The sequence below is a fragment of the Enterobacter cloacae complex sp. IR5403 genome, assembly GCF_049238705.1.
Lineage (GTDB): Bacteria > Pseudomonadota > Gammaproteobacteria > Enterobacterales > Enterobacteriaceae > Enterobacter > Enterobacter hormaechei_C.
Map to the genome: position 1 here is coordinate 56,666 of NZ_JBMKHP010000004.1, position 112,575 is coordinate 169,240.

General features: G+C 57.0%; 106 protein-coding genes, 1 tRNA gene, 1 pseudogene and 1 riboswitch (2 of these 109 only partly in view). Of the genes and pseudogenes, 44 read left to right on the forward strand and 64 right to left on the reverse strand.

Annotated elements, in window-relative coordinates; genetic code table 11:
- From tdcB to ACOTW6_RS07450, 6 genes are all read left to right on the forward strand, one after another.
- Positions 1-462 carry the end of a bifunctional threonine ammonia-lyase/L-serine ammonia-lyase TdcB gene (gene tdcB / locus ACOTW6_RS07425; RefSeq protein WP_062933444.1) on the forward strand. Its footprint begins 528 nt before the window's first position, so the window shows 462 of its 990 coding nt (coding positions 529-990); its start codon lies beyond the left edge, outside the window; the stop codon is at positions 460-462.
- 10 nt (positions 463-472) lie between these two features.
- On the forward strand, positions 473-1,804 hold the full coding sequence (tdcC, locus tag ACOTW6_RS07430; protein ID WP_006812083.1) for a threonine/serine transporter TdcC: 1,332 nt from the start codon (positions 473-475) through the stop codon (positions 1,802-1,804).
- A gap of 30 nt (positions 1,805-1,834) precedes the next feature.
- On the forward strand, positions 1,835-3,043 hold the full coding sequence (tdcD, locus tag ACOTW6_RS07435) for a propionate kinase (protein ID WP_062933401.1): 1,209 nt from the start codon (positions 1,835-1,837) through the stop codon (positions 3,041-3,043).
- A gap of 15 nt (positions 3,044-3,058) precedes the next feature.
- The gene (gene pflB / locus ACOTW6_RS07440; RefSeq protein ID WP_017693941.1) at positions 3,059-5,353 is read left to right on the forward strand and encodes a formate C-acetyltransferase; all 2,295 of its coding nucleotides are present in this window, start codon (positions 3,059-3,061) and stop codon (positions 5,351-5,353) included.
- A gap of 274 nt (positions 5,354-5,627) precedes the next feature.
- Positions 5,628-6,959, forward strand: a complete 1,332-nt coding sequence (locus tag ACOTW6_RS07445; protein WP_062933400.1) for an amino acid permease — start codon at positions 5,628-5,630, stop codon at positions 6,957-6,959.
- A 20-nt stretch (positions 6,960-6,979) separates the two neighbouring features.
- Positions 6,980-8,284, forward strand: coding sequence for a serine dehydratase subunit alpha family protein (locus tag ACOTW6_RS07450; protein WP_062933399.1), 1,305 nt, complete (start codon positions 6,980-6,982; stop codon positions 8,282-8,284).
- A gap of 80 nt (positions 8,285-8,364) precedes the next feature.
- Here ACOTW6_RS07450 and ACOTW6_RS07455 read toward each other — a convergent pair whose 3' ends face one another.
- Entirely contained in the window at positions 8,365-9,066 is a 702-nt protein-coding gene (locus tag ACOTW6_RS07455) for a pirin family protein (protein WP_062933398.1), read from the reverse strand.
- 104 nt (positions 9,067-9,170) lie between these two features.
- Here ACOTW6_RS07455 and yhaJ point away from each other — a divergent pair, with 104 nt between their 5' ends.
- Positions 9,171-10,073, forward strand: coding sequence for a DNA-binding transcriptional regulator YhaJ (yhaJ, locus tag ACOTW6_RS07460; RefSeq protein ID WP_003862655.1), 903 nt, complete (start codon positions 9,171-9,173; stop codon positions 10,071-10,073).
- Positions 10,074-10,111: 38 nt separating this feature from the next.
- Here the strand turns inward: yhaJ and ACOTW6_RS07465 are convergent, their stop codons facing one another.
- The 11 genes from ACOTW6_RS07465 to ACOTW6_RS07515 all read right to left on the reverse strand — a co-directional run bounded on the left by ACOTW6_RS07465 (position 10,112) and on the right by ACOTW6_RS07515 (position 17,493).
- Entirely contained in the window at positions 10,112-10,477 is a 366-nt protein-coding gene (locus tag ACOTW6_RS07465; protein WP_000384149.1) for a DUF805 domain-containing protein, read from the reverse strand.
- A 106-nt stretch (positions 10,478-10,583) separates the two neighbouring features.
- A complete protein-coding gene (locus ACOTW6_RS07470) occupies positions 10,584-11,570 on the reverse strand; it encodes a glutathione S-transferase family protein (RefSeq protein WP_003862653.1) in 987 nt (328 codons plus the stop codon).
- Positions 11,571-11,642: 72 nt separating this feature from the next.
- A complete protein-coding gene (locus ACOTW6_RS07475; protein WP_045141796.1) occupies positions 11,643-12,035 on the reverse strand; it encodes a DoxX family protein in 393 nt (130 codons plus the stop codon).
- A gap of 253 nt (positions 12,036-12,288) precedes the next feature.
- Complete coding sequence (locus tag ACOTW6_RS07480; RefSeq protein ID WP_003862649.1) at positions 12,289-12,585, reverse strand: YqjK-like family protein; 297 nt, start codon at positions 12,583-12,585, stop codon at positions 12,289-12,291.
- Positions 12,582-12,980 (reverse strand): phage holin family protein, encoded by a 399-nt coding sequence (locus ACOTW6_RS07485; protein ID WP_003862647.1) that lies wholly within the window; start codon positions 12,978-12,980, stop codon positions 12,582-12,584. The genes ACOTW6_RS07480 and ACOTW6_RS07485 overlap by 4 nt, the downstream gene beginning before the upstream one ends.
- A gap of 2 nt (positions 12,981-12,982) precedes the next feature.
- Entirely contained in the window at positions 12,983-13,288 is a 306-nt protein-coding gene (locus ACOTW6_RS07490) for a DUF883 family protein (protein ID WP_003862645.1), read from the reverse strand.
- A 29-nt stretch (positions 13,289-13,317) separates the two neighbouring features.
- Entirely contained in the window at positions 13,318-13,686 is a 369-nt protein-coding gene (locus ACOTW6_RS07495; RefSeq protein WP_047051210.1) for a DUF1090 domain-containing protein, read from the reverse strand.
- A gap of 143 nt (positions 13,687-13,829) precedes the next feature.
- Positions 13,830-14,213: an EnvZ/OmpR regulon moderator MzrA gene (gene mzrA / locus ACOTW6_RS07500; RefSeq protein WP_003862640.1), complete on the reverse strand. Its 384-nt coding sequence runs from the start codon at positions 14,211-14,213 to the stop codon at positions 13,830-13,832.
- 2 nt (positions 14,214-14,215) lie between these two features.
- The gene (gene yqjA / locus ACOTW6_RS07505) at positions 14,216-14,878 is read right to left on the reverse strand and encodes a DedA family general envelope maintenance protein YqjA (protein ID WP_003862638.1); all 663 of its coding nucleotides are present in this window, start codon (positions 14,876-14,878) and stop codon (positions 14,216-14,218) included.
- A 342-nt stretch (positions 14,879-15,220) separates the two neighbouring features.
- Entirely contained in the window at positions 15,221-15,997 is a 777-nt protein-coding gene (exuR, locus tag ACOTW6_RS07510) for a transcriptional regulator ExuR (protein WP_003862635.1), read from the reverse strand.
- Between the two features lie 197 nt (positions 15,998-16,194).
- A complete protein-coding gene (locus ACOTW6_RS07515; RefSeq protein WP_003862634.1) occupies positions 16,195-17,493 on the reverse strand; it encodes an MFS transporter in 1,299 nt (432 codons plus the stop codon).
- Positions 17,494-17,968: 475 nt separating this feature from the next.
- Here ACOTW6_RS07515 and uxaC point away from each other — a divergent pair, with 475 nt between their 5' ends.
- Both uxaC and ACOTW6_RS07525 read left to right on the forward strand, forming a co-directional pair.
- Entirely contained in the window at positions 17,969-19,381 is a 1,413-nt protein-coding gene (uxaC, locus tag ACOTW6_RS07520; protein WP_047051208.1) for a glucuronate isomerase, read from the forward strand.
- A gap of 17 nt (positions 19,382-19,398) precedes the next feature.
- Positions 19,399-20,886, forward strand: coding sequence for a UxaA family hydrolase (locus ACOTW6_RS07525; protein WP_047051207.1), 1,488 nt, complete (start codon positions 19,399-19,401; stop codon positions 20,884-20,886).
- Between the two features lie 92 nt (positions 20,887-20,978).
- On the opposite strand, the gene sstT is transcribed toward ACOTW6_RS07525, so the two are convergent.
- From sstT to ACOTW6_RS07545, 4 genes are all read right to left on the reverse strand, one after another.
- Positions 20,979-22,220 (reverse strand): serine/threonine transporter SstT, encoded by a 1,242-nt coding sequence (gene sstT / locus ACOTW6_RS07530; protein ID WP_062933395.1) that lies wholly within the window; start codon positions 22,218-22,220, stop codon positions 20,979-20,981.
- A 274-nt stretch (positions 22,221-22,494) separates the two neighbouring features.
- Entirely contained in the window at positions 22,495-23,460 is a 966-nt protein-coding gene (locus ACOTW6_RS07535) for a TerC family protein (RefSeq protein ID WP_421766239.1), read from the reverse strand.
- Between the two features lie 251 nt (positions 23,461-23,711).
- The gene (locus tag ACOTW6_RS07540; protein ID WP_003862623.1) at positions 23,712-24,710 is read right to left on the reverse strand and encodes a Gfo/Idh/MocA family protein; all 999 of its coding nucleotides are present in this window, start codon (positions 24,708-24,710) and stop codon (positions 23,712-23,714) included.
- Between the two features lie 70 nt (positions 24,711-24,780).
- Positions 24,781-25,284: a YgjP-like metallopeptidase domain-containing protein gene (locus ACOTW6_RS07545; RefSeq protein ID WP_003862622.1), complete on the reverse strand. Its 504-nt coding sequence runs from the start codon at positions 25,282-25,284 to the stop codon at positions 24,781-24,783.
- 83 nt (positions 25,285-25,367) lie between these two features.
- Here ACOTW6_RS07545 and rlmG point away from each other — a divergent pair, with 83 nt between their 5' ends.
- Positions 25,368-26,504: a 23S rRNA (guanine(1835)-N(2))-methyltransferase RlmG gene (rlmG, locus tag ACOTW6_RS07550; protein ID WP_121478553.1), complete on the forward strand. Its 1,137-nt coding sequence runs from the start codon at positions 25,368-25,370 to the stop codon at positions 26,502-26,504.
- An 82-nt stretch (positions 26,505-26,586) separates the two neighbouring features.
- Here the strand turns inward: rlmG and ACOTW6_RS07555 are convergent, their stop codons facing one another.
- The 3 genes from ACOTW6_RS07555 to lsrR form a co-directional block, all read right to left on the reverse strand.
- The gene (locus tag ACOTW6_RS07555) at positions 26,587-28,608 is read right to left on the reverse strand and encodes an NADPH-dependent 2,4-dienoyl-CoA reductase (RefSeq protein ID WP_213788946.1); all 2,022 of its coding nucleotides are present in this window, start codon (positions 28,606-28,608) and stop codon (positions 26,587-26,589) included.
- 178 nt (positions 28,609-28,786) lie between these two features.
- Complete coding sequence (lsrK, locus tag ACOTW6_RS07560; protein WP_213788947.1) at positions 28,787-30,382, reverse strand: autoinducer-2 kinase; 1,596 nt, start codon at positions 30,380-30,382, stop codon at positions 28,787-28,789.
- 32 nt (positions 30,383-30,414) lie between these two features.
- Positions 30,415-31,386, reverse strand: coding sequence for a transcriptional regulator LsrR (gene lsrR, locus ACOTW6_RS07565; RefSeq protein ID WP_015571933.1), 972 nt, complete (start codon positions 31,384-31,386; stop codon positions 30,415-30,417).
- A 215-nt stretch (positions 31,387-31,601) separates the two neighbouring features.
- On the opposite strand from lsrR, the gene lsrA reads away from it, so the two are divergent.
- From lsrA to lsrG, 6 genes are read left to right on the forward strand one after another with little or no spacing between them, the layout of a single operon-like run.
- A complete protein-coding gene (lsrA, locus tag ACOTW6_RS07570; RefSeq protein WP_062933390.1) occupies positions 31,602-33,089 on the forward strand; it encodes an autoinducer 2 ABC transporter ATP-binding protein LsrA in 1,488 nt (495 codons plus the stop codon).
- The gene (gene lsrC / locus ACOTW6_RS07575) at positions 33,086-34,117 is read left to right on the forward strand and encodes an autoinducer 2 ABC transporter permease LsrC (protein WP_062933389.1); all 1,032 of its coding nucleotides are present in this window, start codon (positions 33,086-33,088) and stop codon (positions 34,115-34,117) included. Before lsrA ends, lsrC begins: the two co-directional genes overlap by 4 nt.
- The gene (gene lsrD / locus ACOTW6_RS07580) at positions 34,118-35,095 is read left to right on the forward strand and encodes an autoinducer 2 ABC transporter permease LsrD (protein ID WP_062933388.1); all 978 of its coding nucleotides are present in this window, start codon (positions 34,118-34,120) and stop codon (positions 35,093-35,095) included. It begins immediately after the preceding gene.
- Position 35,096: 1 nt separating this feature from the next.
- Complete coding sequence (lsrB, locus tag ACOTW6_RS07585) at positions 35,097-36,098, forward strand: autoinducer 2 ABC transporter substrate-binding protein LsrB (protein WP_213788948.1); 1,002 nt, start codon at positions 35,097-35,099, stop codon at positions 36,096-36,098.
- An 11-nt stretch (positions 36,099-36,109) separates the two neighbouring features.
- Complete coding sequence (lsrF, locus tag ACOTW6_RS07590) at positions 36,110-36,997, forward strand: 3-hydroxy-5-phosphonooxypentane-2,4-dione thiolase (RefSeq protein ID WP_213788949.1); 888 nt, start codon at positions 36,110-36,112, stop codon at positions 36,995-36,997.
- A complete protein-coding gene (lsrG, locus tag ACOTW6_RS07595) occupies positions 36,994-37,287 on the forward strand; it encodes a (4S)-4-hydroxy-5-phosphonooxypentane-2,3-dione isomerase (protein ID WP_047734751.1) in 294 nt (97 codons plus the stop codon). The genes lsrF and lsrG overlap by 4 nt, the downstream gene beginning before the upstream one ends.
- An 86-nt stretch (positions 37,288-37,373) precedes the next feature.
- Here the strand turns inward: lsrG and ACOTW6_RS07600 are convergent, their stop codons facing one another.
- Positions 37,374-38,063 carry a B3/4 domain-containing protein gene (locus tag ACOTW6_RS07600; protein ID WP_213788950.1) on the reverse strand — a complete coding sequence of 230 codons (690 nt, stop codon included), beginning with the start codon at positions 38,061-38,063 and terminating at the stop codon, positions 37,374-37,376.
- A 42-nt stretch (positions 38,064-38,105) separates the two neighbouring features.
- On the opposite strand from ACOTW6_RS07600, the gene ACOTW6_RS07605 reads away from it, so the two are divergent.
- Positions 38,106-38,708: a helix-turn-helix domain-containing protein gene (locus ACOTW6_RS07605; RefSeq protein ID WP_017382413.1), complete on the forward strand. Its 603-nt coding sequence runs from the start codon at positions 38,106-38,108 to the stop codon at positions 38,706-38,708.
- 34 nt (positions 38,709-38,742) lie between these two features.
- Here the strand turns inward: ACOTW6_RS07605 and ACOTW6_RS07610 are convergent, their stop codons facing one another.
- The 9 genes from ACOTW6_RS07610 to ygjG form a co-directional block, all read right to left on the reverse strand.
- Positions 38,743-39,462: a fimbria/pilus periplasmic chaperone gene (locus tag ACOTW6_RS07610; RefSeq protein WP_213788951.1), complete on the reverse strand. Its 720-nt coding sequence runs from the start codon at positions 39,460-39,462 to the stop codon at positions 38,743-38,745.
- Complete coding sequence (locus ACOTW6_RS07615; protein WP_213788952.1) at positions 39,455-39,976, reverse strand: fimbrial protein; 522 nt, start codon at positions 39,974-39,976, stop codon at positions 39,455-39,457. The genes ACOTW6_RS07610 and ACOTW6_RS07615 overlap by 8 nt, the downstream gene beginning before the upstream one ends.
- Positions 39,977-39,985: 9 nt before the next feature.
- On the reverse strand, positions 39,986-40,531 hold the full coding sequence (locus tag ACOTW6_RS07620) for a fimbrial protein (RefSeq protein WP_062933686.1): 546 nt from the start codon (positions 40,529-40,531) through the stop codon (positions 39,986-39,988).
- Positions 40,532-40,540: 9 nt separating this feature from the next.
- The gene (locus ACOTW6_RS07625) at positions 40,541-41,548 is read right to left on the reverse strand and encodes a fimbrial protein (RefSeq protein WP_062933685.1); all 1,008 of its coding nucleotides are present in this window, start codon (positions 41,546-41,548) and stop codon (positions 40,541-40,543) included.
- A complete protein-coding gene (locus ACOTW6_RS07630; protein ID WP_213788953.1) occupies positions 41,549-44,173 on the reverse strand; it encodes a fimbrial biogenesis usher protein in 2,625 nt (874 codons plus the stop codon).
- A gap of 60 nt (positions 44,174-44,233) precedes the next feature.
- Positions 44,234-44,944, reverse strand: a complete 711-nt coding sequence (locus tag ACOTW6_RS07635; protein WP_213788954.1) for a fimbria/pilus periplasmic chaperone — start codon at positions 44,942-44,944, stop codon at positions 44,234-44,236.
- A gap of 46 nt (positions 44,945-44,990) precedes the next feature.
- Entirely contained in the window at positions 44,991-45,524 is a 534-nt protein-coding gene (locus ACOTW6_RS07640) for a fimbrial protein (protein ID WP_017382406.1), read from the reverse strand.
- 71 nt (positions 45,525-45,595) lie between these two features.
- On the reverse strand, positions 45,596-46,138 hold the full coding sequence (locus ACOTW6_RS07645; RefSeq protein WP_213788955.1) for a fimbrial protein BcfA: 543 nt from the start codon (positions 46,136-46,138) through the stop codon (positions 45,596-45,598).
- Positions 46,139-46,749: 611 nt separating this feature from the next.
- On the reverse strand, positions 46,750-48,129 hold the full coding sequence (gene ygjG, locus ACOTW6_RS07650) for a putrescine aminotransferase (RefSeq protein ID WP_213788956.1): 1,380 nt from the start codon (positions 48,127-48,129) through the stop codon (positions 46,750-46,752).
- Positions 48,130-48,551: 422 nt separating this feature from the next.
- On the opposite strand from ygjG, the gene ACOTW6_RS07655 reads away from it, so the two are divergent.
- A complete protein-coding gene (locus tag ACOTW6_RS07655) occupies positions 48,552-50,072 on the forward strand; it encodes a methyl-accepting chemotaxis protein (protein ID WP_213788957.1) in 1,521 nt (506 codons plus the stop codon).
- Between the two features lie 239 nt (positions 50,073-50,311).
- Positions 50,312-51,871 carry a methyl-accepting chemotaxis protein gene (locus ACOTW6_RS07660; protein WP_033487686.1) on the forward strand — a complete coding sequence of 520 codons (1,560 nt, stop codon included), beginning with the start codon at positions 50,312-50,314 and terminating at the stop codon, positions 51,869-51,871.
- Here the strand turns inward: ACOTW6_RS07660 and ACOTW6_RS07665 are convergent.
- Positions 51,868-52,362, reverse strand: coding sequence for a PadR family transcriptional regulator (locus ACOTW6_RS07665; RefSeq protein WP_213788958.1), 495 nt, complete (start codon positions 52,360-52,362; stop codon positions 51,868-51,870). The two genes, ACOTW6_RS07660 and ACOTW6_RS07665, sit on opposite strands and share 4 nt — an antisense overlap.
- Positions 52,363-52,507: 145 nt before the next feature.
- Between ACOTW6_RS07665 and ACOTW6_RS07670 the strand changes: the two genes are divergently transcribed.
- Positions 52,508-53,272, forward strand: a complete 765-nt coding sequence (locus ACOTW6_RS07670; RefSeq protein ID WP_213788959.1) for a siderophore-interacting protein — start codon at positions 52,508-52,510, stop codon at positions 53,270-53,272.
- Here the strand turns inward: ACOTW6_RS07670 and ACOTW6_RS07675 are convergent, their stop codons facing one another.
- Positions 53,273-54,442 (reverse strand): DNA repair protein, encoded by a 1,170-nt coding sequence (locus ACOTW6_RS07675; protein WP_213788960.1) that lies wholly within the window; start codon positions 54,440-54,442, stop codon positions 53,273-53,275.
- A 321-nt stretch (positions 54,443-54,763) separates the two neighbouring features.
- A pseudogene (locus tag ACOTW6_RS07680) lies at positions 54,764-54,943 on the reverse strand (type VI secretion system tube protein Hcp); the annotation flags it as partial.
- A gap of 295 nt (positions 54,944-55,238) precedes the next feature.
- Here ACOTW6_RS07680 and ACOTW6_RS07685 point away from each other — a divergent pair.
- Together ACOTW6_RS07685 and ACOTW6_RS07690 are read left to right on the forward strand one after the other, a co-directional pair.
- Positions 55,239-55,541: a polymorphic toxin type 44 domain-containing protein gene (locus ACOTW6_RS07685; RefSeq protein ID WP_246616023.1), complete on the forward strand. Its 303-nt coding sequence runs from the start codon at positions 55,239-55,241 to the stop codon at positions 55,539-55,541.
- A complete protein-coding gene (locus tag ACOTW6_RS07690) occupies positions 55,519-55,983 on the forward strand; it encodes a hypothetical protein (RefSeq protein ID WP_017692646.1) in 465 nt (154 codons plus the stop codon). Before ACOTW6_RS07685 ends, ACOTW6_RS07690 begins: the two co-directional genes overlap by 23 nt.
- Positions 55,984-56,596: 613 nt before the next feature.
- Here ACOTW6_RS07690 and ACOTW6_RS07695 read toward each other — a convergent pair.
- Together ACOTW6_RS07695 and ACOTW6_RS07700 are read right to left on the reverse strand one after the other, a co-directional pair.
- Positions 56,597-57,169, reverse strand: a complete 573-nt coding sequence (locus ACOTW6_RS07695) for a serine acetyltransferase (RefSeq protein WP_032649592.1) — start codon at positions 57,167-57,169, stop codon at positions 56,597-56,599.
- 208 nt (positions 57,170-57,377) lie between these two features.
- Positions 57,378-57,453, reverse strand: a tRNA-Ile gene (locus tag ACOTW6_RS07700).
- Between the two features lie 124 nt (positions 57,454-57,577).
- On the opposite strand from ACOTW6_RS07700, the gene mug reads away from it, so the two are divergent.
- A complete protein-coding gene (gene mug, locus ACOTW6_RS07705) occupies positions 57,578-58,084 on the forward strand; it encodes a G/U mismatch-specific DNA glycosylase (RefSeq protein WP_032649590.1) in 507 nt (168 codons plus the stop codon).
- A 90-nt stretch (positions 58,085-58,174) separates the two neighbouring features.
- On the opposite strand, the gene rpoD is transcribed toward mug, so the two are convergent.
- The 3 genes from rpoD to rpsU form a co-directional block, all read right to left on the reverse strand.
- A complete protein-coding gene (gene rpoD / locus ACOTW6_RS07710) occupies positions 58,175-60,019 on the reverse strand; it encodes an RNA polymerase sigma factor RpoD (RefSeq protein ID WP_006812010.1) in 1,845 nt (614 codons plus the stop codon).
- Positions 60,020-60,171: 152 nt separating this feature from the next.
- Positions 60,172-61,917, reverse strand: coding sequence for a DNA primase (gene dnaG, locus ACOTW6_RS07715; protein WP_003862574.1), 1,746 nt, complete (start codon positions 61,915-61,917; stop codon positions 60,172-60,174).
- Positions 61,918-62,032: 115 nt separating this feature from the next.
- Positions 62,033-62,248, reverse strand: coding sequence for a 30S ribosomal protein S21 (rpsU, locus tag ACOTW6_RS07720; protein ID WP_001144069.1), 216 nt, complete (start codon positions 62,246-62,248; stop codon positions 62,033-62,035).
- A gap of 236 nt (positions 62,249-62,484) precedes the next feature.
- Here rpsU and tsaD point away from each other — a divergent pair, with 236 nt between their 5' ends.
- Complete coding sequence (gene tsaD / locus ACOTW6_RS07725; protein ID WP_015571911.1) at positions 62,485-63,498, forward strand: tRNA (adenosine(37)-N6)-threonylcarbamoyltransferase complex transferase subunit TsaD; 1,014 nt, start codon at positions 62,485-62,487, stop codon at positions 63,496-63,498.
- A gap of 72 nt (positions 63,499-63,570) precedes the next feature.
- Here the strand turns inward: tsaD and ureG are convergent, their stop codons facing one another.
- From ureG to plsY, 10 genes are all read right to left on the reverse strand, one after another.
- Positions 63,571-64,188: an urease accessory protein UreG gene (gene ureG / locus ACOTW6_RS07730; RefSeq protein WP_213788962.1), complete on the reverse strand. Its 618-nt coding sequence runs from the start codon at positions 64,186-64,188 to the stop codon at positions 63,571-63,573.
- Positions 64,189-64,197: 9 nt separating this feature from the next.
- Positions 64,198-64,872 carry an urease accessory protein UreF gene (locus ACOTW6_RS07735; protein ID WP_213788963.1) on the reverse strand — a complete coding sequence of 225 codons (675 nt, stop codon included), beginning with the start codon at positions 64,870-64,872 and terminating at the stop codon, positions 64,198-64,200.
- On the reverse strand, positions 64,872-65,411 hold the full coding sequence (locus ACOTW6_RS07740) for a HupE/UreJ family protein (RefSeq protein ID WP_062933649.1): 540 nt from the start codon (positions 65,409-65,411) through the stop codon (positions 64,872-64,874). The genes ACOTW6_RS07735 and ACOTW6_RS07740 overlap by 1 nt, the downstream gene beginning before the upstream one ends.
- 9 nt (positions 65,412-65,420) lie before the next feature.
- Positions 65,421-65,885, reverse strand: coding sequence for an urease accessory protein UreE (gene ureE, locus ACOTW6_RS07745; RefSeq protein WP_213789027.1), 465 nt, complete (start codon positions 65,883-65,885; stop codon positions 65,421-65,423).
- 9 nt (positions 65,886-65,894) lie between these two features.
- Complete coding sequence (gene ureC / locus ACOTW6_RS07750; RefSeq protein ID WP_213788964.1) at positions 65,895-67,598, reverse strand: urease subunit alpha; 1,704 nt, start codon at positions 67,596-67,598, stop codon at positions 65,895-65,897.
- A complete protein-coding gene (locus ACOTW6_RS07755) occupies positions 67,591-67,905 on the reverse strand; it encodes an urease subunit beta (protein WP_213788965.1) in 315 nt (104 codons plus the stop codon). Before ACOTW6_RS07755 ends, ureC begins: the two co-directional genes overlap by 8 nt.
- Before the next feature lie 10 nt (positions 67,906-67,915).
- Positions 67,916-68,218, reverse strand: coding sequence for an urease subunit gamma (locus ACOTW6_RS07760; protein WP_003862556.1), 303 nt, complete (start codon positions 68,216-68,218; stop codon positions 67,916-67,918).
- A gap of 10 nt (positions 68,219-68,228) precedes the next feature.
- Positions 68,229-69,056 (reverse strand): urease accessory protein UreD, encoded by an 828-nt coding sequence (locus tag ACOTW6_RS07765; RefSeq protein WP_213788966.1) that lies wholly within the window; start codon positions 69,054-69,056, stop codon positions 68,229-68,231.
- 155 nt (positions 69,057-69,211) lie between these two features.
- Positions 69,212-70,678, reverse strand: a complete 1,467-nt coding sequence (locus ACOTW6_RS07770) for an MFS transporter (protein WP_213788967.1) — start codon at positions 70,676-70,678, stop codon at positions 69,212-69,214.
- Positions 70,679-70,770: 92 nt separating this feature from the next.
- On the reverse strand, positions 70,771-71,385 hold the full coding sequence (gene plsY, locus ACOTW6_RS07775; RefSeq protein WP_003862548.1) for a glycerol-3-phosphate 1-O-acyltransferase PlsY: 615 nt from the start codon (positions 71,383-71,385) through the stop codon (positions 70,771-70,773).
- 107 nt (positions 71,386-71,492) lie between these two features.
- Between plsY and folB the strand changes: the two genes are divergently transcribed.
- Together folB and bacA are read left to right on the forward strand one after the other, a co-directional pair.
- Entirely contained in the window at positions 71,493-71,861 is a 369-nt protein-coding gene (gene folB, locus ACOTW6_RS07780) for a bifunctional dihydroneopterin aldolase/7,8-dihydroneopterin epimerase (RefSeq protein WP_015571902.1), read from the forward strand.
- Positions 71,862-71,967: 106 nt separating this feature from the next.
- On the forward strand, positions 71,968-72,789 hold the full coding sequence (gene bacA, locus ACOTW6_RS07785; protein WP_003862545.1) for an undecaprenyl-diphosphate phosphatase: 822 nt from the start codon (positions 71,968-71,970) through the stop codon (positions 72,787-72,789).
- A gap of 13 nt (positions 72,790-72,802) precedes the next feature.
- Here the strand turns inward: bacA and ACOTW6_RS07790 are convergent, their stop codons facing one another.
- Entirely contained in the window at positions 72,803-74,044 is a 1,242-nt protein-coding gene (locus ACOTW6_RS07790; RefSeq protein ID WP_045141807.1) for a multifunctional CCA addition/repair protein, read from the reverse strand.
- Between the two features lie 60 nt (positions 74,045-74,104).
- Complete coding sequence (locus ACOTW6_RS07795) at positions 74,105-74,725, reverse strand: TIGR04211 family SH3 domain-containing protein (protein ID WP_001303390.1); 621 nt, start codon at positions 74,723-74,725, stop codon at positions 74,105-74,107.
- Between the two features lie 237 nt (positions 74,726-74,962).
- Between ACOTW6_RS07795 and ACOTW6_RS07800 the strand changes: the two genes are divergently transcribed.
- Genes ACOTW6_RS07800 through hldE form a run of 3 tightly spaced genes read left to right on the forward strand, consistent with a single transcriptional unit; the run spans position 74,963 to position 80,613 of the window.
- Complete coding sequence (locus ACOTW6_RS07800; RefSeq protein ID WP_090280414.1) at positions 74,963-76,264, forward strand: inorganic triphosphatase; 1,302 nt, start codon at positions 74,963-74,965, stop codon at positions 76,262-76,264.
- Between the two features lie 22 nt (positions 76,265-76,286).
- Positions 76,287-79,142 carry a bifunctional [glutamate--ammonia ligase]-adenylyl-L-tyrosine phosphorylase/[glutamate--ammonia-ligase] adenylyltransferase gene (glnE, locus tag ACOTW6_RS07805; protein ID WP_213788968.1) on the forward strand — a complete coding sequence of 952 codons (2,856 nt, stop codon included), beginning with the start codon at positions 76,287-76,289 and terminating at the stop codon, positions 79,140-79,142.
- A 40-nt stretch (positions 79,143-79,182) separates the two neighbouring features.
- A complete protein-coding gene (hldE, locus tag ACOTW6_RS07810) occupies positions 79,183-80,613 on the forward strand; it encodes a bifunctional D-glycero-beta-D-manno-heptose-7-phosphate kinase/D-glycero-beta-D-manno-heptose 1-phosphate adenylyltransferase HldE (protein ID WP_032672014.1) in 1,431 nt (476 codons plus the stop codon).
- A gap of 77 nt (positions 80,614-80,690) precedes the next feature.
- On the opposite strand, the gene ubiK is transcribed toward hldE, so the two are convergent.
- On the reverse strand, positions 80,691-80,987 hold the full coding sequence (ubiK, locus tag ACOTW6_RS07815) for a ubiquinone biosynthesis accessory factor UbiK (protein ID WP_003862539.1): 297 nt from the start codon (positions 80,985-80,987) through the stop codon (positions 80,691-80,693).
- Between the two features lie 120 nt (positions 80,988-81,107).
- Positions 81,108-81,258, forward strand: a riboswitch (FMN riboswitch).
- Positions 81,259-81,363: 105 nt separating this feature from the next.
- On the opposite strand from ubiK, the gene ribB reads away from it, so the two are divergent.
- Complete coding sequence (gene ribB, locus ACOTW6_RS07820) at positions 81,364-82,017, forward strand: 3,4-dihydroxy-2-butanone-4-phosphate synthase (protein ID WP_015571897.1); 654 nt, start codon at positions 81,364-81,366, stop codon at positions 82,015-82,017.
- Positions 82,018-82,061: 44 nt separating this feature from the next.
- Here ribB and ACOTW6_RS07825 read toward each other — a convergent pair whose 3' ends face one another.
- The 5 genes from ACOTW6_RS07825 to zupT all read right to left on the reverse strand — a co-directional run bounded on the left by ACOTW6_RS07825 (position 82,062) and on the right by zupT (position 87,999).
- On the reverse strand, positions 82,062-83,123 hold the full coding sequence (locus tag ACOTW6_RS07825; protein ID WP_062933642.1) for a fimbrial protein: 1,062 nt from the start codon (positions 83,121-83,123) through the stop codon (positions 82,062-82,064).
- Positions 83,107-83,868 (reverse strand): fimbrial biogenesis chaperone, encoded by a 762-nt coding sequence (locus tag ACOTW6_RS07830; protein ID WP_062933641.1) that lies wholly within the window; start codon positions 83,866-83,868, stop codon positions 83,107-83,109. Before ACOTW6_RS07830 ends, ACOTW6_RS07825 begins: the two co-directional genes overlap by 17 nt.
- Before the next feature lie 9 nt (positions 83,869-83,877).
- Positions 83,878-86,325, reverse strand: a complete 2,448-nt coding sequence (locus ACOTW6_RS07835; RefSeq protein WP_213788969.1) for a fimbria/pilus outer membrane usher protein — start codon at positions 86,323-86,325, stop codon at positions 83,878-83,880.
- A gap of 73 nt (positions 86,326-86,398) precedes the next feature.
- Positions 86,399-86,959, reverse strand: a complete 561-nt coding sequence (locus ACOTW6_RS07840; protein WP_062933639.1) for a fimbrial protein — start codon at positions 86,957-86,959, stop codon at positions 86,399-86,401.
- Between the two features lie 266 nt (positions 86,960-87,225).
- Positions 87,226-87,999: a zinc transporter ZupT gene (zupT, locus tag ACOTW6_RS07845; protein ID WP_015571892.1), complete on the reverse strand. Its 774-nt coding sequence runs from the start codon at positions 87,997-87,999 to the stop codon at positions 87,226-87,228.
- Between the two features lie 130 nt (positions 88,000-88,129).
- Between zupT and ygiD the strand changes: the two genes are divergently transcribed.
- Positions 88,130-88,918 carry a 4,5-DOPA dioxygenase extradiol gene (ygiD, locus tag ACOTW6_RS07850; protein ID WP_062933638.1) on the forward strand — a complete coding sequence of 263 codons (789 nt, stop codon included), beginning with the start codon at positions 88,130-88,132 and terminating at the stop codon, positions 88,916-88,918.
- An 82-nt stretch (positions 88,919-89,000) separates the two neighbouring features.
- Here the strand turns inward: ygiD and ACOTW6_RS07855 are convergent, their stop codons facing one another.
- From ACOTW6_RS07855 to tolC, 3 genes are all read right to left on the reverse strand, one after another.
- Complete coding sequence (locus ACOTW6_RS07855) at positions 89,001-90,161, reverse strand: glutathionylspermidine synthase family protein (protein ID WP_045911492.1); 1,161 nt, start codon at positions 90,159-90,161, stop codon at positions 89,001-89,003.
- 2 nt (positions 90,162-90,163) lie between these two features.
- Positions 90,164-90,829 (reverse strand): DUF1190 family protein, encoded by a 666-nt coding sequence (locus ACOTW6_RS07860; protein WP_047051997.1) that lies wholly within the window; start codon positions 90,827-90,829, stop codon positions 90,164-90,166.
- A gap of 194 nt (positions 90,830-91,023) precedes the next feature.
- Positions 91,024-92,502, reverse strand: a complete 1,479-nt coding sequence (tolC, locus tag ACOTW6_RS07865; protein ID WP_047051998.1) for an outer membrane channel protein TolC — start codon at positions 92,500-92,502, stop codon at positions 91,024-91,026.
- Between the two features lie 203 nt (positions 92,503-92,705).
- Here tolC and nudF point away from each other — a divergent pair, with 203 nt between their 5' ends.
- The 5 genes from nudF to parE are packed head-to-tail and all read left to right on the forward strand — an operon-like array spanning position 92,706 to position 97,114.
- Positions 92,706-93,338 carry an ADP-ribose diphosphatase gene (nudF, locus tag ACOTW6_RS07870; RefSeq protein WP_015571889.1) on the forward strand — a complete coding sequence of 211 codons (633 nt, stop codon included), beginning with the start codon at positions 92,706-92,708 and terminating at the stop codon, positions 93,336-93,338.
- Positions 93,335-93,757, forward strand: coding sequence for a DUF1249 family protein (locus ACOTW6_RS07875; RefSeq protein WP_003862516.1), 423 nt, complete (start codon positions 93,335-93,337; stop codon positions 93,755-93,757). The genes nudF and ACOTW6_RS07875 overlap by 4 nt, the downstream gene beginning before the upstream one ends.
- Positions 93,758-93,784: 27 nt before the next feature.
- On the forward strand, positions 93,785-94,612 hold the full coding sequence (cpdA, locus tag ACOTW6_RS07880; protein WP_047052002.1) for a 3',5'-cyclic-AMP phosphodiesterase: 828 nt from the start codon (positions 93,785-93,787) through the stop codon (positions 94,610-94,612).
- Positions 94,612-95,193 carry an esterase YqiA gene (gene yqiA / locus ACOTW6_RS07885; RefSeq protein ID WP_003862514.1) on the forward strand — a complete coding sequence of 194 codons (582 nt, stop codon included), beginning with the start codon at positions 94,612-94,614 and terminating at the stop codon, positions 95,191-95,193. The genes cpdA and yqiA overlap by 1 nt, the downstream gene beginning before the upstream one ends.
- 28 nt (positions 95,194-95,221) lie before the next feature.
- Positions 95,222-97,114: a DNA topoisomerase IV subunit B gene (gene parE / locus ACOTW6_RS07890; protein WP_047052004.1), complete on the forward strand. Its 1,893-nt coding sequence runs from the start codon at positions 95,222-95,224 to the stop codon at positions 97,112-97,114.
- A 119-nt stretch (positions 97,115-97,233) separates the two neighbouring features.
- Here parE and ACOTW6_RS07895 read toward each other — a convergent pair whose 3' ends face one another.
- Positions 97,234-98,070: an AraC family transcriptional regulator gene (locus tag ACOTW6_RS07895; protein ID WP_048982795.1), complete on the reverse strand. Its 837-nt coding sequence runs from the start codon at positions 98,068-98,070 to the stop codon at positions 97,234-97,236.
- Positions 98,071-98,236: 166 nt separating this feature from the next.
- Between ACOTW6_RS07895 and ACOTW6_RS07900 the strand changes: the two genes are divergently transcribed.
- Genes ACOTW6_RS07900 through ACOTW6_RS07910 form a run of 3 tightly spaced genes read left to right on the forward strand, consistent with a single transcriptional unit; the run spans position 98,237 to position 102,564 of the window.
- Positions 98,237-100,051: a DUF2264 domain-containing protein gene (locus tag ACOTW6_RS07900; RefSeq protein WP_213788970.1), complete on the forward strand. Its 1,815-nt coding sequence runs from the start codon at positions 98,237-98,239 to the stop codon at positions 100,049-100,051.
- A 31-nt stretch (positions 100,052-100,082) separates the two neighbouring features.
- Positions 100,083-101,348 (forward strand): oligosaccharide MFS transporter, encoded by a 1,266-nt coding sequence (locus ACOTW6_RS07905; protein ID WP_086626187.1) that lies wholly within the window; start codon positions 100,083-100,085, stop codon positions 101,346-101,348.
- Positions 101,349-101,376: 28 nt separating this feature from the next.
- Positions 101,377-102,564: a glycoside hydrolase family 88 protein gene (locus ACOTW6_RS07910; protein ID WP_032103344.1), complete on the forward strand. Its 1,188-nt coding sequence runs from the start codon at positions 101,377-101,379 to the stop codon at positions 102,562-102,564.
- Positions 102,565-102,596: 32 nt separating this feature from the next.
- Here ACOTW6_RS07910 and lysM read toward each other — a convergent pair whose 3' ends face one another.
- The 5 genes from lysM to qseB form a co-directional block, all read right to left on the reverse strand.
- The gene (lysM, locus tag ACOTW6_RS07915; RefSeq protein WP_062933784.1) at positions 102,597-103,037 is read right to left on the reverse strand and encodes a peptidoglycan-binding protein LysM; all 441 of its coding nucleotides are present in this window, start codon (positions 103,035-103,037) and stop codon (positions 102,597-102,599) included.
- A 151-nt stretch (positions 103,038-103,188) separates the two neighbouring features.
- Positions 103,189-103,503, reverse strand: coding sequence for a putative quinol monooxygenase (locus tag ACOTW6_RS07920; protein WP_003862506.1), 315 nt, complete (start codon positions 103,501-103,503; stop codon positions 103,189-103,191).
- Between the two features lie 30 nt (positions 103,504-103,533).
- The gene (locus tag ACOTW6_RS07925; protein WP_015571876.1) at positions 103,534-104,115 is read right to left on the reverse strand and encodes an NAD(P)H-dependent oxidoreductase; all 582 of its coding nucleotides are present in this window, start codon (positions 104,113-104,115) and stop codon (positions 103,534-103,536) included.
- Between the two features lie 104 nt (positions 104,116-104,219).
- Complete coding sequence (gene qseC, locus ACOTW6_RS07930) at positions 104,220-105,569, reverse strand: quorum sensing histidine kinase QseC (protein WP_213788971.1); 1,350 nt, start codon at positions 105,567-105,569, stop codon at positions 104,220-104,222.
- Positions 105,566-106,225, reverse strand: coding sequence for a quorum sensing response regulator transcription factor QseB (gene qseB / locus ACOTW6_RS07935; RefSeq protein ID WP_047052020.1), 660 nt, complete (start codon positions 106,223-106,225; stop codon positions 105,566-105,568). The genes qseC and qseB overlap by 4 nt, the downstream gene beginning before the upstream one ends.
- Before the next feature lie 139 nt (positions 106,226-106,364).
- Here qseB and ACOTW6_RS07940 point away from each other — a divergent pair, with 139 nt between their 5' ends.
- The 5 genes from ACOTW6_RS07940 to ACOTW6_RS07960 all read left to right on the forward strand — a co-directional run.
- Entirely contained in the window at positions 106,365-106,766 is a 402-nt protein-coding gene (locus ACOTW6_RS07940) for a YgiW/YdeI family stress tolerance OB fold protein (protein ID WP_023295444.1), read from the forward strand.
- Positions 106,767-106,884: 118 nt separating this feature from the next.
- Positions 106,885-109,143, forward strand: a complete 2,259-nt coding sequence (gene parC / locus ACOTW6_RS07945) for a DNA topoisomerase IV subunit A (RefSeq protein ID WP_049134872.1) — start codon at positions 106,885-106,887, stop codon at positions 109,141-109,143.
- A 163-nt stretch (positions 109,144-109,306) separates the two neighbouring features.
- On the forward strand, positions 109,307-110,044 hold the full coding sequence (plsC, locus tag ACOTW6_RS07950) for a 1-acylglycerol-3-phosphate O-acyltransferase (RefSeq protein ID WP_003862497.1): 738 nt from the start codon (positions 109,307-109,309) through the stop codon (positions 110,042-110,044).
- A 61-nt stretch (positions 110,045-110,105) separates the two neighbouring features.
- Complete coding sequence (ftsP, locus tag ACOTW6_RS07955; protein WP_017384056.1) at positions 110,106-111,518, forward strand: cell division protein FtsP; 1,413 nt, start codon at positions 110,106-110,108, stop codon at positions 111,516-111,518.
- Positions 111,519-111,669: 151 nt separating this feature from the next.
- A protein-coding gene (locus ACOTW6_RS07960) for a YgiQ family radical SAM protein (protein WP_090280448.1) crosses the window boundary here: on the forward strand, positions 111,670-112,575 show its 5' portion. 1,269 nt of this gene lie beyond the right edge of the window; the window shows 906 of its 2,175 coding nt (coding positions 1-906); it begins with the start codon at positions 111,670-111,672; the stop codon falls past the right edge of the window.

Consider the following 112,575-nt stretch of genomic DNA (forward strand, 5'->3'; position numbering starts at 1 on the left):
GATAACGTGATTGTCCCCATCGGCGGCGGCGGTTTAATTGCCGGTATTGCGACAGCAATTAAATCCATCAACCCGACCATTAATATTATCGGCGTGCAGTCTGAAAACGTGCACGGAATGGCGGCATCGTATCAGGCGGGAGAAATAACCAACCATCGCGTCACCGGCACATTAGCCGACGGCTGCGACGTGTCTCGCCCGGGTAAATTAACCTTCGAAATTGTTCGTGAATTAGTCGATGACATTGTGCTGGTCAGTGAAGACGAGATTCGCAACAGCATGATCGCGCTTATTCAGCGAAATAAAGTGGTCACGGAAGGTGCCGGTGCGCTGGCGTGCGCGGCGTTATTAAGCGGCAAGCTGGACCACTATATTCAGGGCCGAAAAACCGTCTGCATTATTTCCGGTGGCAATATTGATCTCTCCCGTGTTTCCCAAATTACCGGCTTCGTTGACGCATAAAGGATGACTTATGAGCAACACAGAAAGCATTATCGTTGGCCAGACAAAAACGTCCACCTGGCGTAAATCGGATACCACCTGGACGCTCGGCCTGTTTGGTACCGCCATTGGCGCAGGCGTGCTGTTCTTCCCTATCCGTGCAGGCTTTGGCGGCTTGATCCCCATCCTGCTGATGCTGGTACTCGCGTTCCCGATTGCCTTTTACTGCCACCGCGCGCTGGCGCGTCTGTGTTTGTCCGGCAGTAACGTCTCCGGCAACATCACCGAAACGGTGGAAGAGCATTTTGGTAAGACCGGCGGGGTGGTGATCACCTTCCTCTACTTCTTTGCCATTTGCCCGCTGCTGTGGATTTACGGCGTCACCATTACCAACACCTTTATGACCTTCTGGGAAAACCAACTCCAGATGCCCGCCCTGAATCGCGGCGTGGTGGCGCTGTTCCTGCTGCTGCTGATGGCCTTTGTTATCTGGTTCGGTAAAGACTTGATGGTGAAGGTGATGAGCTACCTGGTGTTCCCGTTCATCGCCAGCCTGGTGCTGATTTCGCTCTCGCTGATCCCGTACTGGAACTCGGCGGTGATCGACCAGGTTAACCTGAGCGATATCGCCTTCACCGGTCATGACGGCATTCTGGTCACGGTGTGGCTGGGCATCTCCATCATGGTCTTCTCCTTCAACTTCTCGCCTATCGTCTCCTCGTTTGTGGTCTCCAAGCGCGAAGAGTACGAGCCGGAGTTCGGAAAAGAGTTTACCGAGCAGAAATGTTCCAAAATCATCGGTCGCGCCAGCCTGCTGATGGTGGCGGTGGTGATGTTCTTCGCCTTTAGCTGCCTGTTTACGCTCTCTCCGCAGAACATGGCGGACGCCAAAGCGCAGAACATTCCGGTGCTCTCTTACCTGGCGAACCACTTCGCGTCGATGTCAGGCAGTAAATCCACGTTCGCCACGGTGCTGGAATACGGCGCCTCCATCATCGCGCTGGTCGCTATCTTTAAATCCTTCTTCGGCCACTATCTGGGCACGCTGGAGGGGCTGAACGGTCTGATCCTCAAGTTCGGTTACAAGGGCGACAAGAAGAAAGTCTCCGTGGGCAAGCTGAACACCATCAGCATGGTCTTCATCATGGGCTCCACCTGGATTGTGGCCTACGCCAACCCGAACATCCTGGACCTTATTGAAGCCATGGGTGCGCCAATTATCGCCTCTCTGCTGTGCCTGCTGCCGATGTACGCCATCCGCAAGGCGCCTGCGCTGGCGAAATACAAAGGCCGGACCGAGAACATCTTCGTAACCGTGGTCGGCCTGCTGACCATTCTGAACATCGTATACAAACTGTTTTAAACCAAAGCTCAGGAAGAGCGGAGCCATACCATGATTGAGTTTCCGGTAGTACTGGTCATTAACTGCGGATCGTCCTCTGTTAAGTTCTCGGTGCTGGACGCCGCAGGCTGCGATGCCCTGATGACGGGCATTGCGGACGGCATCAACACAGAAAAAGCCTTTATTTCCGTCAATGGGGGTGAGCCGGTCAGACTGGCTCACCAGGACTACGAAGGGGCGCTGGCCGCCATCGCCCTGGAGCTGGAGAAACGCAACCTGATGGGCAGCGTGGCCTTGATTGGCCATCGCATTGCCCACGGCGGCGACCTCTTCAGCGAGTCGACCCTGATCACGGAAGAGGTGATGGCGCAGATCCGCGAGGTCTCCCCGCTGGCGCCGCTGCATAACTACGCCAACCTGAGCGGCGTGGAAGCCGCCGGGCGCCTGTTCCCCGGCGTGCAGCAGGTGGCGGTATTTGATACCAGCTTCCACCAGACCATGGCGCCGCAGGCGTATCTGTACGGCTTGCCGTACCGCTATTTTGATGAGCTGGGCGTGCGCCGCTACGGTTTCCACGGCACCTCTCACCGCTACGTGTCGGCGCAGGCGCACGCGCTTCTTGGGCTCTCTCCCGATGACAGCGGCCTGGTGATTGCCCATCTCGGCAACGGGGCATCCATCTGCGCGGTGCGTAACGGCGTAAGCGTGGACACGTCCATGGGGATGACGCCGCTTGAAGGACTGGTGATGGGCACGCGCTGCGGCGACGTAGATTTTGGCGCGATGGCGTGGATTGCCCGGCAGACCGGTCAGTCATTCGAGGATCTGGAGCGTGTGGTAAACAAAGAGTCGGGGCTGCTGGGGATCTCCGGCATCTCCTCCGATTTGCGCGCGCTCGAGAAAGCCTGGCATGACGGCAACGAGCGGGCGCGGCTGGCAATAAAGACCTTTGTCCACCGGATTGCACGACATATCGCCGGTCATGCCGCGTCCCTGCACCGTCTGGATGGCGTGGTGTTTACCGGGGGGATCGGTGAGAACTCCGTGCTTATCCGCGCGCTGGTGGTGGAGCATCTTAAGGTGTTTGGCATCATCCTCGACGAGTCCAAAAATGCCCTGCCGGGCAGCGCGGGCGAGCGCGTGATCTCCACCGAGTCGTCCCGCGCGGCCTGCGCGGTGATCCCTACCAATGAAGAAAAAATGATCGCGCTGGATGCCCTCCGTCTTGGGAAGGTTACTCCGGCTGCGGCTTACGCCTGATAAAGCGAGAATCTGATGAAAGTAACAATCGATACGGGCGTCGCGCCTTACAGCGATGCATGGGCCGGGTTTCGCGGTGAAGAATGGAAAAACGCCATTAACGTGCGCGATTTTATTCAGCATAACTACACCCCTTATGAAGGCGATGAAGCTTTCCTCGCGCAGGCGACGCCAGCAACGACGGCGCTGTGGCAGAAGGTGATGGTCGGCATTCGTCAGGAGAATGCCACTCACGCTCCGGTGGATTTTGACACCAACATCGCCACCACCATTACCGCGCACGGGCCGGGCTATATTGATCAGGAGCTGGAGACGATCGTCGGTCTGCAAACCGACAAGCCGCTCAAGCGCGCCCTGCATCCGTACGGCGGGATCAATATGATCCGCAGTTCGTTCGAAGCCTACGGTCGCGAGATGGATCCGCAGTTTGAATATCTCTTTACCGACCTGCGCAAAACCCACAACCAGGGCGTGTTTGACGTTTACTCCCCGGAGATGATGCGCTGCCGCAAATCGGGGGTGCTGACCGGTCTGCCGGACGGCTACGGGCGCGGACGCATCATCGGCGACTACCGTCGCGTGGCGCTGTACGGCATCAGCTATCTGGTGCGCGAGCGTGAACTTCAGTTCGCCGATCTCCAGGGGAAACTGGAGCGCGGAGAAGATCTGGAGGCCACGATCCGCCTGCGCGAGGAGCTGGCGGAGCATAAACGGGCGTTGCTCCAGATCCAGCAGATGGCGGCGAACTATGGCTTTGATATTTCACGTCCGGCGATGAATGCGCAGGAAGCGGTGCAGTGGGTCTACTTTGCCTACCTTGCCGCAGTGAAATCCCAGAACGGCGGGGCGATGTCGCTGGGGCGCACGGCTTCGTTCCTTGATATCTACATTGAACGCGACATGCAGGCAGGAAGGCTGAATGAGGTGCAGGCCCAGGAGCTGATCGACCACTTCATCATGAAGATCCGCATGGTACGCTTCCTGCGCACGCCGGAGTTCGATACGCTCTTCTCCGGCGATCCGATCTGGGCCACGGAAGTGATTGGCGGCATGGGGCTGGATGGCCGTACGCTGGTGACCAAAAACAGCTTCCGCTACCTGCATACCCTGCACACCATGGGGCCTGCGCCGGAGCCAAACCTGACGATCCTCTGGTCCGAACAACTGCCGATCGCGTTCAAGAAATACGCCGCGCAGGTGTCGATCGTCACCTCCTCGCTGCAATACGAGAACGACGATCTGATGCGCGCCGACTTCAACAGCGACGACTACGCCATTGCCTGCTGCGTCAGCCCGATGGTGATCGGCAAGCAGATGCAGTTCTTCGGCGCACGCGCCAACCTGGCGAAAACGCTGCTGTACGCAATCAACGGCGGGGTGGATGAGAAGCTGAAGATCCAGGTGGGGCCGAAAACCGAGCCGCTGCTGGATGAGGTACTGGATTACGACACCGTAATGGCGAGCCTCGATCACTTCATGGACTGGCTGGCGGTGCAGTACATCAGCGCGCTGAATCTCATTCACTATATGCATGATAAATACAGCTACGAAGCCTCGCTGATGGCGCTGCACGACCGGGACGTCTACCGCACCATGGCCTGCGGCATTGCCGGGCTGTCGGTGGCGGCGGATTCCCTGTCGGCCATCAAGTACGCCACGGTAAAACCGGTGCGCGACCACACTGGCCTGGCGGTCGATTTCGTCATCGAAGGCGACTATCCGCAGTACGGCAACAACGACGATCGCGTGGACAGTATCGCCTGCGATCTGGTTGAGCGCTTTATGAAAAAAATCCAGGCGCTGCCGACGTACCGCAACGCGGTACCGACCCAGTCGATCCTGACCATCACCTCAAACGTGGTTTACGGCCAGAAGACCGGCAACACGCCGGACGGACGTCGCGGCGGCACGCCGTTTGCGCCTGGCGCCAACCCGATGCACGGGCGCGACAGAAAAGGGGCAGTGGCGTCGTTAACCTCGGTCGCCAAGCTGCCGTTCACCTATGCCAAAGACGGGATCTCCTACACCTTCTCCATCGTGCCGCAGGCACTGGGCAAGGACGAGCCGGTGCGCAAAACCAACCTTGTCGGGCTGCTGGACGGATACTTCCACCACGAAGCGACCATTGAGGGCGGGCAACACCTGAACGTCAACGTGATGAACCGGGAGATGCTGCTGGATGCCGTCGCCCATCCGGAGAATTATCCGAACCTGACGATCCGCGTTTCAGGCTATGCGGTGCGGTTTAACGCTCTGACGCGCGAGCAGCAGCAGGACGTGATTTCGAGGACGTTTACGCAGGCGATGTAATACAGGCTTCATCTTCAGCCTCCTCAAGTGGGGAGGCTTTTAATTTTGTGAACGCCATCAATTTTAGAAAACTTATTCTCCTTTCTGCTATCCCGAAGTGATATTTTTCTCTCGCTTTAGAAAATCCCTATAAAACTTGTGACTTTTTTCTCCCGCGCTCCGGATATGATCTTCCCATATCAATAACTCACACCTGTACCTTCTGACTCGCAATCGCTGGCGATCGGAACCTTATAAAAACAACCAGTTACCCTACAAAATAAGCGAGTGCCCAATGAATATGGCAACAAACAGCAGTGTGATTGTGAGTGATTCCCCTGCGGCAAGGCGGGCGGGAATGAGCGAAAGCGAATGGCGAGAGGCGATCAAATTCGACAGCACCGATACGGGCTGGGTCATCATGAGTATCGGGATGGCTATCGGCGCGGGTATTGTTTTTCTTCCGGTGCAGGTTGGGTTAATGGGGCTGTGGGTATTTTTACTCTCGTCGATAATTGGTTATCCGGCTATGTACCTGTTCCAGCGCCTGTTTATTAATACGCTGGCGGAATCACCGGAATGCAAAGATTACCCGAGCGTCATTAGCGGTTATTTAGGTAAAAACTGGGGCATCTTATTGGGTGCGCTTTATTTCGTGATGCTGGTGATCTGGATGTTTGTCTATTCCACGGCTATCACCAACGACAGCGCCTCCTATTTGCACACCTTCGGCGTAACCCACGGTTTGCTGTCGGAAAATCCGTTCTACGGCTTATTCCTGATCTGCATTCTGGTCGCCATATCGTCGCGCGGTGAAAAACTGCTGTTTAAAGTCTCCAGCCTGATGGTGCTGACCAAATTATTTGTGGTGGCGGCGCTGGGGCTTTCGATGATTGGCCTCTGGCATTTAGCCAACGTCGGTATGCTGCCGCCGATGGGCCTGCTGATTAAAAACGCCATTATTACGCTGCCTTTCACCTTAACCTCCATTCTGTTTATTCAGACATTAAGCCCGATGGTGATTTCCTATCGTTCACGGGAAAAATCCGTAGAGGTGGCGCGTCATAAAGCGCTGCGGGCAATGAATATCGCCTTTGGCGTGCTGTTTGTGACGGTCTTTTTCTACGCGGTCTCCTTCACGCTGGCGATGGGGCACGACGAGGCGGTAAAAGCCTACGAGCAGAATATTTCCGCCCTGGCTATCGCAGCACAGTTCATCAGCGGTGACGGTGCGGGCTGGGTCAAAATCGTCAGCGTGATCCTCAATATTTTTGCCGTGATGACCGCGTTCTTTGGCGTCTATCTCGGCTTTCGTGAGGCGACGCAGGGCATCGTGATGAACATCCTGCGCCGCAAAATGCCGGCGGAGAAAATCAATGAAAATGCCGTCCAGCTCGGGATTATGCTGTTCGCTATCCTGCTGGCCTGGAGCGCGATTGTGTTAAACGCGCCGGTGCTGAGCTTCACCTCCATCTGTAGCCCTATTTTCGGGATGGTGGGTTGCTTAATTCCGGCGTGGCTGGTCTACAAAGTGCCCGCACTTCATAAATATAAAGGCGTATCGCTGGTGATTATTGTGATTACCGGGCTGCTGCTTTGTGTTTCTCCTTTCCTCGCCTTCTCATGAGGTTAAATAAGGTCGTAACGATGTCTGAGCAAATTAATCCTTTATGGAACCATTTTATTCGCGCCGTGCAGGAAGAGGTAAAGCCTGCGCTGGGCTGTACCGAACCCGTCTCGCTGGCGCTGGCGTGCGCGATGGCTGCCGGACAGCTTTCCGGTGAGGTGACGCGTATCGAGGCGTGGGTATCGCCGAACCTGATGAAAAACGGGCTTGGCGTAACGGTGCCCGGCACCGGTATGGTCGGTTTACCCATCGCGGCCGCGCTGGGGGCGACAGGCGGTAATGCCCACGCCGGGCTGGAGGTGTTGAAAGACGCGTCGGCCGAGGCGCTAACGCGCGCCAAAGCACTGCTGAACGCGGGTCTGGTGCAGGTGAAATTGCAGGAGCCGTGCGAGGAGATCCTCTATTCACGCGCCTGCGTTTACGTCGGTGAATCCTCGGCGATGGTGACCATCGCTGGCGGACACACTCGCGTGGTGGAGGTAGTTTGTCAGGGCGAAACGCGCTTCAGGCTTGACGATCGTCAGAGCCAGAACAACGACGATCCGCTGGCGGTACTCTCGACCACCACGCTGTCGCAGATCCTTGAGTTTGTAGAGCAGGTGCCGTTCGACGCGATCCGCTTTATTCTTGATGCGGGGCGGCTGAATGATGCGCTTTCCCGAGAAGGTTTGCGTGGCAACTGGGGGCTGCACATTGGTGCGACGCTCAATAAACAGCGTGCACGCGGCTGGATGGCGCAGGATCTGGGGTCAGACATTGTGATCCGCACCAGCGCAGCCTCGGATGCCCGCATGGGAGGCGCGACGCTGCCGGCGATGAGCAACTCGGGTTCCGGGAATCAGGGCATCACCGCCACCATGCCGGTGGTGGTGGTGGCTGAGCACGTTCAGGCCGATGACGAACGGCTGGCGCGGGCGCTGATGCTCTCGCATCTGTCGGCGATCTATATCCATTACCAGCTTCCGCGGTTGTCCGCGTTGTGCGCGGCGACAACCGCCGGAATGGGGGCTGCGGCGGGGATGGCGTGGCTGATGGGCGGTTCTTACCAGACTATTGCCATGGCGATCGGCAGTATGATCGGCGACGTGAGCGGGATGATCTGCGATGGGGCTTCTAACAGCTGCGCAATGAAGGTCTCGACCAGCGTCACCAGCGCCTGGAAAGCCGTGATGATGGCGCTGGATGATACTGCGGTGACGGGTAACGAGGGGATTGTGGCGCACGACGTGGAACAGTCTATCTCTAACCTGTGCGCCCTGGCGTGCCGCTCAATGCAGGCGACGGACCGACAGATCATTGAGATTATGGCGAGTAAGGTGTTGTGATTTAATCCAACCCGTTACCCCTCACCCTAACCCTCTCCCACAGGGAGAGGGAACCGATCGAGCGAGGGGGCGTGTTGATCTTAAACCGGCAAATCAATCAGCAGCGCGCGCAGCGGCGTATCGGCCACCAGGGTGATATTCGCTTCATCACGAATAAACGCCCCGTCACCGCAGGTGAGCGCTTCTTTCTCTTCCGTATGCGTGACCGCATGCACCGTTCCGTGAATCGACTGCAAATAGGCTCGCGGGCCATGAAGCTGGAAGCTCGCCTGTTCACCTTTTTTCAGTTCGATATGGTGCAGCCACACCTGCTGGCGTAACTGCAAGCTGCCTTTGCTGCCGTCTGGCGAGGCAATCAGCTGCTGTTGATCGCCCTTCAGATCGATCTTTTGCACCAGCGGATTTTCCCGCTCCGGACAGGCATCCAGCCACAGCTGCATGCGGGTCAGCGTTTTTTCTTTGCTGAGGTTATGCTCGCTGTAGCTAATACCTGGCTGCGTGGAAATTAACAGCGCCTCGCCAGCCTTCGCCTGGACATGATTGCCCTCGCTATCGCGGTATTCTGCCTCGCCTTCCAGGATCAGGTTCAGGATATCGACTTTAGGGTACGTGCGCGGCTGGAAGGACGCGCCCGGGGCGAGCACTTCCTGATTCAATACGCGCAGTGAAGCGTAACCGAGGAGTTTAGGGTCAAAGTAGTGTCCAAAGGAAAAGGTGTAGCGGGCCTGCAACCAACCGAAATCGGCTTGTCCGCACTGTTTCGCTGTTCTTGTCGTAATCATAAACTTGACCTCTCTTTACACTAAATCAATGGTAAAGGTATGGACGCTGCATTGTTAGCCAGATATTCTGCCTGGTATGTTCAAATTTCCTGAATGAGAACGAGATGGCTAAAGAGAGAGCATTGACGCTTGAGGCGCTTCGCGTCATGGACGCGATTGACAGGCGCGGCAGTTTTGCCGCGGCGGCAGATGAACTGGGGCGCGTTCCGTCTGCCCTGAGCTATACCATGCAAAAACTGGAAGAGGAGCTGGATGTTGTGCTCTTCGATCGTTCCGGTCATCGAACAAAATTCACTAACGTTGGGCGGATGCTGCTGGAGCGCGGTCGTGTGCTGCTGGAAGCGGCGGATAAGCTGACGACCGATGCCGAAGCGCTGGCCCGCGGCTGGGAAACCCATCTGACGTTAGTGACCGAAGCGCTGGTGCCCACCGAGGCGCTGTTCCCGCTGGTGGACAGACTGGCCGCGAAAGCCAATACCCAGCTGTCGATCATCACCGAGGTGCTGGCCGGGGCGTGGGAGCGTCTTGAGACGGGCAGGGCGGATATCGTCATTGCGCCGGACATGCATTTCCGCTCATCGTCAGAAATCAATTCGCGCAAACTGTACAGCGTGATGAACGTCTACGTCGCCGCCCCGGATCACCCGATCCATCAGGAGCCGGAGCCGCTCTCTGAGGTCACGCGCGTGAAATACCGCGGCGTGGCGGTCGCGGATACCGCCCGAGAGCGCCCGGTGTTAACGGTACAGTTGCTGGATAAACAGCCGCGACTGACGGTAACGTCGCTGGAAGACAAACGGCAGGCGCTCCTGGCGGGGCTGGGCGTGGCGACGATGCCGTACCCGTTTGTCGAAAAGGACATTGCAGAAGGGCGGCTGCGCGTCGTCAGCCCGGAATACACCAGCGAAGTGGATATCATTATGGCGTGGCGTCGTGACAGCATGGGCGAAGCCAAATCATGGTGTTTGCGTGAAATTCCCAAGCTCTTTGCCCACCACAACAAATAAGCGTAGGCCCGGTAAGCGTAAGCGCCACCGGGCAGAATTTACGCGCTTGCTTTAGGATCCGGACCAAAGCGGTTTTCGCCCGGCGTTCCGCTCTGACAGTTGAAAATCAAAATCACGATCCAGCCGATAAGCGGGATCAACAGCAACAGCAGCCACCACGCCGAACGATCGGTGTCGTGGAGACGACGAAACAGTACGGCCCATGAAGGCAGCAGAACTAACACACCATAAATGGTGGTGAGAATGCCTTCACCCCCCTCGCGTTCCCAGCCGAGGATCTTGTCCACAATGCCCAGCACCATAATCAGGACGAAGTTCACCAGAACGAACATCCAGTACTCTTTGCGGCGGGCGCGGCCACCAAAACCAAAATAGTTGCGCAGTACCTTTAAATACCAGTCCATTTTTCCTTGCCTCTTAATCAGTCAATCACTTGTTTTCTAAGCGATCGAGGTAAGGATAGATGTATGCCGTGAATTAAAAAAGGGAATCAATTGATTCCCTAAATAATTATCCGAAACGCACGTCGCGCCCGTGCGGTTCATCCAGGTCCTGCCACGGGCCAATGGAGATAATGCCCGTTGGGTTGATGGTCTTATGACTGCGGAAATAGTGGGTGCGAATATGGTCAAAATTGACCGTCTCCGCAATCCCTGGCATCTGATAGATGTCGCGCAGGAAACCGTGCAGGTTCAGGTAATCACTGATGCGGTGCTTGTCGCACTTGAAGTGGGTGACATATACCGGATCAAAGCGGATCAGCGTCGTCCACAGGCGGATGTCTGCTTCGGTGAGGCGATCGCCCGTTAAATAACGATGCTGGCCGAGGATCTGCTCCAGGCGCTCCAGGGATCCAAACACGTTGCCGACCGCTTCGTCGTACGCTTCCTGACTGGTGGCAAAGCCTGCTTTATAGACGCCGTTGTTGACGTTGTCGTAGATCCAGCCGTTCAGCTCGTCAATTTTCTCGCGCAGCTCAACCGGGTAATAATCCCCGGCGCGGGCACCGTGCGCGTCAAACGCGGTATTGAACATGCGAATGATTTCAGCGGATTCATTGCTGACGATCGTCTGGTTTTTCTTGTCCCACAGCACAGGCACCGTTACGCGCCCGGTGTAGTGCGGATCGGCGCGCAGATAGAGCTGATACAGGAAATCGTGATGATAAAGCTCATCCCCCGTCGCGGCCGGGAAGTCACTGTCGAACGTCCAGCCGTTTTCCAGCATCAGCGGGTTAACCACCGAAACCGGAATTAACGATTCGAGACCTTTAAGTTTGCGCACAATCAGCGTGCGGTGCGCCCACGGACAGGCGAGAGAAACATACAGATGATAACGATCTTTTTCCGCCGCAAAGCCCCCTTCGCCACTCGGGCCGGGTGCGCCGTCGGCGGTCAGCCAGTTACGGAAGGCCGAAACAGAGCGCTTAAAGCGTCCACCGGTGGATTTGGTGTCATACCAGACATCCTGCCAGACGCCGTCTACGAGTTGTCCCATTTTTTACTCCTCCGTCAGATAGCAAAAGCGAGGAGATGTCTCCTCGCTTTGAATGTAATCAGTATAGCCTGCTTACCACTTCTTATTCAGAAGACGGTCGATGCTGTAGGCGCCCGGACCCATGATAGCCAGCAGCAGGAAGCCACCCGCGATGGTCAGGTTTTTCATGAACATCAGGGAGTTCACGCCTTCCGCAAAGTTGCTGTGGAAGATGAACGCAGTCAGCAGGGTAAAGCCTGCGGTGAACAGCGCCGTGGTGCGGGTCAGGAAGCCGAACAGGACTGCCAGGCCGCCGCCGAACTCAAGCAGAATGGTCAGTGGCAGCAGAAACCCCGGCACGCCCATCGCTTCCATATACTGCTGAGTGCCCGCATAGCCGGTAATTTTGCCCCAGCCTGCGGTGATGAACAGAACAGGCATCAGAATACGCGCTACCAGTACACCAACATCTTCTAATTTTTTCATTTTACTCTCCAGGAAACCACATCAGCGGCTAAACGTTATTTGTGTGCAAATTCGGGTAGATACCGCGTCTTTGCTGTCGATGGAGAGGAGTGTAAACGGGGCGGGTGGTAATTGTTAGCAAGGAAAACTGTCAATCTTCTTCAAAGATATTGAGTAAGGGAGCGTGCGGGCTGGTGCCCTCACCCCATCCCTCTCCCACAGGGAGAGGGGGCAAAAACAAAAAACGGTAACCAGGGTTACCGTTTTACTTTTATCACCGCAACTGCTGCTGTCGCAGCGTGGTTTTCACCAGACGCCATGCGCTCCAGGCGCCAAAGCCGCGGCGTGCCCAGCGGATCAGCATGTTAGGATGCCGAACCGACCAGATCGCCATCACGCTGCTGCCGACCAGCGCCCATGAGCGCAGGCTCAGGACCGTGTTCCAGCCGCGGTCAAACCGATGCGTGGCTTCAACCCAGTCTCGACGGCTGGCAGACAGATCCAGCCGCTGCTGCTGGATTTGGCTCAACAGATACGCTTTCCGCTTTTGACGTTCGGCTTTGTCGCTCACGACTTATCATCCTCCAGCAGGGCGCGGTCGTTGGCCAGCTCCTGGCGCGTATGGCGCAGGAAGGTCGACGTGCGCGCTTTATGCAGGGTCCAGATACCGCCTATCAGCGCTGCCACCAGCAGAACCACGGTAGTCGCAATCATCGCGTTCAGACGATATTGGGGATCGATAGCCCAGATGATTAACACCATCAGGCTCATCAGACCAAACGCGGCAAAGAGCATCGTAAGCCCTAGCATGAGCAGCATCTGGAAGAGGTTGGCTTTCTCCTCTTCCAGCTCCACTACCGCAAGCCGGACGCGCGTTTCGGCAATCCCGACCAGCGTTGTCAGAATACGCTGGCCGATGCCGAGGACGTTTTTAGCAGGCCCTTGTGCGTGACGTGGATCTTCCATAATCAACGACGCGTCAGCAGGACACCCAGCACCACACCCACTGCGGCGCCAATACCCACACCCGTCCATGGATTATCACGTACATATTCGTCTGCGCGCGCTGCCGCTTCGCGGGTCTGTTTCGCCAGCGCATCACCGGTTTCACCCAGACGGTAACGGCTCTCTTTCAGTGCCTGCTCCGCTTTGCTGCGCAGTTTGCTTACTTCTTCTTTCGATTTATCGGCAGAAGAATTCAGCACCTCTTCCAGGGTGTCCGCCAGGGATTTCAGTTCAGCGCGCAGATTTTCTGAAGTTGTATCTTTTGACATGATTCTCTCCTGTTGAGATTTCCGTTAACTCAATAATCGCGAGCTTCCAGCGCTTTCAGTTCGTCCTGCGCCTCTTGCAACTTCCTCTCGCGCTTGGCAATTTTTTCCGCATCACCTTTAGCTTTCGCTTCCTGAAGGTCTTGACGGCGCTCGGCTATCTCGTCCTTCTGTTCAGCGATTTTTTTCTGATGATCGGCACGCAGCTTGCTGTCCGTACAGTTGTCTTTCACTTCGCTCAACGCTTTTTTCAGCCCGTCGATCCGGTGCTGGTTGTTATGCTTTTCGGCATAACTGATTTCGCGTTGGATATCCTGTTCTTTCTCCTGACAAAGAGACATCGCGAAGGAAGCTGTGCTTAAAGAAAAAAGGGCCAGAGCCAGAGTGATGCGGTATTTCATTATAGAAACCTTCCATTGTGTTACGGCGTAAGCCGTGTTCCAGAACTAAGCGGAGAACATCTGAGGGGTGCTCCGCGTACTTAAGCATAGTAAGTAAACGGGAGTTTCACCAAAGTAGGTGAAAATATTCGGAATATTAGTCGTTAACCAAATCGATGCGACGTGTCGCGTAACCGTGACATCCAGGAGGCAACGTGGCTGTCATCATCCTGTTGCGCGATGATGTAACCCTGCGGCAGCGTGCGGTCCAGCACGGCTTTCGCCGCGGCGCTTTGCGCACTGGAGTCAAATTTTATCAGCAGCACATCGTCTTGCGGCGTGATGCTCTTAAAGCGGATCCCGTTCGCGTCCAGATGATGCCAGATGGAAAAACCATCCGGCACGCTGGTTCCCTGGCTCACAGGACGGATAGCCAGCGTCGACTCCTGATGCTGTAGCGCAGACCACAGCAGGATAAGAGCGCTGAACATCATCAGCGCGACGATGGCGTAAGAGAAGCGGCGCAGCGCGAGCGGGGAGATAACCATCGTTAACCCCTGGCTCCGTATTTCTTCTTCCACAGTACGACCAGGGACCCGACCAGGCCAAACACCAGCAGAACGACGGGCAGCAGCATCAGGCAAGACATCAGCTGGTCTTCGTATTTCATAAAGACCGGCGTTTTACCCAGCGCGTAGCCGAGCGTGGTCAGGATCAGTACCCACAGCAAGCCGCTCATCCAGTTAAAGAACTGGAAGCGCGTGCTGCTCAGGCCGGACAAGCCCGCAATGGTGGGCAGCAGGGTGCGTACGAATGCGATAAAGCGGCCGATCAGCAAGGCGGAAAGCCCATGCTTATGGAAAAGGTGGTGCGCCCGCTGGTGGTAATGTGCCGGAAGGTGCGAAAGCCAGTTCTGAACGATTCGCGTATTGCCCAGCCATCGTCCCTGAATGTAACTCACCCAGCAGCCCAGGCTGGCGGCAATGGTCAAAAGCAGGACCGTTTGCGGGAAAGCCATCGCCCCTTTTGCACAGAGCACTCCGACCAGCACCAGCAGGCTGTCGCCGGGTAAAAAGGCAGCAGGCAGCAGACCGTTCTCAAGGAACAGGATCATAAATAATACAAAGTAGAGCATGCCAATCATGGACGGGTTGGCCAGCGTTTCGAAATCCTGAGCCCAGAGGGCGTTCAGTAGTTGGGTCAAAAGTTCCATTCAGTGTTCCTGGAAATCGGTTAACGTCACGCCTGTAATTCGGGAAATACAGCACGGCGACATTGTTATGATTTCATTATGGTCGCTCGCGGACACATTGATGTGTGGCCAACACTGTTCCCTGTTAATTGGCTGGTTAGCAAGCACTAACTTACAAAATAACGAAGTGAATCCAATTGTAACAAAGCCCGACGTTCTGCGTCACAGAATTTGAGGGGAAACACGATTTTGGCGTAAGCCACGGAGGGGAGCGAGAAATTTTACAAAGGCTGACACTATAGAGGTTTTCTTACCCTGTCTGGCCGGAAGGCGCGGCGGTGCGCCTGCCAGCAGTTCGGGGCGTTATTTTGCGAGATTGGTCGCGGTATCGAGGTGAACGACCGGATTATCGGCAAAAAGATAGCGGTCAGCGTTAAATTCAAAGTCATCACTTGTTTCATTAAACAGCATCTGTTTAGTGTTCTCCAGGTGCTGCCACATTGCCAGTTTCGCCGCATGCGGATCTTTACGAATCAGGGCTTTAAGAATTTGGTCGTGATCGTCACACCAGTTATCCACCGTGCGGGAATCAATGTGATCGTGCAATTTCTTCCAGTACGGGTTGTGAACGCGCTGAGTCCACATTTTTTCAACGATTGCCGCCAGCGCCGTGTTCTGAGTCGCAAGGGCGACCTGGACGTGGAATTGCAGGTCCCATTCGGAATCGCGGAAACATTTTTCTTTACGCGCATGATCCTGGATTTCCATCAGCTTCATGATGTCCTGCTTGGTCACCTGCGTCGCAGCAAATTCCGCAATGTTGCTTTCAATCAGCTGGCGAGCCTGGAGAAGCTCAAACGGACCGTAGCTGGCAAACTCCAGACTTTCGTCCGGGGTGGGGGAGTGTTTCGCCTGGCTGGAAATCACATGAATGCCAGAACCTTTGCGTACCTCAACATACCCTTCCACTTCCAGCATGATGATGGCTTCGCGGACCACCGTGCGGCTGACGCTTTTTTCATCCGCAATGAAACGCTCAGCGGGAAGTTTATCACCGACAAGATAGACCCCTTGCTCGATGCGATCTTTCAGCTCGGCGGCAAGTTGTTGATATAAACGACGTGATTCGGTGATTTCCATATGCGCTCCAGACAGGGTACGGCGAATGATTTGTTATACCACTTTTGCGTGCCACTCTCCAGATTTCGCCATGAAAAAAGCCGCCCGGAGGCGGCTTTTGAGAAGATTTTGCCGGGTGGCGCTGCGCTTACCCGGCCTACGATTTTATTGGGTTTTGTAGGCCGGGTAAGGCGGAGCCGCCACCCGGCACAACAACGCTAACTCTGCGTCGCCGGTCCCCCGAGGGACTCTTTCGCCAGTTCATCGGCGGATTTGCTTTTCAGCACCGTCCAGATAACCACCGCACCCAACAGGTCGAAGACAGCCAGTACCGCGAACAGCGGGCTGAAACCAATCGTATCCGCCAGCGCGCCGACCACCAGCGCAAACAGGGTACTTGCGGTCCAGGCGGCCATCCCGGTCAGGCCGTTGGCGGTAGCGACTTCGTTACGACCAAACACGTCGGAAGAGAGCGTAATCAGCGCACCGGACAGAGACTGGTGAGCAAAGCCCCCGATACACAGCAGGGCGATAGCCACGTAAGGGCTGGTGAACAGGCCGATCATGCCCGGGCCGATCATCAGCAGGGCGCCCATGGTGACCACCATCTTACGGGACACAATCAGGTTCACGCCAAACCAGCGCTGGAACAGCGGTGGCAGGTAGCCGCCGACGATACAGCCGAGGTCTGCAAACAGCATTGGCATCCAGGCGAACATCGCGATCTCTTTCAGGTTAAAGCCGTAAACTTTAAACATGAACAGTGGGATCCAGGCGTTAAACGTACCCCAGGCCGGTTCTGCCAGGAAGCGTGGCAGGGCGATACCCCAGAACTGACGGGTGCCCAGGATCTGCCAGACGGACATCTTTTTGCCGTTGTCAGTCTGATGCTGAGATTCCTGACCATTAATAATGTAGTCACGTTCTTCGTCAGACAGCTTTTTCTGATCGCGCGGGTGTTTATAGAAGATCAGCCACGCCATGGCCCAGGCAAAGCTCAGCACACCGGAGATGATGAACGCCATCTGCCAGCTGTGCATCACAATCGCCCACACCACCAGTGGCGGAGCAATCATCGCCCCGATGGAGGAGCCCACGTTGAAGTAACCGACAGCGATTGAACGTTCTTTTGCCGGGAACCATTCAGAGCTGGCTTTCAGACCCGCGGGGATCATCGCCGCTTCGGCAGCACCTACCGCACCACGCGCCAGCGCCAGTCCGCCCCAGCTGCCGGCCAGCGCGGTCGCCCCGCAGAAGACGGCCCAGGCTACAGCGAAGAAGGCATAACCAATTTTTGTACCCAGAATATCAAGAACATAACCTGCAACAGGCTGCATTACGGTGTAAGCGGCAGAGTAAGCCGCAATGATGTAAGAGTATTGCTGCGTGGAGATATGTAACTCTTCCATCAACGTTGGCGCCGCTGCTGCCACGGTGTTACGTGTCAGGTAGCCCAGCACGGTGCCGAGCGTCACCAGTGCGATCATGTACCAACGTAACCCTTTAATTTTACGCATGTAAAACCTCATCGTTATGTTATTTCCGTGTCGGGACACGGCAACAACTCAACCGTTGCCGGGAGCTGTTCTGTAACGGGAGGGGCGTAACCGGGAACCTGTCCCGGAACGGCCCGAACCTTGCCATAAGTAATCGTGCTAAGTCGGCTTCCGTACCGTTAAATCCGATGTATCAAACACCGGTAATGCATTCCGTCGGCTTATAGTTTGCGACGGCGAAAAGATAACTTGTCATACAACTTTAAAAGGTGAGTGACATCACAAAAGTGTGAATCTTTGTAGGGACATTATGCGGCGCGCGCAAAGCCAGAACTGGCGCGGCCTGCGCGAGGGTTTACCCCTTTGAGGGTAATTTATTTGTCGACGTTTATTGATCTAACTCACGAAAAAAACGTCGGACTCTGGAAATTGGTGTGATAACTTTGCAGCATCTGAACATAAGCTTTCTGACGCTCCCGTAATGAGGAAGACGATAATGACACCGTTTATGACCGACGATTTTCTGTTAGATACCGAATTTGCTCGCCGCCTGTACCACGACTACGCAAAAGACCAGCCGATTTTCGACTACCACTGCCATTTACCGCCGCAGCAGGTTGCCGAAAATTACCGTTTCAAAAACCTGTATGATATCTGGCTGAAGGGTGACCACTATAAGTGGCGCGCAATGCGCACCAACGGCGTGGCCGAGCGCCTGTGTACCGGCGACGCGACCGATCGCGAGAAGTTTGACGCCTGGGCCGCTACCGTTCCCCACACCATTGGTAACCCGTTATACCACTGGACGCACCTCGAACTGCGTCGTCCGTTTGGTATCACCGGCAAGCTGCTCTCTCCCGCCACGGCGGATGAAATCTGGGATCAGTGCAACGAACTGCTGGCGCAGGATAGCTTCTCGGCGCGCGGCATCATGAAGCAGATGAACGTGAAGATGGTGGGCACCACCGACGATCCTGTCGACTCTCTGGAGCACCACGCGGTTGTCGCGAAGGACAGCACGTTTGACATCAAAGTGCTGCCAAGCTGGCGGCCGGATAAAGCCTTCAACATCGAACTGCCGACCTTTAACGACTATATGGCGAAGCTGGCGGAAGTGTCTGACACCGATATCCGTCGCTTTGGCGATCTGCAAACCGCGCTGACCAAACGTCTGGATCACTTTGCCGCACACGGCTGTAAAGTGTCTGACCACGCGCTGGACGTAGTGCTGTTCGCGGAATCCAGCGAAGCTGAGCTGGACAGCATTCTGGCGCGTCGTCTCTCCGGCGAAGCCCTGAGCGAGCACGAAGTGGCGCAGTTTAAAACCGCGGTGCTGGTGTTCCTCGGTGCGGAATATGCCCGTCGCGGCTGGGTTCAGCAGTATCACATCGGCGCGCTGCGTAATAACAACCAGCGTCAGTTCAAACTGCTGGGCGCGGACGTGGGCTTTGACTCCATCAACGACCGTCCGATGGCGGAAGAGCTGTCAAAACTGCTGAGCAAACAGAACGAGCAAAACCTGCTGCCAAAAACCATTCTGTACTGCCTGAACCCGCGCGATAACGAAGTGCTGGGCACCATGATCGGCAACTTCCAGGGCGAAGGGATGCCGGGCAAGATGCAGTTCGGTTCCGGCTGGTGGTTTAACGATCAGAAAGACGGCATGGAGCGTCAGATGACGCAGCTGGCGCAGCTCGGCCTGCTGAGCCGCTTCGTTGGCATGCTGACCGACAGCCGCAGTTTCCTCTCCTATACCCGCCATGAATATTTCCGCCGCATTCTGTGCCAGATGATTGGCCGCTGGGTGCACGCGGGCGAAGCGCCAGCGGATATCCAGCTGTTGGGCGAAATGGTGAGAAACATCTGCTTTAACAATGCGCGTGACTACTTCGCCATTGAACTGAACTAAGGCCGTTTGAGGTTGATATGCAATACATCAAAATCCATTCGCTGGATAACGTTGCCGTCGCGCTGGCCGATTTAGCCGAAGGGACGGAAGTGACCTTCGACAACCAGTCGGTGACGTTACGCCAGGCCATTGGACGTGGACATAAGTTTGCCCTGATCCCCATCGCGAAAGGGGAGAACGTGGTGAAGTACGGTTTGCCCATCGGTCATGCGCTGGCGGATATTGCGCCGGGTGAATACATTCATTCCCACAATACCCGCACCAATCTCAGCGATCTGGACGAGTACAGCTATCAACCTGACTTCCAGCCGGAAGAAGGACAGGCGGCCGATCGTGAGGTGCAGATCTACCGCCGCGCCAGCGGGGAGGTGGGGATCCGCAATGAACTGTGGATCCTCCCGACCGTCGGCTGCGTGAACGGGATCGCGCGTCAAATTCAGACGCGTTTCCTGAAAGAGACCAACAATGCTGAAGGCACCGACGGCGTGCATCTGTTCAGCCACACCTACGGTTGTTCCCAGCTGGGCGACGACCACATCAATACCCGCACCATGCTGCAAAATATGGTGCGCCACCCGAACGCGGGGGCGGTGCTGGTGATTGGCCTCGGCTGTGAAAACAATCAGGTCGACGCCTTCCGCGACACGCTGGGCGAGTTCGATCCTGAGCGCGTGCACTTTATGGTGTGTCAGCACCAGGACGACGAAGTGGAAGCGGGCGTTGAACAGCTACACCAGCTGTATGAGGTGATGCGTCACGACAAGCGCGAGCCGGGCAAGTTGAGCGAACTGAAGTTTGGTCTGGAGTGCGGCGGATCTGACGGGCTTTCCGGCATTACCGCTAACCCGATGCTGGGCCGCTTCTCAGATTACGTGATTGCCAACGGCGGCACGACGGTGCTGACCGAAGTGCCGGAGATGTTCGGCGCAGAGCGCATTCTGATGAGCCACTGCCGCGACGAAGAGACGTTTGAGAAGACCGTCACCATGGTCAACGACTTCAAACAGTACTTTATCGCCCATAACCAGCCGATTTACGAGAACCCGTCGCCGGGCAACAAGGCGGGCGGGATCACCACGCTGGAAGAGAAATCCCTGGGCTGCACCCAGAAAGCGGGCGCCAGCCAGGTGGTGGACGTGCTGCGCTACGGTGAACGGCTGAAAACGCACGGTCTGAACCTGCTGAGCGCACCGGGCAATGATGCGGTCGCCACCAGCGCGCTGGCGGGCGCGGGCTGTCACATGGTGCTGTTCAGTACCGGGCGCGGCACGCCGTACGGCGGATTTGTGCCAACGGTGAAAATCGCCACTAACAGCGAGCTGGCGGCGAAGAAAAAACACTGGATCGACTTTGATGCCGGCCAGCTGATCCACGGCAAAGCGATGCCGCAGCTGCTGAGCGAATTCGTGGACACGATTGTGGAATTTGCCAGCGGCAGGCAGACCTGCAACGAGAAGAACGACTTCCGCGAGCTGGCGATCTTTAAGAGTGGGGTGACGCTGTAATCGGTGCGGTCTGGTGCCCTCACCCCGGCCCTCTCCCACAGGGAGAGGGTGCAAACACTAAAAACGGCAACCTCAGGGTTGCCGTTTTGCTGTTAACCTCGCAGGGCGTTCTTTGCTAAACGTGCGTCTTCCGCCTGACAGGCCGCTGCGGTAAACAGCACGTCGGTAGAGGAGTTCAGCGCGGTTTCGCAGGAATCCTGCAATACGCCGATAATGAAGCCGACCGCGACAACCTGCATGGCAATCTCGTTCGGGATACCGAACATGTTACAGGCCAGCGGGATCAGCAGCAGCGAGCCGCCCGCCACGCCGGATGCGCCACAGGCACACAGTGATGCAACGACGCTCAGCAGCAGCGCGGTTGGCAGATCCACCGGAATACCCAGCGTATGCACCGCCGCCAGCGTCAGCACGGTGATGGTGATCGCCGCACCTGCCATGTTCACGGTTGCACCCAGAGGAATCGACACCGAATAGGTATCGCGATCCAGATTCAGCTTCTCCGCCAGCGCCATGTTGACCGGAATGTTTGCCGCCGAGCTGCGGGTGAAGAAGGCATACACGCCGCTTTCACGCAGGCAGGTCAGCACCAGCGGATACGGGTTGCGGCGGATCTGCCAGAACACCAGCAGCGGGTTGATCACCAGCGCCACCAGCAGCATACAGCCGACCAGCACGACCAGCAGCTGCGCGTAGCCCCACAGTGCGTCGAAACCGGTGGTGGCCAGCGTCGAAGAAACCAGGCCGAAAATACCGACTGGTGCAAAGCGAATCACCAGCTTCACCATGAAGGTCACGGCGTTGGACAAATCGTTGACCAGGTTTTTCGTGGTCTCGTTGCCGTGACGCAGCGCGAAGCCCAGACCAATCGCCCAGACCAGGATGCCGATGTAGTTTCCGTTCATCAGCGCGGTGACAGGGTTAGAGACCATGCTCATCAGCAGACCGCGAAGCACTTCCACAATCCCGGACGGCGGGGTGATATCACCGGCCGCGCTGGTCAGGTGCAGCGTGGACGGGAACAGGAAGCTAAACACCACGGCCGTTAAGGCAGCAGAGAAGGTTCCCAGCAGATACAGGAACAGAATAGGGCGAATGTTGGTTTTTTGTCCGTGCTGGTGGTTGGCAATCGACGCCATCACCAGCATCAGCACCAGTACCGGGGCGACGGCCTTCAGTGCGCCAACGAAAAGGGTGCCGAGCAGCCCCGTCGCTTCCGCGGCAGGTTTTGACACCATAGCCAGCAGAATACCCAGTACCAACCCGACCAGAATTTGTTTTACAAGGCTGCCCTGCGCCAGGCGCGCGAACAGACCGCGTGATTGTGTGCTCATACGTTATTCCTGAGTGAAATTGCGTTCCATCCTGGATGTGCTCTAAGTCACATTTATTTCCGGATGTAAGTAAATGTTTGCCTGGTCGAGTATAGGGAATGCGTGAAAGGAGGGAAGCGTAAAATGCTGGATTTTACGTGTTGCGTCATGTTTTTTAACTATTGGTTAACGAAAGTGCCGGGTGGCGCTGCGCTTACCCGGCCTGCATTGCATTTCCCCCTCTCCCTGTGGGAGAGGGTTGGGGTGAGGGCATCAGCCCGCACCGAACGTTGCACTAAGCCAGCTGCTTCTTATCGTGCTGGCGGTTAACCCAGGTATTGATAATCAGCGTCACCAGCAGAATGCCAAACACCACGCCGAGCGAAATGGCGATCGGGATATGGTAGAAATCGACGATCAGCATCTTGATACCGATAAACACCAGAATCACCGACAGGCCGTACTTCAGCATTGAGAAGCGCTCTGCCGCGCCCGCCAGCAGGAAGTACATCGCACGCAGGCCGAGGATGGCGAACAGGTTAGAGGTCAGCACGATGAACGGGTCGGTAGTGACCGCGAAGATAGCCGGGATACTGTCCACCGCGAAAATCACGTCGCTCAGTTCGACCAGAATCAGCACCAGCAGCAGCGGGGTGGCGAACAGCAGGCCGTTCTTACGCACGAAGAAATGCTCGCTCTCGATCTTGTCCGTCATGCGCAGATGACCCCGGATCCACTTCACCAGCGGCTTATCACCGATACCGGTATCGTCTTCTTTCGCCAGCGCCATTTTTACCCCGGTGAACAGCAGGAACGCGCCAAACACATACAGCAGCCATTCGAACTGGGTAATCAGCCAGCTACCGGCGAAGATCATGATGGTACGCAGGACAATAGCGCCCAGCACGCCGTACACCAGCACGCGGCGTTGCAGAGCCGCAGGCACGGCGAAGTAGCTGAACAGCATCAGCCAGACGAAGACGTTATCAACCGCCAGCGCTTTTTCAATCAGATAGCCGGTGAGGAAGGCGAGTGCCTGAGGATCGGCCACCGCGCGGCCTTCGGTTGAGGCCAGATACCACCAGAAGGCGGCGCAGAAGAGGAGTGAGAGGGTAACCCATACCAGCGACCAGACGGCGGCTTGCTTGACGCTCATGCCGTGCTCGCCGCGACGGCCCTGCAAAAAGAGGTCGATTGCCAGCATGATGAGCACGACAACCGCGAATCCGCCCCACAGCATTGGAGTGCCGACAGAATGCATACTATTTTCCTTACACATAAAAAACAAAAACGGCTATGGTCAGAAGACGATAGCCGTTAGCTTTTTATGCATAGACCTCGCCTTCCGGCAAGGTCTCACTTACAACCACGAAGGTTGCCCGGCGACCGGATGCGGTTTTGCACGCATCGTAATGACGATCCACCGGCGAAGAAGTTACTCCCCTTTGCAGGTAACAAATTATGTCAGACCATCGGTTTCGTCAATGGTCTGCACGATTTCATTACACAGCTTTACGCGACGGCTTCCACATTCACGCCGTCTGCGGGGAAGATCACACCAGTCTGTCGGCGGATCTCCGTTTGCAGCTTCGCCGTGGTGCGGCTGATTGCCAGCCCCGGGTGGTTCACTTCGTTGTCTTCTACCAGACGGGCGAAGACCTCTGCCTCATAGAGCATAGTGTTAATATGCTGAGGCTGCGTCAGCTCCTGCGCTTTGCCGCCGCGGGGAACGATGCTTAGCTTCTGGCATTCGGAGATTTTTTCGATCACCAGCGAGCCGTCTTCGCCCTGAATTTCGCTTGGCAGTACGGAGTCACTGACCTTCGAGTGCTGCAACGTCACGCTAAAATCACCGTAGTCCAGCACCACAACGCCGTGTGCATCCACGCCGCTCTCCAGCAGGCTGGCGGTGGCCGTTACGCCGTGCGGTTCACCCCACAGGGCGACCGCAGAGGCCAGGCAGTAAAAACCGATATCCATAATCGAGCCATTCGAGAAGGCCGGGTTAAAGGTGTTCGGGTTTTCGCCGTCCAGATAGCGCTGGTAGCGCGAGGAATACTGGCAGTAGTTGATAAAGGCTTTACGCACTTTGCCAATTTTCGGCAGCGACTGCTGCAACAGCAGGAAGTTCGGCAGGCTGGCGGTTTTGAACGCTTCAAACAGCACCACCTGGTTTTCGCGGGCAAGCGCAATGGCGGCTTCCACTTCCTCAATATTCGAGGCGAGCGGCTTCTCGCAGATCACATGCTTTTTGTGGCTGAGGAACAGCTTTGTTTGCGGGAAGTGCAGAGAATTCGGGCTGGCGATATAGACCGCGTCAATGGCGTCGCTTTGCGCCATCTCATCGAGCGAGGTGAACAGATGTTCAACCAGGTAGTCATTCGCAAAACTCTGCGCCTGCTCAAGGCTGCGGGAATAGACTGCGGTGAGCTTATATTTGCCGGTTTCGTGGGCGGCGTCGACGAACTGGCGCGTGATCCAGTTCGTACCGATGACTGCGAAACGTATCATAAACGTTTACGTACTCCGTAGCAGGGAACCTAAAGCCACTGTAGCACGTCATCATGACATTTCGCGTGCGCTACTGCGCATTACTCTTTAACGATAAATGCGTCAGCCACAAACGGGTATCAAACTCCAGCTGGTGGTACTGCGGCTCCATATGGCAGCACAGGGAGTAGAACGCTTTGTCGTGCTCTTTCTCTTTCAGGTGCGCCAGCTCGTGCACCACGATCATCCGCAGAAAGGCTTCCGGCGCATTGCGAAAGACGGTCGCGACGCGGATCTCCGCTTTGGCCTTCAGCTTGCCGCCCTGTACGCGGGAGATGGCGGTATGCAGGCCGAGCGCGTTTTTCAGCACGTGGATCTTATTGTCGTACATCACCTTGTTGATCGGAGGGGCGCTCTTAAGATACTGGTTTTTCAGATCCTGCGTATACTGCCAGAGGGCTTTGTCAGTCGCGAAATCATGCGTGCCCGGGTAGCGTTTTTCCAGCACCGCGCCGAGCTTTCCTGCGGCAATCAGGTCACGAACCTGGGAAAGTAAATGCTCCGGATAGCCCTGGAGATAAGTAAGTTGGTTCATCAACGCCCCAAATCGACAATAAAACGGGTATACTCACGCACCCTTTTCAGGGATACGCCAAATTTTACCATTCAGGAGGGCCGATGAGCCACTTAGACAACGGTTTCCGTTCACTCAACCTTAAACGCTTCCCGGAAACGGACGACGTTAACCCGCTTCAGGCGTGGGAAGCGGCGGATGAATATCTGCTGCAACAGTTGGATGAGACTGAAATCCGCGGCCCGGTTCTGATCCTGAATGACGCGTTTGGCGCGCTGGCCTGCGCGCTGGCGGAACATGCGCCTTACAGTATCGGCGATTCTTACTTAAGCGAGCTGGCGACGCGTGAAAACCTGCGTCACAACGATATCGAAGAATCGAGCGTGAAGTTCCTCGACAGCACCGCGGACTACCCGCAGGCGCCGGGCGTGGTGCTGATTAAAGTGCCCAAAACCATGGCGCTGCTGGAGCAGCAGCTGCGCGCGCTGCGTAAGGTCGTGACGCCGGATACGCGTATTATCGCGGGTGCCAAAGCGCGCGATATTCACACCTCGACGCTGGAATTGTTCGAGAAAGTGCTCGGCCCGACCACCACGACGCTTGCCTGGAAGAAAGCGCGCCTGATCAACTGTACTTTCAGCGCACCGGCGCTGGCCGACGCGCCGGAGACGCTGAGCTGGAAACTGGAAGGTACCGACTGGACCATCCACAACCACGCGAACGTCTTCTCCCGCACCGGTCTGGATATCGGCGCGCGTTTCTTTATGGAACATCTGCCGGAAAACCTGGAAGGGGAAATCGTTGATCTCGGCTGCGGTAACGGCGTGATTGGCCTGACGCTGCTGGCGAAGAACCCGGAGGCTAGCGTGGTATTCAGCGACGAGTCACCGATGGCGGTGGCGTCCAGCCGTCTGAACGTGGAAACCAACCTGCCTGAAGCGCTGGATCGCTGCGAATTTATGATTAATAACGCGCTGTCCGGCGTGGAGCCTTTCCGCTTCAACGCAGTATTCTGTAACCCGCCGTTCCACCAGAAGCACGCCCTGACGGATAACGTCGCGTGGGAGATGTTCCACCACGCGCGCCGCTGCCTGAAAATCAACGGCGAGCTGTATATCGTGGCCAACCGCCACCTGGACTACTTCCACAAGCTGAAGAAGATTTTCGGCAACTGCGTCACCATTGCCACCAATAACAAATTCGTGGTGCTGAAATCGGTGAAGCTGGGACGTCGTCGGTAAGATCGCTTTGCCTGGCGGCGCTTCGCTTGCACAGGCCTACGGTTTTGTAGGCCCGGTAAGCGCAGCGCCACCGGGCAAGAAATCAAATCGCTAATGCCAATGTTGTCCCCTGCGCAATTGCCCGCCGCGCATCCAGCTCCATCGCCACATCGCACCCGCCAATCAAATGCACCGTTTTCCCCGCCTCGCGCAGCGGATCCGCCAGATCGCGCTTCGGCTCCTGGCCGGCACACAAAATCACATGATCCACGCGCAGCAGCTGCGGTTCGCCGCCGATCAACACGTGCAGCCCGTCGTCGTCGATCTTCTGGTAGCTCACCCCCGGGATCATCTTCACCCCGCGCGAGAGCAGGGTGGCGCGGTGGATCCAGCCTGTGGTTTTCCCCAGCCCTTCACCTGGCTTGCTGGCTTTACGCTGGAGCATCACAATCTGACGCGGGCTTTTCGGCAGCTGCGGACCTTCCGGGCGTAAGCCGCCGGACTGACTGAGGCTGGTATCAATGCCCCATTCCACGCAGAACTCAGCGATGTTCTGGCTGGTGGCTTCGCCCGGCTGGCTTAAATACATCGCGGTATCAAAACCGATCCCGCCGCAGCCGATGATTGCCACCTTCTCGCCAACCGGCGCTTTGTCCCTTAATACATCCAGATAGCTCAATACCTTCGGATGATCGATGCCTTCGATCGCAGGCGTGCGCGGGGCGATCCCACTCGCGAGGATCACCTCGTCGAAACCGATCAGATCCGCCGCGCTGACAAAATGGTTGAGCCGTAGCTCGACGCCCGTCACCTCGATCATCCGGCGGTAATAGCGCAGCGTTTCATAGAACTCCTCTTTGCCGGGGATCTGTCTGGCGATAGTAAACTGCCCGCCGATCTCCGCCAGCGCATCAAACAGCGTTACGCTGTGCCCGCGCGAGGCGGCATTGACCGCGAACGCCAGTCCCGCCGGGCCTGCGCCCACCACGGCCAGACGCTTCTTGTTGACCGCAGGAACGATCGGCATTTTGGTTTCATGGCAGGCGCGGGGGTTAACGAGGCAGGAGGTGACCTTGCCGACGAAGATCTGATCCAGACACGCCTGGTTACAGCCGATGCAGGTGTTGATCTCATCCGCACGGCCGCTTTGCGCTTTGGAGAGCAGTTCGGCATCCGCGAGGAATGGACGCGCCATCGATACCATATCGGCATCGCCGCGGGAGATCACATCCTCCGCCACCTGCGGATCGTTAATGCGGTTGGTGGTCACCAGCGGAACGGAGACTTTCCCTTTCAGCTTGCGCGTTACCCAGCTGAACGCCGCGCGCGGCACCGGCGTGGCGATGGTCGGGATGCGCGCTTCGTGCCAGCCAATCCCGGTGTTGATGATGGTGGCGCCAGCGGCTTCAATCGCCTGCGCCAGCTGCACGGTTTCGTCGAAGGTGCCGCCGCCTTCCACCAGGTCGAGCATCGACAGGCGGAAGATGATAATAAAATCCGTACCCGCACGTTCACGCACCGCGCGCACCACCTCCACGGCAAAACGCATCCGGCGGGCATAGTCGCCACCCCATTCGTCGTCGCGCTGGTTGGTGCGGGCGGCGAGGAATTCGTTGATCAGATAGCCTTCCGAGCCCATCACCTCCACCCCGTCGTAGCCCGCTTCCCGCGCCAGCGCCGCGCAGCGGGCAAAATCGTCTATCAGCGCCAGGATCTCGTCGTGGCTGAGGGCATGGGGAGCAAAGCGGTTAATCGGCGCCTGAATAGCCGAGGGGGCAACCAGGTTCGGCTGATAGCTGTAGCGCCCGGTATGCAGAATTTGCAGGGCGATTTTGCCGCCCTCGCTGTGGACCGCGTCGGTCACAATGCGGTGGTGCGGCAGCTGTGACGCATCGTTCAACACCGCGCCGCCCTCCATCGTCACGCCGGAAGGGGCAGGGGCTACGCCGCCGGTGACAATCAGCGCCACCCCGTGGCGCGCGCGCTCGGCATAGAAGGCTGCCAGACGTTCAGCCCCGTCCGGACGCTCCTCCAGCCCGGTGTGCATCGAGCCCATCAACACGCGGTTTTTAAGGGTGGTAAACCCCAGATCGAGGGGGGCGAATAGCGACGGGTAGCGGCTCATAGTCTCTTCCAGTGTAAAATTATTGTTATGTGGTCGGATGAGTTACTAATTTAGCCAGCGGGGAGTAAAAGGGAAAAGGGGAATGCAGTGAATGTGATGGGATTCAAATATTGGTGTGGCCTGATGCCCTCACCCTAACCCTCTCCCACAGGGAGAGGGGACTTAATCTCCCTCTCCCTTAGGGAGAGGGCCGGGGTGAGGGGGATGCCCGCACCAGCCCCGGTGCCTGCCACATCGACGTGGTCAGCCCGCTGTCCACCAGCCCGAGCTGGTCGGCGTACACTGCTTGCCATTTTTGCATCATGCCGTCGTACAGCTCGCGGTGCTGAGGGTCTGGCGTGAACTCGCGGCTCCACTTCACCAGCCGCTCGCCCGTCGAAGCCATATCCGCAAACAACCCCGCGCCAGCACCTGCCGCAATCGCGCAACCCAGCGCCGTTGCCTCTTTGACTTCCGGCACGCGCACCGGCAGCCCGGTAACGTCGCTTAAAATCTGGCTCCACAGGGCGCCTTTGGCCCCGCCACCCGCAAACACCAGGCTCTCAAACGTCACGCCGGAGAAGTGGGAAATCTGCGCCAGGTTGCAGGCCGAGACGATGGCCGCGTTCTCTTCCAGCGCGCGGAACAGCGTCGCTTTGTTGCACTTTTCCGGGTCGATGGAGAGGTTAATAAACGACGGCGCGGCGTGATACCACTGCTTAAAATGCATCGCGTCGGAGAAGATCGGCATCACGCCGTGGGAGCCAGCGGGCACGCGGCTCGCCATCTCTTCGAGCAGGGAGTAGGTGTCCATTCCCATTCGTTCGGCAATCAGCTTCTCTTCGGCGCAGAAGGCGTCACGGAACCAGCGCATGGTTAGCCCGGTAAAGAAGCTGATCGACTCCGCCTGCGCCATGCCGGGGATGACGTGCGGGTTTACGCGGATGTTCATCTCAGGGTCGGTGCGCACCTGCGGCAGATTCACCACCTGCTGCCAGAAGGTGCCGCCGAGAACCGCGGTTTGTCCGGCGCGCACCACGCCCAGCCCCAGACAGCCCAGCTGCACGTCGCCGCCGCCCATCACCACCGGCGTGCCTTCACGTAGGCCGCTCTGCTGCGCGGCCTGTCTGGTAATCGCCCCCAGCACGGTGCCGGTCTCTTTCACCGGGGAGAGGATATCGGCGCGCAGCCCGGCCATGTCGAGAAGCGCCGGACGCCAGTCGCGGGAGAAGAGATCCAGCATGCCGGTGGTGCCCGCATTGGACGGATCGACCGCCAGCTCGCCGGAGAGCTTCGCCGCCAGCCAGTCGCTGATCATGGTGATGGTGGCGGCTTTACGATAAATATCCGGACGATGATGCGCCAGCCACAGCAGGCGCGGCATGGCGCTGAGGGCCAGCGTCTGGCCGGAAACGTCATACACTTCGGATTCAAACCGGTAGTCGTGGATCTCTTTGAGTTCGGCCACCTCGCGGCTGGCGCGGGCGTCGACGTTGGCGCAGGCCCAGATAGCCTCGCCATTGCGGTCGTACAGCACAATCCCTTCGCGCATCGAACAGCAGGCGACGGACTGAATATCCGCCGCGCTGAGCCGCGCGCGCTCCAGCGCCTGCTGAATACACCGGCAGGCCAACCGCCAGTTGGTGTCGAGGTCGAACTCCATCGATCCTGGCACGTTCTCCACGCTCAGGTGCTTCCACTCGGCCTGGCCAACGGCAATCTGGTTGCCCTGTAAATCGAAAATCACGGCGCGAACGCTGCCTGTCCCTGCATCTAACGCTAAAAGGTAACTCATGAGCTTGCCTCGTGTCAGGCGCAGGGCTGCTCTTATCCGGCCAGAGCCAGCACCGCGCGGGCTGTCGTCTCTTCCGTCACCAGGCCATTAATACGGCGACCCTTCAGTGCGGCATAAATCGCATCGGCTTTCTCTTCCCCTCCGGCCACGCCTACGATGGTGGGCAGCTGTGCCAGTTCATCGAGCGTGACGCCCAGTAATTCTTTGTGGATCTCCAGCTCCTCAACGCATTCCCCTTCGGCATTGAGGAAATAGCCGAGAATGTCGCCCACCGCGCCTTTACGGGCGTACATCAGCTGTTCACCTTCGCTGATATAGCCGGAGCGCAGTATCGTTGCGTCGCGGCGCTGGTTTACCGAGCCAATCCCGACCACCGCCACGTCAGCCGCGGTGGCGGCGAGGATCACGTCCCGCACGCTGGTTTCGCGCTTTAAGATCCCGGCGACTTCAGCGGATGACACGCGAAGCGGGGCGGGGATCATGCTGACGCTACAGGCTGCATCCAGCTGGCCGATACCGGTCATATACGGCCCGACGCCGCCGGAGAGCGTCACCAGGCGGATCTGCTGCGAGCTGATAAAGCCGCTTAAGTGTTGCAGACTGCTCATGGTGGTTTCACCGAAGCCCACCGCTAACAGCTGGCCGGGTTGCAGTACGCCCATCAGCGACTGCGCCGCGCCAATGCCCAGCCGCACGTTCATCGGCGGCGTATTCAGGGCGGGCATCACGCGCACCAGCTTCAGGCCAAATCGTTGTTGCAACTCGGTTTCCAGCGCCAGGCAGCCCTCGTAGCGGGAGTTGATCTGCACGCGGATCACCCCGGACTGACGGCCTTTCTCCAGCAGGCGGGAGATCTTCAGGCGCGGCAGCCCGAGCCGTTCGCCGATGTCGTTCTGGGTCAGCCCGTCGTGGTAGTAGCACCAGGCCACGCGCGCCACCAGCTCCTCTTCCGCCAGTGCCAGCCCGGCAAATCGTCCTTCTTCCGCAGTGCGTTTATCGCTCATAATTGAACTCTTATAAAAATTTAGATCATATGTTCGTGATGGTGCGACGTGAAAATGTGAGCCACGCGACAAAACGGATCTTTTCGATCGTTTCCGCTTTATCTGAATCTCAATCGATAAAACTGTGATCCCTGCACGGTTGTAAATATAGTTCACCGTCTACGCTTTTGAACATTATTAAATCTAAAAATCATTTGTTCAATAGCGGAGCGATGATGACACCACTTCTCGACGCGCGTGATATCAGCAAGCAGTTTTCAGGCGTACCGGTCTTAAAAGGCATTGATTTCACGCTGCTTGCGGGGCAGGTGCATGCGCTGATGGGCGGTAACGGCGCGGGAAAATCGACGCTGATGAAGATCATCGCCGGGGTGGAAACACCGGATAGCGGTGAACTTTCGGTGGCGGGTGAGTCTTTTGCACGGCTTACCCCGGCGCAGGCGCACAGGTTAGGCATTTATCTGGTGCCGCAGGAGCCGCTGCTGTTTCCCAACCTGACGGTGCGGGAAAACATCCTGTTTCGTCTGCCGCGAGAGCGCGATCGGGAAAAACGTCTGGCGGAAAAACTCCGGCAATTGCAATGCCAGCTTAACCTCGACGCCACCGCCAGCACCCTCGAGGTGGCGGACCAGCAGATGGTGGAGATCCTGCGCGGGCTGATGCGCAACGCCAGAATTCTGATCCTCGATGAACCCACGGCCTCGCTGACGCCCGGTGAAACCGAGCGCCTGTTCCGCCAGATCCGCGCCTTGCAGGATCTTGGCGTCGGGATTGTTTTTATCTCGCATAAGCTGCCGGAGATTCGGCAACTGGCGAGTCACGTCTCGGTGATGCGCGACGGCGCGGTGGTGCTCAGCGGCGAAACCGCGCAATTTGACGATAACGCCCTGATCGCCGCCATGACGCCGGTAAGCCGGGAGACATCCCTGAGCGATACGCAAAAGCTGTGGCTGGCGCTGCCGGGCAACCGCCGCACCCAGGCGCAGGATTTTCCCGTGCTGCGCGTGGAAGCGCTCACCGGGGAGGGCTTTATCGATCTCAGCCTTGAGATTTACGCCGGGGAGATCGTCGGTCTGGCCGGGCTGGTGGGGTCCGGGCGCACCGAGTTTGCCGAAACGCTCTACGGTCTGCGTCCGGTACGCGGCGGGCGGGTGTGGCTGGAGAGCCAGGAGATCACCGCCGATCCGGTCAGTTCACGCCTGCAAAAAGGGCTGGTCTATCTGCCGGAAGACAGGCAGGTGTCCGGCCTGTTTCTCGACGCGCCGATCCGCTGGAACACCGTGGCGCTGAACGAGCCGTCTCTCTGGCAGCAGCGCAAGCGGGAGTCCGCGGTAGTGGAACGCTATCACCGGGCACTGGGGATCAAGCTCAATCATGCGGATCAAACCGTGCGCACGCTCTCCGGCGGCAATCAGCAGAAGGTGCTGCTGGCGCGCTGTCTGGAGGCCAACCCGCTGCTGCTGATCGTCGATGAACCGACGCGCGGCGTGGATGTCTCGGCGCGCGCCGATATTTATCAGCTGCTGAAAAGCGTGGCGGCGCAGAACGTGGCGGTGCTGATGATCTCAAGCGATCTCGATGAGTTTCCCGGCCTCGCGGATCGGGTGCTGGTGATGCACCAGGGCGTGCTCAGTGGCGAGCTGCCGCGCCAGGCCGTCAGCCTCGACCGGATGATGGCGCTGGCGTTTGGAGGGCAATCATGAAGATCTTACTGAAAAACCGCGAGCTGAGCGCGTTTCTCGCCATTCTGGCGCTGTTCGCCGTGCTGGTGGCGCTCAATCCGTCGTACCTGAGTTTGCAGACGCTGGGGATGATCTTCGCCAGCTCGCAGATCCTGATCCTGCTGGCCATCGGCGCGGCGCTGGTGATGCTGACCCGCAATATTGACGTCTCCGTCGGCTCCACGGTCGGGCTGTCCGCCATTGCCGTCGGCGTGGCGCTGAACAGCGGCTACAGCCTGCCCGTTTCCATTCTCTTCGCGCTGTCGATCGGCGCGCTGGCGGGGGCGTTCAATGGGTTTCTGGTGGTGGGGCTGCGCATTCCGGCGATTGTCGCCACCCTCGGCACGCTGGGGCTGTATCGCGGGGCGATGCTGCTCTGGACCGGCGGGAAGTGGATTGAAGGGCTGCCGCCGGGGCTGAAATCCCTCTCTGAGCCTGCCGCCGTCGGCATTTCGCCGCTCGGCATGCTGGTGTTGATTATCGCGGCCACCGGCGCGTGGACGCTGTCGCGCACCGCGTTCGGGCGTGATTTTTACGCCGTGGGGGATAACCTCGCCGCCGCGCGCCAGCTGGGCGTGGCGGTGAACCGCACCCGCATGATCGCCTTTACCTTCAACGGCATGCTGGCGGCCTGCGCCGGGATCGTCTTTGCCGCGCAGATAGGCTTTGTGCCCAACCAGACCGGCAGCGGGCTGGAGATGAAAGCCATCGCTGCCTGCGTGCTGGGGGGCATCTCGCTGCTGGGCGGCACCGGCACGCTGGTCGGCGCCTTCCTCGGCGCGTTCTTCCTGACGCAAATCGATACCGTGCTGGTGCTGTTCAGGCTTCCGGCGTGGTGGAACGACTTTATCGCCGGGCTGGTGCTGCTGGGTGTGCTGGTGCTCGACGGGCGGCTGCGTCAGGCGCTCTCACGGCATCAGCGGGCGCTGAAATACAGCCGTTTCCAGCCGGGTAACAAAGGGGGAAAGCACGTTACCCCGTTTCCAGAACGCAAAAAAGAGGTGGCGTAAATGAGGCTTAACTGGGAAAGCGCGCTGCTGATTTTACTGGTGCTGGAGATCCTGCTCTTCGGCGCCATTAACCCGCGCATGCTCGACATCAACATGCTGCTGTTCAGCACCAGCGATTTCATCTGCATCGGCATTGTGGCGCTGCCGCTTACGCTGGTGATCATCAGCGGCGGGATCGATATTTCCCTCGGCTCAACCATCGGCCTGTGCGCCATCGCGCTGGGGGTGATGATGCAGGCAGGGTGGCCGATGGCGGTTGCCATCCCTCTGACGCTGCTGCTCGGCCTGCTGTGCGGGCTGGTGAATGCGGCGCTGATCCACTACACCGGCATCAGCCCACTGGTCATTACCCTCGGCACGCTCTACCTCTACGGCGGCGGGGCGCTGCTGCTCTCCGGCATGGCGGGGGCGACGGGCTATGAGGGGATCGGCGGCTTCCCGGACAGCTTCACCGCCTTCGCTAACCTCACGGTGATGGGCCTGCCGATCCCGCTGGTGCTGTTCGCGGTGATTACGTTTTTCTTCTGGCTGATTACCCACCGCGGGCGCTTTGGTCGGCATCTGTTTTTAATCGGCCAGAACCCGCGCGCGGCGCGCTATGCGGCGCTGTCGGTCAACGGCATGCCGTATGCGCTGTACGGCCTGGTGGGGGTGGCCTCGGCGGTTGCCGCGCTGGTGATGGTCTCCTATTTCGGTTCCGCGCGCTCGGATCTGGGGCGCGATTTACTGATGCCCGCGCTCACCGCCGCCGTGCTCGGCGGGGCCAATATCTACGGCGGCTCAGGTTCGGTTGTCGGTACGGCGCTGGCGGCGTTGCTGGTGGGGTACCTGCAACAGGGTTTACAGATGGTCGGCATCCCCAACCAGGTGTCGAGCGCGCTGTCAGGGGCGCTGCTGGTTGTGGTGGTGATGGGGCGTTCGCTGAGTCTGCACCGCGAATGGGTGCGTTCTCTCTTCAGAAAACTATCCGGAGCGTAAGATGAAAACAAAACTGCTCGTCCTGGCAATGGCTCTCAGCTTCGCTTCGGCGCAGGCGGCGGACCGCATTGCCTTTATCCCGAAGCTGGTGGGCGTGGGCTTCTTCACCAGCGGCGGCAACGGCGCGAAAGAGGCGGGGAAAGATCTTGGCGTGGACGTGACCTACGACGGCCCGACCGAGCCGAGCGTCTCCGGCCAGGTGCAGCTGATCAATAACTTCGTTAACCAGGGCTATAACGCCATCATCGTCTCTGCCGTGTCGCCGGACGGTCTCTGCCCGGCGCTGAAGCGCGCGATGCAGCGCGGCGTGAAGGTCCTGACCTGGGACTCCGACACCAAACCGGAGTGCCGCAGCATCTATATCAACCAGGGCACGCCGGAACAGCTCGGCGGCCTGCTGGTGGACATGGCGGGCAAGCAGGTCACCAAGCCGAACGCGAAAGTGGCGTTCTTCTACTCCAGCCCGACCGTTACCGACCAGAACCAGTGGGTGACAGAGGCGAAGGCCAAAATCGAGAAAGACCATCCCCAGTGGCAGATTGTGACCACCCAGTTTGGCTATAACGACGCCACCAAATCTCTGCAAACCGCCGAAGGGATCTTAAAAGCCTATCCGGATCTGGATGCGATCATCGCCCCGGACGCCAACGCCCTGCCAGCCGCGGCACAGGCGGCGGAAAACCTGAAGCGGGAAGGGGTGGCGATTGTCGGCTTCAGCACGCCGAACGTGATGCGTCCGTACGTTGAGCGCGGCACGGTGAAAGCCTTCGGCCTGTGGGACGTGGTGCAACAGGGCAAAATTGCGGTCAATGTCGCCGATCGTTTACTGAAAAAAGGCGATCTTAACCCTGGCGACAGCGTCGAGGTGAAAGATATCGGGACGCTGAAGGTCGTGCCGAACAGCGTGCAGGGCTACCAGTATGAGGCGAAGGGCAACGGCATCGTGCTGCTGCCGGAGCGGGTGGTGTTCACTAAAGAGAACATCAACAAATACGATTTCTGACGGGGGAGCAAATGGCTGATTTAGACGACATCAAAGACGGCAAGGATTTTGGCATCGGCACGCCGCAGCAGAATGTGCCGTACACCCTGAAGGGCTGCGGCTCGCTGGACTGGGGCATGCAGTCGAGGCTTTCGCGCATCTTTAATCCGCAGAGCAACCGCACGGTGATGCTGGCCTTTGACCACGGCTACTTTCAGGGGCCGACCACCGGTCTTGAGCGTATCGATCTCTCCATCGCGCCGCTGTTTGGTGAGACCGACGTGCTGATGTGTACCCGCGGCATCCTCAGGAGCCAGGTACCAGCCGCGACCAACAAACCGGTGGTGCTGCGCGCCTCCGGCGGTAACTCGATTCTGGGCGAGCTGTCCAACGAGTGCGTGGCGGTGGCGATGGAGGACGCCCTGCGCCTGAACGTCTGCGCGGTGGCGGCGCAGGTGTATATCGGCAGCGAATTTGAACATCAGTCGATCAACAACATCATCAAGCTGGTGGACGCGGGAGCGCGCTACGGCATGCCGACGCTGGCGGTGACGGGCGTGGGGAAAGAGATGGCGCGCGACGCGCGTTATTTCTCGTTGGCCAGCCGCATCGCCGCCGAAATGGGGGCGCAGTTCGTCAAAACCTATTACGTGGACGAGGGCTTTGAAAAAGTGACCGCCAGCTGCCCGGTGCCGATTGTGATCGCCGGAGGCAAAAAGCTGCCGGAGCACGAGGCGCTGGAGATGTGCTGGCGCGCGATTGATCAGGGCGCGTCCGGCGTGGACATGGGGCGGAATATCTTCCAGTCCAGCGCGCCGCTCGCCATGCTGAAGGCGGTGAAGAAAGTGGTTCACGAGAACCTGAGCGCCCGGGAGGCGTTCCAGTTCTGGCAGGAAGAGAAACAGGGAGAAGCAAAATGAACGTGACGCTGGTGGAGATTAATATTAAGCCCGAGCGGGTGGACGAGTTTCTGGAGGTGTTTCGCGCCAACCACGAGGGGGCGATCAAGGAGCCGGGCAACCTGCGCTTTGATGTCTTGCAGGACCCGCGGGTGAAAACCCGCTTCTTTATCTATGAAGCTTATAAAGACGAAGCGGCGGTGCTGGCGCATAAGCAAACGCCACACTATCTGGCGTGCGTGGATAAGCTTGAAGAGCTGATGTCAGAGCCGCGCAAAAAACGCAGTTTTGTCGGGTTGTTGCCGGAGTAGCGGCTTTGCCCGGTGGCGCTAATGCTTACCGGGCCTGCATATGCAGTATTTGTAGGCCGGGTAAGCGAAGCGCCACCCGGCGTTGTTCACGCCAGCTCCAGCAACTGAACACGCGCCGTCGCGCCCGGCATCAGCTTTTGCAGATTACTCACCAGCTCATCGCCAGCTTCCTGTAATGCCGCCAGCGGCATCGACGGCAGGCTTTCGAGAATAAACCACATGGACTGCGCCTGGCTGTCCAGGCGCGTGCGTATCCCCTGTCGCCAGTTCCAGCGGCGGCAGGTGACGCCGAGATCGTCACGCCAGATAACTTCGCCAGGCTCCGGATTTTCGACTACCGACTCACCCTCTTTGAAGGTATCAAACGGCTCGCTGCCGTCGGCCAGCGTCAGGCGCGGTGCACCCGAGTAAGCCGCCAGATTTTCTCCCCCCACCGGAATAGCGTAGCGGATGCTGATGGCATTATAGATATCCACCACCGGATCGAGCGGCGGCAGCGAACCGTCTCTCATCACGCGCTTGCGCAGGGCCGAGGCCGAGCAGGGCGTGCGTTTGGGTTTTGCACCAAAGGCTTTAAACACCTCATCCCAGGCGGCGAGGTGATTTTCTGCCCAGGGTACATCATCATTGAGCATCTGCTGGCAGGCCTGCGCCAGCACGGCGGGCGCAACCTCCGGTTGGGTAATCGGGGCGGCTTCAACCTGAATGCTCAACGCCCGAAAGCCGGGCGCGATCCCGACAAGTCGCGAATCTATTGACGGTGTTACAAGAGACATAAATAATCCTGTATTGACTGTTTTATACCATGGTAGTGACCAATGACTGATAAAGTCAATATAATGACCGATGCGGGCGCCGATGTTGCCCAGGTAAGCCTGGCCGTGGCGAACCGTATCCGCAGCTGGCGGAAAGAGAAAAAGCTGTCGCTGGACGAGCTTTCCCGCCGCGCCAGCGTCAGCAAAGGCATGCTGGTGGAGATCGAAAAAGGGGCTGCCAACCCCAGCATTGCCATTCTGTGCAAACTGGCCGCCGCGCTTGGCGTCTCGGTGGCAGACATCGTTAACGTCTCCAGCGAGCCGCAGGTACACATTATTCAGGAAGAGGCGATCCCGGTTCTGTGGCAGGGCGCACAGGGCGGTTACGCCAGATTGCTGGCAGGCACCGCAGGCCCGGACATGATTGAGCTGTGGCAGTGGGAGATGCATCCGGGGGAGACGTTCACCTCTCCGGGACATCCGGCGGGAACGTTTGAGCTGCTGCACGTGAACGAAGGCGTATTAACCCTGACGGTGGACGAGACGGTGGCACAGGTTAATGCTGGCGCGTCGGCGGTGGCGAAAACGGAAGCGGCGCACGGCTATGCCAATGAAGGCGATACCGTGCTTCGCTTCACCATGACGGTGGCGGAGTTTCACCGCTAGTGTCGATCCGCTGCCGGGATACCTCCGCGAGCAATTATTTCACCGTGCGGGCGATCGAGGGCAATATCCGCCCCTCGTCGCTCAGCGACTGCCAGGTGAGCTGGCACCTGGCAGCCCCTTTACACCAGTCCGTTCGTCGCTGGCTCAGGGGGGCGACAACGCCGGCGTTATCCACCCGCGTTCCGTTAACGGAAAGCTGATACAGCGTGACGTAATACGGCGACGGGTTTTCAACCGTCAGCCCGTCGGCGGTCAGCTGCCAGCGTAGCTGACGATAGGCCAGCGCCGGTTCGCCCTGAAGCCCCTCCGGGCGATAGATAAGCTTCATGCTGGAACGTACCGCCATCTGAACGTTATCGCTGTGACGCTGGCTGGCCGGAATGGAGGCAATGCTTAGCGTGAAGAGCGTTTCGCGATCGGCAGGAAGCGGCGCATCGGCGCGAAACAGACGGATCTTATTCTCACGTCCGGGCTGGAGCGCAAAAAGCGGCGGCGTCGCGGTAAACCACGCGGTGGCCGCTTTGGGGGGCTGCTGCTGCGCCCCCGGCCATCGGCCGCCGCGATAAATTTTTGTGCCAATCAGATACGGCAGCGAGGACTTATTGCGCACGGTGACGCTGATAGCGCGCTGAGCCTGAGGATAAACAAACCGCGTGCCGCCAATCACCACCCCGGCCTGAGCAGGCAAGAGGCAGAAAGACGCGGCGGTCAGCAGGGCTATCCTCGCTTTTTTCAGCAGGCTGGCCTCACGCATAGGTCAGCACAAAGGTGGCGGCAGCGTTAGCCACCCCCGGCGTAACGGCGTTCGTCACGGCGAGGTAGCGGGCGTAAAAATGCAGCGCCAGGGTGGTCTGGTCATTGCTTAGCGCGAACGGCAGGCTTTCATCCCCCATGGCGATCAGCGATTTATCAGGATTATAGAGGCCGATAGCCACGCCGGTTGCATAGTCCGGCCCGCCTGTCAGGGCCAGCAGATCGCTATTGTTACCGTCCGGCGTACCTTCAAAATGGGCGCTGACGGCGGATAACCCGGCGCCGCAGGCTTCAAGGTTGATAGTGAACGGCTCATAAGGCGTTTCGTTTTTTTGCCCGGCCAGCTGGCGGGCCGCCACATCACGCATCTCCACTACCAGCTGTTCCGAGCCGGGGGAGACGATACAGGTTTTGCCTTTCACCACGCCGGTAATATAGACCGTACCGTCATGGGCGAACGTCCTGCCTGACAACAGCAGCGCGCAGCAGATAAATAACCTGTTCAGGATCGTCATTCTGTCTCCTTACTGGTAAAGCAGATCGAAATACATCACGGCGGTGGCGTTGCCGGAGGTGACCGTCGGCAGCGTGGATTTATAGCGCAGGAAGAAGGTCAGCGTGTTATCGCCCGGCAGCAGAGGATAAAGCGGCGACTCGGTGTTGTTGATCGGGACAGGCGCCCGCGCGCTGTCGAGCAACTCGACCGCCAACCCGGTCGCCATCATGCGCTGCGTCCCTTTTCCGGTATCTGAGAGGGCAAGCAGCGTGGGATCGTTCGCGTCCGCGTCGCCGGTAAACCAGACGGTCGTGCCGCCGATTGCGCGGGTGCAGTTTTTGAGCGTGATGGCAAACTGCTTTTCCGGTGTCGTGGCGCCCACGCGCGGAAAATCCTCCGTCGTAAATTCACCAAGGTCGATCGTTTGCTCTGCGCTGTTAGTATCGACGTTACAGGATTCCCCGACGATGGTGCCGAGAAACTGCACGTTAAAGCTCGTGTCGTCAGCCTTCACCAGCGTCGGGCTTAACAGGACCACGCTCAGCCATACGGCGTTTTTCCATGAAATGGTCATTACGCTTCCTCAGGCGAAATCAATGCGTAACAGCGCCAGAGCCCTGAAGACGCCCAGCTCCGGCGATTGCCCGGTGGTGCTGATGGGGTAGGCTTGCAGCGTCACGTCCGCGCGTCCTGACGCATCCGTGGTAAAGGGGACGCTGCTTGAGAACACGTTTGGCCGGAGGATCTCGCCCTGCGGGCTGGTCACGATGACGGCCACGTCCGGGTTATCCGTCGCCAGCGCGTTGGCGAAACGGGCGTCTGTCGTCCCCTGCACCCGCAGGGTGAGCTGCGCCGGTGAGTTGACGTCAGCGTTGCATTCGATCGGCACGGTAAAGGTTTTTGGCGCTACGCTGTCAGGCCGCTGTCCGGCCTGGGTGAAATCGCCATGGTAGAGCGCGCCAAAATCAACGGTGACGGTTTGCCCGGCGTTAATCACGCAGTTTTGCGGGACGGTTATTACGCCGCTGTAGGTGATCTGATAAACGATTACGGTGGGCTGGTCATTTTCCGTTGTGGTGACATAGACGTTAAACATCAGTTTCGGCGGGATCACAACCGAGCCGATGAACGGCCTGACAATCTGTATTTTGAAGGTCAGGTTGCTGTCGTTTACCGGAAAGACGCCGCCCGTGTCCACCTCGTCGTGCCCCCCCATGTGCACATACTCCACCGGCGGATAAAAATCGCCGATGGTGGCGTCATGGATTTTCATCGCGCCGATAATATAATCCGGATCAAGCTGTAAATATTTCCATTCGCCTTCTGTTTTGACGACGGGAAAAGGTGAGATATAGGTACGATAGGTGCGCTTTTCCCAGTCGCCGGGGGGGCAGATGGCATTGACGTGGATATCCTGGGTTCGTGACAGCTCCGCACCGTTGCCCTTGCTGTTTTGATCCGTCGTGAGCGTGGTGGTCAGATCGTAATTCACCACGGAAATTCCGCCGTTGGCGTTTTTGCACGTTGCGGCCAGGCTATTGAGCGAAAAAAGCAGCCCGGCGGCAGAGAGAAGCATCATCCTGAATTTCATTTATGAACACTCCATGGTGATCCGCAGCAGCGGCTGTTTGCTTTCAGGTAGGTGATAGTTGGCCGTACAGCGTTTATCCGTCCCTTCTCCCCACTGCACCTTCAACACCCCTTTTGGGCTCAGGCCGGAGAGATAGGCTTCGCCCTCTTCGCCTACAATGGTGTCGCTGCCGTTATCGTCGCGGGAAACCAGGGCGCCAAACGGCACCGGCTTGCCATGGTAGCGCAGCGTTACCAGCGCGCGTGCGCCCAGACGGGCGTTAAACGTGGCGCGCACGATGGCGCCATGGGTTGGCACTACGTTGGTGACGGCATCATCGATATCCATGGCGTCTGAGAGGGAGTTAATGTCCAGCGCCATCCTGTTCAGATGGTAGGCCGAGGCGTAAGGCACCACCGCATAGCCGCGTCCGTCAGTATGGATACCGGGTTCATTCTCGACGCTGACGTCCGCCGCGCCCGGCACGGCAATCAGCACGTTGGTATCACCCAGCGGCTGGCTTAAGGTGATGCCGTTGCGGTGGGCGACCACGCCGCCGCTCAGGCCGTAGGTCACTTCCCGGTAATCGCCGTTGTCGCTGTAGTTGTAGCCCAGACTGGCGTTGCCGTAGGCGGCATCGTATTCGAGGCTGGCTGAACCTTGCGAGCCAGCCCCCTGGCTGGCATAACCTTCCTGTACGCTGTAGTTAAGGTTGTTCTCCGTCAGCAGCGTGCCGTTAATCCCCGCGTTCTGAGACGTTTCGCCGTGTTTATTGGCGCTCATGCCATAGGTGGCATAAGCGTAATTCCGCTTCTGGCTGACGTCATTGGCCGGTGAAAGCCACTGGCTAAGCGGGAAGGAAAGATTGATCGCATAAATCTCATCGCTATCCGACATGCCCGGCGATTTGTTGTAGTTGTAGGTCAGGCTGTAAGAGATCCCGGACCAGGTGCCGCTGTACCCCACCTGGACGAGCGTGTTTTTTTCATCCGTATGCCAGTAGCTCTGCTGGCTTCCGGTCACGAACAGCGAGCCGAGCCCGCCTAACTGTTGCGAAATATTGAACTGAAGCTTGCCGCGTTTGGTCCAGTTGAGGTTGTAGTAGTCCAGCCAGTCTGTGGCCTCATTTGCGTCATCCTGCTCCGCATCCCCCGTATAACCCTGCATATGTTTGTAAGTTGTCTCATCCAGGTTATAGAACCCGGACGTGGAGTAGCGGTAGCCCAGCAGCTGGAAGTTCGTACCCATCTCGTTGAGGGATTTGGCATACAGGAAACGAAGAGACTGCCCCGTATGGCTGGTGTCGTCGGCCAGCGTACTGCGCGTGTGGGTAACGTCGAAAGAGATGGCGCCAACGTTGCCCATATTGAGGCCAGCGCCAAGAGCCAGCGCGTAGTAATCGCCGGAAAGCTGCGAGCCGCCATAGACGGTTACGCCGTGCGGCAGGCCCCAGATCAGCGTGCCCTGGGCAAAATTCACCTCGTCCTGCTGATCGTTATTGCTGCGGTACTCTGCCGCCGTCAGGGCATACTTCACCCGCCCTTCGCGCTGGAGGAGCGGTACGGCGGAGTAGGGGACGGAATAACGGGAGATACTGCCGTCCGTCTCCTTCACTTCCACCGTGAGGTCGCCGCTGGAGGAGGTGGGGAAGAGATCGTTAATGGCGAAGGCGCCGGGCGGAACGTAGCTCTGGTAAAGGGTGTAGCCGTTCTGCTTGATGGTCACCTGCGCGTTGCTTTTGGCAATCCCGCGAATGGTGGGCGCAAAGCCTTTCATGCTGTCTGGCAGCATGTTGTCATCCGAGGCGATCTGCGCGCCGCGAAAGGGGAGGCTGTCGAAAATTTCCGACGGGGTATAGCTGTCGCCCACCGTCAGCCTGCCCTTAAGCGGAATCACCGTCCGCTCAAGATAGGTGTTGATATGTTCCCATTCGTTATGGCGGTTCTCGTCGCTGTTATAGTAGTTCCACGTCGAGTAGTCACGCAGACGCCACGCGCCAAGGTTCACCCCGCTGTTCAGGCCGAGGAAATAGCTTTTGTGGGTTGTGCCGTTTTCGCTGCGATCGCGGCTGTATGATCCGCTAAAGTTATAGTTCAGCAGCAGAGCGTTAATACCTTCATCCCACTGTTCTGGCGGGATATAGCCGCGTGCGTTGTTGCGTAATGCGGCCTGCGGAATGCTGATTTCCAGGCGCAGCTGTTCGAAATTAAACAGGGTGGCGGCGGCCGGAATAATGGCGGCAATGTCCACACAGCTGTCCGCTTTCGCGGCGGCCAGCGCCGGGAATGCCTGAACATTGACGCCCAGGTTTTCATACGCTTTTGGCGTCAGGCAGGCCAGTAGCCCGGTGTCGTCGCCCTGTGCGGCTCCGTCCGTTCCGGTTCTGGCGATAAAGTTGATATCGCGGGTGGCGACAAATGTCCCGTTTAGCCAGAGGTCCACGCGATAGACACCCGGCGCCTGGCCATTTGTTGAAAAACGGGAGAGATCCGCCACGGCGGAAGGATCGCTCGACAAAAACGCCGGGTTAAAAAAATATTCCGCGCGCACGGTGATGGGCGAAAGCAGTCCCGCTATCGTCAACGCCAGCGGCGTTAGCGACGCTCTGACGAGCGCGTTAAATCTTCGTGGCTGAACACGCTTCATGTCTTCCCTTACCTGCGAGGTTTGTTATTTCAAAACGTCATACGTAACGCCGATTACGAGTTATTTCGTGCATGTCTGAACGGGCGTGTTGGCGCCAAAGTCATTAACGGTCTGAAACTTCACGCTGCCAGCGCCGCCACCGGGGATCTGCACCACCAGATTATTTTTGGGCGCTACCATGGTATTCGCCAGACGCGTGCCGCCGACGAAGAACTGCACTAGCGAAACGTAATAAGGCGAAGGGTTGGTAATGGTGACTTTTCCATTCGCGACCGAGCAGGTTAATGTTTTGGGCGCGTCAATTGAGAGCGACGGCAATTTTTTCGGCCGGATAAAAAGTTTAATGACGCTCTGGGTGGCGATTTGCAGCGTATTACCGGAAAGCTTATTTTTCTCGACGGAAGGAATCGCTTTGCTGTTCAGATAAAAAACGCTCTCGCGATCGACAGGCAGATCGGGACCCACGTACATAATACGCAGGGTATTCTCTTTTTTCGGATGGATAACAAACAGCGGCGGCGTAATGACAAAATCCGCTGATTTTGCCCCTTCGGCACTGGACACCCAGCTCTGAATTAAAAAGGTAGTATTCGTTGAAGAGTTAATAACGGGTAATGAAACCTGTTTATCACCCTGCGGATAAATTACACGGGTTCCCCCGAGCGCGATACCGCCTGCGCTGGCTGAACCGGCCATCCCCATCGCGAACAGCGCCGTTAGCGCGCCAGCTATCAGATGAGTCAGTTTACAGCGTGATGTAATGATACGCATTGTTCCCTCAGTTTCTCATGTGTCAGGCTTCTTGCCCGTGCGTCAGTTATTGGTAGAAAACGATGAACCAGACCTGCGCGTTCGCGGTGCCAGCGTTGACGCTATCTTCGGTGGCGCGATACCTGGCGATATAGCTCAGCCGGTTTTCACCGTCCTGCAAAGGTCTGTACCAGGGGGGCGCGGTGTCAGGCTTTACCAGGTTCCCCATCGCATCGAAAAGACCGATACCAATCCCGGTGGCGGCGCCAGGCCCATAGCCCGCGCGAAAAACCTGGGGATCGTTGCCGTCAGACTCGCCGCTAAACAGCACCCCGGCGCGCTGGCTTACGCTGGTGTCGCATGCTTCCAGCGTGATGAAGAAGGGCACCGGTTTGGCCCAGTCACCGGCGGCGATGAACTGGCTGTTGCGTACCTGTCCCATATGCACGATTTGATCCTGGGAATCCATGCTGACGGAACAGGCCGCATTGACGACCTGACCCTGAAAGGTCACGCTTCCATCGTCCTTTGCCGCAGCTGGCAATACGGCAAAAAGCGCAGTGCCGGCTATCAGCAGCGCCCGATTTATGGATTGCTGCATTGCGAACTCTCTAACGCTTGCCGGACAACGCTTCTCCGCCCGCAGGCGAAGAAGCGAGATCGGCTAACGAATCAGGAATAAACCATCTGGAACGTTGCGACAGAGGAGACGTTGCCCGGTTCGGCCGCGCCTGTAGCCACGTAATCCACGCTCAGCGGGATGATGTTTTCGCCGTTGATCAGCTTAACGCTGGAGGAGGTATCGCCAATGTTCAGCGACTGGCCGTCCGGCCCGAACAGTTGCAGCGCAACGTTTTTGGCCGCGCCTGCGCCAGCGGTGTTCGCCAGGCTGCCTTCTACAGCAGGGTCCTGCTGGCCGTTAAAGATGACGGCGGCATTCTGGCTAATGGTGGCGTCGCAATCTTCCAGAACGATTCTAAAATCTTCTTTCTGATTGGCCTGCATGCCGACCGTCGTCAGTTTGACGGTACGCACCTGGCTCAGGGTAACGGTCTGGTCTACGGAGTCAGCCGCGACGGAACAGGCGGCGTTTACCACCTGGCCGACAAAGTTGACGGTCCCGCCGGAAACGGTAACGGTATCGGCCTGTGCGTTAATTGCCATGCCGCCAGCCAGCGCGCCAGCAACAACCATTGCTATAACTTGCTTTTTCATACAAATCCTTTTTAGATAAACATCATGCTGTCAATTGAAATAATATATTCACATTGTCACGTGAATTGTTTTTCGAGGCAGTGGTATAGGATGTATTTTGGGATTAATATATTATTTTTATCCAGGTCGATATTGCTGGTTTTATATCATCCGCCACTGCGCTGATGAATAAGGGGATTCTACGGAGTAAATAATATTATATCAATGCGATAATGGGCTGATGTTTTATTAGTTTTACTTAATATAAAATTAACTCATAATTTATTTGTTTGAATGATACTACGAGCCGCCAGACGCCTGTTTTTATTTTGTGGTGGGTGTTATTGATATATTTGATGAATGCCATGAGGGTTTTGTTAATAATACAAGGCGTTACGATTGTCATTATTCGGACATGCGTCAGGAACGCTGCGGCGTTATTATCCGGTTTATTTTACAACCTGATGTTACATCAAGAAATATCACGAAACATTTTAAGGTTATATGACGAACCGTATTAGCACATATAGATGTTATTTCTCAGCCTGACTGCATACAGAAATCCCTGGTATACCCCAGGGATTTCTTTGTATATCACCTTGCAATAGTCTGAATGGCAGAAAAATAAATGTTCAGGCTGGCGTTACGGCAATACGTAATACCGCCAGCGCTTTTCGCGCCGCCTTCAGCACCTGCTCACACTGCTCAATGGTAAGCGTCAACGGTGGCTCAATGCGGATGGTTTTCGAGTTGTTGAGCGTTCCGGCCACCAGTACCCGCTGGCGGAACATCTCGCTCGCGAAGCTATAGCCGGTTTCGTTATCAACGAACTCAATCGCCATCAGCATCCCTTTTCCGCGCGCATCCTGTACCAGATCCGGATATTCCCGGCCCAGCTGACGGAAACCGTCCAGCAGCATGTCGCCTTTCTGCTCCGCCTGCGCAGGCAGGTTTTGCTCCAGCAGCACGTTGATGGTCGCCAGTGCCGCCGCGCAGGCCAGCGGGTTACCGCCGAAGGTGGTGGTGTGCAGGAACGGGTTGTCGAACAGCACCGAGAACACCTCCTCAGTGGCGACCGTTGCGCCAATCGGCATCACGCCGCCGCCCAACGCTTTCGCCAGGCACAGAATGTCCGGCTGAACGTTCTCGTGCTCGCAGGCGAACATCTTGCCGGTGCGCCCCATCCCGGTCTGCACTTCGTCGAAGATCAGCAGCGCGCCAGACTCATCGCACAGCTGACGCACGGCGGGCAGATAGCCCTGCGGCGGGAGGATCACGCCGCCTTCACCCTGAATCGGCTCCAGGATCACCGCCGCCACGTCGTCGCCGGTTTTACGGCATTCACTTAGCACGGTGCGCATGGCGTTGATGTCGCCGAACGGCACGTGGCGGAAGCCCGGCAGCAGCGGCATAAACGGTTTGCGGAAGGTAGATTTAGCGGTCGCCGACAGTGCGCCCAGGGATTTCCCGTGGAACGCGCCGCTGGTGGCGATAAAGGTAAATTTCCCGCGCGGCGACTGGTACGCTTTGGCGAGTTTAATCGCCGCTTCGACCGATTCGGTGCCGCTGTTGCTGAAGAAGCTGTATTTCAGCTTGCCGGGCGTTAAGGCTGCCAGCGTTTTCGCGAGCATGGCGCGAAGCGGATCGAGCAGTTCCTGGCTATGGAGAGGTTGTTTCGCAAGTTGATTCTGTACGGCGGAAACCACAACTGGATTACGGTGCCCCACGTTGAAAATACCAAAACCACCCAGGCAATCAATAAACTCCTGTCCCTGGGTGTCGACAAGCGTATTCAGACTGCCCGCTTGCCACTCTACGGCTCCGTAATCCCCGCCGGCGGTAACAGATTTGCGATACTCCAGAAAACCAGGATTCACATGCTCTTTAAAGTAATCAATGACCTCACGATTAAGTTGTTTCATCTCCTCATGATCAAGCGTTCGCTTCTCAATGAGATTCAGTGCGTGCGCGGTACAGGCAAGAGCCGAGGCGCTGGAAGGTAACCTGTTCAAAATATGCTCCCGGGGATCGCGTATCACATGATACTGAGTTAAGTATTGCAGGTATTACGCCACCTCAGATGCCTTAACAAAAATCGGGATAAACGCCAGGTGAAATCAAATTTGCACAATATTTAATCATGTCATTGCGCGCCGCACGGGATAAGGGATAACGAGCCGGGGATGGGGTGTCGTCAATTGCACTGCTCCAGGGCAGAGAATGCGCCTTAAGTGTGCACCGGGGGATCATGCTTTGTAGGTGGTTTCGTCTCGAAAGTATTTAAAATCAATTAATTAGAAAAGCGTACGAAAAGTGCGGTTTAACCGAGATTTGCGATCTCAATCATATTTAACAACTAAAGATAAATTTTTTATCGCCGAAAAAACATAAGCCACAAAATTAACATTCAAATAACCTGCAAGGGATGCTCACTATGTCCTCTCCTGACTATGTCACCCAGAATGAATATCCGCTGGACGATGCCACCACGCTTATGTCGACCACCGACCTCCACAGCTACATGACCCACACTAACGACACCTTTGTGCAAGTGAGCGGCTTTACGCTCCAGGAGCTGCTCGGGCAACCGCACAACATTGTGCGTCATCCGGATATGCCGAAAGCGGCTTTTGCCGACATGTGGTACACGCTGCAAAAGGGCGAGCCCTGGAGCGGGATTGTCAAAAACCGACGTAAAAATGGCGATCACTATTGGGTACGCGCCAATGCGGTACCGATGGTGCGTAACGGCCAGATGACGGGCTATATGTCCATTCGTACCCGCGCCACCGAGGACGAGGTAGCCGCAGTGGAGCCGCTTTATAAGGCGCTCAACGAAGGACGCTGCAAAAAACGCATTCATAAAGGGCTGGTGGTGCGCAAAGGCTGGCTCGGCAAATTACCGGCAATGCCGCTGCGCTGGCGCGTGCGTAGCGTAATGGCGGTACTTTTCGCGGTGATGGCCGCAACGCTGGTTGCCAGTGCCGCGGGCTGGGCTTCGCTGGCGGCGGCAGCCGTGGTGATGCTGCTTGGCACCCTGGTGTTTGAGCAACAGATTGTCCGCCCGGTGGAAAACGTCGCACGGCAGGCGCTCAGGGTCGCTACCGGAGAGCGTAACAGCGTGCAGCATCTTAACCGCAGCGATGAACTGGGGCTGACGCTGCGGGCCGTCGGACAGCTGGGGCTGATGTGCCGCTGGCTGATCAACGACGTCTCCAGCCAGGTGGTGAGCGTGCGCGACGGTAGCGACAGGCTGGCGCAGGGCAATGAAGATCTCAACGACCGCACGCGCCAGACCGTGGCTAACGTGCAGCAGACCGTGGCAACAATGAATCAGATGGCGGCGTCGGTGCAGAGTAACTCTGAGACCGCAGCCGAAGTCGACAAGCTATCGATGGCCGCCAGCAGCGCGGCCACGCAGGGGGGCACCGTGATGCAGACCGTGGTGAAAACCATGGATGACATTGCCGACAGTACCCAGCGCATTGGCTCTATTACCTCGCTTATCAATGACATCGCCTTCCAGACCAATATTCTGGCGCTGAACGCCGCGGTTGAGGCGGCACGCGCAGGCGAGCAGGGTAAAGGCTTTGCGGTGGTGGCGGGCGAAGTGCGTCATCTTGCCAGCCGCAGCGCGAACGCGGCTAACGATATTCGCAAGCTGATCGACGCCAGCGCCAGCAAAGTGCAGTCGGGCGCCGATCAGGTCCACGCCGCGGGACGTACCATGGATGATATTGTCGGGCAGGTGAAAAATGTCACGCAGCTCATCGCGCAGATCAGCCACGCCACCTCCGAACAGGCGACAGGCCTGACAGAGCTGACCCGTGCCGTGGCAGAGCTGGACAGCATTACGCAGAAAAATGCTGACCTGGTTGAAGAGAGCGCGCAGATTTCCGCGATGGTTAAGCACCGGGCCGGACGCCTTGAAGATGCGGTTACCGTGCTGCATTAAGAAATACATGCTTCGATAAAGCCGTTTATTCCTCCTGGGTAAACGGCTTTTTTGTTTTTCAGAATAAGTTATGTTGTTAATGAAATATTAAGTAACTAAAAAAAGCGCCCGGTTTTTAATTGTTACAATCCAGATTCATTGAGAGTGAAAAATAAAAAAACGATCAAAGTCATAAAGTTAGCGTGTTTCCTGTCGATAACAGCGATCGTCTGAGAAATAATCACATCGATGGGGTAAATATGTTCATACATGACGTAAAGATCGGCACGAAATTATTTCTGGCGTTTGGATTATTTATTGTCCTGATGGTCGTCAGCGCAAGCTTGTCTCTGATGAGCCTGAATCGGGCAAACAATGGAATGCAAACCATCCTTACCAGCGACTATCCAACGACGGTAAAAGCGAACCAGTTAATCGACAACTTCCAGGAATTTATAAGCACGCAGCAGCTCATGCTGCTGGACGAACAGGGGACGTACACGGCGCAATCAGAGCAGCGTCTGAAGGCGATCAGCGAGCGCATCTCCTCAATCCTGAGCGAGCTGGACAACGCTCTCAAGGATAAAAAATCCCAACAGGTGCTGGCCGATATCCACGGCGTACGCCAGCAATATCTTGACTCGCGCTACCGCATTTTGCAGGCCGTGCAGAATAACGACCGTGCGGGCGCGATAAACGAGATGATGACCAACACCCTGAATCTGCAACAGTCCTATAAAGCGAAAGTGCAGGCGCTGATTGCGATCCAGGACCATGAAATGCAGAGTGCGGGCGAGCAGGTGGAAGGCGATTTCCGCACCAATCGTCTCCTGCTGGTCCTGATTACGCTTTTCAGCGTCGCGGCAGCCAGCCTGGCTGGCTGGTTCATTGTGCGATCCATTACCCGACCGCTGAACGACGCGGTGATTTTTGCGGAGGCCATTGCCGATGGCGATCTCACCGGCAGCATTATCTCGCACGGTAAAGATGAAACCGGACTGCTACTCACCGCACTGATGGAGATGAAAACGCGCCTGCTGGAGATTGTGCAGCAGGTGCAAACCGGATCGGAAAACATCTCCAGCGCCGCCGCGCAGATTGTCGCGGGAAACCAGGATCTGGCTGCCCGCACGGAGGAGCAGGCCAGTTCCGTTGAACAAACGGCCGCGTCGATGGAGCAGATCACCGCTACGGTGAAGAACACCGCGTCCCACACCGGAGAAGCGACGAACCTGTCTGCCGATGCGGCTGCCGTGGTCAAAAACAACGGCGAGATGATGAAGCAGGTCACCAGCAAGATGCGCCTGATTAACGAAACATCGAACAGGATGTCCGACATTATCGACCTGATCGACGCCATTGCCTTCCAGACTAATATTCTGGCGCTAAACGCGGCGGTCGAAGCGGCGCGCGCGGGTGAGCATGGTCGCGGCTTTGCGGTGGTGGCGGGCGAGGTACGCCAGCTCGCGCAGAAAAGTGCAACATCTGCGAGTGAGATCCGCCAGCTGATTGAAAGCTCCACAAGCCAGACGCAGGACGGCATGAACCTTGTGGAGAAAGCCAGCGGGCTTATCAACGGCATGGTCGGCAACGTGGAGGAGATGGACGTAATCCTGCGTGAGATTCGCCAGGCCAGCCATGAACAGACGGAAGGCATCTCGCAGATCAACAGCGCGATTGGCCTGATAGACGCCACCACCCAGCAGAACTCCGCGCTGGTGGAGGAGTCCGTTGCGGCGGCGGCATCCCTTAACGAACAGGCGATGCACCTGAAAGAGCTGGTCCGGGTGTTCCGCGTGAGCGACGGCGTGCTGGCTTAATCCAGCTGGGAGATCTCCAGCGCCGCGCGGTCAATCACGCCGATAATCTGTTTCAACTGCGCGTCGCTGAGCTCTCCCTGATTAACCTTCAGATCCAGAACCGCTTTGAAGTTATCCAGCGCCCGCTTCATCTGCGGGTTTTTGCGCAGCTGGAACCCGACGGAGCGCGCCTTGATACGCGTCTGGATCTGCTCCAGCTGTTCCCGGTTGTCATCCAGCCACTGTTCTCCGGCGGCATTAATCGCAATCCGCTTCCGGCCGTTCTCTTCTTCGGTAATGGTGATAAGCGACTGATCCTGCAAGTAATCCAGCGTCGGGTAGATCACGCCAGGGCTTGGCGTGTAATGTCCCTGCGTCAGGTTTTCGATCTCTTTGATCAGTTCGTAACCATGGCTCGCGTTGCGGGTCAGGATATCCAGGATCACCAGCCGCAGATCGCCATGGCCAAAAAATCGTGGCCGGCGTCCGCCGCCGTCTTGTTCGTGTCGCATGTTTCTTCCTCAATTTGATATATCTAAACTATATCTAAGATATATTCAGATGCAATCTAAAAAATCTTGATTTCTGAGTTAATAGCAATCATTATCATTAAAAATTCATTCCGATATATCGTATTCACCTGAGAAGGGCATCAACATGGCATCTACCCGTTACCCTCAACGTGTCCGCAATGACCTGCGTTTTCGCGAGCTGAACGTGCTGCGCACTGAGCGAGTCAGCGCAGGATTTCAGCGCATTGTGCTAGGCGGCGAGGCGCTGGAGGGCTTTCGCTCTCGCGGCTTTGACGACCATACCAAAGTCTTTTTCCCGGCACCGGGCACCACTTTCGTGCCGCCTGTGGTGACCGATGAAGGCATCGACTGGGGCGACGGCGTGCGTCCGCAGGCGCGTGACTATACCCCGCTGTACGATGACGAAAAACATGAGCTGGCGCTCGATTTCTTCGTTCATGATGGCGGCATTGCCAGCAACTGGGCGGTAGAGGCGAAGGTGGGCGACAAGCTGACCATCGGCGGTCCGCGCGGTTCGCTGGTGGTGCCGGAAGATTACGCCTGGCAGCTGTACGTGTGCGACGAGTCGGGCATGCCCGCGCTGCGCCGCCGTTTAGAAGGCATCGCAAAACTGCCTGTTCGCCCGGCGATCCACGCCATCGTCACCGTGGGCGATGCGGCGTATCAGGACTATCTGGCGCACCTGAGCGGGTTCAACATCACCTGGGTTATCGGCCACAACGAGCAGGCGGTGGCCGACCATCTTGCCGCGCTGGCCGTGCCGGAAGAGGATTACTTTATCTGGCTGACCGGAGAGGGGAAAGTGGTGAAACGCCTGAGCCGTCAGTTTGAAACCGACGCAATTGACCCGCAGCTGGTGCGTGCCAGCGCGTACTGGCACGCCAAATAATCAGGCAGCGGGATCCAGCTGCGCTTCGCTCACCTGATGTTCGAGCGAGGCGCATACCTCTTTCAGCGCTTTCTCCTGCTGGGCAAAGTAGGCTTCCATATTGCTGAGCGACGAGACGAGCAGCCAGGACTCTTCCTTCTCCAGCTCTGCCAGCTCGTTCACCAGGGTGTCGATTTGCTCACGCACCTGAGCCATCTTTTTACGAATACGTTCCAGGTCGTTCAGTCTGTCGCTTGCCATCATCGGTTCGAATCCTTGTTGCAGACGGGCGACCAGCGAGCGAATGGCCTTCACGTCGCCGCGCTGTTTGGCCTGGTTGAGTTGCACCATCATCCTGTTGGCTTCCTCTTTTAAATCATCGGCAACCAGATCCGGGTGGCATAGCTTGCTCGCCTGACGCCAGAGCCGCTTCAGCTCGTTCCGATCCTCTTCAGAGAGATCCTTGCCTTTACGCAGGCGAACTTCGGCATCATGATGCTGTTCGCGATACTTCTTGTACTCTTCGTTGGCCTCATCGCGCGCCTGACGTGCCGGCTCTTCTTCACGCGTTAAACCGGTCTCCAGCTCCATCGCTTCGGCCAGCAGGTTGGCAATCAGATTGCTTTGCTGCTGAAGATGCTTGCGCGCCTCTGCCGCCTGAACGGAATCCGCAGGCAGATCTCGCCAGCGCCGGGTGAGCGTTGTCAGAACCTCTACGGCCTGCGCCATATAGTCCTGGCAGCGGCGGTAATCCTCTTCCCGACGACGCGTCTCCGCCTGCTGACGACGCAGGTTAAGCTCCGCCAGCGTTTTACGCAGGGCGAGGATCTGCTGCATCAACGGCCCGAGGCGGGAGAAATAGAGATCGTTGAACTCATCTAGCTGCTGTACCCGGGCGTTACGGCGATCAATCAGATCGCGCAGACGCTCTTCCAGGGCTTTCAGCTCCAGCTTGCTGGCCGCCAGCTGTGGGTCACGCCACGGGGTAACGGCGCGCTGGCTTTGCAGCCAGGTGGTGATAGCGCGAAGGGCTGCGGTGTAGTTTTTCTGCTCAAGCGCCGCGACGATGGACAGGAGTTCATCGTCAAAGGCTTCCTCTTTGAGACGTTTCAGCTGGCTCCGGATGATGTCGTCATCTTCCAGCTCAATGGCATTTTTAATGATTTCTAGCCGTTTGATCGGTGTGCTCATGATGCCTTTCGCTCTGGCGCTTAAGTATTTGAGTTAAGGTTAGTTGTTGTAAAAGCTACAGGAAATAATACACACGGATGATGATCGGCGCGATGGGGGATTTCTTTAGTTTTTAGGGTTTGTGAAAGAGTGAGAGTTATTGAATCTTCCTTCTGGAACGGGGAGCACGGGGTTAAATGTGACCTTAGAGTTCACTTTTGAATGCGTGAGCCGAGAAACTCGAAAATTTGGCGTTCTGGAGGCGCGCAGCGGCAGCGGTACGCCGCAATAACTGCCAGAGAATGCTTAACAGCATTAAGCATGATTAAAATACCCCAAATGTATAAGAAGTGCGGAGAGCCGGCACCAGGTGATCTTGCCGGTGTTGTTATCGGTCGGAACTAACAAGCCGTGACTAAAAGAGAGGATCTCTATACTACCTTCTCTATTTTGAACATCCACAGATCCCTTAATCGGGTGGCCGCCATCATCCTTAAGCCATAGATAAGCAGGAATAGCCATTTTTAAAATCCATTTCCATTGAGGGTAAACCCTCATTAATGGCTAAAAACGGATCGCAGGTGATACAAATTGTGTTATAGGTTCGTGTTATTTAATTTCGTTACTTATTGATGTTGAAAATAAAATTAATAAATTGATCTTCAGCAGTACGCATTACCGTTATAGCTCTTATGTTGCCCTTTTTGCCTGGCAGAAAGGAGGAATGATGGCATGTATACCGATTTATCCACCCCGCGGGCTGGAGATATTGCGCGAACACATAAGGCTCGCGCGGGCGCGTCACGAAGTCCAGGATATGGCCGCCCCGCTTACGTATACGTGGTTTTATGAGCGAGTAAGAAACGGCGGGCCGTGGGATTACAAACAACAAAAACGGGCTTATGCTGACTTCGGGAATTTCCATTACGGCGCTGTGGGTTATGCAGCGTGCATCCCTGCAAAGATTTTGCTTATTGCTGCCGGCGCGGCGCAGTGGAAAGCCGGCACATCAAGACCCGAATGGGGTAATTTCACGGGGGCCCCGCCGTTTGGTGATGATCCGATTGACCAATTTTGGATAAAGCAAGGCATCGACTATGTTAAACAGCATCACTTTTAGGACGCTGCACTGGATCGCCACTATTCTTATGGCCCTGGCGGTCGCGGGGTACTGTTATTTCCAACATATACAGCGTTTAACTGTTAGTGATCGGCTATATCAAGTTCGCCAGCTCACGCCCCGGACCTGGTTATACATTACTGAGTATGACGGCTCGAACATGACCACCGGGGAAGTGTATCGTTATTTTTTAGCGAGTAAGATTGACGGTGATCCGCTGGTGGCTCTCGAAAAACAACATATCGCGCCCACGCTTACAGCGAATACCGCCCGCGCAAAAGTTGAAGGCATAGGCAACAATATCTCATTTACTGTTCACGGCACTGTGTACAGCTTTACAACGTCCGCATTTTTTTATGATGCTGAGGGAATAGCGGCCGCGCCGTCAATTGACTTAACGGCCCGTGGCGAGAGCTGGGACAAGGGGAAATTTAGTCGATAGATAAATAACCCCTTGCGGTCGGGTCAATGATCCGATGAGCCGCGTGTAAGTTTTCACGGCGTACCCGTGCGATATTGGGAAACAGCTGCATCCACCGGGCAAAGGTCTGCCCCACATCAGCCAGGCGATTCAGCAGCGGATACGCGCTATCAGCGGCGCTCTGGCGCGTTCAGCCTTTTCGCACACTCAGAGCCACCCTTAAAACAGATCGTGCGCACAGCAGGGCGCTGGCGCGTCACAGCATGACCAAAAAAATCTTTCGCAGACCAAAATCGCTCTACACCGCACCCGCCTGCGGTTTTTGGATCATCAAATTTTTTCAGTTTTATTTTTCTACAAACCAGACTGCCAGACCTCGCCAGTGCTGGCGGCTTTGCGGAAAACCAGAACTGAAAAGATTGAAAAGAATTTCAGTGTTTTTCACTTTTATGGATCTGCGGAGGATCTAATGAAATTTGTAACTATCAGATAATTAATGATATTTAGGTTTTATGAGAAAAAAGATCAAAATTTAGGAGGCGAGAAGTTCAGGGAAAACCCGCACGGTGAGAGCTGGCGCGGGTTTGGGGGCAGGAAATCACTTAAAAAACTGAAACGTGTAGCAGTGCCTGTTTCATGCTGCATGTAATTTGTTAGGTATGACATGCAAAGTTTTTTCGCTATAGACAGTGGTGTTGCTGGGAATGTCTTTGTTCACAAATGACATAGCGCCGATTACAACGTTGTCACCGATGCGAATCTTATCTGCGATGATGCAGGAACCCGCGCCAATGCTGACATTGTTGCCAATAACAATGGATATCGGCTCTTTATGGACATTCGCACCGGTAATGCCAACCGTTATGTTCTGCCTGATACGCAAAGAGTGTCCGATGACAGCGGAGCCGTTTATCACTATCCCTTGATGGTGGGAAATCACCATTCCGGGTCCGATGTGTGCGCCCAACTGAATATCAGTTCCATATTTGAAAATGAGGTTTCTGTTTATCTTAGTAGCTCGTTTTTTCAGGAAGTTACTGTCTGAATGATGCCAGTATGAAGCAATGCGCCACCAGAAGTGGAAACGGCGATTAGGGCATTTGATAGCTTTATGCAGCACCCCGAACCACGAAAACTTCTTAGAACTCATCATTACTTCCTGGCGTAAGCATTCACGTAAATGATTTGCTCTGGCTTGTTTATCCATTACTTATCTTTCCCTTTCATTTGTCGCGGGAATTTAAAGTCAAAAGTCTATGGAAAGCAACTTTTTGGCCTATTAGTCATGTGTAAAGGGCTTTATCAAAACCTTGATGAGCGGGAGACTCTCTTACTTTCGTGCGACACTCATGTATTGAGTAACAAAAAAGCCACTCAATCGAGTGGCTTAACTGGATGATTCTAAAGCTAAAATTTGGTGGCCCCTGCTGGACTTGAACCAGCGACCAAGCGATTATGAGTCGCCTGCTCTAACCACTGAGCTAAGGGGCCGTGGCGGTGAATTATAAAGTAACTCCCCTCAGCAATCCAGCCATTCACACCTGCCTGCTGTTTTTATAAACAACGCATAATCAATCCTTTATACTTACCTTAAGATGCATAGACAGGAGTAGAGATGATCAACGATATTCTGGCCCCTGGCCTGCGGGTGGTGTTCTGCGGTATCAATCCGGGCAAGTCATCGGCGCACACCGGTTTTCACTTTGCTCATCCGGGAAATCGCTTCTGGAAGGTGATCCACCAGGCCGGTTTTACCGACAAACAGCTTAAGCCGGAAGAAGAGCAGCAGCTGCTGGATACGCGCTGTGGCATCACCATGCTGGTCGAGCGACCCACGGTGCAGGCGAGCGAAGTGAATCTGCATGAGCTGCGCGCTGGCGGGCGTGAGCTGATCGCGAAAATTGAAGACTATCAGCCCGCTGCGCTGGCGATCCTCGGCAAGCAGGCCTACGAGCAGGCGTTCAGCCAGCGCGGCGCCAGGTGGGGTAAGCAGAACATTACCATTGGCGTAACGCAGGTGTGGGTGCTGCCGAACCCGAGCGGGCTGAACAGGGCGACGCTGGACAAGCTGGTGGAGGCGTATCGGGAACTTGATGAGGCACTGGTGGTGAGGGGGCTTTAGCTCCTCTGCGGCCTGATGCCCTCACCTACAGAGAGAGGGCATAAACAAAAAAAAAGCTCCCGATTGGGAGCTTTTTCATTTCAGGACCGATTAATCGTCCAGGAAGCTTCGCAGTACTTCAGAGCGGCTTGGGTGACGCAGCTTACGCAGCGCCTTCGCTTCGATCTGACGGATACGTTCGCGGGTAACGTCAAACTGTTTACCCACTTCTTCCAGCGTGTGGTCGGTATTCATGTCGATACCGAAACGCATACGCAGCACTTTGGCTTCACGGGCGGTCAGGCCAGCCAGCACGTCGTGCGTAGCGGCACGCAGGCTCTCGGTGGTGGCAGAGTCCAGCGGCAGCTCGAGGGTGGTATCCTCGATGAAATCACCCAGATGCGAATCTTCATCATCACCGATTGGCGTTTCCATGGAGATAGGCTCTTTAGCGATTTTCAGCACTTTACGGATCTTGTCTTCCGGCATCAGCATGCGTTCAGCCAGCTCTTCCGGCGTCGGCTCGCGACCCATCTCCTGCAACATCTGGCGAGAGATACGGTTGAGTTTGTTGATGGTCTCAATCATATGCACCGGAATACGGATGGTGCGCGCCTGGTCTGCGATAGAGCGGGTGATCGCCTGACGGATCCACCAGGTAGCATAGGTGGAGAACTTGTAACCACGACGGTATTCAAACTTATCTACCGCTTTCATCAGACCGATGTTGCCTTCCTGAATCAGATCCAGGAATTGCAGGCCACGGTTGGTGTATTTCTTGGCGATAGAGATAACCAGACGTAAGTTCGCTTCAACCATCTCTTTCTTCGCACGGCGGGCTTTCGCTTCACCGATGGACATACGACGGTTGATGTCTTTCACCTGCTCGATGGTCAGGCCGGTCTCTTCTTCAATCTGATGCAGTTTTTGCAGGCCGCGCTGTACGTCTTCTTTCACGTCGTGCAGCTTTTCAGACCACGGCTTGTTCATCGCGATAGCGGCGTTGAACCAGGTTTCGCTGGTTTCGTTGCCGGTGAAGAGGGTGATGAAGTTCTTCTTCGGCATTTTGCACTGTTCAACGCACAGCTTCATGATGATACGTTCCTGGGTACGTACGCGATCCATCATCACGCGCATGCTGTTCACCAGGTAGTCGAACTGTTTTGGCACCAGGCGGAACTGTTTGAACACTTCAGACAGCTTCAGGATCTCTTCCTGAGCGGCGGCATGGCTGCGGCCTTTCGCTTTGATGGTGTCACGCGTCACTTCGTACTGGGTACGCAGCTCGGCAAACTTCTCACGCGCCAGTTCAGGGTCGATGCTGTTGTCGTCATCGCTGCTGTCGTCGTCTTCTTCTTCATCTTCGTCTTCGTCGTCATCCATCTCTTCCTGAGACAGCTCAGAACCGACGTGAGTGGCGGTTGGCGCCATATCTTCTTCAGCGTTCGGGTCGACAAAGCCAGTGATCAGATCGGACAGACGCGCTTCTTCCGCTTCGACGCGATCGTACTGCTCCAGCAGATAGGTAATCGCTTCCGGGTATTCGGCAACAGAGCACTGAACCTGGTTGATCCCGTCTTCGATGCGTTTTGCGATGTCAATTTCGCCTTCGCGGGTCAACAGTTCAACGGTACCCATTTCGCGCATGTACATGCGGACCGGGTCAGTGGTACGCCCGATTTCAGATTCCACGCTGGACAGGACCTGTGCAGCAGCTTCTTCCGCATCTTCGTCAGTGTTGTTGGAGGTTTCAGCCAGCAACAGATCATCGGCATCCGGTGCTTCTTCCATCACCTGAATGCCCATGTCATTGATCATTTGGATGATATCTTCGATCTGATCTGAATCGACGATATCTTCCGGCAGATGGTCATTGACCTCGGCATAGGTCAGATAGCCTTGCTCCTTACCGCGTTGGACAAGAAGTTTCAGCTGTGACTGCGGGTTTTGCTCCATAAGACGGTATCCACACTTAATTCGTTTGATTGGTGTCGGCGATGGGCTGCCAACCTTTAAAGCGAGGGCGTACTTATATTTTTGCCGCTGCCTCTCAGTGCGGCTGCCGGGGGCTTCCCGATCGATATTCGGCACTTAAGCCGTTAAATTTTTTATTTCTTCGCCAGTTCCTGGTTAATCATCCAGAGCTCCCGGCGTTCTTCGCTGCTCAGGCCATGGGTGCGCTCGCGAGCAATCAACTCTTCCTGGCGCAACTCAAGCATCGAATCAAACATATGGTTGAGCGAGTCGGTGAACGTTTTTTCTGCGATATCCTTATCTGCTATATCGTCCCACATCGACAGTTTTTCAAGGGTAGCGGCCTCTTTTGTGCCGCGATAATGCTCTAAAAGTTGTCCGGTGGTCAGACCTGGCTGAGACAAACAAGTGTTGACCAATTCTGAAAATAAGCCAAGCCCGGGCAATTTTTCGTGGTTCAAACCCGCCAGCGACGGCACTTGCGGAGCAAGTTCGGGGTTTTGCACCAGCAACCCTATCAGTATACGCATGGTTGTGCGTTTTAGCTGAGGCGCGGGGCGTACCGTGCCGTTTTCAGCCTGTTTCGGCATTAAACGTTCAAGCTGGCTGTCATCCAGAATGCCGAGCTTGTTGCCTAACTCCTGACGCAGATAGATGCGCAGCGTTTCGCCGGGCACCTGGCTGATTAACGGCAGCGCCAGCGTGCTGAGCTGCGCGCGCCCGTCAGGGGTACTCAAATCAACCTGCGGCATCAGGCTGTTAAACAGAAACGTGGAGAGCGGCTGAGCCTGCTCCATCCGCGCTTCAAACGCCGCTTTGCCCTCTTTACGCACCAGCGTATCCGGGTCTTCACCGTCGGGCAGGAACATAAAGCGTAGCTGACGCCCGTCGGTCATATACGGCAACGCGGTTTCCAGCGCTCGCCAGGCGGCGTCGCGTCCTGCGCGGTCACCGTCGTAACAGCAAATCACGTTGTTGGTGACGCGGAACAGCAGCTGGATATGGTCCGCCGTGGTGGACGTTCCCAGCGACGCAACGGCATAGTTAATGTCGTACTGCGCCAGCGCAACAACATCCATATAGCCTTCGACGACCAGAAGACGCGGAGGTTCCGCATTATCCTGCTGTGCCTCATAAAGACCGTAAAGCTGGCGGCCCTTATGGAAAATATCGGTTTCCGGGGAGTTAAGGTATTTCGGTAGGGCATCGCCCAGCACGCGACCACCAAAACCTATCACCCGGCCACGCTTGTCGCGGATCGGGAACATCACCCGTTCACGGAAGCGGTCGTAGCTTCGTCCCTGGTCGTTGGTGACCAGCATGCCTGCGTCGATGAGGGATTTACGATCTTCGCTATTGCCGCCAAAACGCTTTAACACGTTGTCCCAGCCGGGCGGGGCGTAACCAATAGCGAAACGCGCAATCACATCGTCACTCAGTCCGCGCTTGTTCAGATACTGACGCGCAGGCTCAGCCGCAGAGTGCTTAAGAGACTGTTGGTAAAACGAATTCAGGCCATCCATCAGTTGGTACAGCGTTTGCCGCTGATGGCGCTCGATCTGACTTGGCCCACTGCCTGCTTCATACGGCACTTCAAGGTTATGCATCGCCGCCAGCTCTTCGACGGTTTCAACGAACTCGAGCTTGTCGTAGTTCATCAAAAAATCGACGGCATTACCGTGTGCGCCACAGCCGAAGCAATGGTAGAACTGTTTTTCACCGTTTACGGTGAAAGAGGGGGTTTTTTCGTTATGGAACGGACAGCACGCATGGTAGTTCTTGCCCTGCTTTTTTAGCTTCACCCGCGCGTCGATGAGATCGACGATGTCGGTTCTGGCAAGCAGGTCATTGATGAAAACGCGTGGGATTCTTCCGGCCATATGCCCCAAAAATTTAAGCGACTTATAAACGAAAACAAGCCGCGCATTCCTTCCGGAAGCACGGCCTTACGACTACAACTCTGTCTGTCAATTGAGGGCTGTGGCCCTCAACAGATTAGTACAGACGAGTACGGCGTGCGTTTTCGCGAGCCAGTTTCTTCGCGTGACGTTTCACAGCGGAAGCTTTAGCGCGCTTACGTTCGGTCGTTGGTTTTTCATAAAACTCACGACGACGAACTTCAGCCAGAACACCTGCTTTCTCGCATGAACGTTTGAAGCGACGCAGTGCTACGTCGAACGGCTCGTTTTCACGTACTTTAATTACCGGCATGTAACTCTCACCTTTAATAAATTCGGTTTGCCGCTGGCATCAACGCCAGCTTATTTCAAAATGGTGCGGAATTTTACTGCAAATGCTGCTGCTTTGTAAAGCACCGATGCGATTTTGAAAGGGACTTTAATAAGGGTGAGGAGTATACACGAGGCTTCTTCCTGGGGCGAACAAAGTTTTACAACAATCCGCCCAGGCTCTACACTGCGCGGTATTGAAACGAGGTAAAACAAGTCATGCGTGTACTGGGTATTGAAACATCCTGCGATGAAACCGGCATCGCGATTTACGACGACGAAAAAGGGCTTCTGGCCAACCAGCTGTATAGTCAGGTGAAATTGCACGCTGATTACGGCGGCGTCGTGCCTGAACTGGCCTCTCGTGACCACGTGCGTAAAACGGTTCCCCTGATTCAGGCGGCGCTTAAAGAGGCCGGGTTGAGTGCAAAAGATATTGATGCCGTGGCCTATACCGCAGGGCCGGGCCTGGTCGGCGCGCTGCTGGTCGGCGCAACGGTAGGGCGTTCGCTGGCCTTCGCGTGGGATGTTCCGGCCATTCCGGTTCACCATATGGAAGGGCATCTTCTGGCGCCGATGCTGGAAGACAATCCGCCAGAGTTCCCGTTTGTGGCGCTGCTGGTTTCCGGTGGGCATACCCAACTGATTAGCGTAACGGGCATTGGCAAGTACGCGCTGCTGGGCGAGTCGATCGACGATGCTGCCGGTGAAGCCTTCGATAAAACCGCCAAGCTGCTGGGGCTGGATTACCCGGGTGGCCCGATGCTGTCGAAAATGGCGTCGCAGGGAACGGAAGGGCGCTTTGTCTTCCCGCGGCCGATGACCGACCGTCCGGGGCTGGATTTCAGCTTCTCTGGCCTGAAAACTTTCGCGGCGAATACGATCCGTAATAACGATGACAGCGAGCAGACCCGCGCCGATATCGCCCGTGCGTTCGAAGACGCGGTGGTGGATACGCTGATGATCAAGTGCAAGCGCGCGCTGGATCAGACCGGCTTTAAGCGTCTGGTGATGGCGGGCGGCGTGAGCGCTAACCGTACGCTGCGTGCGAAGCTTGCTGAGATGATGCAAAAGCGTCGCGGGGAAGTGTTCTACGCGCGTCCTGAATTTTGCACCGATAACGGGGCGATGATCGCCTACGCCGGGATGGTGCGTCTGAACGCCGGCGCAACGGCTGACCTGAGCGTGTCTGTGCGTCCGCGCTGGCCGCTGGCGGAACTGCCTGAGGCGTGAGTTTCTTTGCCCGGTGGCGCTGCGCTTACCGGGCCTACAAGATCCACGTGTGCTAACGTGCAATAAACCACCCTACACCCGCAACATTCCTTTCTCTTCCAGAAACGCAATAATCGTCGCTAAACCGTCACCCGCTTTCAGGTTGGTAAACGTCCACGGACGCTCGCCGCGCATGCGATTAGTGTCACGCTCCATTACCTCCAGCGACGCCCCCACGTACGGCGCGAGGTCGGTTTTGTTGATCACCAGAAAATCGGATTTGGTGATCCCCGGCCCGCCCTTGCGCGGGATTTTTTCCCCTTCGGCCACGTCGATGACGTAGATGGTGAGGTCCGCCAGCTCCGGGCTGAAGGTCGCGCTCAGGTTATCCCCGCCGCTTTCCACGAAGATCAGATCCAGATTGCCGAACTTCTCGCTGAGTGCTTCCACCGCCGCCAGGTTCATTGAAGCATCTTCGCGGATGGCGGTGTGCGGACAGCCGCCCGTTTCCACCCCCACGATGCGCTCTGGCTCCAGCGCACCCGCCTCGGTCAGGATGCGCTGATCCTCTTTGGTGTAGATATCGTTAGTGACCACCGCCAGATGGTACGTGTCGCGCATCGACTTGCAGAGCGCTTCCAGCAGGGCGGTTTTGCCCGACCCTACCGGGCCGCCTACGCCCACGCGCAGGGGATGTTTGTAATCAGCCATGTTGACTCCTCAGGAACGGAATAGTCGTGAATATTGGGTTTCATGGCGCGCAGAGGCGATGGCCGATAGCGGCGTAGCGGCCCCCAGCGCGTCGTCGTCACGTAAAAATGCCTGTTCAAACCTGGCGGCAAAATGGTCGCTCAGGTCGATAATCAGCTGTTGTGCGGCCTGCTGCCCAAACGGCACCAGCTTGACGCCCGCCATCACCGCGCTCTCAATCCAGCTGTAGCCGAGGCTCAGCACCAGCTCGCGCGCGCTAATGCCCCAGCGCACGCCGAGCCACGCCATGCCGCCGAGCTGGCTTCGCATCAACAGCGGCAGCCATTCTGGCGGGCAGGCGGGTTCCCAGCTCTTAATCAGCCGCGTAAAGGCCGCGCCACGGTTGCGTTCTTCATCGCGCAGCTCGCGCGTTTCCCGGCAGGCGAGCAGGTATGCCGTCCAGCGTTTTGCTGTCGCGACGTCCTGCTTCTCGCAGGCACGATACAGGCGGATAAACAGCGGCAGGTCGACGCAGAAAAAGCTCTGCTCCATCTGCTGGATCTGCCAGCGCCTGAAGGCCTCAGCGTCCGTGACCCACCCGGCCTCGACAGCCCACTCCAGCCCCTGCGACCAGGTAAACGATCCGACAGGCAGGCTACTGCTGGAGAGCTGCATCAGGCGCAGCCGCTGGCGGGCGTGCTCCATCAGCTCATCAGCGCCAGCAGGGCGGAGACGATCAGCCCGCCGCCGAAGGTTTTACGCAGGCCGTCGTGACGGCGCAGCAGCAGCCCTGCGGCGAAGCTGGCGCACAGCACCGTGGCGCTGGCTAACATAAACCCGCTGGTGAAGAGCCAGAAGCTGTGGCCGGACATCTCCACGCCGTGCGCCCAGCCGTGGAACATCGCCAGGGCTGGCACCGCCAGCAGCAGGCGATTTTCAGTCTTAAACATCATCACGCCGCAGACCGCCAGCGAGACGATAATCAGCATCTCCATGCCGCTAAAGCCGCCGAGCAGGCTGCCCGCAACGGCGCCAGCAAGCATCATGCCGAGCGTCGCTAACGGCAGCAGCAGCTTGCGGCCGCTCAGGGCGGAGAGCACGCCAGCCCCCGTCAGCATCAGCAGGTGATCCAGCCCGGTCAGCGGATGGAGAAATCCGGCCTGGAAGCTGTCGGTCCCGTGGCCGGGATGGGCAAGCGCCGGAACGGAAAAGGCCAGCAGAAACAGCGGTAAATACTTGCGCATGATGAGTCCTTAATGTGAATGAGCGTGGGAGTGGCTATGGCTGTGGGCATCGCTGGTGTAAGCGCCCGCTTCCGGTTCAAACGGCAGGCTGGCGAAGGTCACCTCCAGCCCGAACTGACGCAGCATGTCGTCGAGGACGTGGTCGTGGTGATAGCGCAGTTCGCCAGGCATGATTTGCAGCGGTACGTGACGATTGCCCAGGTGATAACAGGCGCGGGCGAGCAGGAACGGGTCGGCGCAGCGCACCACGGAAACCGACTCCGGGGCGGCGATCACTTCGATCACCTCGCTGCCATCGTCGGTAGTCAGCAGGTCGCCCCCGCGCAGCAGCAGGCCGCGCGGCAGCATTAGCCCGGCTTCGCGGCCGTCGTTCAGCGCCACGCGGGCGCGGCTTTTTACCCGCACGTCAATCGGCAGCGTCACGCTGGCGGTGACGGGGTGCACGTGGTCCAGGCGTTGGGTTAAATAGATCATCATCACTCCTCAAAACAGAAAATAGCGTTGCGCCATCGGCAAAACCTCTGCCGGTTCGCTGGTGATCAATTCGCCGTCGACGCGTACCTCATAGGTTTGCGCGTCAACGGTGATATTCGGCTGTAAATCGTTGTGGATCATGTCGGCCTTTTTCACCGACCGGCAGCCGCTCACCACCGCGGTGGCGCTTTGCAGTCCGAGCCGCTGCGGAATGCCGCTGGCATCAGCAGCCTGGGAGACAAACGTCAGCCGCGTGGCGTGGCGTGCGGCGCCAAGGGCGCCAAACATCGGGCGGTAATGCACCGGCTGCGGCGTGGGGATCGAGGCGTTGATGTCGCCCATCGGCGCGCAGGCGATCATCCCGCCTTTGACGATGGTGGCGGGTTTGACGCCAAAGAAGGCGGGGGACCAGACCACCAGATCCGCCAGCTTGCCCGCCTCAATCGATCCCACTTCATGGGCGATGCCGTGGGTCAGTGCCGGGTTGATGGTGTATTTGGCGACATAGCGCTTCACGCGGAAGTTATCGTTATCGCCGGTCTCTTCCGGCAGTGCGCCGCGCTGCACCTTCATGCGGTGCGCCACCTGCCAGGTGCGGATAATCACTTCCCCCACGCGGCCCATTGCCTGTGAATCTGACGAGGTGAGCGAGAACGCGCCGATATCGTGCAGCACGTCTTCGGCGGCGATGGTCTCCCGGCGAATGCGGGATTCGGCAAACGCCACGTCCTCGGCGATATCCGGGTCGAGGTGATGGCAAACCATCAGCATGTCCAGGTGCTCGTCGATGGTGTTGACCGTGTAGGGCAGCGTCGGGTTGGTGGAGGAGGGCAGAATATTCGGGTGCGCGCAGGCGGTGATGATATCCGGCGCATGGCCGCCGCCCGCCCCTTCGGTGTGGAAGGTGTGGATGGTGCGCCCGGCGATGGCGGCCAGCGTGTCTTCGACAAAACCGGATTCGTTCAGCGTGTCGCTGTGCAGCGCCACCTGAATATCCATCTCTTCAGCGACCTCCAGCGAACAGTTGATGGCCGCAGGCGTCGCGCCCCAGTCTTCGTGGATCTTAAGCCCGATGGCACCTGCCGCGATCTGCTCGCGCAGCGCGTCCGGGTTGGAGCCATTTCCTTTACCCAGCAGGCCAATATTCACCGGCAGCGTATCGGCGGCCTGCAACATGCGGGCGATATACCACGGCCCCGGCGTGCAGGTGGTGGCGTTTGTGCCTGCCGCAGGCCCGGTGCCGCCGCCGATCATGGTGGTGACGCCGGACACCAGCGCCTCTTCCGCCTGCTGCGGACAGATCCAGTGGATGTGCGTGTCGATCCCGCCTGCGGTGACGATCTTCCCTTCGGCGGCAATCACCTCCGTTGCCGCGCCAATCGGGATCGTCACGCCGGGCTGAATGTCCGGGTTTCCGGCTTTGCCGACGGCGAAGATCCGCCCATCTTTTACGCCGATATCCGCTTTCACGATCCCCCAGTGATCGACGATCAGCGCGTTGGTGAGCACCAGATCCACACAGTCGTCGGCGGTCATCTGCCCCTGTCCCATGCCGTCGCGGATCACTTTTCCGCCGCCGAATTTAACCTCTTCGCCGTAGATCGTGAGATCGTCTTCCACTTCGATCCACAGCTCGCTGTCGGCCAGCCGCACTTTATCCCCGGTAGTGGGGCCGAACATATCGGCATACGCCTGGCGTGAAATCTCAGTCATGTTTCACCTCGCCCATGACCTCGCCGCGAAAGCCGAAAATGCGCTGTGCGCTCGTCACCTGCACCAGCGTCACTTCCCGCTTCTGGCCGGGCTCGAAGCGCACAGCAGTGCCGGCAGGGATGTTCAGCCGGTAACCCCGGGTGGCCTCGCGATCGAACTTCAGCGCCGGGTTGACCTCGTAAAAGTGGTAGTGCGATCCCACCTGGATCGGCCTGTCGCCGTGGTTTTCCACGATCACACTTCGGGTTTCGCGCCCGACGTTGAGAGCAATGTTGCCGGACTGGATCCGGTATTCCCCTGGGATCATCACGCGCTCCTTACACGATCGGGTTGTGGACGGTGACGAGCTTGGATCCGTCCGGGAAGGTGGCTTCCACCTGGATATCCGGGATCATCTCCGGCACGCCCTCCATCACCTGATCGCGCGTCAGGACGTGGCGGCCAGCTTCCATCAGCGAGGCGACGGTTTCGCCATCGCGCGCGCCTTCCATAATAAAGGCGCTGATCAGCGCGACCGATTCCGGGTAGTTGAGCTTTACCCCGCGCGCGAGGCGGCGCTCGGCAACCAGCGCGGCGGTGAACAGCAACAGCTTGTCTTTTTCTCTGGGAGTCAGTTCCATAGCGTTTCTCTTATGTCTGCCAGATACGCGGCGAGCAGGCGGTTTTGGGGGTTAAAAGCGGGCGAAGCGACTGCCAGATATCGCGCATCACCTGCTGACAAATCAGGTTGTCGTGGGAGAGAAAACGCACCGACAGCAGAGCGTCGGTGAGCGTGGCGCCCGCAAAAGTATCCAGCGGGGCGAGAAGCGCACGCACCGCGTCGAGATGTGCTTCCCGGGCCGGATAGAACAGCAGCGTGCCGACCCACGGATGGTCCGCGACGGGCGTCAGATCGCCACCGCTGAGATGCAGTCGCTCAATCAGACGCGGCTCGCCATCCACCCACACCTCAAGGCGGCTCTCCAGCGTGCCGTGGCTGAAGGTTTCGTTTATCACCGGACGGCCCAGACAGTACAGCTCCCACGCCAGCAGCGTGCTGGAGGCCTTCAGGTGAAAGACGGAACGCAGCGCGGCGTTAGCGCCGGGGAAAATAATGGTGTCCTGCGGCAGCCACTCCAGCGTGGCCTCTTCGTCGAGATAAAAATGCTGACTGAGGCAGGCCAGCGGGCCGCTGCTGCGATAGAACTTACTGGCGCCGGGCATGGTGATGAGGGCATGGCTTTTGGCGTCGAGCCGCACGGAAATATCCAGCGTATCCCCGCCCACAATTCCGCCTGGCGGGTGCAGCAGGTAAAGGTGGCAAGTTTCCCCTTCGGGATAAAACGGACGCTGAACGGTAAGCGGCCCGCTGTGACGCGCGGAATGGAGGAGGGTTTTCTCAGGGGTATGACAAAACTGGAGGGCAAGCGAGGCCTGCCAGCCTTTGTATGAATTATCAGTGACCTGAGTTGCTAACATGGTGCTTCCATTTCCACACTATCGGGATACGTTTCAGTATGCCCTGGCGGAAATGAAGGCTGTCATATGAGTCGCTTATGGATAAAAAACCGGCTCATGTGAGCCGGTTTCAGTAATGCAGGCCGGGTAAGCGCAGCGCCACCCGGCAAGAAAGGCTACCGATAATCCTCTGCATCCACATCATACCCCGACGGCTCCCAGCGGATCGCCAGCAGCGACGCCAGACCGATAAACGGCGCCAGCGCAATCACCCAGAACACGGCGGTATCCAGCGAGGCGACCAGCAGCGGGAACAGAAACAGTGACAGCGTTGAACTGCTGCGCATCAGCGTCTGGTTAAGCCCCACACCCACGCCGCGCAGCGAGGTCGGGTAGCTCAGGGAGGCAAACGTCATGGTATGCGCACCGGGACCAAACCCCTGACCAAACAGGAACAGCGCCAGCATCGCGACGGCGAACACGCCTTCCGTAGCCCCGTCAGGCCGGCCAATCAGCGCCAGGCCGAGCAGTGCCGCCAGCTGGCACGCATAACCCGCCAGAGACATCCGCCATGCGCCGAAGCGCGGAACATAGCGCACCGCCAGCAGCCCGCCGACAAACGCGAACAGCAGATTAAGCGCCAGCGAGATCAGAATGGTAGTCAGCATCGACTGCACAAAGAAGCTGGAGATGATCACCGGCAGGCCAAAGGCTACGGCGTTATAGGCGAACGAGGAGACGACCGACAGCAGTGTGGCGAGCGTGGTACGCCGCAGATAGATACCGCGGAACAGGTTCAGGTAGTTCGACCATTTTGCCTTGTTCACGACAGGCGCGGGCTGGTCGAGCGCATCCTGCGGTACGTGGGCATTAATGTTGTAAGACTGTCGCAGGATGGACGCCGCCTCCTTCAGATTGCCCTGATTCGCCGCCCAGACCGGGGATTCGCTCATATAGCGGCTGCGGATGGCGATAATCACCAGCGCGGGCACCGCGCCAAAGCCAAGGATCAGACGCCAGAGCCAGTCGCTGTGGCTTTCCGGCAGCACGGCGTAAAAGAAGAGCACCAGAAGATAAGAGATGCTGATGGCCGCGTACCAGGTGGGGCACCACATTGCGACGCTGGAGGCTTTATTCCCCGGGCCTTTCAGCCTGGCGAACTCGCTGAGAAACGCCATCGCCACGGGAAGGTCGATCCCCACGCCAAGACCCATCACAAAGCGCGCGCCCGCCAGCACATATTCGTTCGGGGCCAGCGCACAGGCGATGGCGGCCACCACGAAGAACACCATGTCGGCCATAAAGACGCGGTAGCGCCCGATTTTATCCGTAAGATAGCCGCCGAGCAGCGCCCCGACAATCGCGCCAAATGTAATGGCTGAAGCCACCATGCCGGTACCGGCGGGGGTCAGGTTAAATTCTCGGGTGATGTCTTTGATGCCGAACGCCAGCGCGCCGAGATCGTAGGCATCGAGGAAAATTCCCCCGAGCGCGATACCGACCACGATGCGGGCATTGGCCCGGCCCTGAGAGCCGTCATTAACGAGACGTGAAACGTCCGATGCGCTGCGTACCCACCTGATGTCGCCATCCGGGGTGTTTCCTGCCGCGGGAAGGGGAGTTGAATCTGTGATTTCTGCCATTTTCTTTTTGTGTGGTTGTGTTGTGTCTCTAACAGTTACCACAGGCAGAAGGTGACAAAAATCACATTTGGTTATAAGGCATAACGAACGGTTTACTGAGCGTCTTTCTTTTTACGCCTGAGCTTCGTCCAGATCTTCGTTTCCTGACGACGCCACAGGCGCTGAATGTTGTCGTGGTGGCGCAACAGGATCAGACACGAGAGCATCGACACCGGGAAGGTAAACTGCGGTTTAAACCACCAGACATAAAACGGGGCGATCAGCGCGCTGACGATGGCGCCCAGCGACGAATAACCGCTCAGCAGGATGGTCAGCAGCCAGGTGCCCGCCATCACGCCGGTGAGATCCCAGCCGATCGGCGCAATCGCGCCAAACGCGGTGGCCACGCCTTTACCGCCTTTAAACCCAAAGAAAACAGGCCAGATGTGGCCGACGCAGGCGGCGATGGCAATCAGCCCCAGCCAGAAGGGGGTGACGCCGAGCGCATACGCGCCCCAGACGGGAAGCATTCCTTTCAGAACATCAAAAATCAAAACCGCTACGGCTGCTCCCTTGCCGCCAATTCGTAGTACATTGGTCGCCCCCGGATTCCCGGAACCACTTTCACGCGGGTCAGGCAACCCGGCGATGCGGCAGACCAGAATGGCGCTGGAGATTGAGCCGCAAAGGTAGGCGAGGATAATCATCCCAGGCGCGATTGCACTCATAACGCTGTTCCGTTTTGAAAATGTATCTGTATTCTCAGCATCTGTGGATAATACGCATAATTCGCCGGAAGTGGTATCCGGTTTAGCCAAAAAGCAGGCAGGTCGTGATGGATATTGTATTTATAGAGCAACTTTCGGTAATCACCACAATTGGTGTTTACGACTGGGAACAGACCATCGAGCAGAAACTGGTGTTCGATATCGAAATGGGCTGGGATAACCGCAAGTCAGCGAAAAGCGATGATGTGAATGACTGTCTGAGCTACGCCGACATCAGTGAAACGGTCATCGCCCATGTGGAAGGGCAACGTTTTGCGCTGGTAGAACGCGTGGCGGAAGAGGTGGCAGACCTGCTGCTGAGCAAATTTAACTCCCCGTGGGTGCGCATTAAGCTAAGCAAGCCGGGAGCGGTGGCGCGCGCCGCCAATGTGGGCGTGATTATCGAGCGTGGCACAAATCTGAAAGGAAAGATTTAACGTCATAATAGCTAAACCATTTTAGGTTATATCGGTCTTAAAGCTGTATCTTTCACGGTTGTCCGCGTGGGACACCGTTTTTTTATATCTTTTTAGGGGTTTATAGATGAGCGATATGCACTCGCTGCTGGTGGCGGCAATACTGGGTGTGGTCGAAGGATTGACGGAGTTTTTGCCGGTGTCCAGTACGGGCCATATGATTATCGTTGGCCATCTCCTGGGCTTTGAAGGCGATACCGCAAAGACGTTTGAGGTGGTGATCCAGCTGGGCTCTATCCTGGCGGTAGTCGTGATGTTCTGGCGTCGTCTGTTTGGTCTGATCGGCATCCACTTCGGGCGTTTGCCGCAGCGTGAAGGAGAGGGCAAGGGGCGCCTGACGCTGATTCATATTCTGCTGGGGATGATCCCGGCAGTGGTGCTGGGGCTGGTGTTCCACGACACCATTAAATCGCTCTTCAACCCGATTAACGTGATGTACGCGCTGGTGGTCGGCGGCTTCCTGCTGATTGCCGCCGAAGTGCTGAAGCCAAAAACCCCGCGTGCGGAAGGTCTGGACGATATGACGTATCGTCAGGCGTTTATGATTGGCTGCTTCCAGTGTCTGGCGCTGTGGCCGGGCTTCTCCCGTTCAGGGGCAACCATTTCCGGCGGGATGTTGATGGGCGTGAGCCGTTACGCGGCGTCTGAGTTCTCGTTCCTGCTGGCGGTGCCGATGATGATGGGCGCCACCGCACTGGATCTCTACAAAAGCATCGGCTTCCTGACCGTCGGCGACATTCCGATGTTCGCCGTGGGCTTTATCACCGCCTTTATTGTGGCGCTGATCGCCATCAAAACCTTCCTGCAACTGATTAAGCGTATCTCGTTTATTCCGTTCGCGATTTACCGCTTTATCGTCGCGGCTGCCGTGTACGTGGTCTTCTTCTGATGACCGACCGCCCTCAGTCTTTCGGCTGAGGGCAACGTTTTTCCTTCCACGCTGCAACTGCATCAATCCGCCGCTTCGTCAGCTCTTCGCGGATCGCCGGGCCTTTAAACCCTGCTTCCACCACCTCTTTCGTTGGCACCGCTTTCGCTACGTCCCACGCCTCACGCAGCAAACGCCCCTGCGGATAATCGGACGCTTCAAACCCGGTGCGGCCGCGCACGTCGGCTTCGCTGGTCAGCGCAATTTGCTCCACGCGCTGCGGCTTGCGCCAGGCGTCGATGTTATCGAACAGCCTGACGATGGTGGCGGGTTTCAGGATCGGGAAGGTGTGGATCAGGTCGTGAAACTCGGCCACCAGTTTTGCCAGATCGCGAATGTCATTCGGCACGCGCAGGCGCTGGCAAAGCCCTTCAACCAGCTTCACGCCAGCCGGACCGTGCCCGTGGTGGCGTGGCCACAACGCCTTTGGCGTTAACCCTTTGCCGAGGTCATGGCAGAGGGTGGAAAAGCGCACGTCCACCTCCGGGCTGAGCATGGCGGCCATGCTCAGCGTCATCAGGGTGTGAATGCCGGTATCAATTTCCGGGTGCCATTTCGCCGGGGCGGGCACGCCAAACAGCGCGTCTATTTCCGGGAACAGCACTTTCAGCGCCCCGCAGTCGCGCAGAACCTGGAAAAAGACCTGTGGATTGCGGGTAGTCAGGGCGTTTTCGGTCTCTTTCCAGACGCGTTCTGGCGTCAGGTGTTCCAGCTCGCCCGCGTCGGTCATGGCCGTCATCAGCGCCATCGTCTCGTCGGCAATGCGGAAGCTGAGATGGGCATAACGGGCGGCAAAACGCGCCACGCGCAGTACGCGTAACGGATCTTCAGAAAAGGCGGGGGAAATATGGCGTAAAAGACGGTCACGCAGATCGTTCTGGCCGCCGTAGACATCGATAATATGGCCGTTTTCGTCCTGCGCCAGGGCATTAATGGTGAGATCGCGGCGCAGTAAGTCCTGCTCCAGCGTTACATCCGGCGCGGCATAGCAGGTGAAGCCGGTATAACCGGAACCGGATTTCCGTTCGGTACGCGCCAGGGCGTACTCTTCGCGGCTTTTCGGATGGAGGAACACAGGAAAATCGCGGCCTACCTGCTGGTAGCCCGCGTCAATCATCGCTTCGGGCGTGGCACCGACCACGACCCAGTCTTTATCTTTGACCGGCAGACCTAATAACGCATCACGTACCGCACCACCGACCAGATAACTCTTCACGCCAACACTCCCGTTTTCTCTTTTCGCAAGATGATACGTAAGTGTGGCAGAGAAGACGAGTTAGTTCATCCAGCGGTCTTTACGTTTACGGCTCGGGATAAGGTGAGGAAGCACCAGACCCAGCACCAGACCGACGCCCAGCACCCCGCCGCCATACATAAACCACTGCATGATGATGGTGCGTTGTTTGTCATCCAGCTGGAGATTCGCGGCGTTCACTTTCTTCTGCGCGACGATGAGCTCATTTTTCAGCTTCTGATTTTCATCTTTCAGACCGGCGATCACGCTGTCGCTTTGCGCCACTTTCTGCTGCATCTCTGCGGTGCGCTGGTTCCAGGTGCCGTCAATGTTGTTCAGCTTGTCGGTCAGGGTTTTCACCTGATTTTCCAGATCCGGCACGCGGGTGCGCAGGCTTGGCACCGTGCTCAGCTCTTTCAGCGGGATCCATGAGGTGCGGCCAGAGCTGTCACGAACCTGACCGTAATTGGTGTCTGCATTGGTTTGCAGCAGAGTCACTTCCTCGCCGGCATTTACCGTACCCACGAGGCGATAATTGTCTCCAGGGCCGCTGCGTACCCATGTATTCAGTTCATCAGAAACGTAACGTTTCTCTTCAGCGTGGACCGCGGTTGCGGCGCTAAAAGCGAGTAAAGTAAGTCCAATCAGGCGTAATTTAAGCATATCAGTCGTTATTTTCATAAAAAGTGGAACGATAGTAGTGGGATCAGTGTCGCTACGCAAAGGATTCATCATCAATCGGAATCATCTGTGTCATGATTTCCACCGCTTTAAACTTTTACGCCCGTCAAATTGCTCATTGCGTGGCAATTTGGCGCAAAATACTATGTACTGACAAACAAATGGCGAGGAAGTTCGCCTTCATCGACGCGTCTGTGACGCACGCAAAAGTACAAGGCTATGGCACAAGAGATCGAATTAAAGTTTATCGTCGAAAAAGACAGCGCTGACGCGCTCCGCCAGCATCTGAATACGCTGTCCGGCGAGCACCATGAACCCGTACAGCTGCTCAACATCTATTACGAAACGCCGGACAACTGGCTGCGCAACCACGATATGGGCCTGCGCATCCGGGGTGCGAACGGGCGCTACGAGATGACGATGAAAATCGCCGGTCGCGTGGTGGGCGGTTTGCACCAGCGTCCGGAATACAATATCGACATCAGTAAGCCAGAACTTGAGCTGGATCGTTTTCCGGCGGAAGTGTGGCCGGAGGGGACGCTGCCCGCAACGCTGTCGGGAGAGGCGCAACCGCTGTTCAGCACCGATTTCTGGCGCGAAAAATGGCTGGTGACGGAAGGCAAGAGCCGCATTGAGATCGCGTTTGATCGGGGTGAAATTAAGGCGGGTGAAGAGCAGGAGCCGATCTGCGAACTGGAACTCGAACTGCTGGAAGGCGAGGCGAACGACGTGCTGAAGCTGGCGCGCAAGCTGGTGAACCAGCCTGGCCTGCGTCAGGGCAGCCTGAGTAAAGCGGCGCGCGGCTATCACCTGGCCGCCGGAAATGCGCCGCGCGTGCTGCGAGAAACCCCGATTCTGCGCGTTGTGCCGAAAGCCTCCGTTGAGCAGGGCATGGAAGCGGCGCTGGAGCTGGCGCTCTCTCAGTGGCAGTACCACGAGGAGCTGTGGGCGCGTAACGTGAAAAATGCCAAAAAACAGGTGCTGGCCGCTATGGGGCTGGTGCGTCATACCCTGACGCTCTTTGGCGGCATTGTACCGCGTAAAGCCAGCACTCACTTACGTGATTTGCTCACTCAAACCGAAACGCTGATGCTTTCCGACGTGTCGGCACAAACGGCGATCTACAGCCCGCAAAACGCCAGCGCGAAACTGGCGCTGACCGAGTTTCTGGTGACGCGCGGCTGGCGTATTTTCCTCGATGCGAAAGGGCAGACCAAAATCGCGGAAAACTTCAAACGTTTTGCGGATATCCACCTCTCCCGTCACGCGGCCGAGCTGAGAACCACCTTTGCGCATCCGCTGGGCGACCAGTATGGCGATCAGCTTCCCCGCCTGGCGCGTAACATCGACAGCATGTTGCTGCTGTCGGGGGCGTATGAGGGCGTGAAGGCGCAGGCCTGGCTGGAGAACTGGCAGGGGCTGAAGCATGCCATCGAGACCCGTCAGCAGATCGAGATCGAGCATTTCCGCAACGAGGCCATTTCGCAGGATCCGTACTGGCTGCACAGCGGAAAACGTTAAATTCTGGCAAGGAACCCCTGATATGCCGCTTTCTTCGCAGTTACAGCAGCACTGGCAGACCGTTTGCGAACGCCTGCCTGAGTCGTTACCCGCGTCATCGTTAAGCGAGCAGGCGAAAAGCGTGCTCACGTTCAGTGATTTTGTGCAGGAGAGCGTCAGCGCCAACCCGGACTGGCTGGCAGAGCTGGAAAGCGCGCCGCCGCAGGCTGACGAGTGGCGGCATTATGCTGGCTGGCTGCAAACCGCGCTGGCAGAGGTGGCAGACGAAGCCACGCTGATGCGCGTTCTGCGTCAGTTCCGCCGCCGGGTGATGGTACGCATTGCCTGGGCGCAGGCGCTGGAGCTGGTGAGCGAAGAGAGCACCTTGCAGCAGTTGAGCGAGCTGGCGCAGACGCTGATTGTCGCCGCGCGGGACTGGCTCTACGCCGCCTGCTGTAAAGAGTGGGGCACGCCGTGCAGCGAAGACGGGGTTCCGCAACCGCTGTTGATTCTGGGGATGGGCAAGCTGGGCGGCTGCGAGCTTAATTTCTCCTCAGACATCGATCTGATTTTTGCCTGGCCGGAGAACGGCTCCACGCGCGGCGGTCGTCGCGAGCTGGACAACGCCCAGTTCTTTACTCGCCTGGGGCAGCGGCTGATTAAGGCACTGGATCAGCCCACGCAGGATGGTTTTGTCTACCGCGTGGACATGCGTTTGCGTCCGTTTGGCGACAGCGGTCCGCTGGTGCTGAGCTTTGCCGCGCTGGAAGATTATTACCAGGAGCAGGGGCGCGACTGGGAGCGTTACGCGATGGTCAAAGCGCGGATCATGGGTGACAGCGACGATGCCTGGGCCAACGAGCTGCGCGCCATGCTGCGCCCGTTCGTGTTCCGCCGCTACATCGACTTCAGCGTGATCCAGTCCCTGCGAAATATGAAAGGGATGATTGCCCGCGAGGTGCGTCGCCGTGGCCTGAAGGACAACATCAAGCTCGGCGCGGGCGGTATTCGTGAGATCGAATTTATCGTCCAGGTCTTCCAGCTGATACGCGGCGGGCGTGAACCTTCTCTGCAATCCCGCTCGCTGCTGCCGACCCTGAGCGCTATCGAGCAGCTGCATCTGCTGCCGGAAGGCGACGCGCAAACGCTGCGTGACTCTTATCTCTTCCTGCGTCGTCTGGAAAATTTGCTGCAAAGTATCAACGACGAACAGACCCAGACGTTACCGGGCGACGAGCTGAACCGGGCGCGTCTGGCCTGGGGGATGCGGGTGGATGACTGGGCGGCGCTGGCGCAACGGCTGGAAGCGCATATGGCGGGCGTGCGCCGCATCTTTAACGATCTGATCGGCGACGATGAAAGCGAATCGCAGGACGATGCGCTCTCCGAGCACTGGCGCGAGCTGTGGCAGGACGCGCTCCAGGAAGATGACACCACGCCGGTGCTGGCGCACTTAAGCGACGATGCCCGCCATCGCGTGGTGGCGCTGATTGCCGATTTCCGCTTCGAACTGAACAAACGCGCCATTGGCCCACGCGGTCGTCAGGTGCTGGATCATCTGATGCCGCATCTGCTGAGCGATGTCTGCTCCCGCGAGGATGCGCCGGTGCCGCTGTCGCGCATGATGCCGCTGCTGAGCGGGATCGTCACACGTACCACTTACCTTGAACTGTTAAGCGAGTTTCCCGGCGCGCTGAAGCACCTGATTTCCCTCTGCGCCGCCTCGCCGATGGTGGCGAACAAGCTGGCGCGTTATCCGCTGCTGCTGGACGAACTACTCGACCCGAATACGCTCTATCAGCCGACGGCGACGGACGCCTACCGCGACGAGCTGCGTCAGTATCTGCTGCGCGTACCGGAAGAGGACGAAGAGCAACAGCTTGAGGCGCTGCGCCAGTTTAAGCAGGCGCAGATGCTGCGCGTGGCGGCGGCAGATATCGCCGGCACCCTGCCGGTAATGAAAGTGAGCGATCACTTAACCTGGCTGGCGGAAGCGATCATCGACGCGGTTGTCCATCAGGCGTGGGTGCAGATGGTGGCCCGCTACGGGCAGCCGAAACACCTTGCAGAACGCGAAGGCCGCGGTTTTGCGGTGGTGGGTTACGGCAAGCTGGGCGGCTGGGAGCTGGGCTACAGCTCCGATCTGGATTTGATTTTCCTCCACGACTGTCCGGCAGACGTCATGACCGACGGCGAACGTGAGATTGACGGGCGGCAGTTCTACCTGCGTCTGGCCCAGCGCATCATGCACCTGTTCAGCACCCGCACCTCATCCGGCATTCTGTATGAAGTGGATGCGCGTCTGCGCCCGTCCGGCGCGGCAGGCATGCTGGTCACCTCGACGGAGGCTTTCGCCGACTATCAGAAGAACGAAGCCTGGACGTGGGAGCATCAGGCGCTGGTGCGCGCCCGCGTGGTGTATGGCGATCCGCAGCTCAAAACGCAGTTCGATGCGATCCGCAAGGCGGTCATGACGACCCCGCGCGAGGGCAGTACGCTGCAAACCGAAGTGCGGGAAATGCGGGAGAAGATGCGCGCGCACCTTGGCAACAAACATCGCGATCGCTTTGATATCAAAGCCGATGAAGGCGGCATTACCGATATTGAGTTTATCACTCAGTACCTGGTGCTGCTGCACGCACACGATAAGCCGAAGCTGACCCGCTGGTCGGATAACGTGCGCATACTCGAACTGCTGGCGCAGAACGACATTATGGACGAGCAGGAGGCGCAGGCATTAACCCGCGCCTACACCACGCTGCGTGATGAGTTGCACCATCTGGCCTTACAGGAACAGCCGGGCCATGTGGCGCTGGACTGTTTCACCGATGAACGCGCGCAGGTGACCACAAGCTGGCAGAAGTGGCTGGTGGAACCGTGCGTAACAAAACAAGTGTGATATTATCGCGCGCAAATTGTGAATCTTTCTGGAGTCAGGAATGAAAGTAACACTGCCAGAGTTTGAACGTGCTGGAGTTATGGTTGTCGGTGATGTGATGCTGGATCGCTACTGGTATGGGCCGACCAGCCGTATCTCTCCGGAAGCGCCGGTGCCGGTAGTTAAGGTCGACACCATTGAAGAGCGTCCAGGCGGCGCGGCAAACGTGGCGATGAACATAGCTTCGCTGGGCGCGCATTCGCGTCTGGTGGGGCTGACCGGCATTGACGATGCGGCGCGTGCCCTGAGTCAGTCGCTGGCGGACGTGAACGTGAAGTGCGACTTCGTTTCTGTTCCGACCCACCCAACCATCACCAAGCTGCGCGTGCTGTCGCGTAACCAGCAGCTGATCCGCCTCGATTTCGAAGAAGGATTCGAAGGCGTTGATCCTGAGCCGCTGCACGAGCGTATTAGCCAGGCGCTGGGCAATATCGGCGCGCTGGTGCTGTCTGATTATGCCAAAGGCGCGCTGGCGAGCGTGCAGACCATGATCCAGCTGGCGCGTAAAGCCAGCGTACCGGTACTGATCGACCCGAAAGGCACCGATTTTGAGCGCTATCGCGGCGCAACCCTGCTGACGCCAAACCTCTCTGAGTTCGAAGCGGTGGCGGGCAAGTGCAAAACTGAAGAAGAGCTGGTTGAGCGCGGCATGAAAATCATCGCTGATTTCGAGCTGTCTGCGCTGCTGGTGACCCGTTCCGAGCAGGGCATGACGCTGCTGCAACCGGGCAAGGCGCCGCTGCATATGCCAACTCAGGCGCAGGAAGTGTACGACGTGACCGGTGCCGGTGATACGGTGATTGGCGTGCTGGCGGCGACGCTGGCGGCGGGTAACTCCCTGGAAGAAGCGTGCTACTTCGCGAACGCCGCGGCGGGCGTGGTCGTTGGTAAACTCGGGACCTCCACCGTTTCGCCAATCGAGCTGGAAAACGCGGTGCGCGGGCGTGCGGATACCGGCTTTGGCGTCATGACCGAAGAGGAGCTGAAAGTGGCCGTCGCCGCCGCGCGCAAACGCGGTGAAAAAGTGGTGATGACCAACGGCGTGTTCGACATCCTGCATGCGGGTCATGTTTCGTATCTGGCGAACGCGCGCAAGCTGGGCGATCGTCTGATTGTGGCGGTCAACAGCGATGCCTCAACCAAACGTCTGAAGGGTGAAACGCGTCCGGTGAACCCGCTGGAGCAGCGCATGATCGTGCTCGGCGCGCTGGAAGCGGTGGACTGGGTGGTCTCATTTGAAGAAGACACCCCGCAGCGCCTGATTGCCGGAATTCTGCCTGACCTGCTGGTGAAGGGCGGTGATTACAAACCAGAGCAAATCGCAGGTAGCGAAGAGGTCTGGGCGAATGGCGGTGAAGTGATGGTGCTCAACTTTGAGGACGGGTGTTCAACCACCAACATCATTAAGAAGATCCAGAAAGACAGTCAGTAAAAAACGGGCCTGTTGGCCCGTTCGTTTTTCACCCTCTCCCTGTGGGAGAGGGCTGGGGTGAGGGCATCAGGCCGCACTTATGCCTGGTCATCCACCGGTGGAATAGCTGGCGCTGGCTTCACTTCTTCCGGCGCATTGCGGTTTTCCAGCTCGGTCAAACGTTGCTCCAGCAGCGCCAGCTTCTCGCGGGTGCGCAGCAGCACCTGCGTCTGCACGTCAAACTCTTCGCGGCTGACTAAATCAAGGCGAACCAACTGTGCCTGCAACGTCTGGCGGATTTTCTTCTCAACGTCATCACCAAACTCACGAATACCTTTCGGCATGGACTCATGAACCTGACGCGCGATCTGCTCAATTTTCTTTGGGTCAATCATTGTCGTTTCCCTTGATGAAAAGGTGTTAGTGCCTATTGTAGCGTGTCATGCCGCGGGTTAAACAAAATTGTTTGAAGCTTATGCATTGCCCAGGGTAATCAATAGCGTTATAGTTATCTCGCTTATTCTCAGGGCGGGGCGAAATTCCCCACCGGCGGTAAATCAGCTTAACGCTGAAAGCCCGCGAGCGCTTTGGGTGAATTCTCAAAGGACAGCAGATCCGGTGTAATTCCGGGGCCGACGGTTAGAGTCCGGATGGGAGAGAGTAACGATCCAGTCGGGCATGGCCCGCTCACGTTATTTTTTTGCCGCTAGTACGGCGCTCCTAAGACTGCCCTGATTCTGGTAACCATAAAGTTAATGAGGTTTTTTTACCATGAATCAGACGCTACTTTCCTCTTTTGGCACTTCAACTCAACGTGTTGAACATGCACTGGATGCACTGCGCGAAGGCCGTGGTGTGATGGTGCTTGACGATGAAAACCGTGAAAACGAAGGCGACATGATTTTTGCCGCCGAGAACATGACCGTTGAGCAGATGGCGCTGACCATCCGTCATGGTAGCGGCATCGTATGCCTTTGCATCACCGAAGACCGTCGCAAGCAGCTTGATCTGCCGATGATGGTTGAAAACAACACCAGCGCTTTTGGTACCGGCTTCACCGTGACCATTGAAGCGGCGCATGGCGTAACCACCGGTGTGTCGGCGGCTGACCGCCTGACTACCGTGCGTGCAGCGATTGCTGATGGTGCGAAACCATCCGATCTGCACCGCCCTGGTCACGTCTTCCCGCTGCGCGCGCAGCCGGGCGGCGTGCTGACCCGTGGTGGTCATACCGAAGCGACCATCGATCTGGTGACGCTGGCTGGCTTCAAACCCGCAGGCGTGCTGTGCGAACTGACCAACGATGATGGCACCATGGCGCGCGCGCCGGAGTGCATCACCTTTGCGCGTCTGCACAATATGCCAGTGGTGACGATTGAAGATCTGGTTGAGTACCGCCGCGCGCACGAGCGCAAAGCCAGCTGAACATGCTGATGTGAAAAAGCCGGGGAAACCCGGCTTTGTTGTTTCTAGTGGTAGTTAATTTTGAACAGTACCACGGTTTCAAACGGCCCGGACTGAATCGCTTTCCCTTCCTCCCGTGAAAGCTCAGCCGTGTAGTTTTGCTCAACATTCATCGTATCGCCCGTAAAATCGGCGTACTCCTTGTACTGGTTAAAGGTGTAAGGCTCCGTTCCGTTAAGAATACGCAGCTTTAACCCATTCCCTATCAGTACTGCGGTGTCGTCTGCACTGAGCGTTTCGGTTGTGTAAAACGACGAGTCCATCTTAAATCCGTCCGAGCACTGGGCATCCTGCACTTTGGTGGTTCGTATTGAAAACGTGCGCATACGCGTCTGCTGATTCACAATGTCGCGCGCGCTGAAGGTGCCGAAGTCGATCTCCTGATTTTCAGGGAAAATGCTAAACGTCGCCCCGCAATCAAGCACGGTAATGTTTTGCAGCCCGTTGATGTGATACTTGAGGTTCTTCGCGTCGGCCATCTGATTAACGCCGCCCTTACCGTCAAACTGCACAACGATGTAATCGCTGAGCGAGCTGACATAACCATGCGGCGGCATAGCCTTAATTCTCACGAAAAGACGCAACCGGGCAACGAACGTGCGCGTAATGTGGATATCATCCGGATTGCCGGAGCAGATACGATTTTCCCAACCCATCTGGCGGATTTGATCCGGGGTGTAAATGTTGATGTTATCGTTGTCCAGGCACTGGCGGGTATCCACGCCGTTGGGCTGGCCCGTGGCATCGTAATCTATGCCTTCATAGGTGACGCCCAGTTCATAATAGGGATCGGTTGCGGCAGGATAAGGGTTTACCCACGCAAAGACATCTTCCGGCTGAAAATTGCTCGTGACGTTGTTGTCGCAGGTCACCGGAATTTTAATGTCATCAGACTCCCATATTTTTTGGCCAACCTGAGCGTTGCTGGGTATGGCAAAAGGGGTGATCGTTTTTGTCTCCTCGACGGGGCCGCCAGATCCACCCAGATAGCAGTTGAGGGCCAGCGCGTCTTTCAAAGGCAGCGCTGAAAGCAGCAGGGTAACCAGCAAACTAGCGAGCTTTCGCATCTTTATCGATTTTCCGTTCGGTAAGTTTACATAGCGCCGTTCCGGTGCACTGCACGTCGACTTTTTTTAGGGCGCCGTAATCGTCGATATAGCCGATGCTGTAATAACTACCGTGGTAATCGCCGGTAGAGGCGGTTGCCGTGGCGAAAGGCGCAATCATCAGACTGTCGAAACCCGGCAGCATGGTTTTGGCATTTTTGCTCAGCCACGCCAGCGTGATGTAGTACGGCGTAGGGTTGTGGATCGTGAGTCCTTTCGCGCTGGCGGTAATTTCCATTCGCATTTCAGTCAGTTCGCCAGATTTTTTGCGAATCGCTTCCGGACGCCAGAACAGCTTAATTCGGCTCTGCATGGCAACCTGCATCACGCTGCGCTCCTCGCTGGCGCTGGTGCTTTTTGGCGGTACTTCACGCAGGTTGAAATAAAACAGCGATTCCCTGTCTTTTGGCAGCTGGCGGGTAGCGGCTTGTTTAACAATTCTTACCTGCGACGAGGCGCCCGCTTCGATACGTTGAATGGGGGGAAGCGCCATAAAGTGCGCATCTTCTTTTTGCCCCTTTTCATCTTCAATCCAGGAGAGCGCCAGATAAGGCAGCGCCTTGCTCTGATTGTCCACTCTCAGGCTACTGGCCTTGTCGCTTTCAGGAAAAACAATGCGCGTGCGGTCCAGGTTAATGGCCGCGTGGGCGGTAAATGCTGTGCTGATTAGCATCAGGCACAGGCTTTTAATCGGCGTTAATTTCATGATGATTTCTTACTGACACGGCAGTATCAACTGCATGCTGTTTTCTAAGTGAGAAGGTAACGAGAAGCGACACTGTTGGTTGTCGCCCCATGTCACGCGAAACTGCTGTTCTGGCTCAACGGCGCCGAGCCAGACGTGGCCTTCATCGGCCACCATCCCAACCTGCAAATCGCTTTCTTCCAGGCGAACAATCGCCCCGAGCGGTGGCGTTCCTGATGGCATCCGCAGAACGCCTGCCACGTCCTTACCTGCGCGCGTGGCAATCTGACGATAACCAATGGCCCCTTCAGTCCAGGTTGAGGTCACGACGCGGCTGTCCACGTCCACGCCATCCGGAAGGTTGTTCATATTGACCTGCACGCTGGAGGGGGAATAGCTGGAGAATGACGGTAAAACGCCGATGCCAAAACGGTTGGTTTCATCGCGCGACATGTTCAGCGGGATATTGCCTACCCCGTCGGTGCTGACCATTACGCGGGGTTCATTACCGTAGCTGCGCCGGTGTAGCGCGGCGCCTTTCGCCGTTGAGGTGAAGGAACCGCTCCAGCTCGCGCTGAGGGAGTTATATTCGTCAGCTTTATAGCTGCCGGAGAGATTGAGATCGCCGTACGCAGAATAATGCTGATAATTCCCGCTGACCTGCGCGCCGGAGTCTGGCTTCCCGCTTTCCGCGCCTGCGGAAACGCCCCAGGTATTATTGCGATCCGACGTGTCATACCACGACACGTTATGGCTCAGCGTGTCGCTGTTACGCAGGTCATAGTTAAGTCGATGATCGGGATCGAGCGGTACGCTGAGCGAGAGATAAAACTGAGTATCGTCACTTTCGTCTTTCTCATCGTAATGCGTTTTACTCCAGGACAGGGTTACGCCAAGGTTCTTCCAGCGGCCCATATCAAAGTTGTAGCCCGCCGTGATGCTGCCGGTCGTGGAGGGTGAGTCATTCCACCATGTCTGGCGCAGCATATTGACGTACAGGTTCAGGGATAACGCTGAAATGTACTGGCTTGCCGTCACGCTCAGGGTTTGTTTTTCCGACTGGCGGTCACCGTCGTCATAATCAAGGTAGCGGGCGTAGCTCAAAAACTGTGGGTCTGAGTAGCGGTAGCTTGCGAGCGTAAGCTGACTGCCGGTGGTATCGAAACGCTTGCTGTAGTTAATGCGATAGCTGTAACCCGTCTGGCTGCGCTGGTGTGGCAGCTGGCTGGTGGCCTGCGTGACGTCAAAAGAGAGCGCCCCCAGCCAGGCCATATTCTGGCCGATCCCGGCAGCGACGGAACGATAACGTTCGCCATCGGCCAGCGTGCCGCCATACAGAGAGGTGTGCGACAGCATGCCCCAGGAAAATTCGCCGCTCATGAAGGCGTTATCTTCAACATCATGGGAGGCGCCCTGGCGCGCTTTACCCGCCGCGAGCTTATAGCGCACCTGGCCCTTGCGCGTTAAAAACGGCACGGATTCAGCCGAGACCTGGAAGGTGCTGACGCGTCCGTCCTCTTCCGTGACTTTGACGTCCAGCGTGCCCTGAACCGACTGGTTAAGATCCTGAATAACAAAAGGACCAGGCGGCACTTTACTCTGATAAATCACGCGGTCGGCAAGGCTTACGGTCACCGTGGCGTTGGTTTGCGCTATCCCGGTAATCTGCGGGGCATAGCCGCGCAGCGACCATGGCAGCATACGTTCATCGCTGATTAGCGATGCGCCGGTGTAGGTGAAGGCGTCAAAAATGGCGGACTGGAAATCCGTTTCACCCAGCGTCAGTTTCGCACCGATCGAGGGCAGAGGGCGGAACATATATACGCGTGAAAAACGTCCATCATGCTCCGAGCCTGCGTCCGTATGGCTTTGCGTGTACTGGTAATCGCTGCGTAGCCGCCACGCGCCCATGTTCGCACCGGCGGTGCCATAGGTATTGGCGTTGTCATTGCTGCCGCCGCTATTGGGCTGATAATGGCTGGCAAAAAGATTGTAATCCAGCAGTACGCCCGGCACGCCGTTGTCCCAGGTGGATGGCGGCATCCAGTCAACCGCACGGTATTGCAGCCACGCCTGGGGGATCGTTACTTTCAGGGTCTGGCTGCCTTGCTCAAAAGTAAATTTGATGTCGGGTCTGGCGGCGTAATCAACGCATCCCTCTTTTTCCGGCAAAGCCTGACGAACGTCATCCTGCAATGCGAATGTATCGGCCAGCTCGGGGGGAATACAGACCTGAACTGCGTTATTTATTTCTCGCCAGCGAAGCTGCCAGCCATTTGCCAGCGGAATGTCATTGACGGCAACCGTAACGAAATAGCTCCCCGGCGTAACCGATATTTGATCTTTAAAAAGTGATAAATCGACGCTGCCGCGCTGATCTTTATCGATAGCGTTTATATTAAATTCAGTGGCAGAGGCAACTTTCGTCATTAACAGGGACGCAATGATGATTATCCATTGTAATTTGTATGTCATCATCCTGTTACTCGAATAAATAGAGAGTGCCGACCGGCTTGGATTGCCAGTCGGCTGATACCGTGACGTAACGGAATTATTTGTACATCAGGACGTAGTTAGCCGTGGCTTCAACCTGGCCTGCCGTCGCAGTTTTACCTGTAGGGACTTCCATAACCGCTTTGAAATGCAGCGTCTGGGTGGTTGAACCCGCCAGCAGATCAAGCTCTTGTTGCTGCCCAAGCGTGATGTTACTTTCCGCGTTATCCAGCAGACGGACGCCCACGTTCTGCGCACCGTTTGCAAAGGTGTTGCTCATCAGGCTGGTATCCGTTGCATCTGTCGCTGCGCTGGTGAAGGTCACATCCACTTTGGTAATTGGCGTGTCGGTTTCGTCTGCCGGATCGTCAAGCTGGCAGTTTTCCAGATTGATATCGACCGGAACCGGCGTGGATTTTTTGTTGGCGTTGATAACAGCCGTAGTCACTTCGCCCAGGTCGACTTCTTTATCAACGCTGTCTGGAGCGATGCTGCACGGTGCGTCAATAACCACGCCTTTGAATTTGATTTTGCCTGAGCCTTGATCATCAGCAAACGCAGAACCCGATACAATGGCAGCCATAGCTGCCGCTAACAATAATTTCTTACCCATATACATGAAAATATCCTTTTTCAGAGTGATTCGTAATGTGAATATTAATTTCAGAATGCTCGCAAAGTATACGGATTGGGGAGTGGTGACGCGATTAACGTGTCTTAAATATATTTTTAGATGGGTTTAATTAATATTTTCAGGCTATCTTAAGAGGCGTGGTTTTTCGAAATTTTAATAGGTTTAAGTTTTGAGGGTTATTATAGGTGAAATATATAAAATTGTTTTTTTGAATAATATAAAGCCTCCGTATAAAACGGAGGCATTAATTCTTAGCCAATACCTGCCGTTTGCAGCAGTACCAGACTCATCCCCATCACTGACATTCCACACAGTACGCCGTAGCTGGGGTTATTGTTGGGATCGATCTCTTTCGCCAGCGGCATCAGTTCATCGACAGAGAGCGCGACCATAATCCCGGCCACGGCAGCCATAATCGCAGCCATGACAATTGGGGAGACGAGGCTACCGAGGATCAGCCACGCCAGCACGCCGCCGAGAATTTCAGCCATCCCGGAGATACCCGCCCAAAAGACAGCCGTACGTTTTGAACCCGTTGCGGCATAAACGGGTCCGGCAACGGCAAGTCCTTCAGGAATATTGTGCAATGCCACGGCCAGCGCTACACCAAAACCCATTTCCAGGTTGCTGCTGGCCGTGACATAGGTGGCGATACCTTCCGGAAAGTTATGCAGGCTGATACCCAGCGTCAGCAGAATGGCCGTGCGTTTGATATTGCCCGGAATGGGAGTAACGCTTTTTTGCATTAAATCCTGCGGGTGCGCGTGAGGAAGAATACGGTCGAGCGCAAAATAACCCAGCAGACCAATGATAAACATGCCATAGCCCAGAACAGGCGACATACCTTCGGTGTGAAGCGCGGCGGGCAGCATCTCCATCAGCGAGATAAGCAGCATGATCCCGGCGGCGAAACCCAGCGAGAAGGCCAGAAGGCGATTAGAGGGTTTTTGCCCGAGTACCCCGAGGAACGCACCGATAAAGGTCGCGGCGCCCGCAAGTAAGGTCAAAATCAACGGTACTGACATGCATTCTCCTTAAGCGATATCTGACATTCAAATTTCCTGATGATGATCTTCACGGTTATCTGCGTTCATCTTCACCTGAATGCGCGTAATGTAGGCCCATCACATTGACACCTCCTCTAAGGATATCACCATGTCTTCTTCTCGTATGCCAGCACTGTTTTTAGGCCATGGCAGCCCAATGAACGTCCTGGAAGATAACGTCTATACCCGCGCCTGGCGTGAACTGGGTGAGACGTTACCGCGTCCGAAGGCAATTGTGGTGGTCTCTGCGCACTGGTTTACCCGGGGAACCGGCGTGACGGCCATGGAAGCGCCAAAAACGATTCATGATTTTGGCGGCTTTCCGCAGGCGCTGTATGACACGCATTATCCTGCGCCGGGCTCCCCTGAGCTGGCGCAGCGGCTGGTTGATCTGCTCGCCCCTGTTCCGGTTGCGCTGGACAAAGAAGCCTGGGGCTTTGACCACGGTTCATGGGGGGTGTTGATCAAAATGTATCCGGATGCCGATATTCCGATGGTGCAGCTGAGTATCGACAGCACCAAACCGGCTGCCTGGCACATGGAGATGGGGCGTAAGCTGGCTTCGCTTCGTGATGAGGGCATCATGCTGATTGCCAGTGGCAACGTGGTACACAATCTGCGTACGGTACGCTGGCACGGTGAAAATACGCCGTACCCCTGGGCAACAGCCTTTAATGACTATGTAAAAGACAACCTGACCTGGCAAGGGCCGGTCGAACGGCACCCTTTGGTGAACTATCTGGATCACGACGGCGGTTCGCTCTCTAACCCGACGCCGGAACACTTCTTGCCATTGCTGTATGTATTAGGCGCATGGGATGGTCAGGAGGTTATTACAATCCCGGTCGACGGCATTGAGATGGGGAGTTTGAGTATGCTGTCGGTGCAGGTGGGGTAAAAACATGTCGGGTGGCGGCTTCGCCTTACCCGACCTACATATTGAGCGTAGGCCCGGTAAGCGTAGCGCCACCGGGCAACTCTTACTCGACGAAAATATGCGGGTAGAAACGCGACAGATCCTGCGTAATCAGCGCGCGATCTTCGCGAATGCCAATCCCGGCAGGCTGATCGTTAATAAGCCAGCTGCCGATCAGCGTATAGCTGTCGCCAAACTTCGGCAGTTGACAGAACGCTTGGACGATCATCCCTTCTTCACCGTACGGCCCTTCAACCGCTTCCAGCGTTTTACCGTTTTCGATAATCGAGACGTTTGCCCCTTCACGGGAGAAGATTGGCTTAACGACGTATTTCTCCATCGGTGGGAAATCATCTTCGGCAAAATAAGCAGGCAGCAGGTTCGGGTGATTCGGGAACATCTCCCACAGCATCGGCAGCAGGGCTTTATTGGAGATAATGCTCTTCCAGGCCGGTTCCAGCCAGCGCACGCCAGCGTCTTCCAGTTTGGTAGAGAACATTTCCCGCAGCATGTATTCCCACGGATAGAGCTTGAACAGGTTGCTGATCACCTGATCCTGCATGTCCGTAAACTGACCTTTTTCGCCTAAACCGATATCTTCGATATAGAGAAATTCCGTCGCCACTTCCGCTTCGGCTGCGCAGTCCTGCAAATACTGAACCGTACCGCGGTCTTCTTCAGTATCGCGGCAGCAGGCGAGATGCAGCAGGTTGAAACCGTGCTGTTCACGCAGTTCGACGAAACGCTCAATCAGCTTTTCCTGAAGGCTGTTGAACTGATCGCTGCCTTCCGGCAAGTTTCCGGCATTCGCCTGATCTTCCAGCCAGATCCACTGGAAGAACGCGGCTTCGTACAGGGAGGTTGGCGTATCTGCGTTGTTTTCTAAAAGCTTCGGTTCACCCACGCCATCCCATGCCAGATCGAGGCGAGAGTAGAGCGAAGGCTGGTTCGTTTTCCAGGACTGACGAACAAAGCTCCAGGTGTGCTTCGGAATGCGGAATTTGGTCATCAGCTCATCGCTGTCGATGACTTTCTCGACCACCTTCAGGCACATCTGGTGCAGCTCTGCGGTCACCTCTTCAAGCTTTTCGACCTGAGCGAGCGTGAGCTTATAGTAAGCATCTTCACACCAGTACGGCTCGCCGTACATGGTGTGAAAGTTGAAACCGTATTCGGTGGCTTTTTCGCGCCAGTCCGGGCGCTCGACAATACTGACTCGTTCCATGATCAGCCGCCCATTGAGCGAGTTGAGGAGCCGGTCGCACTACGCTGCATGGTGGTTTGTTTGGCAACAGACTCACCGAAGCCGCCACGGGTAATGGTGCTGGTGGTGGCTGGTTTCGGCGCCATCGCGGTTTTCGGTACGGTCATCGTACGGCCAGGCGTTGCAGCACCGTAACCCTTGCCGGTGGCATCGGTGTATTTACCGTAGGCCGGGCTGTTCGGGTTTTTGGAGCTAAACAGCGGCTGCTGCTGGTAGCCCGCACCGCCGCTCATCAAACGGCCCATCATATAACCCGCCATCAGCGGCATCCAGAAGCTGCCGCTGGACTGTGCCTGCGCCTGGTTTTCCGGTGCCATACCCGCCTGAGCAGGTGCCTGCTGGCACTGGCCTTCACCGAATTCGGCTACACAGTCTTCGCGTGAGGCATATTTCGGCGCGGTACGTTCTGCTTCTTTCAGGGCGTTGTTATAGGCCGTCTTACACTCAGCGGCTTTACCGGTTGCGCTCGCGCAGTCGTCAGCGTTTTGATACAGCGAAACCGTTTCGTCGTTTTGCTCACAGCCTGCCAGCATAAAGACGGCGGTGACCGCCAGCGCGACAGGTGTCAGGTGGCGTGCGTTCCAGCTTTTGCGGAACGACGCGTGATTCATCGTTTTTGTCCGTTTCATATTTGTCTTCCAGGACCCAGTGGTAATAACGCTCAGGATAGAGGATGAGTGGTTGAAAATGAAGCGAAGAGGGGCGAAATCCGGGGGATCTTTACGTTGGCTTACGTTCAGGTGTGATTTTGCGCCGGGTGGCGCTGCGCTTACCCGGCCTACGATTCAGTAGGCCCGATAAGCGCAGCGCCATCGGGCAAGGCTTAATGACGGAACGGATTTGTGCCGCTGCTGGCCGGTGCGGTGCTACGCGCTGCCGCTGGCTGCGCAACCGGGGCGCTGCTGTTAGCGGTGAAATTATCCACGGCGGCATCCTGCTGTGGATTTTCCGGCGCGACGCTGTCAGGCGACGTGGAAACCGGTTTTCCCAGCGTGCTGTTCAGCATTTGCAGATCCTGCTCGTTCAGCGTACCCAGAGCCTGCTTGATGTTCAGCTGGTTGATCAGGTACTGGTAACGCGCACTGGAGAGCTGCTGTTTCGCGTTATACAGCGTGGTCGTTGCGTCTAACACGTCAACGATGGTACGCGTACCCACGGAGTAACCCGCTTCCATCGCGTCCAGAGAGCTTTGCGCAGAGACAACGGCCTGTTTGTAAGCGTTGATGCTGCTGATAGACGCGTTCACGTTATTAAAGGAAGAACGCACGGTCTGCACCACGTTGCGGTGCGCACTTTCCAGCTGCTCGCTGGCGCCTACAAAGTTGTACTGCGCCTGTTTCACCTGAGAGTTAACCATCCCGCCCTGGTACAGCGGCAGAGAGAAGCTGAGGCCCACTTTGTTCTGACCAACGTTGCTGTCGTCATAGGCCTGAGACGTCGTTTTGGACCCGCTGTAGCTGGTATCCGATACGCCGGTCGAGGCGCTCAGGCTCAGGGTTGGCAGGTGACCATCCTGAGCAAGGCGGATCTGCTCGCGTGCCAGGTCCTGGCTCAGGCGCGCCTGCAATAAGGTCAGGTTGCGGTTTTCCGCTTCTTTCAGCAGAGCATTAACCGCCTGCGGTTTGTCCGTCTTGAAGCTGTCCACGTTCAGAGAGGCCAGTTCAGGATAGTAGTTACCGGTGACCTGACGCAGTGCTTCCAGTGCGTTATCGAGGTTGTTACGTGCGGTCACTTCGTTAGCCAGTACGGTATCGTACTGTGAACGGGCGTTCTGCACGTCAGTGATCGCAACCAGACCCACGTTAAAACGCTGGGTGGTTTGATCTAACTGACGGTAAATCGCCTGTTTCTGCGCTTCGGTATAGGAGAGCGCGTCAATCGCGCTCAGTACCTGGAAATAGGCGGTCGCGGTATTCAGGATCAGCGTCTGCTGATCGGTCTGATAGGTGACATCCTGAATGCCTGCGCTCTTTTCCTGCAAACTCAGTTCACGCCATTTGGACATGTCGAACAGGGTTTGTGTAAGCTGTAAAGAGGCGCTGGTGGCATTCGAATCGATGCCATTGTTATCGCGAAAACCGTTAGTGTAGGTATAATCTGCACCTAAGCCTAACTGCGGCAGCAGTGGACTACGTGCTTCGTTAATCTTTTCAAACGCAGCATCACGATCGGCCGCTGATTTACGTAAATCAGGGTTGCCCAGACGTGCCTGCTGGTAGACCTGTAACAGGTTCTCTGCCTGGCTCATTGCACTGAAGCCCGTCAGGCTCAGGCCGATAAGGATGGGGAGCAATTTCTTCATTTGCATTCCTTGTTGTGAAGCAGTATTAGCGCTGATCTAATTAAAAATAATTGCCGATTCTAACAGAATCATCCACACCAAAAGGTTGGCGTAACGTGCCATCTGGCGGTAATTTGCTCCAATCTACCATATAGCCATACAAACGGCAGCCAAACAGCCTTGAAATTCACAATTTCATCACCATTGCTACCAGGACTCGACCGATGCAAAAACCAGAAAACGTGCCTGTCACCTTCGCCAAAAACGATGTAGAAATTATTGCACGAGAAACGCTTTATAGCGGTTTTTTTTCAATGGAACTTTACCGTTTCAGGCATCGTCTGTTTAACGGTGAGATGAGCGGTGAAATCAAACGCGAAATTTTTGAGCGCGGGCATGCGGCTGTGTTGCTACCCTATGACCCAGTGCGTGATGAAGTTGTGCTGGTCGAGCAGGTGCGTATTGCGGCTTATGATACCAGCGAAACGCCGTGGTTGCTGGAGATGGTGGCCGGGATGATCGAGGAGGGTGAGTCGGTCGAAGACGTCGCGCGTCGCGAGGCGCTGGAAGAGGCGGGCCTGGTGGTTGGCCGGACGAAGCCGGTGTTGAGCTACCTGGCAAGCCCGGGTGGGACAACGGAACGTTCATCTATTATGGTGGGCGAAGTGGACGCCAGGACAGCGGAAGGGATCCACGGTCTGGCAGATGAAAACGAAGATATTCGGGTTCATGTGGTGAGTCGGGAGCAGGCTTACCAGTGGGTAGAAGAGGGGAAAATCGACAACGCAGCGTCTGTCATCGCTCTGCAATGGCTACAGCTGCATTATCAGACATTACGACACGAGTGGAAAAAATGAAGCGTTATACACCTGACTTCCCAGAAATGATGCGCCTGTGCGAAACCAATTTCGCCCAGCTGCGCCGCCTGCTGCCGCGAAACGACGCGCCCGGCGAAACGGTGAGCTATCAGGTGAGCAACGCGCAGTATCGGTTAACGATAACAGAATCAACGCGCTACACTACGCTGGTGGAGATTGAGCAAACGGCGCCGAGCATCAGCTACTGGAGCCTGCCGTCGATGACGGTACGTCTTTATCATGACGCGATGGTCGCTGAAGTGTGTTCAAGCCAGCAGATCTTTCGCTTTAAAGCGCGGTATGATTATCCGAATAAAAAGTTGCATCAACGCGACGAAAAGCATCAAATTAACCAGTTTTTAGCCGACTGGCTAAGATATTGTTTAGCACATGGAGCAATGGCGATTCCGGTTTGTTAGCGTCATAAACCTACCTAAGGACACCATTTGGAAAGCCTGTTAAACCTGACTGTTGCTGGTGGGGCGCCAGTCAGGATATTACAAATCACCGACACCCACCTTTTTGCCGAAAAGCATGAGACGCTTCTGGGCGTGAACACCTGGGAGAGTTATCAGGCGGTTCTTGACGCGATCCATGCTGAAAAGCGGCCATGCGATCTGATCGTCGCGACGGGCGATCTGGCGCAGGATCAATCCTCCGCAGCCTATCAGCACTTTGCTGAAGGGATTGCGAGCTTTAGCGTGCCTTGCGTCTGGCTGCCGGGCAATCACGATTTTCAGCCCGCGATGTACAGTTCGCTTCAGGATGCGGGGATTTCACCGGCAAAATGTGTCTTTGCGGGGGACCAGTGGCAAATTCTGCTCCTCGACAGTCAGGTGTTTGGCGTTCCGCACGGTGAGTTGAGCGACTATCAGCTTGACTGGCTGGAGACAAAACTGGCCGCCGAACCGAATCGCAATACGCTGCTGTTACTGCATCATCACCCGCTGCCGGCGGGCTGTAGCTGGCTCGATCAGCACAGCTTACGCAATTCTGCGGCGCTGGACGGCGTGCTGGCGAAATTCCCGCGCGTGAAAAATTTGCTGTGCGGGCACATTCACCAGGAACAGGATCTCGACTGGAATGGTCGCCGCCTGCTCGCGACGCCCTCTACCTGCGTGCAATTTAAGCCACACTGCGCCAACTTTACGCTGGATACCATCGCACCGGGCTGGCGCTGGCTGGAGCTGCATGCCGATGGCACGCTGACCACCGAAGTTTGCCGTCTGGCCGGGGCCGAATTCCGCCCGGATACCGCTTCGGAAGGCTATTGATGTCGACGCTTCTCTATCTGCATGGGTTTAACAGCTCACCGCGTTCGGCGAAAGCGACGCAGCTCCGCCAGTGGCTGAGCGCGCATCATCCCCACGTGGAGATGATTATTCCGCAGCTGCCACCCTATCCGGCGGATGCGGCAGAGATGCTGGAATCGATCGTGCTGGAACACGGCGGCGAATCGTTTGGCGTTGTCGGGTCGTCGCTCGGCGGCTACTACGCCACCTGGCTGTCGCAGTGCTTTATGTTGCCCGCTGTCGTCGTCAACCCGGCGGTCCGGCCATTTGAGCTGTTAAGGGACTTTCTTGGCGAAAACGAGAACCCCTACACCGGCCAACAATATGTGCTAGAGTCACGCCATATTTACGATCTCAAAGTTATGCAGGTCGACCCGCTTGAAGCGCCCGATCTTATCTGGCTGCTGCAACAGACGGGAGATGAAGTGCTGGATTACCGCCAGGCAGTGGCGTATTACGCATCCTGCCGCCAGACTGTAGAAGAGGGCGGTAACCATGCTTTCACGGGCTTTGAAGATCATTTCACCCAGATTGTCGATTTCCTTGGACTGCACAGCCACTGACAATCAATGCGAATTGCTAGCTTAAATCATGACGCAAACCTATAACGCTGATGCCATTGAGGTACTCACCGGGCTTGAGCCGGTTCGCCGCCGCCCGGGGATGTACACCGATACGACGCGCCCAAACCACCTGGGCCAGGAAGTAATTGATAACAGTGTGGACGAAGCGCTGGCAGGCCATGCCAAACGCGTGGACGTTATCCTGCACGCCGATCAGTCGCTGGAAGTCATCGACGACGGTCGCGGCATGCCGGTAGATATCCACCCGGAAGAGGGCGTTCCCGCCGTTGAGCTGATCCTCTGTCGTCTGCACGCGGGCGGTAAGTTCTCCAACAAAAACTACCAGTTCTCCGGCGGCTTGCACGGCGTGGGGATCTCCGTGGTTAACGCCCTGTCAAAGCGCGTGGAAGTGAACGTCCGTCGCGACGGCCAGGTGTATAACATCGCGTTTGAAAACGGCGAAAAAGTGCAGGATTTGCAGGTCGTCGGGACGTGCGGTAAACGCAACACCGGTACCAGCGTCCACTTCTGGCCTGACGAAAGCTTCTTCGACAGCCCACGCTTTTCTGTTTCCCGCCTGACGCACCTGCTGAAAGCCAAAGCGGTGCTGTGCCCGGGCGTGGAAATCACCTTTAAAGACCACGTTAATAATACCGAACAAACCTGGTGCTACGCCGATGGTCTGAACGACTACCTGTGCGAAGCGGTTAACGGCCTGCCAACCCTGCCGGAAAAACCGTTCGTCGGGAATTTCGAAGGCGATACTGAAGCGGTGGACTGGGCGCTGCTGTGGCTGCCGGAAGGCGGCGAGCTGCTGACGGAAAGCTACGTCAACCTGATCCCAACGCTGCTCGGCGGGACGCACGTCAACGGCCTGCGTCAGGGGCTGCTGGATGCGATGCGCGAGTTCTGTGAATACCGCAACATTCTGCCGCGCGGCGTGAAGCTTTCCGCAGAAGATATCTGGGACCGCTGCGCCTACGTGCTTTCCGTGAAGATGCAGGATCCGCAGTTTGCCGGTCAGACTAAAGAGCGCCTGTCGTCACGCCAGTGTGCGGCGTTCGTCTCCGGCGTGGTGAAAGATGCGTTTACCCTGTGGCTGAACCAGAACGTTCAGGCCGCAGAAATGCTGGCTGAAATGGCCATCTCCAGCGCCCAGCGTCGTCTGCGCGCCGCGAAGAAAGTGGTGCGTAAAAAGCTGACCAGCGGACCTGCGCTGCCGGGCAAGCTGGCGGACTGTACCGCGCAGGATCTCAACCGCACCGAGCTGTTCCTGGTGGAAGGGGACTCGGCAGGCGGATCGGCCAAGCAGGCGCGCGATCGTGAATATCAGGCGATCATGCCGCTCAAGGGTAAGATCCTCAACACCTGGGAGGTTTCTTCTGATGAAGTGCTGGCCTCGCAGGAAGTCCACGATATCTCGGTCGCGATCGGCATCGATCCGGACAGCGACGATCTGAGCCAGCTGCGCTACGGCAAGATCTGTATCCTCGCGGATGCGGACTCCGATGGCCTGCACATCGCCACGCTGCTCTGTGCGCTGTTTGTGAAGCATTTCCGCGCGCTGGTGAAAAACGGTCACGTCCACGTGGCGCTGCCGCCGCTGTACCGTATCGACCTTGGCAAAGAAGTCTACTATGCGCTGACGGAAGAAGAGAAAGCGGGCGTGCTGGAACAGCTTAAGCGCAAGAAGGGCAAACCGAACGTTCAGCGCTTTAAAGGGCTGGGCGAGATGAACCCGATGCAGCTGCGTGAAACCACGCTGGATCCGAATACCCGCCGTCTGGTGCAACTGACCATCAGCGATGAAGATGAACAGCAAACCAACGCCGTGATGGATATGCTGCTGGCCAAGAAACGTTCTGAAGACCGACGTAACTGGCTACAGGAGAAAGGCGACATGGCGGATATAGAGGCCTGAAGCCGAAAAAGCCCTGCGATGCAGGGCTTTTTTTTGCCCGGCGGCGCTACGCTTGCACGGGCCTACGGGATGGGTAGGCCGGGTAAGGCGCAGCCGCCACCCGGCAAAAAAGCCGCTCATCACGATGAATGATTTTTCCGGTACTGCAACGGCGTCTCGCCAATCCCCTTTTTAAACGCGCTGATAAACCACGTCACGTCGGAAAATCCCGCCTGTGCGGCAATGTCTCGCACGCTCGAATCCGTGTGGAGTAAACACTCGCACGCCTTACGCAACCTTAGCGTGTTCAGGTAGTCGTGAATTTTTTCGCCCGTTTCCGCATGGAATTTTCGCGATACGTAACTGCGCGATTTACCCAGCTCTGCGGCCAGCGCATCCAGACGAAATTTCTCCTGATAATGCTCGTCCAGCCAGAACATGACCTGGCTGGCGATCCCCTGGCTGTTGCCCGGCTCGCCGTCGCGATCGTCGGGCAGCATCGCGAACAGGCCGATCAGCAGGCTGGCGATGCTCTCGCCGTTCATCGGCGGTTTATAGCAGCTAAACAGATGGTCGATATGGTGGTGACAGTGGGCTAAATCGGCGACCCACGCTTCGCCGCCACGGCGTGACAGCCGCTCCAGGCGCTGCCGGGTCTGGGGAAAATCCCGCAGGATCTTCAGCACCGCGTGCTGGTCGAGATGAATAATGGTGCGGCGGTAAATTGCCTCCGCCTGTTCGTCCACCATGACCTTATGCAGCGTAAAAGGCGGGAAGAAAAACAGTCGTCCGGGGCGCATGGTGTAGTGACGATTATCAACAATCGCCACGCCAAAGCCCTCTTCCACATAGAGGATCTCCAGACACTGATGCCAGTGATGGTAGCGCACCGTATTGGCAAACAGGCGGCTGAACGAGGCTACGGTATCGTTCAGGGTGATCAGTTCAAGAAGATCGGATGTCGGCGTGTCGCGCATAGTGCAATAAAACTCAACTTTTTCCCGTCTGACTGTCTTTATAAACCACCTTTTTAAATTTTCTCAACTGGAGGTTTATTCATCGTTCATGCCTGTGACATGGCTAACATTTCTGCACCTTGCGGATTCACTATGCTTTGCCGCAGTTGATTACGAGGGTGAACCGATGTGGGCGGCAAACATAGAAAAATCAAATCCGTTGTCTTCACGCCAGGAGATAGTGGCGTCGTTGAATACACTTTTACAGGCGCTGGACACGCAATTTCCGGCGAACCGTTCGCGATTCCCGCTGGGCGACACCTGCGCCCATTACACCGCGGATATTGCGCAGATGGAGGGACTTTCCCGTGCGCTGTGGGGACTGTTTCCGCTGATGGCATCCGGCGAAAGCACGCCGTTCAGCGAGAAGTACCTTACTGCCATTAAGCTGGGTACCGACCCGCAAAGCAGCGGCTACTGGGGTGAAACCGGCCCGTACGATCAGCGCCTGGTGGAGATGGCGGCCTACGGTCTGGGGCTCGCTCTGCTGGGGGATAAACTCACCGCGCACTTTACCGGACGCGAAGTGATGAACCTGCACGCGTGGCTCAACCAAATCACCGACGCGCAGATGCCGGACAGCAACTGGAACTATTTTGCCATTATGGTTCAGCTCGGCTTTAAGCGCGCCGGCCTGCCGTACGATCGGGCTGCCATTGACCACCGCTTTGCGCTGATGGACGCCTACTACCTCGGCGACGGCTGGTATTCCGACGGTCCCGGCCGCCCGAAAGATTACTACATCTCCATGGCTTTCCATTTCTACGGCCTGATTTACGCCACCTTGAGTGACGACGAGGCGAGGGCGAAGGTGCTGCGCGAGCGCTCACGTCTGTTCGCGGAAGACTTTATCTACTGGTCCGCCGCCGATGGCGCCTCGGTGCCGTTTGGCCGCAGCCTGACCTACCGTTTTGCTATGGTCGCCTTCTGGAGCGCGGTGGCCTTTTCTCAGCTGGACGTCTTCACCCCGGGCATCGTGAAGGGCATTGTGCTGCGGCATCTGCGCTGGTGGCAGCAGCAGTCGATTGTCGATCGCGACGGTATTCTTACCCTGGGGTATGCGTATCCGAACCTGGCGATGTGCGAGGATTACAACTCCCCCGGTTCACCGTACTGGGCGCTGAAAACCTATCTGATCCTGGCGCTGCCGGAAGCACACCCGTTCTGGCAGGCGGAAGAACAGCCGCTGCCCGCGCTTGCTGAAAAACATGTGATTCCGCATGCGCAGCAGATCCTGATGCATTCGAAAGATTCGCAGCACGTCGTCATGCTCACCGCCGGTCAGCTGGAGCTGAACAACTACGTCAACACCGAAGCGAAATACACCAAGTTTGCCTACTCCAGCCGCTTCGGATTCACCCTTGAGCGCGGGCGTTTTGGCCTGAAGCATGCCGCCTGCGATTCCATGCTGCTGCTGGCGGACGGAGATGACTATTTCCGCGGTCGTCGCGAGTGCGAAGAGGTTCGAGTGGATGAAAATTACCTTTTCTCGCGCTGGTCGCCGTGGCGCGACGTGCAGATTGCGACCTGGCAGATCCCGTTCGGGGAGTGGCACCTGCGCCTGCACCGTATCAACAGCGCGCGCACTCTGCAAACCGTCGAGGGCGGCTTTGCGGTGATGAAAACCGCCCACCTGCTGCGCGAACGCGGTTGTTATCTGATGGCTGAAAACGGCAGCAGCGTCATTGTCGATCTTTCGCCGATCATACAGCGTCAGCCAGACAGCATTGTCACGCCGCCGAACAGCAGCATTATGTTTGCGGAGTGCGCCTCCATTCCGCTGTTAAAAGCCGACCTCCCGCAAGGGGAAAGCTGGCTCTGTTGCGCCGTTCTGGCTGGCGGAAAACAGCCCGCTGCGGCGACGCCGCAGCTGAATATAACCCATAACCAGGTCTTGATTAGCGAACCCGGAAGCGAACGTAAGATGTCGTTCACATTATAAAAATCTGGCCCTACACCCCGGCGAGGATGATATGAAAAGCACATCGACAACCAACAGAACTGAATATTACAAAATCAGCAGCTTTATCTTTCTCTATTTCTTTACCTGGTCTGCCAGTATTGGTCTGCTGGCGATCTGGCTCGGTCAGAAAGCCAACCTGAGCGGATCGGTGATCGGAACCGTCTTTGCGGTGAACGGGATATTCTCCGTTATTCTCAAGCCGATCTACGGCTATATTCTCGATAAGATCGGCATGAGCAAATATCTGCTCTATTTTGTGGTGATCATGTCGGCCCTGATGGCGCCATTCTTTATTTATGTTTACCAGCCGCTGTTAATGTCTAATACCCTGCTGGGGATTATTATCGGCGCGCTCTATTTAAGCTTTGCCTGGTACGCGGGCGTGGCGGCGTGTGAATCCTATTCCGACCGCTTTAGCCGTTTGAATGGCATGGAGTTCGGGCAGATCCGTATGTGGGGATCGCTCGGCTGGGCGGTGGCGTCATCTTTCTCCGGCCTGCTGTTCAACCTCTCACCGGCGTATAACTTTATTCTCGGCAGCGTGGCGTCGGTGGTGATGCTGATTGTCCTGCTGAGCCTGAAAGTGAACACTAACTCCGCTCACGCAGGCGAGGTGCTGACGAAAGAGAAAATAGCCCCGTCTGACGTTTACGCCCTGCTGCGTAACCGCAAATTCTGGGCCTTCTGCCTGTACGTGGCGGGCGTGGCGTGGATGATGTTTATCGCCGAGCAGCAATTCTCGCGCTATTTCGTCACCTTCTTCGATGATATTCATGAGGGCAACGCCGTATTCGGCTATCTCGGGACCGTACAGTCGGGCATGGAATTTGTCATGTATATGGTGGTCCCGCTGTTTGTGAACTTTATTGGCGCCAAACGCGGGCTGTTAATTGTCGGGCTGGTGGTTGGGGCGCGTCTGATTATTTCCGGCATGTGTGATTCACACCTGTTAATTTCAGTGCTTAAGCCGCTGTACGGTCTGGAAATTTGTCTCCTGCTGGTGTCGATATTTAAATATATCGCCGAGCATTTCGACAAGCGCGTCAATGCCACCATGTATTTACTCGGCTATCAGGCGATGCTCTACGTTGGCAACGTGGTGGTCTCTTCCCCTGCCGGCTATATGTATGACCGTATTGGCTTTGAGCACACCTATATCATCATGGGCGCAACGGCGCTGACCTTTACCCTTATTTCTGCTTTTACGTTATCCGCCTGTCAGAGCAAATGGCGCGGGGCTCGTGCGCTGAACGTAGCAGAAACGTCAACTCGATAAATTACGCCGTCAAAGAAGGAACCGAAATATGTTAAGTCGTATCAAAGAAGAACGTCTGCCTGTTATCGCTGCGCCCGTTGACTCCCGCGCATTCAGCGACGAACTGAATTCGGCGCGCAGCCACGTTCTTGACCTGATTAGCCGTCATTTAACGGAGTTCGGCGACAAATTCCCGGCGGAAACCTGCCAGAACGGTTTTTATCCGCTGACTGACAACGTGGAGTGGACCACCAGCTTCTGGACCGGGCAGCTGTGGCTGGCATGGGAGATGAGCGGCGAGGAAAAATTCCGCGCGATGGCGGAAAAACACGTGCGCTCGTTTGGCCTGCGCATCGCCGGGCGCAACGACACCAACACCCACGATTTAGGCTTCCTCTACACGCTCTCCTGCGTAGCCGCGTGGCGGCTGACCGGAAACCGCGAGGCGCGCGGCTTCTCGCTGCTGGCGGCGGAAGCCCTGCTGGAACGCTTCCACGAGAAGGCGAAAATCATCCAGGCGTGGGGCGATCTCTCCGATCCGGAGCAGGCCGGGCGGATGATCATCGACTGCAACATGAACCTGCCGCTGCTCTACTGGGCAACGGAGCAGACGGGCGATCCGCGCTTTGCCGACGCCGCAAAAGCACACGTCATGCAGGCCGCGACGTACCTCATTCGTGACGATGCCTCCACCTTCCACACCTACTATATGGATGTGGCAACCGGCGCACCGCGCTACGGCAACACCCAGCAGGGCTACGCCGACGACTCCTGCTGGTCGCGCGGGCAAGCGTGGGGCATTTACGGTTTCCTGCTGAGCTATATCTATACCGGCGACGAAACGATGATCGCCCTGTCAAAACGGCTGGCGAACTACTTCCTCAATCGCCTGCCGGAAGACTACGTCTGCCACTGGGATCTGGCGCTGGTGGGCACCGACGCACTGCGTGACTCTTCCTCGGCGGCAATTGCGGTGTGTGGACTGCTGGAGCTGGTGAAACATCTGCCGGTCACAGATCCGGATCGCGAACGTTACCTCGAATGGGCGAAAGGGATTATGTCCTCGCTGACAAAGCACTATCTGATGGGCAAAGAAGAGAAGGGCAACGGGCTGCTTAAACACTCGGTGTATCACCTGGCGAGCAATAAAGGCGTGGATGAGTGCGCGAGCTGGGGCGATTACTTCTACGTCGAGGCACTGGTGCGTTTTACGCAGAGCTGGAAACTGTACTGGTAAAAACAGTCGGGGGGTAACCCCCGACTTATCGATCACGCTTTTGGAATACGCAGCGTCTGGCCGGGATAGATTTTATCCGGGCTGGAGAGCATTGGGCGGTTAGCCTCAAAAATCTTGTTGTACTGGTTGGCATCGCCGTACACGGTTTTAGAGATTGCGCTCAGGGTATCGCCGGATTTCACCGTATAGTAGGTGGCTTCCTCTTTGGCATCTGTCGCGGTGATATTGTTTTCCACTTCGCTGACGCCCGCGATGTTGCCGACGGCGACCTGGATTTTTTCTTTCTGCTCCTGCGTCAGCCCGTCGCCCGTCACGCTGGCCTTGCCGTCAGTGACGTTAACCTGAACCTTATCGGAACCGGGAATGTTGAGTTTCTTGAGGTGCTCGGTGATTTTGTCGCTCTGACCTTTATGATCGGTCAGGTTATCCCACAGCTTTTCGCCTGCTTCTTTTACGAAGTTAAAAAGTCCCATTCCATCCTCCTGTTAAACATGAAGTCAGAATAAGCATAGCAGTTGAGTGTTAAGGTGATAAAAAAAGCCCGGCGGCGTTAACGCTTACCGGGCCTGGGAGGGAAGTTGTAGGCCGGGTAAACGCAGTGCCACCCGGCAAATTTCACAGAACTTAAACCCCTTGCTCCAGAATACGGATGTGGGTTTCCAGAACGTCTCCTTTCACCGCGTCGCTCCACGCTTTCATATGCGCGGTCTGCAAATGGGCTTCAAGGTGCGCGACGGTTTCCCACTGCTCCACCATGATGATGGAGTCTGGCGCAGTCGCCTGGAAGCTTGCGCTGGTGGCGGCGTCCACCATCGGCGCGTAGCCGTGGCAGCCTTCTTCTTTCAGTACGGTCGGGATGATCTTCGCGAACTCATCCAGTACCGCCTGGCGGTGATGTTGGCCAGGACGCGTACGGATTTCAGCAATAACGGTAAGCATAATTAACTCCTTCTAATTCCAGGCTACCAGTTAAGCAAAAATTTCCGCGAGATGCTTGCGATATTCTGCGATATAGCGCGGGACGTCCGGCATTTTAATCACGTCATTGACGATAAAGGTCGGCAGCGGCTCCATCCCCAGGAACTGATTCGCCTTGTGGAACGGCAGATACGCGCCGTCTACGCCCACGCCTTCGAAGAACTGATCTTGCTCAGTGAAGGCTTCAAGCGGGGCATTCCAGGTCAGGGAGAGCATGTATTTCTTGCCCTGAATCAGGCCGCCGGAACCGTATTTTTTAGACGCGTCTGAGCGGGTGCGACCGTCGCTGGCATACAGCGAACCGTGACCTTCGGTAAACACATCGTCCATGTATTTTTTCACGGTCCACGGTGCGCCCATCCACCAGCCCGGCATCTGCCAGATAACCACGTCGGCCCACAGGAAGTTCTGCACTTCGGCCTTCACGTCGTAATCGCTGTCCGCGCGCACGACCTTAACATCATGTCCGGCGTCGCGCAGGAAACCATCCGCGACCTCGGTCAGGGTGTCATTCAGCTGGCCTTTAGAGTGCGCAAATTCTTTCGCGCCGTTGATAATCAGAATGTTGCTCATTATTTGTCCTCGATGCTGAGAGTATGCCGGGTATTCTACGCGCGAGGACGGAGCGGAAAAATAAGCAAAATGTGCAAAGTCTTTTGCGCTGAGCGCAATAATGACTACCAGCTGACGGTCACCTCAAAGCCCCCTTCCGGCGCATTGCCCAGCGAGACGCGCATTCCGTGCAACGCCGCGATACGCTTGACAATAGACAACCCCAGACCGCTGCCGGTGGCGTCCTGGCCCGGTGGACGATAAAAGCGCTCGCCGAGACGCGCCAGCGCATCGGTTGAAATGCCCGGGCCGTTGTCGCGCACGGTAAAGCTTTGGGTGTTCAGCGTCACGTCCACCACGCTGCCGCGCGGGCTGTAACGAACGGCGTTGTCCAGCAGGTTACGCGCCAGCAGGCTCAGCAGTAGCGGCTGTCCGTGACGCATCACCTCGGACGCGTTGACGTTGAGCCGAATATCAATGCCCGCCTGCTGCGCCGGATGCCAGATATCCAGCACCGCGGATTGCAGCAAATCGGCCATCATCACGGGTTCGACGTCATCAAGATTATCCAGTGAATCCAGGCGCGACAGGGTGAGAAGCTGGTCCACCAGCCGGGAGGCGCGGTCGATGCCCGCATGCAGCTGCCCCAGCGCTTTAGACTGCGCCCCGGGATCGTCAAGGGAAAGCTGCGCCACGTCGGTTTGCACCTTCAGCGCGGCCAGCGGGCTACGCAACTCATGGGCGGCATCCGAGGTGAAGCGGCGCTCGCGGGCCATCATCTCCTGCGTACGGGCGAAAAGATGGTTAAGCGCATCAAGCAGCGGGCGAACCTCCGTCGGCACGCCGTGGGTGGGCAGCGTATCGGTCGCATCCGGCGAGCGCGAGCGCAGGGTCTGCGCCAGGTTTTTCAGCGGTTTCAGTTCCCGGCTCAGCAGGACAATCAGCAACAGCAGCATGACGGGCAGCGCCACCAGCCACGGCGTCAGCTGCGAGCTGACCACGTCCAGCGCCATATCCTGTCGGTACTCCCACTCCTGGCCAACCACCACGCGGTATTTCCCGTCCGGAGAAGTCAGCCACAGGAAACGCCATTCGTCGTTGTCATCCTGCAAGCGACCGTCATCAAACCCGTCCCGGTGGTAGAGGTAAGGTATGTCGCGCCCGTTTTCGCCGTCGTTAAGCACCATACTGCCGTCGGCGGTGAAGATTGCGAAGGCCAGCGCATCGTCGTCAAGATGGCCGTGTTTGGCTTTTTTTGGCACCTCGCGCATGCGTTCCGGGGCGCGGAGTTCGTCCACGTCCATCGTCAGCAGCCGTTTGGCAAACAGCATCTGCTGGGTATCGAACAGCTTATCGAGCTTGTCGGTCGTCTGGTGCCAGGCCACCACGCTTGCGGCAAACCAGGCCGCCAGGGACAGCAGCAAAAAGAGGAGCGTCAGGCGCAGCTTCAGGCTCAGGCGTTGGGTCAGTTTCATGCGTCACCCAGGGTATAACCGATGCCGTGCACGGTGCGGATAAAGTCGCTGCCGAGCTTGCGGCGTAAATGATGAACGTGGACTTCGACGGCGTTGCTGGAGACGTCATCATCCCAGTTGTAGAGCTTCTCTTCGATGGTCTTGCGCGGCAGCACGCGGCCCGCGTTGCGCATCAGCAGTTCCAGCAGGGCGAACTCTTTGGGTTTGAGCACCAGCGTTTCGCCCTCCAGCGTGGCGACAAGGCTTGCCGGATCGAGCGTGACCTTGCCGTGACGCAGCTCGCTGCGCGCCTGACCGTGGCTGCGGCGTACCAGCGCTTCCAGGCGGGCCGCCACTTCAATCAGCGCGAACGGCTTACACAGGTAATCATCCGCCCCCAGGCGTAACCCTTCAACGCGCTGATTCAGCGCATCCCGCGCGGTCAGGATCAGCACCGGTTCGCTCTTTCCGCTTTCGCGCCAGGCGCGCAGGATCTCAAGCCCGTCGATTTCCGGCAGCGTCAGATCCAGCACCACGGCATCATACGGCGCGGTGTACAGGGCCGCCTGCCCGGTTTTCCCGTCGGTAAACCAGTCCACGTTAAAGCCCATTTTGCTTAAGCCTGCTTTGATGCCGTCGCCGATGAGCTTGTCGTCTTCTACCAGTAAAATGCGCATATTTCCTCCTTGATGCCGTCAGTAAACCTTCTGTAAGCGCCTGCTGTACAGTAAAAATAAATAAATTTTCCCCTTAAGAAGTTGTTAAGGTTTACCCTGTTTAATGGATTGTGAAACGACATTAAAGGGAGAGATAAAGATGAAAAAATTCGCTGCAATTGCTGCCATCATGATGATGACCACGGCCCCTGTCTTTGCTGCACAGGGTGGCTTCTCTGGCCCATCTGCGACACAGAACCAGACGCATACCCAGCAGGGTGGCTTTGTCGATAACAACGCCAACCTCACCACCGCGGCAAAAGTGAAAGACCTGAAGGATGATGCCTGGGTGAAGCTGCGCGGTAACATTACCGAGCGCCTGTCCGATGACCGTTACACCTTCCGCGATGAAAGCGGCACAGTAGTGGTGGAGATCGACCACAAGCGCTGGAACGGCGTGACGGTGACGCCCCAGGATAAAGTCGAACTCCAGGGTAAAATCGATAAAGACTGGAACGAGTTTGAAATCGACGTGAAGCAGGTTATCAAGCTGAACAAATAACCCGGAAAGGGCCGCTTATGCGGCCCTTTTTCTTTGTGACTCAACTCGCCAGATGAGGTAGTATCTGCGGCAATATTGCCTGAAACCCATCGGTTTCTGAGTTGAGGAATCACACGTAATGAGCGATATGGCAGAGCGCCTCGCGCTACATGAATTCACGGAAAACGCCTACCTGAACTACTCCATGTACGTCATCATGGACAGGGCGTTGCCGTTTATCGGGGATGGCCTGAAGCCCGTTCAGCGCCGCATCGTCTATGCGATGTCCGAACTGGGACTGAATGCTACCGCCAAGTTTAAGAAATCCGCCCGTACCGTCGGCGACGTGCTGGGTAAATACCATCCGCACGGCGACAGCGCCTGCTATGAAGCGATGGTGCTGATGGCCCAGCCGTTCTCTTATCGTTATCCGCTGGTGGATGGCCAGGGGAACTGGGGGGCACCGGACGATCCGAAATCCTTCGCGGCAATGCGTTATACCGAATCCCGCCTGTCTAAATATGCCGAAGTGCTGTTGGGCGAGCTGGGGCAGGGGACGGTCGACTGGGTGCCAAACTTCGACGGTACGATGCAGGAGCCGAAAATGCTGCCTGCGCGTCTGCCGAACATCCTGCTGAACGGCACGACCGGTATCGCCGTCGGCATGGCGACGGACATTCCGCCGCACAACCTGCGTGAAGTGGCAAAAGCCGCCATCACCCTGATTGAGCAGCCGAAAACCTCGCTGGACGATCTGCTGGATATCGTGCAGGGGCCGGACTATCCGACCGAAGCCGAGATCATCACCTCGCGTGCGGAAATCCGCAAAATCTACCAGAACGGCCGTGGCTCCGTGCGCATGCGCGCGGTGTGGACCAAAGAAGACGGGGCCGTGGTGATCACCGCGCTGCCGCACCAGGTGTCCGGTGCGAAGGTGCTGGAGCAGATCGCCTCCCAGATGCGCAATAAAAAGCTGCCGATGGTGGACGACCTGCGCGACGAATCGGACCACGAAAACCCGACCCGTCTGGTGATCGTGCCGCGTTCTAACCGCGTGGACATGGAGCAGGTGATGAACCACCTGTTCGCCACTACCGATCTGGAAAAAAGTTACCGCATCAACCTGAACATGATTGGTCTGGACGGTCGTCCGGCGGTGAAAAACCTGCTGGAGATCCTCACCGAATGGCTGGCCTTCCGCCGCGATACGGTGCGCCGTCGTCTGAACCATCGTCTGGAAAAAGTGCTTAAGCGCCTGCATATCCTCGAAGGTTTGCTGGTGGCGTTCCTCAACATTGACGAAGTGATCGAGATCATTCGTACCGAGGACGAACCTAAGCCTGCCCTGATGTCGCGCTTTGGCATCAGCGAAACCCAGGCCGAAGCGATCCTCGAACTGAAATTGCGCCATCTCGCCAGACTGGAAGAGATGAAGATCCGCGGCGAGCAGAACGAGCTGGAAAAAGAGCGCGATCAGCTTCAGGCGATTCTGGCGTCCGAGCGCAAGATGAACACCCTGCTGAAGAAAGAGTTGCAGGCCGATGCCGACGCCTTTGGCGACGACCGCCGTTCTCCGCTGCACGAGCGCGAAGAGGCGAAGGCGATGAACGAGCACGACATGCTGCCGTCCGAGCCGGTGACCATCGTGCTTTCCCAGAGCGGCTGGGTGCGTAGCGCCAAAGGCCACGATATCGACGCGCCGGGTCTGAGCTACAAATCCGGTGACAGCTTCAAGGCGGCGGTGAAGGGCAAGAGTAACCAGCCGGTGGCGTTCATCGACTCCACGGGCCGCAGCTACGCCATCGACCCGATCACGCTGCCGTCCGCGCGCGGCCAGGGCGAACCGCTCACCGGCAAGCTGACGCTGCCGCCGGGCGCCACGGTTGAGCATATGCTGATGGAGGCCGACGATCAAAAACTGCTGATGGCGTCTGATGCGGGCTACGGATTTATCTGTACCTTCAACGATCTGGTGTCGCGTAACCGTGCCGGTAAGGCGCTCATTAGCCTGCCGGATAATGCACACGTCATGCCGCCGCTGATCATCGAGAATGAAAGCGACATGCTGCTGGCGATCACCGCTGCCGGACGTATGCTGATGTTCCCGGTCAGCGATTTGCCGGAGCTGTCGAAAGGGAAGGGCAACAAGATCATCAGCATCCCGTCAGCGGAAGCGGCAAAAGGCGAAGATAGCCTCGCGCATCTCTTCCTGCTGCCGCCGCAGAGCACGCTGACCATTCATGTCGGCAAGCGTAAGATCAAACTGCGTCCGGAAGAGTTGCAGAAGGTGGTGGGTGAGCGTGGACGTCGCGGCTCACTGATGCGCGGCCTCCAGCGAATCGACCGCGTGGAGATCGACTCGCCGGCGCGCAGCAAAGCGGACGACAGCGAAGAGTAACCTGTTTCATCCCCCCTCTTTCCGGAGGGGGAATTACCATAAAATTTCCCGTAAAAACGTTGTTAATTCGTGCGTTGCGATTAACAATACGCGCTCGTAATAAAGTCCTTACCTGGCCACAGGTGAAGTATAATTGTCAGCTGTCAGGGCTTCAGAGGTCGCTATGCTATACATTGTTCGTCTCATTCTTACCGTTATTTATTGCATTCTGGTCTGTATTTTCGGATCGATTTATTGCCTGTTCAGCCCGCGTAACCCAAAGCATGTCGCGACGTTTGGCCACATGTTTGGTCGTCTTGCGCCGCTGTTTGGCCTGAAGGTTGAAAAGCGACTGCCTGAAGGGGCGGAGAATTTCGGTAACGCCATCTATATCGCTAACCATCAGAACAACTACGATATGGTGACGGCCTCAAATATTGTTCTTCCGCCGACCGTAACCGTGGGTAAAAAAAGCCTGCTGTGGATCCCGTTTTTCGGCCAGCTGTACTGGCTCACCGGTAACTTGCTGATTGATCGTAACAACCGCGCCAAAGCGCATGGCACCATTGCAGAAGTGGTGGATCAGTTTAAAAAGCGCCGGATTTCCATCTGGATGTTCCCGGAAGGGACGCGCAGCCGTGGTCGCGGCCTGCTGCCGTTCAAGACCGGCGCGTTTCATGCTGCAATTGCGGCTGGCGTTCCAATTATTCCCGTGTGTGTTTCCAACACATCGAATAAGATTAATCTTAACCGTCTGAATAACGGACTGGTCATTGTCGAAATGCTGCCGCCGGTAGATACCTCAAAATACGGTAAAGACCAGGTGCGCGAGCTGGCCACGCACTGCCGCGAGCTGATGGCTCAGCATATTGCGCAGCTCGATAAAGAAGTTGCAGAGCGAGAAGCCGCCGGTAAGATTTAACCCGGTGTCGTGTAAGGGAAAACGAATTCCCGCGTTGTTAGTCGTTTCAGATGGAGCTTATATGTCACTCAGTCGGCGTCAGTTTATTCAGGCTTCGGGTATCGCCCTTTGTGCGGGTGCGATGCCGCGGACAGCCAGCGCCGCCGGGCAGCAACAGCCGCTGCCTATTCCGCCGTTGATTGAATCCCGTCGCGGACAGCCGCTATTCCTCACGCTTCAGCGTAGCCACTGGTCCTTTACCCAGGGAACGCGCGCGCAGGTATGGGGCATTAACGGACGCTATCTCGGGCCGACCATTCGCGTGTGGAATGGCGATGACGTTAAGCTCATCTACAGTAACCGTACGACGGAAAATGTCGCGATGACCGTCAGTGGTTTGCAGGTGCCAGGGCCTCTGATTGGCGGCGCGGCACGCATGATGTCGCCGAATGCCGACTGGGCGCCCGTCCTCCCGATTCGTCAGAGCGCGGCGACATTGTGGTATCACGCCAACACCCCGAACCGCACCGCCCAGCAGGTCTACAACGGCCTGGCCGGAATGTGGCTGATTGAAGATGAGGTCAGTAAAACGCTGCCGATCCCGAATCACTACGGCGTCGATGATTTCCCGATCATTATTCAGGACAAGCGGCTGGATAACTTCGGCACGCCGGAGTACAGCGAGCCGGGCAGCGGTGGTTTTGTTGGCGATACGCTGTTGGTTAACGGCGCGCAAAGCCCGTATGTCGAAGTGTCTCGCGGCTGGGTGCGCCTGCGTCTGCTGAATGCCTCTAACTCGCGTCGCTATCAGTTGCAGATGAGCGACGGCCGTGCGCTGCACGTGATTTCAGGCGATCAGGGGTTATTACCTGCGCCGGTGTCGGTGAAACAGCTGGCGCTGGCGCCGGGCGAACGTCGCGAAATCCTCGTGGATATGACCAACGGAGATGAAGTGTCCGTGACCTGCGGCGAAGCGGCAAGCATTGTTGACCGTATTCGCGGCTTCTTTGAACCGTCGAGCGTGCTGGTCTCCACGCTGGTGCTGACGCTGCGCCCGACCGGCCTGTTGCCGCTGGTGACCGACAGCCTGCCGATGCGCCTGCTGCCGCAGGAGATTGTGACCGGCCCGGCAGTACGCAGTCGCGATATCAGCCTTGGCGACGATCCGGGCATCAACGGCGCGCTGTGGGACGTAAACCGCATTGATATCACCGCCCAACAGGGAACATGGGAGCGCTGGACCGTCCGCTCGGAGATGCCGCAGTCGTTCCATATTGAAGGGGTGTCATTCCTGATCCGCAACGTCAACGGGGCGATGCCGTTCCCGGAAGACAGGGGCTGGAAAGATACCGTCTGGGTGGATGGCCAGGTCGAACTGCTCGTCTACTACGGCCAGCCTTCCTGGCCGCACTTCCCGTTCCTGTTCCACAGCCAGACGCTGGAGATGATGGACAGGGGATCGGTAGGGCAGATGCTGGTGAATCCGGCACCGTAAAACGAGTCGGGTGGCGGCTTCGCCTTACCCGACCTACAGGCCCGTAGGCCCGGTAAGCGTAGCGTCACCGGGCAATAAATACCCCTTCATTTCCCCCGGTAAACCAGCGTATAATCCCGCTCCTTTTGTCTATTTTTTCTTCGGAAGCATTATGAGCGCTATTTCCCTGATCCAGCCGGATCGCGACCTCTTCTCCTGGCCCCAGTACTGGGCAGCCTGCTTTGGACCGGCGCCGTTCCTGCCGATGTCCCGGGAAGAGATGGATCAACTGGGCTGGGACAGCTGCGATATCATTCTGGTGACGGGCGATGCGTATGTCGATCACCCGAGCTTTGGCATGGCGATCTGTGGCCGTATGCTTGAAGCCCAGGGCTTCCGCGTGGGGATCATCTCCCAGCCTGACTGGAACAGCAAAGACGACTTTATGCGTCTGGGCAAGCCTAACCTGTTCTTCGGCGTGACCGCGGGCAACATGGACTCGATGATCAACCGCTATACCGCCGACCGTAAGCTGCGCCATGACGACGCTTATACGGCTGACAACGTGGCGGGTAAACGTCCCGATCGCGCGACCCTCGTCTACACCCAGCGATGCAAAGAAGCATGGAAAGACGTGCCGGTGATCCTGGGCGGCATCGAGGCGAGCCTGCGCCGCACCGCGCACTACGACTACTGGTCTGACACCGTGCGCCGTTCGGTGCTGGTGGATTCAAAAGCCGACATGCTGATCTTCGGCAACGGCGAGCGTCCGCTGGTGGAAGTGGCGCATCGCCTGGCACAGGGTGAAGCGGTCAGCGAGATCCGCGACGTGCGCAACACCGCGATCATGGTGAAAGAGGCGCTGCCGGGCTGGAGCGGGGTGGATTCCCGCATTATCGATATGCCGGGCAAAATCGACCCTATCCCGCATCCGTACGGTGACGATCTGCCGTGCGCGGATAACAAACCGGTTGAGCCGAAGAAGGCGGAAGCAAAGGCCGTGGTGGTGCAGCCGCCGCGTCCGAAGCCGTGGGAAAAAACCTATGTGCTGCTGCCGTCTTACGAAAAAGTAAAAAGC

What these genes read in the sequence shown, in the direction of transcription:
- ACOTW6_RS07525 (WP_047051207.1), top strand. Translation starts at nt 19,399, where the DNA reads ATGCAATACATCAAAATCCATTCGCTGGATAACGTTGCCGTCGCGCTG.
- ACOTW6_RS07485 (WP_003862647.1), bottom strand. Translation starts at nt 12,980, where the DNA reads ATGGAAGATCCACGTCACGCACAAGGGCCTGCTAAAAACGTCCTCGGC.
- ACOTW6_RS07940 (WP_023295444.1), top strand. Translation starts at nt 106,365, where the DNA reads ATGAAAAAATTCGCTGCAATTGCTGCCATCATGATGATGACCACGGCC.
- ACOTW6_RS07905 (WP_086626187.1), top strand. Translation starts at nt 100,083, where the DNA reads ATGAAAAGCACATCGACAACCAACAGAACTGAATATTACAAAATCAGC.
- lsrC (WP_062933389.1), top strand. Translation starts at nt 33,086, where the DNA reads ATGAAGATCTTACTGAAAAACCGCGAGCTGAGCGCGTTTCTCGCCATT.
- ACOTW6_RS07660 (WP_033487686.1), top strand. Translation starts at nt 50,312, where the DNA reads ATGTTCATACATGACGTAAAGATCGGCACGAAATTATTTCTGGCGTTT.
- plsY (WP_003862548.1), bottom strand. Translation starts at nt 71,385, where the DNA reads ATGAGTGCAATCGCGCCTGGGATGATTATCCTCGCCTACCTTTGCGGC.
- ACOTW6_RS07825 (WP_062933642.1), bottom strand. Translation starts at nt 83,123, where the DNA reads ATGCGAAAGCTCGCTAGTTTGCTGGTTACCCTGCTGCTTTCAGCGCTG.
- ACOTW6_RS07920 (WP_003862506.1), bottom strand. Translation starts at nt 103,503, where the DNA reads ATGCTTACCGTTATTGCTGAAATCCGTACGCGTCCTGGCCAACATCAC.
- parC (WP_049134872.1), top strand. Translation starts at nt 106,885, where the DNA reads ATGAGCGATATGGCAGAGCGCCTCGCGCTACATGAATTCACGGAAAAC.
- ACOTW6_RS07450 (WP_062933399.1), top strand. Translation starts at nt 6,980, where the DNA reads ATGTCTGAGCAAATTAATCCTTTATGGAACCATTTTATTCGCGCCGTG.
- ACOTW6_RS07695 (WP_032649592.1), bottom strand. Translation starts at nt 57,169, where the DNA reads ATGGATAAACAAGCCAGAGCAAATCATTTACGTGAATGCTTACGCCAG.
- hldE (WP_032672014.1), top strand. Translation starts at nt 79,183, where the DNA reads ATGAAAGTAACACTGCCAGAGTTTGAACGTGCTGGAGTTATGGTTGTC.
- ygiD (WP_062933638.1), top strand. Translation starts at nt 88,130, where the DNA reads ATGTCTTCTTCTCGTATGCCAGCACTGTTTTTAGGCCATGGCAGCCCA.
- lsrG (WP_047734751.1), top strand. Translation starts at nt 36,994, where the DNA reads ATGAACGTGACGCTGGTGGAGATTAATATTAAGCCCGAGCGGGTGGAC.
- ACOTW6_RS07655 (WP_213788957.1), top strand. Translation starts at nt 48,552, where the DNA reads ATGTCCTCTCCTGACTATGTCACCCAGAATGAATATCCGCTGGACGAT.
- ACOTW6_RS07740 (WP_062933649.1), bottom strand. Translation starts at nt 65,411, where the DNA reads ATGCGCAAGTATTTACCGCTGTTTCTGCTGGCCTTTTCCGTTCCGGCG.
- mug (WP_032649590.1), top strand. Translation starts at nt 57,578, where the DNA reads ATGATCAACGATATTCTGGCCCCTGGCCTGCGGGTGGTGTTCTGCGGT.
- ACOTW6_RS07925 (WP_015571876.1), bottom strand. Translation starts at nt 104,115, where the DNA reads ATGAGCAACATTCTGATTATCAACGGCGCGAAAGAATTTGCGCACTCT.
- tolC (WP_047051998.1), bottom strand. Translation starts at nt 92,502, where the DNA reads ATGAAGAAATTGCTCCCCATCCTTATCGGCCTGAGCCTGACGGGCTTC.
- ACOTW6_RS07475 (WP_045141796.1), bottom strand. Translation starts at nt 12,035, where the DNA reads ATGAAAAAATTAGAAGATGTTGGTGTACTGGTAGCGCGTATTCTGATG.
- yqiA (WP_003862514.1), top strand. Translation starts at nt 94,612, where the DNA reads ATGTCGACGCTTCTCTATCTGCATGGGTTTAACAGCTCACCGCGTTCG.
- ACOTW6_RS07875 (WP_003862516.1), top strand. Translation starts at nt 93,335, where the DNA reads ATGAAGCGTTATACACCTGACTTCCCAGAAATGATGCGCCTGTGCGAA.
- mzrA (WP_003862640.1), bottom strand. Translation starts at nt 14,213, where the DNA reads ATGGTTATCTCCCCGCTCGCGCTGCGCCGCTTCTCTTACGCCATCGTC.
- rpoD (WP_006812010.1), bottom strand. Translation starts at nt 60,019, where the DNA reads ATGGAGCAAAACCCGCAGTCACAGCTGAAACTTCTTGTCCAACGCGGT.
- lsrD (WP_062933388.1), top strand. Translation starts at nt 34,118, where the DNA reads ATGAGGCTTAACTGGGAAAGCGCGCTGCTGATTTTACTGGTGCTGGAG.
- ACOTW6_RS07635 (WP_213788954.1), bottom strand. Translation starts at nt 44,944, where the DNA reads ATGCGTATCATTACATCACGCTGTAAACTGACTCATCTGATAGCTGGC.
- pflB (WP_017693941.1), top strand. Translation starts at nt 3,059, where the DNA reads ATGAAAGTAACAATCGATACGGGCGTCGCGCCTTACAGCGATGCATGG.
- ACOTW6_RS07455 (WP_062933398.1), bottom strand. Translation starts at nt 9,066, where the DNA reads ATGATTACGACAAGAACAGCGAAACAGTGCGGACAAGCCGATTTCGGT.
- sstT (WP_062933395.1), bottom strand. Translation starts at nt 22,220, where the DNA reads ATGAGCACACAATCACGCGGTCTGTTCGCGCGCCTGGCGCAGGGCAGC.
- folB (WP_015571902.1), top strand. Translation starts at nt 71,493, where the DNA reads ATGGATATTGTATTTATAGAGCAACTTTCGGTAATCACCACAATTGGT.
- ureG (WP_213788962.1), bottom strand. Translation starts at nt 64,188, where the DNA reads ATGGCTGATTACAAACATCCCCTGCGCGTGGGCGTAGGCGGCCCGGTA.
- yhaJ (WP_003862655.1), top strand. Translation starts at nt 9,171, where the DNA reads ATGGCTAAAGAGAGAGCATTGACGCTTGAGGCGCTTCGCGTCATGGAC.
- nudF (WP_015571889.1), top strand. Translation starts at nt 92,706, where the DNA reads ATGCAAAAACCAGAAAACGTGCCTGTCACCTTCGCCAAAAACGATGTA.
- ACOTW6_RS07900 (WP_213788970.1), top strand. Translation starts at nt 98,237, where the DNA reads ATGTGGGCGGCAAACATAGAAAAATCAAATCCGTTGTCTTCACGCCAG.
- ACOTW6_RS07795 (WP_001303390.1), bottom strand. Translation starts at nt 74,725, where the DNA reads ATGCTTAAATTACGCCTGATTGGACTTACTTTACTCGCTTTTAGCGCC.
- ureC (WP_213788964.1), bottom strand. Translation starts at nt 67,598, where the DNA reads ATGACTGAGATTTCACGCCAGGCGTATGCCGATATGTTCGGCCCCACT.
- ACOTW6_RS07490 (WP_003862645.1), bottom strand. Translation starts at nt 13,288, where the DNA reads ATGTCAAAAGATACAACTTCAGAAAATCTGCGCGCTGAACTGAAATCC.
- ACOTW6_RS07610 (WP_213788951.1), bottom strand. Translation starts at nt 39,462, where the DNA reads ATGCGTGAGGCCAGCCTGCTGAAAAAAGCGAGGATAGCCCTGCTGACC.
- ACOTW6_RS07515 (WP_003862634.1), bottom strand. Translation starts at nt 17,493, where the DNA reads ATGCGTAAAATTAAAGGGTTACGTTGGTACATGATCGCACTGGTGACG.
- ribB (WP_015571897.1), top strand. Translation starts at nt 81,364, where the DNA reads ATGAATCAGACGCTACTTTCCTCTTTTGGCACTTCAACTCAACGTGTT.
- ACOTW6_RS07675 (WP_213788960.1), bottom strand. Translation starts at nt 54,442, where the DNA reads ATGAGCACACCGATCAAACGGCTAGAAATCATTAAAAATGCCATTGAG.
- ACOTW6_RS07665 (WP_213788958.1), bottom strand. Translation starts at nt 52,362, where the DNA reads ATGCGACACGAACAAGACGGCGGCGGACGCCGGCCACGATTTTTTGGC.
- tdcD (WP_062933401.1), top strand. Translation starts at nt 1,835, where the DNA reads ATGATTGAGTTTCCGGTAGTACTGGTCATTAACTGCGGATCGTCCTCT.
- rlmG (WP_121478553.1), top strand. Translation starts at nt 25,368, where the DNA reads ATGAGCCACTTAGACAACGGTTTCCGTTCACTCAACCTTAAACGCTTC.
- plsC (WP_003862497.1), top strand. Translation starts at nt 109,307, where the DNA reads ATGCTATACATTGTTCGTCTCATTCTTACCGTTATTTATTGCATTCTG.
- ACOTW6_RS07470 (WP_003862653.1), bottom strand. Translation starts at nt 11,570, where the DNA reads ATGGGACAACTCGTAGACGGCGTCTGGCAGGATGTCTGGTATGACACC.
- ACOTW6_RS07620 (WP_062933686.1), bottom strand. Translation starts at nt 40,531, where the DNA reads ATGACCATTTCATGGAAAAACGCCGTATGGCTGAGCGTGGTCCTGTTA.
- tsaD (WP_015571911.1), top strand. Translation starts at nt 62,485, where the DNA reads ATGCGTGTACTGGGTATTGAAACATCCTGCGATGAAACCGGCATCGCG.
- ACOTW6_RS07760 (WP_003862556.1), bottom strand. Translation starts at nt 68,218, where the DNA reads ATGGAACTGACTCCCAGAGAAAAAGACAAGCTGTTGCTGTTCACCGCC.
- ureE (WP_213789027.1), bottom strand. Translation starts at nt 65,885, where the DNA reads ATGATCTATTTAACCCAACGCCTGGACCACGTGCACCCCGTCACCGCC.
- lysM (WP_062933784.1), bottom strand. Translation starts at nt 103,037, where the DNA reads ATGGGACTTTTTAACTTCGTAAAAGAAGCAGGCGAAAAGCTGTGGGAT.
- ACOTW6_RS07670 (WP_213788959.1), top strand. Translation starts at nt 52,508, where the DNA reads ATGGCATCTACCCGTTACCCTCAACGTGTCCGCAATGACCTGCGTTTT.
- ACOTW6_RS07615 (WP_213788952.1), bottom strand. Translation starts at nt 39,976, where the DNA reads ATGACGATCCTGAACAGGTTATTTATCTGCTGCGCGCTGCTGTTGTCA.
- zupT (WP_015571892.1), bottom strand. Translation starts at nt 87,999, where the DNA reads ATGTCAGTACCGTTGATTTTGACCTTACTTGCGGGCGCCGCGACCTTT.
- ACOTW6_RS07735 (WP_213788963.1), bottom strand. Translation starts at nt 64,872, where the DNA reads ATGGAGCACGCCCGCCAGCGGCTGCGCCTGATGCAGCTCTCCAGCAGT.
- ACOTW6_RS07630 (WP_213788953.1), bottom strand. Translation starts at nt 44,173, where the DNA reads ATGAAGCGTGTTCAGCCACGAAGATTTAACGCGCTCGTCAGAGCGTCG.
- ACOTW6_RS07685 (WP_246616023.1), top strand. Translation starts at nt 55,239, where the DNA reads ATGGCCGCCCCGCTTACGTATACGTGGTTTTATGAGCGAGTAAGAAAC.
- qseB (WP_047052020.1), bottom strand. Translation starts at nt 106,225, where the DNA reads ATGCGCATTTTACTGGTAGAAGACGACAAGCTCATCGGCGACGGCATC.
- ACOTW6_RS07535 (WP_421766239.1), bottom strand. Translation starts at nt 23,460, where the DNA reads ATGCATTCTGTCGGCACTCCAATGCTGTGGGGCGGATTCGCGGTTGTC.
- lsrA (WP_062933390.1), top strand. Translation starts at nt 31,602, where the DNA reads ATGACACCACTTCTCGACGCGCGTGATATCAGCAAGCAGTTTTCAGGC.
- qseC (WP_213788971.1), bottom strand. Translation starts at nt 105,569, where the DNA reads ATGAAACTGACCCAACGCCTGAGCCTGAAGCTGCGCCTGACGCTCCTC.
- ACOTW6_RS07770 (WP_213788967.1), bottom strand. Translation starts at nt 70,678, where the DNA reads ATGGCAGAAATCACAGATTCAACTCCCCTTCCCGCGGCAGGAAACACC.
- yqjA (WP_003862638.1), bottom strand. Translation starts at nt 14,878, where the DNA reads ATGGAACTTTTGACCCAACTACTGAACGCCCTCTGGGCTCAGGATTTC.
- dnaG (WP_003862574.1), bottom strand. Translation starts at nt 61,917, where the DNA reads ATGGCCGGAAGAATCCCACGCGTTTTCATCAATGACCTGCTTGCCAGA.
- lsrB (WP_213788948.1), top strand. Translation starts at nt 35,097, where the DNA reads ATGAAAACAAAACTGCTCGTCCTGGCAATGGCTCTCAGCTTCGCTTCG.
- ACOTW6_RS07860 (WP_047051997.1), bottom strand. Translation starts at nt 90,829, where the DNA reads ATGAAACGGACAAAAACGATGAATCACGCGTCGTTCCGCAAAAGCTGG.
- lsrK (WP_213788947.1), bottom strand. Translation starts at nt 30,382, where the DNA reads ATGAGTTACCTTTTAGCGTTAGATGCAGGGACAGGCAGCGTTCGCGCC.
- ACOTW6_RS07755 (WP_213788965.1), bottom strand. Translation starts at nt 67,905, where the DNA reads ATGATCCCAGGGGAATACCGGATCCAGTCCGGCAACATTGCTCTCAAC.
- lsrR (WP_015571933.1), bottom strand. Translation starts at nt 31,386, where the DNA reads ATGAGCGATAAACGCACTGCGGAAGAAGGACGATTTGCCGGGCTGGCA.
- ACOTW6_RS07495 (WP_047051210.1), bottom strand. Translation starts at nt 13,686, where the DNA reads ATGAAATACCGCATCACTCTGGCTCTGGCCCTTTTTTCTTTAAGCACA.
- ACOTW6_RS07765 (WP_213788966.1), bottom strand. Translation starts at nt 69,056, where the DNA reads ATGTTAGCAACTCAGGTCACTGATAATTCATACAAAGGCTGGCAGGCC.
- ACOTW6_RS07645 (WP_213788955.1), bottom strand. Translation starts at nt 46,138, where the DNA reads ATGAAAAAGCAAGTTATAGCAATGGTTGTTGCTGGCGCGCTGGCTGGC.
- ACOTW6_RS07835 (WP_213788969.1), bottom strand. Translation starts at nt 86,325, where the DNA reads ATGATGACATACAAATTACAATGGATAATCATCATTGCGTCCCTGTTA.
- tdcC (WP_006812083.1), top strand. Translation starts at nt 473, where the DNA reads ATGAGCAACACAGAAAGCATTATCGTTGGCCAGACAAAAACGTCCACC.
- ACOTW6_RS07545 (WP_003862622.1), bottom strand. Translation starts at nt 25,284, where the DNA reads ATGAACCAACTTACTTATCTCCAGGGCTATCCGGAGCATTTACTTTCC.
- ACOTW6_RS07555 (WP_213788946.1), bottom strand. Translation starts at nt 28,608, where the DNA reads ATGAGCCGCTACCCGTCGCTATTCGCCCCCCTCGATCTGGGGTTTACC.
- ACOTW6_RS07600 (WP_213788950.1), bottom strand. Translation starts at nt 38,063, where the DNA reads ATGTCTCTTGTAACACCGTCAATAGATTCGCGACTTGTCGGGATCGCG.
- ACOTW6_RS07800 (WP_090280414.1), top strand. Translation starts at nt 74,963, where the DNA reads ATGGCACAAGAGATCGAATTAAAGTTTATCGTCGAAAAAGACAGCGCT.
- lsrF (WP_213788949.1), top strand. Translation starts at nt 36,110, where the DNA reads ATGGCTGATTTAGACGACATCAAAGACGGCAAGGATTTTGGCATCGGC.
- ACOTW6_RS07840 (WP_062933639.1), bottom strand. Translation starts at nt 86,959, where the DNA reads ATGTATATGGGTAAGAAATTATTGTTAGCGGCAGCTATGGCTGCCATT.
- ACOTW6_RS07605 (WP_017382413.1), top strand. Translation starts at nt 38,106, where the DNA reads ATGACTGATAAAGTCAATATAATGACCGATGCGGGCGCCGATGTTGCC.
- glnE (WP_213788968.1), top strand. Translation starts at nt 76,287, where the DNA reads ATGCCGCTTTCTTCGCAGTTACAGCAGCACTGGCAGACCGTTTGCGAA.
- ACOTW6_RS07445 (WP_062933400.1), top strand. Translation starts at nt 5,628, where the DNA reads ATGAATATGGCAACAAACAGCAGTGTGATTGTGAGTGATTCCCCTGCG.
- bacA (WP_003862545.1), top strand. Translation starts at nt 71,968, where the DNA reads ATGAGCGATATGCACTCGCTGCTGGTGGCGGCAATACTGGGTGTGGTC.
- parE (WP_047052004.1), top strand. Translation starts at nt 95,222, where the DNA reads ATGACGCAAACCTATAACGCTGATGCCATTGAGGTACTCACCGGGCTT.
- ACOTW6_RS07640 (WP_017382406.1), bottom strand. Translation starts at nt 45,524, where the DNA reads ATGCAGCAATCCATAAATCGGGCGCTGCTGATAGCCGGCACTGCGCTT.
- ACOTW6_RS07910 (WP_032103344.1), top strand. Translation starts at nt 101,377, where the DNA reads ATGTTAAGTCGTATCAAAGAAGAACGTCTGCCTGTTATCGCTGCGCCC.
- ACOTW6_RS07855 (WP_045911492.1), bottom strand. Translation starts at nt 90,161, where the DNA reads ATGGAACGAGTCAGTATTGTCGAGCGCCCGGACTGGCGCGAAAAAGCC.
- ACOTW6_RS07690 (WP_017692646.1), top strand. Translation starts at nt 55,519, where the DNA reads ATGTTAAACAGCATCACTTTTAGGACGCTGCACTGGATCGCCACTATT.
- ACOTW6_RS07540 (WP_003862623.1), bottom strand. Translation starts at nt 24,710, where the DNA reads ATGATACGTTTCGCAGTCATCGGTACGAACTGGATCACGCGCCAGTTC.
- ACOTW6_RS07895 (WP_048982795.1), bottom strand. Translation starts at nt 98,070, where the DNA reads ATGCGCGACACGCCGACATCCGATCTTCTTGAACTGATCACCCTGAAC.
- uxaC (WP_047051208.1), top strand. Translation starts at nt 17,969, where the DNA reads ATGACACCGTTTATGACCGACGATTTTCTGTTAGATACCGAATTTGCT.
- ACOTW6_RS07625 (WP_062933685.1), bottom strand. Translation starts at nt 41,548, where the DNA reads ATGAAATTCAGGATGATGCTTCTCTCTGCCGCCGGGCTGCTTTTTTCG.
- ACOTW6_RS07465 (WP_000384149.1), bottom strand. Translation starts at nt 10,477, where the DNA reads ATGGACTGGTATTTAAAGGTACTGCGCAACTATTTTGGTTTTGGTGGC.
- ACOTW6_RS07830 (WP_062933641.1), bottom strand. Translation starts at nt 83,868, where the DNA reads ATGAAATTAACGCCGATTAAAAGCCTGTGCCTGATGCTAATCAGCACA.
- ftsP (WP_017384056.1), top strand. Translation starts at nt 110,106, where the DNA reads ATGTCACTCAGTCGGCGTCAGTTTATTCAGGCTTCGGGTATCGCCCTT.
- ubiK (WP_003862539.1), bottom strand. Translation starts at nt 80,987, where the DNA reads ATGATTGACCCAAAGAAAATTGAGCAGATCGCGCGTCAGGTTCATGAG.
- rpsU (WP_001144069.1), bottom strand. Translation starts at nt 62,248, where the DNA reads ATGCCGGTAATTAAAGTACGTGAAAACGAGCCGTTCGACGTAGCACTG.
- exuR (WP_003862635.1), bottom strand. Translation starts at nt 15,997, where the DNA reads ATGGAAATCACCGAATCACGTCGTTTATATCAACAACTTGCCGCCGAG.